We start from the raw sequence: 103,688 nt of genomic DNA on the forward strand, positions 1-103,688 counted from the left end.
GCCTCAGCCCGCAAAGATCGTTCTAGCTTCCGTAAAACGCTTGGCGAAATAAGGGTTCGCCAGACTCACCGTTTTGACAATGCCGCCGCTCGATGGCGCATGCACAAACTGGTTGTTGCCGGCGTAGATGCCCATGTGCGAATAGCGTCCGCCCAAGGTGTTGAAGAAGACGAAATCGCCGCGCTGCAGTTCGCTGCGCTCAATGGGTGCGCTCACGCCTACCCATTGCGAAGTGGAGCGTGGCAGCTTGCGCGTGGTGATGCCGGCAATGGCGTACTGGATCAGGCCGCTGCAATCGAAGCCGCCTTCCGGCGTATTGCCGCCATAGGTGTAGGGCGTGTTCACCACCATCATCACGCGGGCGTAGAGCGCTTCGCGCAGATCGGCGTTCAGGTTGAGGCCTACGGGGGCGACCGAGCCAGCTGTGCCGGCACCGCCAGGCACACGGCCGCTGCTGGCGCCCGAGGCGCTGGCGGTGCTGCTGGGTTTGGAGGCACAGCCGGCCAGGAAAGCCGATGCCGCCAGGCCAGCCAGCAAGAGGCGGCGGCGCAAGCGGGTCTGAGGTGTAACAGCACTGTCGGCCAATACAGCAACTTTACTTTCGCCCTGAGCGGGCGATACGGGCAGTTCACTCATAAAGCACATTATTCACTAAATACCGCAAGCCTGTGAATTTGATTGGTTTTATGAAATTTCTGCGCCACAAAGCCCTTTTCACCAAACAGTCAAATCTGGTGGATAACCACAATGGTCAACTTATTCCTGTATTGCGTTATGGCAATTACAATTCCGCCGGTAAATAGCTAGATAAAAGCATCCTTCTTGAGAAAGGACAATCCCATGGTGCAATTCTCCAGGCGCCAGTTCATGAAAGTGACTGGTACGTCCCTGGCAGGATCCAGCCTGGCGGTGATGGGCTTCTCGCCCGCCACCGCGCTTGCTGAGGTCCGCCAGTACAAACTGGTCGGCAGCACAGTGACACGCCAGACGTGTACCTACTGTTCTGTCGGCTGCGGCATTTTGATGTATTCGCTGGGCGATGGCGTGAAGAACGCCAAGCTGTCGGTGTTCCACGTCGAAGGCGATCCCGACCACCCGGTCAACCGTGGCACGCTGTGCCCCAAGGGTGCTTCGCTGCTCGACATCGTCAAGAGCCCCAACCGTCTGCTCTACCCCGAATACCGCGCGCCCGGCTCCAACGAGTGGAAGCGCCTGTCCTGGGATGAAGCGCTGACCCGCATCACCAAGCTGCTCAAGGAAGACCGCGACGCGAACTTCCTGGAAAAGACCGATGCCGGCCTGACGGTGAACCGTTGGACCTCGACTGGCATGCTGGCCGCTTCGGCCTCCAGCAACGAAGCCGGTTACATCACCTACAAAGTGGCCCGTTCATGGGGCATGCTCGCATTCGATAACCAAGCCCGTGTCTGACACGGCCCGACGGTGGCAGGTCTTGCCCCGACGTTTGGCCGTGGAGCGATGACGAACCATTGGGTCGACATCAAGAATGCGGACGTTATTTTGATCATGGGCGGCAATGCCGCTGAAGCCCACCCTTGCGGCTTCAAATGGGTGACCGAGGCGAAGGAGCACAACAAGGCTCACTTCATGGTGGTGGACCCGCGTTTCAACCGATCGGCATCGGTGGCGGATTTCTACGCCCCTATTCGCTCGGGCAGCGACATCGTGTTTTTGGGCGGCATGATCAACTATCTGCTGACCAACGACAAGATCCACCACGAGTACGTGCGCAACTACACCGACTTCACTTTCATCGTGAAGGAAGATTTTGCGTTCGACGAGGGCATTTTCTCGGGCTACAACCCCGAAAAGCGCACCTACGACAAGGCCAGCTGGGATTACGAGTTGGGCGAAGACGGTTATGTGAAGACCGACCCGACGCTGCAACACCCCCGCTGCGTGTACCAATGGCTCAAGCGCCACTACGCCAGCTATACGCCTGAGAAGGTGGAGAGTGTTTGCGGCACGCCCACGGACAAGTTCCTGCACGTGTGCGAGAAGTTCGCCTCGACCGCGCAAGCCGGCCGCGCCGCGACCATTCTGTACGCGCTGGGCTGGACGCAGCACTCGATCGGCGCGCAGATTCTGCGTACCGGCGCCATGGTGCAGCTGCTGTGCGGCAATATCGGTATCGCCGGTGGTGGCATGAACGCGCTGCGCGGTCACTCCAACATCCAGGGCCTGACCGACCTGGGCTTGCTGTCCAACGCGCTGCCCGGCTACCTGACCCTGGCCAACGAGGGCGAGCAGGATTACCAGAAGTACATCGACACGCGCACGCAAAAGCCTTTGCGCGCCAACCAGATGAGCTACTGGCAGAACTATCCGAAGTTCCACGTCAGCCTGATGAAGGCTTTCTGGGGCCCGGCCGCCACCAAGGACAACAACTGGGCCTACGACTACCTGCCCAAGCTCGACAAGCAGTACGACATGCTGCAGGTGTTCGAGCTGATGAACCAGGGCAAGGTCAACGGCTACATCGCCCAGGGTTTCAACCCGCTGGCGGCGTTGTCCAACAAGGACCGCGTGCGCGCCGGTCTGGCCAAGCTGAAGTTCCTGGTGGTGATGGACCCGCTGGCTACCGAGACCTCGGAGTTCTGGAAGAACCACGGCGAGTACAACGACATCGACACCGCCTCGGTGCAAACCGAAGTGTTCCGCCTGCCCACTACCTGCTTTGCCGAAGAAGATGGTGCGGTGGTGAGCTCGTCGCGTGTCTTGCAGTGGCACTGGAAAGCGGCCGAGCCGCCCGGAGAAGCCAAGACCGACATCGCGATCATGTCGGCCCTGCACCTGCGCATGAAGGCGGCCTACCAGAAGGAAGGCGGCAAGTTTGCCGACCCGATCCTGAACCTGTGGTGGCCTTATGCACAGCCTGCGCACCCCACGTCCGAAGAGCTGGCCAAGGAGTACAACGGCCGTGCGCTGACCGATCTGACCGATGCCGAAGGCAAGGTGCTGCGCCCTGCGGGCCAGCAGCTGTCGGGCTTTGGTGAGTTGCGCGACGATGGCTCAACCATGAGCGGCTGCTGGATCTGGACCGGCTGCTGGACCGAGGCAGGCAACCAGATGGCCCGCCGCGACAACAGCGACCCTACGGGTATCGGCAACACGCTGAACTGGGCCTGGGCCTGGCCAGCGAACCGCCGCGTGCTGTACAACCGTGCGTCGGCCGACCTGGAAGGCAAGCCTTTCAACCCGAACCGCACGCTGGTCAAGTGGAACGGCAAGGCCTGGGGCGGCGCGGACGTGCCCGATTACGGCGCGGCCATCAAGCCCGAAGCCGGCACCGGTCCGTTCATCATGAACCCCGAAGGCGTGGCGCGCTTCTTTGCACGCAAGGGCATGAACGAAGGTCCGTTCCCGACGCACTACGAGGCGTTTGACAACCCGCTGGGCTACAACCCGATGTACCCGAAGAACGACAAGGCCGTCAGCAACCCTGCCGCCCGCGTCTTCCCGGGCATCTGGGACACCTTCGGTAAGGCGAGCGAGTTCCCGCACGTGGGCACGACCTACCGCCTGACCGAGCACTTCCACTACTGGACCAAGCACGCCTTGCTGAACTCCATCATCCAGCCCGAGCAGTTCGTCGAAATCGGCGAGGCCCTGGCCAAGGAGATCGGCATCACGACCGGCCAGATGGTGAGGGTGAGCTCCAAGCGCGGCTTCATCAAGGCAGCGGCGGTGGTGACCAAGCGCATCAAGCCCATGCAGATCGAAGGCAAGACGGTGCACCACGTGGGTATTCCTATCCACTGGGGCTTCAAGGGCCTGACCAAGCCAGGCTTTTTGGCCAACACCCTGACGCCTTTTGTCGGCGACGGCAACAGCAACACCCCAGAGTTCAAGACCTTCCTCGTGAAGGTTGAGAAGGCCTAAGGAGCAGCGATGTCATCTCTACAATCTTTGGATATCAAGCGCCGCTCCGCCACCACCACCCCATCGCCGAGCGTGCGCGAAGCGCATGCCGGCGAGGTGGCCAAGCTGATCGATGTCTCCAAGTGCATCGGCTGCAAGGCCTGCCAGACCGCCTGCATGGAGTGGAACGATCTGCGCGATGACGTGGGCACGGCAGCCGCCGGCGTCTACGACAACCCGACCGATCTGACGGCCAACTCCTGGACCGTGATGCGCTTTGCCGAGTATGAAAACGAGGCAACGGGCAACCTGGAATGGCTGATCCGCAAGGACGGCTGCATGCACTGTGAAGACCCCGGCTGTCTGAAGGCCTGCCCCTCGCCTGGCGCGATCGTGCAGTACGCCAACGGCATCGTGGACTTCCAGGAGAGCAATTGCGTGGGCTGCGGTTACTGCGTGACCGGTTGCCCCTTCAATATTCCGCGCATCTCCAAGAAGGACAACAAGGCCTACAAGTGCACGCTGTGCTCGGACCGCGTGGCCGTGGGCCAGGAGCCGGCCTGCGTCAAGACCTGCCCGACCGGCGCCATCATGTTCGGCACCAAGACCGGCATGCAAGAGCGCGCTGCCGAGCGCGTGGCCGACCTGAAGGAACGCGGCTTTGACAAGGCTGGCCTGTACGACCCGCAAGGCGTCGGCGGCACGCACGTCATGTATGTGCTGCACCATGCGGACAAGCCTTCGCTCTACCACGGCCTGCCGGACGATCCCAAGATCAGCCCGATGGTCAGCCTGTGGAAGGGCGTGGCCAAGCCGCTGGCGCTGGCCGCCCTGGGCGTGGCTGCCGTGGGCAGCTTCTTCCACTACGTCACCAAGGGCCCGCTCGAAGTGCCCGAGGAGCTGGAGGAAGAAGAAGCCCGCAAGGCGCGCGCCGAATCCGGTGCTGACAACCGCAAGGAGGCAGGACGATGAAGCACAACTCCCGTGACATTCAGCGTTACAGCGCTGGCGAGCGTGTCAACCACTGGGTCGTGGCCATCAGCTTTGTGCTGCTGGCGCTGTCCGGCCTGGCGTTCTTCCACCCCTCGTTCTTCTTCATGACGAACCTGTTCGGTGGCGGCCCCTGGACGCGCATTCTCCACCCCTACATCGGCCTGGTGATGGCCTTTGGTTTCCTGGTCATGTTCTTCCGCTTCTGGCAGCTGAACATCATCAAGGACCGCGATGTGGAATGGCTCAAGAACGTGCCCGCGCTGCTCGATGGCGACCACGACAAGATGCCGCCGGTCGAGAAGTACAACGGCAGCCAGAAGGTGCTGTTCTGGCTGCTGGTGCTGTGCATGCTGGGCCTGGTGGTGACCGGTGTGCTGATGTGGCGCGCCTGGTGGAACCTGCCGGTGACCGTGGTGCGCGCTGCCAGCCTGGTCCACGCCATCTCGGCCTTCGGCCTGATCGGCTTGATCATGGCGCACATCTACGCGGCCATCTGGACCAAGGGCACGATCCGCGCCATGACGCGCGGCACCGTCACCCGCGCCTGGGCCAAGTTCCACCATCCGCTGTGGTACCGCCGCATGACCGGCGAAAAGGACTGAGGGGCGGGGCACGATCACAACGTCTGATACATCGTTGCTGACACTCGCCGTAGCGTTGCTACTGTCTTCGTGCCAGCGCCTCGTCTCAAACGCCGTGATCGCGCCTTGATCTACCTGGGTTTTGGACGCCCAATGCATACAAACGCCGATAGCCCCGCAAGGTCTATCGGCGTTGATTTTTGAGAGAATTCCCGCATGCAACGCATTCTTCAACCGGGCGAGATCGAATCGCTCGACCACACCAGCTTCCCGCGCGTGCTGCTGCCCAACACCAGCAGCCTGTTCCTGGAGCGCGCCAGCCGCATCCGCCAGCTGGCCGAAGGCAACCCGATTGCCGATTACCTGAACTTCATCGCCAGCCTGGTGCAAGCCCAGCACCACGCGGTGCAAAACCTGCAAGTGGCTGCGCCCGATGCGGCCGCCATGGCACAGGCGCAAGAATTCTCGTCGCCCCTGCTGCCAGCGGCCGACCACCTGGACCCGGTCTGGCACCAGGTGCTGGACGGCATGCTGGAGCAGCTCTCCGTCGCCGACGGCCTGCCTGCGCCACTGCAGCCGCTGCTTGCCGAGCTCAAAGCCAGCAACACCGAAGAGCGCAACGCCCTGGCCAAGCGCCTGCTGAGCAAAGAGCTGGCGGCCCGTGATGTGGGCATGGCGCCGTTTGTCATGGCCGCGCTGCAAGTGGTGTTTGCGCGCCGCGCCAGCCAGTTGAATGTGGCCGATGTGCCGTACACCGACCCGGCCACCATCTGCCCGGTCTGCGCTACCGAACCGGTTGCCAGCGTGGTGCGCATCGGCGGCAAAATGGCCGGCCACCGCTACCTGCACTGCGGCTGCTGCGCCACCGAATGGCACATGGTGCGCGTGAAATGCTCGCACTGCGAATCGACCAAGGGCATCCACTACCAGGGCCTCGAAGGCGGCAAAGACGTGGTGCTGGCCGAAACCTGCAGCGAATGCGGCAGCTACCGCAAAATCGTCAACCAGGAGAAAGACCCGCTGGCCGAGCCACTGGCCGACGATCTGGCCAGCCTGATGCTGGACCTGCTGATGAGCGAAGAGACCCAGTTCCAGCGCGCCAGCGGCAACCCGCTGCTGTTCGTGGCCGTGGCTGAGCCGCAAACCGGCAGCGAAGCCGCAACGGTGCCCGACCTGCACTGAGCCCCTCTGCGTCCATCGCTCCCGCACGGCTGCCCAGGCGCCGTGCCATACTGCACGATGGCTGCCCACCAGCAGCCATCGTTTTTTGTTTTTCAGACTTTGCATTGCCATGAGCACCGCCTTCCACCTGCCCTCTGTCGACAAACTGCTGCAACACCCGCGCACCGCCGAGCTGCTGCAGCGCTATGGCAAAACGCAGTGCACCGACGCCATCCGCGCAGCGCTGGCCGAGGCGCGTACGCATTGGCTGGCCAACAAAGACAGCGCACAGGCACCCAGCGCCGACAGCCTGCTGAGCGCTGCCGAGCGCCAGCTGCAAGCCCTGTTTGCGCCGCGCCTCAAAGCCGTCTACAACCTCACCGGCACGGTCTTGCACACCAACCTGGGCCGCGCCCTGCTGCCGCAAGAGGCGATTGACGCGGTTGCGCAAGCCCTGGCCACGCCCAGCAATCTGGAATACGACCTGGCCGACGGCGGCCGGGGCGACCGCGACGATCTGGTGGAAGACCTGGTCTGCCGCCTGACCGGCGCCGAGGCGGCCACCATCGTCAACAACAACGCGGCCGCCGTGCTGCTGGTGCTGTCCACGCTGGCGCTGGGCAAAGAAGTGGTGGTTTCACGCGGCGAGCTGGTAGAGATTGGCGGCGCCTTCCGCATCCCCGATGTGATGACCCGCGCGGGCGCTCAACTGGTAGAAGTGGGCACCACCAACCGCACGCACGAGAAAGACTATGTGGCCGCCATCGGCGAGCACACCGGCGCGCTGATGAAGGTGCACTGCAGCAACTACGCCATTACCGGCTTCACCAAAGCCGTGGCCGACGCCGATGTGGCCTGGCTGGCGCACGAGCACGGGCTGCCAATGTTTGTCGACCTCGGCAGCGGCACCTTGATCGACATGCGCGACTGGGGCCTGCCCTACGAAGTGACAGTGCGCGAGACTGTGGAAGCCGGCGCCGACATCGTCACCTTCAGCGGTGACAAGCTGCTCGGCGGGCCGCAGGCCGGCATCATCGTCGGCAAAAAAGCGCTGATCGCCCAGATCAAAAAAAACCCGCTCAAGCGCGCATTGCGCGTGGGCAAGCTGACCCTGGCCGCGCTGGAACCTACGCTGCGCCTGTACCTTCACCCCGAGCAACTGGCCGAGCGCCTGACCACGCTGCGCCTGTTCACCCGCCCGGCCAGCGCCATGCAAGCGCAAGCACAAGCGCTGCAAGCCGCCCTGCAAAACCGCCTGGGTCCGCAGTATGTGGTGGAGCCCGCCGCCATGAGCAGCCAGATCGGCAGCGGCGCCCTGCCAGTGGAAAGCCTGCCCAGCTTTGGCCTGTGCATTCGCGCCGCCGAGCGCAAACACGCGGGCCGCCTGCTGCAACAACTGGAAGCCGGCCTGCGCCAATTGCCCAGGCCCGTAATCGGCCGCCTGCGCGAAGATGCGCTGTGGCTGGATTTGCGCTGCCTCGAAGCAGCCGACCAAGCCGCCTTTGCCGACAACTGGCAACAGCTGCAGTTGGCGCAAAACTGAGCAGCAACAAAACGCCATGGCCCAGGCATTCAGCGACGAAGACCGGCAGGTAGACCTGCAATCGCCTGAGCTGCCGGCGGCCGTCCGCCAGGCCGCGCTGGCGCAGTGGAGCCCGGGCGACAGCCTGTGGCGCTGCCCGCGCCTCTCGGCCCGCCAAGGCGTGCTGGGCTGGCTGGGTTTTGGCAAGCAAAGCGTCGTCATCGAGTGGTGGCATATCGACGCTGACGGCGAACTGGTTGATGCCTATTGGCAGCAAGACTGAACAGCGCAGCAGCAGTGAACAAAAAACTATGATCATCGGAACCGCAGGCCATATCGACCATGGCAAAACCACCTTGGTGCGGGCGCTCACCGGCGTCGACACCGACCGCCTGAAAGAAGAAAAAGCGCGCGGCATCTCCATCGAGCTGGGCTACGCCTACGCGCCGCTCGCCAACGGCGATGTGCTGGGCATCATCGACGTGCCCGGGCACGAAAAATTTGTCCACACCATGGCCGCGGGCGCCGTGGGCATCGACCACGCTTTGCTCGTGGTGGCCGCCGACGACGGCGTGATGCCGCAAACTCTGGAACACCTGGAAATTCTGCAACTGCTCGGCATTCGCCAAGGCACAGTAGCACTCACCAAGGTGGACCGCGTAGCGCGTGAGCGCATCGACGAGGTGCGAGACGAGATCAACGCCATCCTGTCGCGCAGCAATTTGGCTGGCGCGCCGATCTACGAAACCGCTGCTGCCCTGCCCGACGACAAAGGCGTCTGGGCGCTGCGCCAGCATTTGCATGCCATTGCGCAAACCATGCCGCAGCGTGCGCAGCAAGGGCTGTTCCGCCTGGCGGTGGACCGCGTCTTCAGCCTGTCAGGCCAAGGCACGGTCGTCACCGGCACAGTCTTCAATGGCCGTGTAGCCGTGGGCGACAGCCTCGTGCATTCGGCCAGCGGCAAAACGGTGCGCGTGCGCAGCATCCACGCACAAAACCAGGCGGCCGACAACGGCGTGGCGGGCCAGCGCTGCGCACTGAACCTGGCCGGCATAGGCAAAGAAGACATCAGCCGCGGCGATTGGATGCTCGATGCCCGTCTGCTGCAAACCACGCAGCGCATTGACGTGCGCCTGCATCTGCTGGCCGACGCGCCTGCCCTCAAGCCCTGGGCGCCCGTGCACTTGCACCTGGGCACCATGCGCTGCACCGGCCATATTGCGCTGCTGCAAGACGGCGAACTCGCGCCCGGCACCGAAGCACTGGCGCAACTGGTGCTGGACGAAGCCGCCGTGGTGCAACCGGGCGACCGTATCATCGTGCGCAACGCGCAGGCCAACCGCACCATCGCCGGCGCCATGGTGCTGGACCCGTATGCGCCTGCCCGCAAACGCCGCAGCGAGGCGCGCCTGGCCTATTTGGCAGCGCTGGAACACTGGGTCACCACACAAGACAGCGCACCGCTGCTGGCCGAAGCGCCGCACGGCTTGCCGCGCTCGCAGCTGCTGCGCCTGACCGGCCTGGCGCAACCGCCCGTACCTGCAGGCAGCATGGAACTGCCCGCCGCCGATGGCGATGCGCTGCTGCTGGGCAATGAGGCATGGCAAAGCTTGCAAAACCAGGTCTTGCAAGCGCTGGAGCGTTTTCACAGCGTGGCGCCGGACGAACCCGGTATCAACGCCGCTCGCCTGCGCCGCATGGCTTTGCCCAGCTTGCAACACGGCGTACATGACGCGCTTTACAGCGGCCTGCTCGATACCTTGCTGGCTGGCGGACACATCAGCAGCACCGGCGCCTGGCTGCACCTGCCCAGCCACAGCGTGCAACTGAGCGCCGCCGAACAGGCACTGGCGCAAAAGCTGCTGCCCGCTATTGCAGCCGGCCGCTACGACCCGCCTTGGGTGCGAGATTTGGCACGCGACCACGGCAGCGCCGAAGAGCTGGTGCGCCAGTTGCTGAAAAAACTGGGCCGCCAAGGCGCTGTTTTCCAGGTGGTGAAAGACTTGTTCTACGCTGCCGCGCAAGTGGATGCGCTGGCCGCCCTGATCGCCGAGCTGGCCGCGCAAGCCGAACGCGGCGAAGTGGAAGCCGCCGCCTTCCGCGACGCCACCGGCCTGGGCCGCAAACGCGCCATCCAGATCCTGGAGTTTTTTGACCGCGTCGGCTACACCCGCCGCGTGCGCGACAGCCATGTGCTGCGCCCCGGCGTGCGCTGGGCGGCTGGGGCCGGGCGCTGATGCTCTAATGCGCTCGCGCCTGCGCTTTCGCTCAAGAACATTTGCTTCCACGCCGCGCCAGACTGGCTACAATCAGCGCTCTTCTGCAAAGGAAGGCAATCGTGCCCGGTGGTGCGGCCGGGCTTCAAACCCGGTTAGGGGTGTCAGCCACTCCTAGGTTAGTTCGACTCTAGCTGCTTTCCGCCCCATAAGTGATACATGCCCATGACACATCTACCCCAGGACCTCCCTACTGGAGAAGATGAGATGGCAACAGTTGAGGGTCTTAACCTCAGGGGCTCCCGCTACTACCTGCGGGTGCTCATCCCAGAGGACCTCCAAGCACACTACGGCAAGCCCAGAGTTAACCCGTCCCTACGCACCAGCGACAAGGCTGAGGCAGTCCGAAAGGGTCTCCGCTTGAGAGCCGAATGGCTTGAGGAGTTTGAGACCAAGCGAAAGGCACTAAGCCCCCAGGCTCTGGAGGTCATCACTCCTGAGCTATTGCAAGTCCTGGCCGCAGGAGCCCGTAGGCGTGTCCTCCAGGCTGACCAGTACCGAAGGGAAGGGAAAGACCCTACCCTCCGAGCACTTTCCCTAGTGGGTCTACCGCTGATGCGGAGCCCAGATGGATCTATCCCGCTGCCCGAGAGAAGCCCTCTGGAGGGCCTCAGTGACTGGGAGCTGAATGTACTGACCACCCTCAACGCCACGGAGTCCAAGGCTGCCGGGAGGGCTCTAGCAGGTCTGAACCTTCGGACTGTCCTTCCGCTCCTCCAGGCTGATGCGCTGGCGCTGGGCTTCACCATCACAGAGCAGACCGATGGACTACCGGAGGCCCTCAAGGCTTACCTGAGGTCATACCGGCAGGCGTGGCAGGACGCCTCTAGGATGGACGCTGGAGAGCTTTTAAGCACAGATAGCCACCTACCCATTACCCAGACCCCAACAGTCCCTCCTGAGGCTCCTATGGGCGTTCTCGGCACTCCCTCAGCCGCCCCAGCTCCAAGCAAAAGCCACACCCTGAGGGAGATACGGGACCTCTGGCTGAAGGCTGCCCCGAAGTCTAGCGACGCCACGCAGGCCAGCTCTCGGGCTTTGGGTCTCGCTGAGGAGTGCTTGGGCTCACCCCTGTTCATCCAGGAGGTCAGCAGAGCCCACGGGAACGCGTTCAAGGCGTGGCTACAAGAGCCCGCTAGACCCTTCGGCCCTAAGACTGCCCAGAACCATCTGATGTACGTCTCCTCCTTGCTGCGGTTCGCCGCTCAGGAACTGGAGGTCATCCAGAGGAATCCCTGGGAGAAGCTCTCCATTGAGGTCCCCAAGAAGGTCACACGAATTCCATGGAAAGACCATGAGCTGGAGACGCTATTCAGTCAACCGCTTCACCAGTCCTATGCGCTACCACCAGAAGACCGCAAGGGAGGAGGACCAGCAGCCTACTGGCTACCTATCCTCGGTATCTACACTGGAGCCCGAATGGGAGAGCTGACCCAGCTACTGATCCCAGACATCACCGAGGTGGATGGAATCCCGGTCATCCGAATCACCGATGAGGGGGAGGGCCAGAGCCTGAAGTCCGAAGCCGCGCGGAGGTCTATCCCTATTCACTCCGAGCTGATCCGGCTGGGCCTCCTGGACTATGCAGAGGAGGTCCGCAAGGCAGACCCCAAGGGCAGTCTATGGCCGCTCCTGAACAGGAATACCGCTAGCTCATGGTTCAGCGAATACCGAAAGAGCTTCCCCGGCCTGGAGGCCAAGTGGCTGGATTTCCACAGTTTCCGGCATACGGTCAGAACCCGACTAGCTAAGGCTGAGGTCTCAGAGAAGACTATGGAGGTCATCATAGGGCACGAGCCTAGTGGATCCACAGGCCGTAAGGTCTACACGCACCTGGACATGGAAGACCTCAGAAAGGCCATCCAGAAGCTCTCCTACGGCTCCATGGACCTCCCGAAGGTCTACCCACGCTAGAAGCCTCTAACCACAGGCAAGACCAGGGACGCCAGCAGCGGGCCTATAGGCGTCTCCTGAGGGTATCTCTTGCTGGCGCTGGAGGAGTGTGCCCATAGGTTACCGATAGGGTCACAGATAGACCAATTAACCCACACCAAATACTCCCCCCCCCGGTCTCCTATGGGCTCTCCATTGGGTCTAGACTCTCCTCTAGTGATGGTCATCTCTGTATGGTCATCTCTCTATAGGGCTCCTATGGACTCCATTGGGTCTCTGTAGGTCTCTCCTCTGGACTACGGGCCCTCCTCAGGACTGACTAGCTTCATCTGATGATGGTCATTCTCTACAGGGACTCCGGTGCCTTTGGGCTCCTCTGGAAGGGTCTCACGCCTACCAATGGTGTGGGTTAATCGAAGCAGGCTAAAAGCCACCAGGAGCACCAATGGCCGTGCATGCAGGCAATCCCACCAGCCAGACCGCAGAGCCTCACAGGGAGCCTCTGGTGACCTCCAGCGGGGCTGTTTAGATCGCCTCTAGATTACCCTGCCTGATCCGCATCACGGTCTGCCGACTGGTCCCCATAGCCCTAGCGATTGCGGCTACAGCTTCACCAGCAGCAAGCCTCCTGAGGACCTCCTGAGTCTCCTCATCGGTCAGGCTCTTGGGCCTCCCCAGGCTCTTGCCCTCAGCCTTCGCTCTCGACAGCCCTGCTTGAGTCCTCTCGATGAGCAGGTCTCTCTCAAACTCAGCTACAGCGGCAATAACCCCCATGGTCATCCGACCCGCTGGGCTCGTGAGGTCCATCCCACCAAGAGCTAGGCAATAGACCCGAATGCCCTCAGCAGCAAGACCGTCCACAGTCGTCCTGACATCCATGGCATTCCGCCCTAGTCGATCCAGCTTGGTGACCACCACCACATCCCCAGCCTCCAGCTTGGCGACCAGGGAGGCCCATCCAGGGCGCTCAGAGGCCGCTACAGAGCCGCTAACGGTCTCAGTGATGGCTCGCCTAGGGGAGACCTCAAAGCCCGCTCCAGCGATCTCCTGTAGCTGATTGGAGGTAGTCTGGTCTGAGGTAGAGACACGGCAGTAAGCGAAGACTCTAGGGGTGCTGCTGACGCTAGTGGACATCGAAAGGGGCTCCTCTGGTGTACTAAATGGATGTACGGAATGTACACCATGTACAGAACACTGTCACCCTATCTTTTGAACACCCCCAGGACACCCTGACCGTAAACGACCGATTGTGGTCACCCCATCAACTATCCAGCATTCAGACAGGAGGCTACTTCTGGATTGCCGCTTTACAGGCTAGGAACTGAGGTCTAGTGAGAATCCCTGCTTGCCTGAGCATCTCCATGGCCTGAAGGGCTTTAGCCGTCTGATCGGCAGGGCCATCCTGAGCTGACTGCTTAACAGGGGCCACCTTTGGAGCTGAAGCCTTCCCAGAAGACCTAGCCTTAGGCTCATCCCCAAAGTTGATATGAGCGGCATGCCAAGGGGCATATCCAATGGCGGCTGCATCGGCTATGTCATCCGCAGAATAGCCCTTGTGATGCATGTCATGCAGAAAGTCCCAATCACTCATCTTGAGTCCTATAGTTATGTGTCTCAATAGATTACCGGATGAATTATGGACAGTCAAAGTGTGCGATAGCTCACACAGCTATGGAGACCTCCAAGGCAGTAGAACAAGACCCCGTCCCCCTTCAGCCCTCCGGAGCCCTCCTCAGGACCGCGCACGGGGGAACCTGAGCCCAAGGTCTTATTGAGATGCCCTCAGAGAGTTTTTCCAAGATTTCTCACTTGGGGCACCTACAATGGTCAGACACACACACCACAGATGTGACATGCAAGTGATACAGGAGGAGCACCTCCAGAGTCCTCAAGAATCATACAAGACATTGATTCAAAAGGATTCTTCACTTTAGAAAGGGAAGCTTTCCCGGTTGAAAGCTCGGGCTTCAAACCCGGTGAGGGGTGTCAGCCACTCCTGGGTAGGTTCGACTCCTGCTGCTTTCCGCCATCTTGCCCGCCCCCATGCTCCAGTAACACAGCTGCGCTAAACATCAGCGCGGGCAGCGGCATTGCCGGGCTGCGGATAATAGCGCTGCTGCGCGCCCTTGGCGCTGCGCTTTTTCTTGTCGTCACCACCAGGATTCCCGAATGAACGCACCGTCCACGCCCACCTCCACCACCCCTCGCCTGACCTCGCTCTCGCACGGCGGCGGCTGCGGCTGCAAGATTGCGCCCGGTGTGCTGTCCGAGCTGTTGAGCAAGAGCGCCGTGCCCAAGCAGTTCTACGCCCAGTTGCTGGTGGGTACGGAGACGGCCGATGACGCTGCGGTCTTCCAGATCAACGACGAGCAGGCGATTGTGGCGACCACCGATTTCTTCATGCCGATCGTCGACGATCCGTATGACTTTGGCCGCATCGCCGCCACCAATGCGCTGTCCGACATTTACGCCATGGGCGGCACGCCGGTGATGGCGCTGGCGATTGTGGGCATGCCGATCAATGTGCTGCCGCACGATGTGATCGCCAAAATTCTGGAAGGCGGCGAATCGGTGTGCCAGGAAGCCGGCATTCCGCTGGCGGGCGGCCACTCGATCGATTCGGTCGAGCCGATTTACGGCCTGGTCGGCATTGGCATCGTCAACCCGAAAAACCTCAAGCGCAACAGCGACGCGCAAAGCGGCGACGTGCTGATTCTGGGCAAGCCCGTGGGTGTAGGCATCCAATCGGCCGCACTGAAAAAAGGCCTGTTGGGTGACGCCGATTACGCCGCCATGGTGCATACCACCACCCAGCTCAACCGCCCCGGCACCGTGCTGGCGCAGATTGACGGCGTGCATGCGCTGACCGACGTGACCGGCTTCGGCGTGCTGGGCCACACCTTGGAGTTGGCCCGCGGTGCCGAGATGACGGCCTGCATCGACAGCAAGCTGGTGCCGCTGCTGCCTGGCGTGCGCGCCCTGGCCGAACAAGGCATTGCCACCGGCGCATCGGGCCGCAACTGGGCCTCCTACGGCACCAGCGTGGAACTGGGCGAGAACGTGTCCGACGCCATGCGCGCGCTGCTGACCGACCCGCAAACCTCGGGCGGCCTGCTGGTCTCGTGCCAGCCCGGCGCCATCCAGCAAGTGCTGGAAACCTTCAAAGGCCACGGCTTCGCCGACGCCTGCGTGATCGGCCGCATGCAGCCAGGTGAGGCGAAGGTGGTGGTGGCGTAAACAAGCGCAACGCCCCAAGCCACAAAACAGCCCGGATCACCTCCGGGCTTTTTTGCGGCTATTGCCCGCACACCTCACGGGACAAGGTATTGGCTGTTGGCTGTTGGCTGTTGGCTGTTGGCTGTTGGCTGTTAAGAACAACACGCCTACGCAGCGAGCAGAGCGCTCGATCTCAGCACCCCAATGGCAAGATGGCCGCTCAGACGCGACGCGATGACGCAGACATTACTTTGGTAAGGCAAGGCATCGCAACAAAGTATGAGCGGCCATATTGCCACCGCCGCACGAAAACTCTTTTTGCCCGCGAACCCAACAAGTCCGTCACAGCACCCGCAAACAAAGAAACAAGGCAAAAAAAACCGCCTGCAGTCATAAAACCACAGGCGTTTCTGTTCAGATCAGGGCTTGTCAGAACGGGAGCTTGGGCATTCCTCCTCCGCCCATCATCCCTTTCATGGCCTTCATCCCGCCCATCTTCTTCATCATCTTCATCAACCCGCCGCCCTTCATCTTCTTCATCATCTGCTGCATCTGGTCAAACTCGTTGAGCAGGCGGTTCACCTCTTGCACTTGCACGCCGGCGCCCAGGGCGATGCGTTTCTTGCGCGTAGCCTTGATGAGCTCAGGCTTGGCGCGCTCCTTGGCGGTCATCGAGCAGATGATGCCTTCCTTGCGGCGAATTTCGCGCTCGGCCTTGTCCATGTCGACCTGACCGGCCTTGCCGGCCAGCTCGGTCGGCAGCTTGTCCATCAGCGTGGACAGACCGCCCATCTGCTTCATCTGCTGGAGCTGGCCGAGGAAGTCGTTCAAATCAAAGCCGTCGCCGGATTTGATCTTCTCGGCCATCTTCTGCGCGGCTTCCATGTCCACGCCCTTGGTGACCTGCTCGACCAGGGCCACGATGTCGCCCATGCCCAGCACGCGCTGTGCGTGGCGCTCGGCGTCGAACACTTCGAGGCCGTCGATCTTCTCGGAGACACCGGCAAACTTGATCGGCGCGCCGGTGATCTGGCGTACCGACAGCGCTGCACCGCCACGCGAATCACCGTCGAGCTTGGTCAGCACAATGCCGGTCAGCGGCAGCGCTTCCTTGAAAGCCTTGGCGGTGTTGATGGCGTCCTGGCCCTGCATGGCGTCCACCACGAACAGCGTCTCGACCGGCTTCAGGGCGCCGTGCAGTTGCTGAATTTCCTGCATCAGCACTTCATCGATGGCCAGGCGGCCGGCCGTGTCGACCAGCAGCACATCGAAATAGTGCTTTTTGGCGTAATCAAGCGCGGCGTGGGCGATGTCGAGCGGCTTCTGGTCGGGCGAGCTGGGGAACCATTCGGCGCCGGCCTGCTTGGTCACCGTCTTGAGCTGCTCGATAGCGGCGGGGCGGTACACGTCGCCCGAGACGGTCAGCACCTTTTTCTTGCGCTTTTCGATCAGATGCTTGGCCAGCTTGGCAGTGGTGGTGGTTTTACCCGCACCCTGCAGACCGGCCATCAGGATGACGGCAGGCGGCTGGGCGTTGAGGTTGATGTCGGCCACGCCCTCGCCCATGGTGGCGGCGAGTTCCTTGTTGACGATGGAGACCAGGGTCTGGCCGGGTTTCAGGCTGCCCAGCACTTCCTGGCCCAGCGCTTTTTCCTTGACGCGGGCAATGAAATCGCGCACCACGGGCAGGGCCACGTCGGCTTCGAGCAAGGCCATGCGCACTTCGCGCAGCATGTCTTGCACGTTGGATTCGGTAATGCGGGCCTGGCCGCGCATCTCTTTGACGAGGCGCGAGAGTTTGTCGGTCAATGCGGAAGCCATGGGCAGGGATCTCGTAGGTGGGCAATGCAAGGCCCTGCGGGGGCCGCGCTTGCAGCGCCCCAGGGCGAAACGGCCATTTTACCCGCCTCGCCCAGGCAGCGTGCCCAGTGCGCCATCGCGCCCACGGGCAGCCATCGGTATCTCCCCCAAGCCGCAGGCCGCGACAAGGTTCGACACACCCGGTAACATCTAGCCTGCCCGCCGCCGCTGTCGGCGGCAGCCTGCTCGCCACGCCGTTGGCACCTCCTACAGAAGGTTTGCGATGTCCGATGCGTTGTACCGCCAGTTTCTTGACCACTTTGCGGACGACTTTTTTCTGCACGACGACCAGGGCCGCATCCTCGATGTGAACGCCCAGGCCTGCGCCAGCATGGGTTACAGCAAGCACGAGTTGCTGCGCATGTGTGTGCAGGATTTCGCGCTCGACTTCAAGAGCGAAGAGCTCGTCAGCGCCTGGCGCGGAATTGCTCCTTTCACCAAATTCGTCGCCACCAACACCCACCAGCGCAAGGACGGCACGCGCTTTCCGGTGGAAGTGCATATCTCCTGCCAGATCTATGAGGGGCGCAAGTGCTTTTTCACGATGGCGCGCAATATCACCGAGCGCGTGCGCGGTGAGGAGCAGATCCGCCAGCTCAATGCGGCGCTCGAGCGCCAGGTGCAGGAGCGCACCCAGCAGTGGCAGGATTCGACCCGCTTGCTCAATGCGGTGATGCATGGCACCTCGGACATCGTCTTCGTCAAAGATCTGCAGGGCCGCTATGTGTTTGGCAACCCCGCGGCCGACCAGTTGGCTCAGGTGCCGCCGGGCGGCCTGGTCGGCCGTACCGACGCCGAGCTGCTGGGCGGCGACAACGGTTTTGCCGACGACGATGCCCAGGTGCTGACGAGCGATACGCCGGTGGTGTCGGAGACATTTGCCGTGGTCGATGGCGAGCGCCGGCTGTTTCAGTCGATCAAAAGCCAGTACCGCGATGAGGACGGCCAGGTGATCGGCCTGCTCGGCATCTCGCGCGACATCACCGAGGTGCGGCGTGCCGCGCAAGAGCTGCGCATGAGCTACGACTCTTTGCGCCGGGCCGAGCGCCAGGCGCGCATTGGCAGCTGGACGCTGGAGCTGGCCACGGGCGAGTTCAAAGCCTCCGAGATGATGTACGAGATGAACGGCGCCGACCCACAAGGCCCGCTGCTGACCCCGGCCGATCTGCAGCGCATGCTGCGCCCGGACGACCACGCGCGGGTGCTCGCCGCCATTCAGCGCTGCGCCCAGACCGGCCAGGCCTACGATCTGGATGTGATGCACCTGTCACCCCAGCATGGCTGGTTTCCAGCCAGCATCCGGGGCCAGGCCGACCGCGATGCCGAGGGCCGCATCGTCAGCGTCAGCGGCACGGTGCAAGACCTGTCCGAGCGCGTGGACGCCAAGCTGCGCCTGGAAACCCTGGCCGACAACCTGCCCAACGGCGCCATCTACCGCGTCGAGGGCAAGACCAAGGAAGATGTGCGCATGACGTACATCAGCGCCGGTATCGAGCAGCTGATCGGCCTGAGCGCCGACACCATCACCTCCGACCGCGCCGCCTACCTCCGCGCCATCCACCCCGAGGACCGCGAAGCCTATGTGCACAAGGCCTTCCAGGTGCACACCCGGCGCTCGGATTTCGACCACCGCTTTCGCATCATCCACACCAATGGCAGCGTGCGCTGGCTGCATTGCCGATCGGCGCCGCGCAGCAGCGACCAGGGCACCACCTGGGACGGCATCATGCTCGACATCACGCGCGAGGTGGAAGCCGAGCAGGCCTTGCAAGCGGCCAAATCGGCAGCGGAGGCGGCCGAGCGCGCCAAGTCGGATTTTCTGGCGACGATGAGCCACGAGATCCGCACACCGATGAACACCGTTATCGGCATGACGCGCCTGGTGCAGCAAACGCCGCTGACGCCCAAGCAGCGCAATTACCTGGAGAAGGTGGAGCTCTCGGCCAATGCGCTGCTGTCGATCATCAACGACATCCTCGATTTCTCGAAGATCGAGGCCGGCATGCTGGCGCTGGAGCAAACCGATTTCCGCCTGGACGATATTTTGGAGACGGTCTCGGCCGTCACCAGTTTGCGCGCCGAGGAAAAAGGCATCGAGGTGGTCTACGCCATGGCGCCTGATGTGCCGCGCCAGCTGCGCGGCGACCCGCTGCGCCTCGGCCAGGTGCTCAACAACCTGGTGAGCAACGCCATCAAGTTCACCGAGCAAGGCGAAGTGGTGGTGTCCATCGGCCTGGCGGCAGCGCCCAAGCCAGTCCCAACAGGCCAAACGCTGCTGTCTTTCAGTGTCAAAGACACGGGCATCGGGCTCACGCAGGCGCAGATCCAGCAGCTCTTCCGCCCCTTCTCACAGGCCGATAGCCAGACCACGCGCCGCTACGGCGGCACCGGCCTGGGCCTGGCAATCTGCAACCGCCTGGTAGAGCTGATGGGCGGCGAGATCGACGTGCACAGCCAGCCCGGCCAGGGCAGCGTGTTCCATTTCACCGCCGCATTGCAGCCCGCGCACGAGCCGCAACCGCAAACCGCATTGGCGCCGCTGGCCTCGGGCGAACGCGTGCTGATTGTTGATGACAACGCCAGCGCGCGCGAGATTCTGTGCAGCATGGTGGGCGGCTTTGGCATGCGCGCCGACGCAGCCGACTCGGGCGAACAAGCGCTGCAACTGCTGCATGCGGCCTCGCGCAGCGGCTCGGCCTACGGCCTGGTGCTGATGGACTGGCGCATGCCGGGCATGGACGGGCTGGAGGTGGCACGCCGCATTCGGGAAGAAGAAAACCTGGCCACCACGCCCGCGGTGCTGATGGTGACCGCCTACGGCCGCGAAGAAGTGCAGCGCCGCGCCGAAGCCCTGCGCCTGCAAGGCCTGCTGATCAAGCCGGTGACGGAATCCGTGCTGTTCAACGCCATACTGGAAATTCTGCAAAGCCACGGCAACCCGGCGCAGCCTGCCAAAGCACCGCTGTCGATGCCGCCCCTGCAAGCCATGGCGCAGCTCTACCCCACGCTGCGTGGCACGCGGGTGCTGGTGGTGGACGACAACGCCCTCAACCGCGAAGTGGCGGCCGATTTCCTGGCGCTTGCCGGCGTGCAAGTGCAGATGGCCTGTGACGGCGTGCAGGCGCTGCAACTGCTGAAAACGCAGAGCTTTGATGCCGTGTTGATGGACGTGCACATGCCGCACATGGACGGGCTGGACGCCACCCGCGCCATCCGCAACGAGCTGGGCCTCGGCACACTGCCGGTGATTGCCCTGACCGCGCAGGCCCGCCCGGAAGACCGCGCCCGCATCGAGGCCGCCGGCATGAATGCCCACCTGACCAAGCCGATCGACGACCACCAGCTGTACGCCACACTGCAAAGCTGGATCAGCGGCACGCCCGCTGCAGCCCAGTTGCCGGCCAGTGGCGAGCGTTTGCGCCAGCGCCTGCAACACCGGCCCGAGCGCATGCAACGCATCTTGCAAGGCTTTGTGCGCGACTTTGTGGCCGCGCCCACACAGCTGCTGGCCTGTTGGCAACAAGGCCGCTGGGCCGATCTGGGCATGCTGGCGCACACGCTTAAAGGCTCGCTGGGCTATCTGGATGCACCCGCCCTGGTGGCGCAGGCTGCCACCGTCGAACAGCATGCGTACCAGTTGGAACCCATGGCAATTGGCAGCGATGCAGCGGCCACGCTGCAAGCACAGTTGGCCGCAGGCGTCCCTACTTTCTCTGCAGCACTGCAGCAGTTGCTGGAGCAGCTCTCCGCCTCGGCCCACAACACCAATCTGTCTTGCCCTGCACCAGGCACCGCCGCCAGCGCCGAGCATTGGCAAACCCTGCTGGACGAATTGCGCGCCCTGATTGCCGCCGGCGACTACGCTGCCGTCGAAGCGCTGGAGGCACTGGGCCGGCAATTGGGCGACCCTGCGGCGCGCAGCATTTTTCAGGATATTCAACAATACACCGAGGACCTGGAGACCGAGGCCGCACTGCAAGCCTTGCAGCGCCTGCAAACCCTGTTGTGCCCGCCCGGCCTGCAACGCCACTGAGCAAGCACCATGTTAGAAGCGCCCCAACAAGAACAACCCACGGTATTGATCGTCGATGACGAGCGCGTCAACCGCTTCATGCTAGCCGAGCTGCTGGGCCAGCAATACCGCGTGCTGCTGGCCAAGGACGGGCCCAGCGCCATCGCCACCGCGCAACGTGAAGCCCACCGGCTGCAGCTGATCTTGCTGGACGTGAGCATGCCTGGCATGAGCGGCTACGAGGTGCTGACCGAGCTGCGCAAGCACGAGAGCACGGCCGGCATTGCGATTGTCTTCATCACCGGCCAAAGCGACGCGGCGGCCGAGGAATACGGCCTGCGCCTGGGCGCGGCCGATTACGTGTCCAAACCCATCCGGCCTGCGGTGGTGAGCGTGCGCGTGCGCAACCAGATCGACCTGGCCTTGCAGCGCCACGCCCTGCAACACCTGGCCCAGGTCGACGGACTGACCAATCTGGCCAACCGCCGCCATTTTGACGACATGTTGCAGCGCACCTACCGCATGTGTCTGCGCCGCCAGGAGCCACTGGGGCTGGCGCTGATCGATATCGACCATTTCAAACGCTACAACGACTGCTATGGCCACCTGCAAGGCGACGAGGCGCTCAAGGCGGTGGCCAACACCTTGGCCGCGCACGCCCGCCGCCCTTTTGACCTGGCGGCCCGCTTTGGCGGCGAGGAGTTCGCGCTGATTCTGCCCGGCCACGCCGACCCGGCCGCGGTGGTAGAGCGCTTTCGCGCCGATGTGCAAGCATTGCAAATTCCGCATGCACATTCGTCCACGGGCGAGTTTTTGACCGTGAGCTGTGGCGTGCTCTCCATCCACTGCGAAACCGACAGTGCGCCCGACAGCTGGTTGCTGCACGCCGACGAACTGCTCTATGCCGCCAAGAGCGCCGGCCGCAACCGCCTGCAGACCGCCCAGCACGCGGCCATGCTGGCGCCGGACTGGGCGCCGGGGCGCTGAAGCGGCCTTGCCACCGCACTTTCGGCAGCCACAGTACTGGCCGGCCGCTATCATAGGCGGATGCTCGTTTCCTCTTTCACAGCAGCCAGCACCGGCCTGATGGACTGGCTGTTGGCGCTGGCAGCAGCCATCGCCTACGCTTTGCCGGCCTTGGCTGGCCACCGTCTGCCCAACCGCAGCGCCAAGCGCCTGCTGCTGCTCGCCTGGGCCTTGCACGCCGCCAGCCTGGTCTGGGGCCTGGCCGGGCAAACACCCCGCTTTGGTTTTGCGCCGGCACTATCCGTCACCGCCTGGCTGGTGCTGACCGTCTATGGCGTGGAGCAGCAACGCTACCCGCAAATGCGCTCGCGCTGGGCACTGGCCGCGCTCGGCAGCCTGGCCGTGCTGCTGGCGGCCGTGTTCCCGGGCACGCCACTGCATGTGAACGCCTCGCCTTGGTTGCCTTTGCACCTGGCCTTGGGCATTGCCTCCTATGGTCTGTTTGCGGCGGCGGTGGTCCACGCCGTGCTCATGACCCGCGCCGAACGCCAGATGCGCCAGCAAGGCCAGCACGACGGCGGCCTGCCACTGCTCACGCTGGAGCGCTTGACTTTCCGCTTTGTCGGCGCCGGCTTTGCGCTGCTGACCGCCACGCTTGCCGCCGGCTGGCTGTTTGGCGAAGAGCTCTATGGCAAGGCCTGGATCTGGAACCACAAATCGGTCTTCTCGCTGCTCTCGTGGCTGACGTTTGCGGTGCTGCTGTTTGGCCGCAAGCGTTTTGGCTGGCGCGGCCAGCGCGCCGTCCACATGTTGTACGCCGGCTCGCTGCTGCTGCTGCTGGCCTATGTCGGCTCCCGCTTTGTGTTGGAAGTCATTTTGAAGCGCTGACGCATGAAGTATTTATTGCTTGCCCTGGTCATCGGTATCGCCTGGCATCTGTGGCGCAGCAAGCGCGTGGCCGACACACCAGCACCACAGCGCAAACCCCTGCCCCAACCTGAAACCATGGTGCATTGCGAGCGCTGCGGCGTGCACCTGCCGCAATCGGATGCGCTCGGCCTGCGCGGGCGCTATTACTGCTCAGCCGCCCACCTGCCCGGTGCCACCGATACGCCGCGCCAACCATGAACAGCCTGATCGACCTGCGCGAAACGCCTTTTCAGCGCCTGTGGCGGGTCTACCTGGCAGCACGGGTGCTGGTGGCGCTGTTGTTGGCTGTGGGCGCCCTGCTGTGGACGCCACCACAGGCGCGCCAGCTTTTACCGCAGCTCGCCATCTTGGCCATCTACGCTGCGTTGGGCATTGTCTACGCAGCTATCAGCAAGCAGCCTCCGCCCAAACGCCGTGTCTACGCCTGGCTGCCCACCATCGGGCTCGATCTGCTGCTGATCTCACTGCTGGAGGTGATCAAGATTGGCGCCTACACGCTCACGCCTTTGTTCGGCCTGACCGTCTTGTTCGCTGGCACCCTCGGTGGCTGGATGGTGGTGCTGGGCTCTTGCGCTTACATCAGCATCTTCCTGATCAGCCACGCACTGACCATCGTGCCGTCGGTTGTCGACCCGGATGCCACCCAAAGCGTGGTGCAGGCAGCGCTCACCGGTGCAGCCTACTTTTTCGTCGGGTCCCTGGTGCGTTTACTCGGTGGTCGTGTGGAGCGAGAAACCCTCATCGGTCTGCGCGCCGCTGCCAGTGCCAACCAGCAAGAGCAGGTGAACGCGCTGATTTTGCAAAACCTGCCCGATGGCGTGCTGGTGGCCGACCAATACCTGCAAGTGCGCAGCGCCAACCCGGCCGCCATGGCCTTGCTCCAGCACCCGGCCATGCCCGTACAACTGCGCGCTTTGCCAGCCTGGCTGGGCGTGGTGCAACAGATTGAGCAGACCTTTCAGCAGCAAAAATCCATCAGCCAGGACCAGGCCTTGATTGCCCCGCAAGCCGCCCCCGTGGGCTTGCATGTGCGCACCTGGCTGACCTACCCTTTGCCGGGTTTGGGGCCCATCGGCAGCAGCGACAACGACCCGCTGTGCCTGGTGTTTCTGCACGATCTGCGCGAACTGGAAGCCAAGCTGCGCACCGAAAAACTCGCGGCCATGGGCCGCATGTCGGCCGCCGTGGCGCACGAGATCCGCAACCCGTTGGCCGCCATCACCCAGGCCAACGCCTTGCTGGACGAAGAGCTGATCGACCCCGGCCAAAAACGCCTGACCTATATGGTCGAGCAAAATGCGCAGCGCCTGGGCCGCATTGCCGAAGACATTCTGGACATCGCCCGCGTGCACAACCAGATCCAGCCTGGCGAGGGCGAGGCCGTGCGGCTGGACGACACCGTCAACAGCATCTGCCACGACTGGATTGCACTGGCCCCGGCGGCTCGCCATCTGGTGCTCGATCTGCAGGCCGGCGACAGCCTGGTGGCCTTCGACACTGGCCACCTGCGCCAGCTGCTGCACAACCTGCTCAACAACGCCCAGCGCTACCGCAGCGAGCGGACTGACGCCTTGCGCGTCAGCACCCATAGCAGCCTGGCCGGCACGGCGACGCTGACGGTTTGGAGCGATGGTGCGCCGATCGAGCCGACCATTGAAAAGCATTTGTTCGAACCGTTTTTCTCGTCCGAGAGCCGCTCCAGCGGCCTGGGCCTGTACATCTGCCGCGAGCTGTGCACACGCCACGGCGCTATGATCCGCTACGAAAGGCAAAGTGCGCGCCAACCACAGCTGGCCGATGGCAATGCCTTTATCGTGCAGTTCCGCCGCGCCGCCAGCAGCGCTGCACCGCCCACCCAAGAAAATCTGCTGCCGACATGAGTTTTGACAACACCTCGGTGCTGGTCGTGGACGACGAACCCGATCTGCGCACCCTCTACGAGCTGACGCTGCTGCGCGAAGGCTACCGCGTGCACACGGCGGGCTCGGTGCAGGAGGCGCGTGGCCTGCTGCAACAACAGCCCTTCGACATTCTGATCACCGACATGCGCCTGCCCGACGGCATGGGCATGGAGCTGCTGCAAGAGCTGCGCAACCAAAATCGCAGCGAGCGCACCATCGTCATCACCGCCTACGGCTCGGCCGAGAACGCCGTCGCCGCCCTGCGCGAAGGCGCTTTCGACTACCTGACCAAGCCCGTCGATCTCAAGCAGTTTCGCCAGGTGGTCGCATCCGCCCGCCAAGGCTTGGATACCCCCGGCACCAGCCCCACAGAAACGCCAGCAGCAGCCCAAACGGCCAGCGCCAGCCACTCACCGACCAGCTCCACGCTCAAAGAACTGGTGGGCCAATCGGTTGCCATGCAACAGGTGCGCGAGCGCATCGCCAAGGTGGCCAACAGCATGGCACCCATCCTGGTGCGTGGAGAATCGGGCACCGGCAAAGAGCTGGTGGCCCAGGCTTTGCACAGCCGCAGCCAGCGCCACAAAGGCCCGATGGTGGCCGTGAACTGTGGCGCCATTCCGGAGGCCTTGCTGGAGGCCGAATTCTTTGGTGCCAAGAAAGGCTCCTACACTGGAGCCAACCAGGACCGCGAAGGCTTTTTCCAGGCAGCGCATGGCGGCACGCTGTTTCTCGACGAGATCGGCGAGCTGCCGCTGGCCATGCAAGCCAAGCTGCTGCGCGCCATCCAGGAGCGCAAAGTCAGACCGCTCGGCGGCCAACAAGAGGAATCGGTGGATGTGCGTATCGTCAGTGCCACGCACCGTGATCTGGCGGCAGACATCCAAAGCGGGCGCTTTCGCCAAGACTTGTACTACCGCTTGAACGTCATTGAGATCGCCATCCCGCCCTTGCGCGAGCGCCGTGAAGACCTGCCCGAACTGTGCGCCGTGCTGCTGCAGCGCATCGCACAAGACAGCGGCGTGCCCACGCCCACACTCAGCCCGCAAGCGCTGGCCACCATCGCCAGCTACCCTTTGGCAGGCAATGTGCGCGAGCTGGAAAACCTGCTACTGCGCTCGGTGGCGCTCAGTGACAGCTCGGCCTTGAACATCGAGCCACCCAGCACGGCAACCAGCGCCGAAACACCTGCGCCTGCCACCCGCCCCGCACCGCCCCCGCCGGCCGCACCCACGCCTGCCGCACTGACACCGTTCTATGCCATGCCAGCGCAAGCACCCGCTGCGCCGGTGGCAACGCCAGCCATGGCAAAGTCATTGGCAACCCCGCCAATGGTGACCCCACCTATAGAGGCCCCGCCTCTGTCCGGTAACAGCTACCCCTGCGACCAGGAATTGCCCCAGGATTTGCAAGCCTGGATGGACGAGCTCGAGCGCGACATTCTGGTACGCGCACTCAAGGAATACGGCTTCAACCGCACGGCCGCTGCTGCGCGCCTGGGCATCAGCTTGCGCCAGATCCGCTACCGCATGGAGCGCTTGCAGATTGCCGATCCCAACGAAAGCGGAGGCCATTGATGCCGGCTGATGCCGCTCAGGCCGATTGGGACACCGGTAGGGACGCCGGTTGGGATGCGGGCTGGTTGCGCAGCGCTACGCACTGCCCCAGCCCCAACTTCGGTCCACGCCCAGAGGCCACCGAGATTGACCTGCTGGTTGTGCATTCGATCAGCCTGCCGCCAGGCCGCTATGGCACGGGCGATGTGCAGCGCCTGTTCAGCAACCAGCTCGATTTTGACGCCCACCCTTACTTTCAGGGCATTCGCGGGCTCGAAGTGTCTTCGCACTTTTTCATCACCCGCGTAGGCACGGTCTGGCAATTCGTCAGCTGTGACGAGCGCGCCTGGCATGCCGGCGTGTCCTCGTGGCAAGGACGCGAACGCTGCAACGATTATTCGATCGGGATCGAGCTCGAAGGCCTGGAAGGCGAGCTATTCAGCGCTTCGCAATACGCCAGCCTGGCCGAGCTGAGCCAGCAGATTCGCTCGCACTACCCCATCCGCCAAGTGGCCGGCCACGAACACATAGCGCCCGGCCGCAAGCAAGACCCGGGTGCCGGTTTTTCCTGGCCCCAGCTGCAGCAAGACCTGGGCTGGCCAAGCGCCATGTTCCCGCCCGACACGCTCTAGGCTTCGCCCCACGCATTTGCCGCTGCCGCGCCATTTCCATGGCGCGGCCGTTTTTGTGCGAGCTGTTTCCGCGCCTGTTTGGCGTGCCTCAACCCTGTTTGCAGTGATGGCGTAGATGCGACAACAGCAGCAAGTCGCACAAATTTTTCCAATCGCCGACATGCGCGCCATTGGCAGCTTGGCGCAGACATTCGTCGGCAACTGCGCGTCAATCCACGTTTTTTTGCCGCCCGCAAAGCTGGCATGCGGCGCCGCCAACATGCTGCAGCGCAGCGCGCGCAGCGCTATCACAATTTGTCACGACTCTCTCGGCACTTTTGAGCGGTACACTATAGGTAGTGTCTCAAGCACTAAAAACCACTACATATAGTGTTTTGAGACTTCTCCCTTACTGCCGCCGCCCCGCCGTGCGACAGCCGTATTTCCGGTATTTCCAGCATCACAGAGAGGACAGACATGAACGTCGATTCGCTTTCCGCCGAGCTTTCGAGCCCAGCTTCCAGCAAGCGTGTGATGGAGGGTTTCACGGTTCTCCCCGACTACCAGATCATCCGCCGCAACGGCGCCGTGGTCCCGTTCGAGCCGCCCAAGATCACCACCGCGATGATGAAAGCTTTCCTGGCCGTGCATGGCACCCAGGGCTCGGCCTCGGCCAGCGTGCGCGAAGTCGTCGAGAACCTCACCCACACCGTCGTGCGCGCCCTGATGCGCTCGCGCCCCGGTGGCGGCACCTTCCATATTGAAGACGTGCAAGACCAGGTTGAGCTCGGCCTGATGCGCAGTGGCAACCACGAAGTGGCCCGCGCCTACGTGCTCTACCGCGAGCGCCGCAACCAGGAGCGTGCCCAACTGCACGCCCAGCACGCACCCGCCCAGCCTGCACTGCACGTGATGGACCAGGGCCAGCGTGTGGTGCTCGACGTGAAAAAGCTGCACGACCGCATTGCCGCCGCCTGCCAAGGCCTGGGCCAGGATGTAGACCCGGCGCCGGTGCTGAGCGAAACCCTGCGCAACCTGTACGACGGCGTGAACGTGGACGAGGTATTCAAGGCCTCGATCCTGGCCGCCCGCACGCTGATCGAGAAAGAGCCTGACTACAGCTTTGTCACCGCGCGCCTGCTGCTGCACACCATCGTGCGCGAGACCATTGGCCAAGATGTGGCCGCCGCCGACATGGGCGCGGCCTACGCCCATTACTTCCCCGGCTTTATCGCCAAGGGCGTGGAGCACGAGCTGCTCAACCCCGACATGCTGAACTTCGACCTGCCGCGCCTGGCCGCCGCCTTGCGCGCCGAGCGCGATCAGCAGTTCGATTACCTGGGCCTGCAGACGCTGTATGACCGCTACTTTCTGCACGTCAAGAAGCAGCGCATCGAGCTGCCGCAGGCTTTCTTCATGCGCGTGGCCATGGGCCTGGCACTGAATGAGGCCGATCGCAACGGCCGCGCCATCGAGTTCTACGAGCTGCTGTCCTCGTTCGATTTCATGTCCTCAACGCCTACGCTGTTCAACAGCGGCACGCAGCGCTCGCAGCTGTCGTCTTGCTACCTCACCACGGTGCCAGACGATCTGGGCGGCATCTACGATGCCATCCGCGAAAACGCCCTGCTCTCCAAATTTGCCGGCGGCCTGGGCAACGACTGGACGCGGGTGCGCGCCCTGGGCGCCCGCATCAAGGGCACGAATGGCGAATCGCAAGGCGTGGTGCCCTTCCTCAAGGTGGTCAACGACACGGCCGTGGCCGTCAACCAGGGCGGCAAGCGCAAGGGCGCGGTCTGCACCTACCTGGAAACCTGGCACCTGGACATCGAAGAGTTTCTGGAGCTGCGCAAGAACACCGGTGACGACCGCCGCCGCACGCACGACATGAACACGGCCAACTGGATCCCCGACCTGTTCATGAAGCGAGTGATGGAGAAAGGCAGCTGGACGCTGTTCTCCCCCTCGGATGTGCCCGACCTGCACGATCTGTTCGGCACCGCTTTTGAGAAGGCCTATGTCGCCTACGAAGCCAAGGCCGCCACCGGCGAGATCGCGCTGAGCAAGACCCTGCCCGCCGTCGACCTGTGGCGCAAGATGCTCTCGATGCTGTTCGAAACCGGCCACCCCTGGATCACCTTCAAGGACGCCTGCAACGTGCGCTCGCCGCAGCAACACGCGGGCGTGGTGCATTCGTCGAACCTGTGCACCGAGATCACGCTCAACACCAGCGACACCGAAACCGCGGTCTGCAACCTCGGCTCGGTCAACCTAGCGCGCCACCTCAAAGACGACGGTCAGGGCGGCAAGCAGCTCGACCACGACAAGCTCAAGAAGACGGTGAGCACGGCCATGCGCATGCTCGATAACGTTATCGACATCAACTACTACGCCGTCGACAAAGCTCGCGATTCCAACCTGCGCCACCGCCCGGTCGGCCTGGGCATCATGGCTTTCCAGGACAGCCTCTACCAGCTGCACATGGCCTACGCCAGCGATGCTGCGGTGCAGTTTGCCGATGAGTCGATGGAAGCCGTCTGCTACTACGCCTACTGGGCCTCGACCGAGCTGGCCAAGGAACGCGGCGTGTACTCCAGCTACCAGGGCTCGCTGTGGAGCCAAGGTATTCTGCCGCCCGACACGCTTGATCTGCTGGCCCAAACCCGCGGCAATGCCGACTACGTGCAAGTGGACCGCAGCGCCCGTCTCGATTGGGATGCGCTGCGCAACAAGATCGCCCAAGACGGCATGCGCAACTCCAACTGCGTGGCCATCGCCCCCACCGCCACCATCTCGAACATCGTCGGTGTCGACGCATCGATCGAGCCCTCGTTCGGCAACCTGTCGGTCAAATCCAATCTGTCGGGCGAGTTCACCGTCATCAACCAATACCTGGTGCGCGACCTCAAACGCCTGGGCCTGTGGGACGACGTGATGGTGATGGACTTGAAGCACTTCGATGGTTCGCTGCGCCCGATCGACCGCGTGCCACACGAGCTCAAGGCGCTCTACGCCACCGCTTTTGAAGTGGAGCCGACCTGGCTGGTCGAAGCCGCCTCGCGCCGCCAAAAATGGATCGACCAGGCCCAAAGCCTGAACATCTACATCGCCGGCGTGTCTGGCAAAAAGCTCGACGACACCTACAAGCTCGCCTGGGTGCGCGGCCTCAAAACCACCTACTACCTGCGCACCACCAGCGCCACCCAGGTGGAGAAATCCACCGTGCAAAGCCGCACGCTGAACGCCGTGCCCAGCGCGGGTGCCGCCCCCACGGCTACCGTTAGCGCGCTCGATGCCGCCGCCGCTGCCGCACGCTCGCAAGCGCCAGCCACCGATGTGAAGTTCTGCGCAATCGACGATCCCGGCTGCGAAGCCTGCCAGTAAACCTATTAGCCATCCACGCACAGCCGCGCTGTGCGTGCAGCAAAACACGCCGATGATGGAGAGAAATTGACATGTTGAGTTTTGAAGACGAATCCCTGGCCACGGCCAGCAGCAACGAGCAAACAGGCAACGCCAGCACCAGCACGCACAAGCGCGTGAATGCGGCCGACAAGCGCATCATCAACGCCAAGACCGACGTCAACCAGCTCGTGCCCTTCAAATACAAATGGGCCTGGGAAAAATACCTGGCCACCTGCGCCAACCACTGGATGCCGCAAGAGGTGAACATGACGCGCGACATCGCGCTGTGGAAATCGCCCAACGGCCTGACCGAGGACGAGCGCCGCATCGTCAAGCGCAATCTGGGCTTCTTCGTCACCGCCGATTCGCTGGCTGCCAACAACATCGTGCTGGGCACCTACCGCCACATCACCGCGCCCGAGTGCCGCCAGTTCCTGCTGCGCCAGGCCTTTGAAGAAGCCATCCACACGCACGCCTACCAGTACATCGTAGAGTCGCTCGGCCTCGACGAAGCAGAGATCTTCAACGCCTACAACGAAGTCAAATCCATCCGCGACAAAGACGAGTTTCTGATCCCCTTTATCGAAGCGATCATGGACCCGAACTTCCACACCGGCACGCCCGAGACCGACCAGACCTTGCTCAAAAGCCTGATCGTGTTCGCCTGCCTGATGGAAGGCCTGTTCTTCTACGTCGGCTTCACGCAGATCCTGGCGCTTGGCCGCCAGAACAAGATGACCGGCGCGGCCGAGCAGTACCAGTACATCCTGCGCGACGAATCGATGCACTGCAACTTCGGCATCGACCTGATCAACCAGCTCAAACTCGAGAACCCGCATCTGTGGACGCCCGCGTTCAAAGACGAGATCAAGGCGCTGTTCCTCAAGGCCGTCGATCTGGAATACGCATATGCCGAAGACACCATGCCACGCGGCGTGCTGGGCATGAACGCATCGATGTTCAAAGGCTACCTGCGCTACATCGCCAACCGCCGAGCCACGCAAATCGGGCTCGAGCCTTTGTTCCCGAATGAAGAGAATCCGTTCCCATGGATGAGCGAAATGATCGACCTGAAAAAGGAGAGAAATTTCTTCGAAACGCGCGTCATCGAATACCAGTCGGGCGGCGCGCTGTCGTGGGATTGAAGTGCTATGAAAGTGCGAACCTAGGAAAAATGTGGTTTTCCTGATAGAAAACTGTGAAATTTGGCGTCAATAGTGAGGTTTGCACTATGACAGTTGCTAGTAGCTGATGCACAATTCAGTCTGCTATCAAAACTTCGTGTCGACTCTAACCAGGCATGAAGTCTGCTTTCTAAATTGACCGAAGGAGAAGAGCATGGCAACGACCAAAGCAAGCAAGAAGTCTGCAGACACCAAGGCAACCGCCAAGAAGCCTGCAGCCACCAAAGCAGCCGCCGCCCCCAAGGCAGCGACCAAGGCCGTGAAGGCCAGCGCTGCAAAACCAGCGGCCAAAAAAGCCACCACCAAGGCCGCAGCAAAACCTGCAGCCAAGGCAGCTACCGCCAAAAAGGCAGCGGCCAAGCCAGCAGCCAAAAAGGCCGCAGCCAAGCCAGCCGCCAAGAAGGCTGCAGCACCTGCCAAGAAGGCCGTAGCCACCAAGGCAGCAGCCAAGCCAGCCGCTAAAAAGGCTGCCGCAAAGCCCGCAGCCAAGAAGGCTGCAGCACCTGCCAAGAAGGCCGCCACCACCAAGGCAGCAGCCAAGCCCGCAGCCAAGAAGGCCGCGACCAAGGCCGTAGCCAAGAAGGCAGCACCCGCCAAGAAAGCAGCGCCAGCCAAGAAGGCCGCAGCCGCTAAGCCCGCAGCCAAAAAAGTTGCTGCCAAGAAGCCTGCCGTAAAGGCTGCTGCCAAGAAGGCTGCACCCGCCAAGAAGGTTGCTGCTGCAAAGCCCGCCGCCAAGGCCGCCGCAAAGCCTGCTGCCAAGAAGGTAGTGGCCAAGAAGGCTGCTGCTGCCAAGCCCGCCGCCAAAGCTGCTGCCAAGCCTGCAGCCAAGAAGGCCGCTGCTCCCAAGAAGGCCGCCGCCAAGCCTGCCCCTGCTCCCGCAGCAGCACCCGCAGCCGCAGCAGAACCCGTGAAGACCGTGCTCAGCACCAACGCTGCATGGCCGTTCCCCACCAGCAACCGCCCTCAATAAGCGGCTCGCTGACTACCCACAAAACCGGCTTAGGCCGGTTTTTGTTTTTGTGCCATTGCGCCGCATGCCAACAAGCCGCAGCCAAGGCTAGCGAGTCGCTGCGCCAGCACCTGCGGCAAACGCAACAGGCCTGCCGTTCGCGGAGGCCCAAGCGGCGAACTTGGCCCGGATACGGGCGACAAAAAACCGGCGCCAGGCCGGTTTTTTGCATGGGTTTCGCAAGCTCCAAAGGCTTGCTGCTGCAGGGCTTTACAGCGCTGCCGGATCAAAATCCAGTTCGTAATTTTGCGGACCACGCGCTGCAATCTTGAGCGCGCCCAGGCGGTTGCCGAGCTGCACGCACTGCTCCAGCGAACGGCCGTTTTCCAGGCCCCAGAGCAGACCGGCGCGCCAGGCATCACCGCAACCGGTGGGGTCTACCACGGCCTTGGCCTGCAGACCAGGAATATGCTTTTTCAGTCCCTGCTCCCACAGCTCGCAACCATCAGCGCCCAAGGTCACCATCAGGCCTTGGACTTGCTGCGAGATCTGTTCGAACGACAGACCCGTGCGCTCGGTGAGCATCTTGCCTTCGTAGTCGTTGACGGTCACCCAGGTGGCCAGCTCGACAAAGCGGCGCAGCTCCTCGCCACTGAACATGGGCAGCGCCTGGCCGGGATCGAAGACAAAGGGAATGCCGGCCGCAACAAACTGCTCGGCGTGCTGCAGCATGGCATCGCGCCCATCGGGCGAGATGATGCCCACGGCCGCACCGATATCGGCCGTGATCTTGTTCTGGTGTGCCATCGACATGGCGCCAGGGTGGAAACCGTTGATCTGGTTGTTGTCGCGGTCGGTGATGATCATGCACTGCGCGGTGTGCATGTCGGCAATCTGTGCCACGTACTTGGTCGAGATGTTCAGGCGCTGCATGCGCTCCAGGTACTCGCCACCGTCATGGCCGATGGCAGCCATGGTCAGCGGCTCGCCGCCCAGCAGCTTGAGCGCGTAGGCGATATTGCCGGCGCAACCGCCAAAGTCACGGCGCATGGTGGGCACAAAGAAAGACACGTTCAGAATGTGGATCTGATCGGGCATGATCTGGTCGGCAAAGCGACCTTCGAAAGTCATGATGTTGTCAAACGCGAGCGAGCCGCAGATCAGCGAAGCCATAGGTCAGTCTTTCAAAAGCAAAAAGCAAGGGTGCGGCACGGCGGCGTGCCGCCCAGTTCAGGGGTAGAACGCCACCACGCGGTAGCCGACGACGGCGCTGCCTTCGGCGACCTGGATGGGCAGCACAGCCGTCCATTCGCCACGCGCTGGCAGCGCTGCAGGCGCTTGCATGTCGGCCGTGCTGAGCACGCGGCGCAGCACCAGTTTTTCGGCCGCATCGTTCAAACTCAGATCCAGCGCAGGCATGGCGACCGCATGGTCAGCCGAGTTGCGCAACACCACGGTGAGCTTGAACTGGCGCGGCCCCAAAGGGTTGAAGCTGGTGCTGTCGATGGACACATTGCCCAGTTCACGCGGCTGCGCCACCTCGCAGGCCGCCAGCTGGCACACTTTCTCCAGCAGCGGGCGCGCTTGCGGGTATTGCACCGCCAACTGGTCACGCTGCGTAACAGCAATTTGGAACAACAACCCCAGCAACAGCAAGAGCGCACACAACGCGGATGCCAGCAATACCGAGGGCTGGTTCCAGAACGCTTTGCGTTTGGCGGCGCGCACAAAGCTGGGCTCGGGCTGCTCGTCACCGGCTGTGCTTGCAGCGGTGGCAGCGGCTGCCGCTGCAGCATCCATTTCAGCCACATAGTTGGGCGGTGCAGCCAAGGAAGGCTCCACCTTGCCGGGCTCGACCACGCGCCCCGCCACCTCGGGCGCAACATGGAGGACGGCGTCTGGCGCAGGCGCTGCACTCATTTCAGGGGCAGCAGAAGCTGGGGCCTTGCTGCTTTTTTCGGCGTTAGATTGGCCGGATGCGCTGGCGGTGATCTGCGAAGCAGCAGCACCCTCTGCCGCCTTTTCCACCACCGGCGGCGGCGCTGGCTGCAGCACCGATTTGGATTCGCTGCTGCTCGAGCGGGAGTCCAAGGCCTGCGTTTCAGCGCGGGATTTTTGCTCGGCGATCGCATCGAGCAGACGGCTTTCACGCGCTTGCAGCTCGGCCAGATCGTCGTGCGCCGAGAAATCGGCTGCGCTGTTGCGCAATGCTTCCGGGCGCTGGTCCTGGCCGGGTTGCCATTCGCTTTCCAGGCCGCTGAAATCTGTCTCGGCCACCTGCGCATCAGCCACTTGCCTAGCACTCGGCCCGGCCTTGGCCGGTGCAGCATCGGCAGGCGCGGCCTGCTCTGGCGCGGCCGCCTCGTCGTAGGCGGACATCCAGGACGAATCCACGTAGCCGGAATCTCCAAAGCCGGCGCGGCGCGGAAACACCAGCACCGACAGCTCGGGCACATTGGCATGCGGATCGACCGCCACCGAGTTGCCTGTGACCAGCACGGCCGCCAATGACTCGGCAGGAGCCGGCGCATGGGCTGCACCCGCTACTGCAGCTGGTGACGGTACAGCAGGCTCGTGCACTGCAGCCGACACCGCAGCCGCAACTGGCGCTGGTGGAGAGACTGACAGGCTTGGCGCAGGGGCCTGCACCACCGGAGCAGGCGCAGGCATGGGCGCCGGTTTGGGCGGCTCAACCACCGGAGCGTCGGCTGGCTCATCGTGGCGCTGCACCAGGTGCGTGCGCGCATCGAAAACCGATTTGCATTTGCCGCAGCGCACCCAGCCGTCGGAGATGCGCAACTGGTCATCCACCACTTTGAAGCGGGTTTGGCACTGGGGGCAACGCGTAATCTGGCTCATCGCAGTCGATTGTAGAAGCAGAAACTCTGGCGCCTGTCGTCGGTGTTGCGGCTTAGCCGCGAGCGGCAGCGCGGTGGGCCGTCATCAGCACCCAGCCGTCTTCGCTGTCGGCCACTTCCAGCGGCAGATAAGGCGCATACGCCTCTTTCAGCTCATCGGCCTGGCGCTCCAAAATGCCGGCCAGCACCAGATCACCACCGGCAGCCACATGGCCGCAAAGCAACGGTGCCAGCACTTTGAGCGGCGTGGCCAGAATATTAGCCAGCACAGTGCGGTATTCGCCTTGCGCCGCATCAGGCAGACCGGCGCGCAATTGCACCTGGTTGGCCTGGGCGTTGTACTCCGTCGACTCCACCGCTGCGGTGTCGATGTCGACCGCATCAATTTCGGTTGCGCCAAACTTGGCGGCACCAATGGCCAAAATGCCCGAGCCGCAGCCGTAATCCAGCACGCGGCCAAAATCGCGGCCAGCGGCGCCATTGCGGGCGATCCAGCGCAGACACATGCGGGTGGTGGGATGCGTGCCCGTGCCAAAGGCCAGGCCAGGATCGAGGCGGATGCTGCGCGTGGCAGCGGCCGGCAGTTCGTGCCAGGTGGGCACAATCCAGAAATCAGGCGTGATGTCGACCGGCGCAAACTGCGACTGGGTCAAACGCACCCAGTCTTGCTGCGCCACTTCGCGGATGCCCAGTACCTGGCAGCCAGCAAAGAAATCCTGCAACTGCAACAACTTTTGTGCCTCGTCGGCGCCAGCGCGCTCCTGGAACAGAGCCACGATACGGCTGCGCTGCCAGCCCTCTTTGGGCGGTGGCATGCCTGGCTCGCCAAACAGGGCTTGCTCGGCATCGGTCTGGGCATCAGCATCTTCGACCGAGACGCTGAGCGCATCGAGCGCATCGAGCGCATCGCTCACGTCTTCGACCCGGTCTTCCGGGCACATCAGGCACAACTCGTACATGACGGGGATTCCTTAAAGCAAAAAGCTGGCATTCCACATGAAATGCCAGCAACTACAGCCATCAGCAATGGGGCATCAACGCTTGCGCGCAGCCAGCCATTCTTCCAGGTAGTGAATATTGGTACCGCCGGCGTTGAACTTGGCGTCCACCATCAGCTCGGTATGCAGCGGGATGTTGGTGGAGATACCTTCCACCGCCGTTTCCAACAGCGCGGTGCGCATGCGGGCAATGGCCTGCTCGCGCGTGTCGCCGTAGACGATCAGCTTGCCGATCATCGAGTCGTAGTTGGGGGGCACAAAGTAGTTCGAGTACACATGCGAATCCACACGCACGCCAGGGCCACCAGGCATATGCCAGGTGGTGACACGGCCCGGCGAGGGGATGAACTTGTACGGGTCTTCGGCGTTGATGCGGCACTCGATCGCGTGGCCGCGCAGCTGGCCATTGATCTGGCGCTGCGTGAACGGCAGCTTTTCGCCGGCCGCCACCATGATCTGGGTGCGCACGATGTCGACGCCGGTGATCCATTCGGTCACCGGGTGCTCCACCTGCACGCGGGTGTTCATTTCAATGAAGTAGAACTCGCCGTTTTCGTACAGGAACTCGAAGGTACCCGCACCGCGGTAGCCGATCTTCTTGCAAGCGGCCACGCAGCGGTCACCGATCTTCTCGATCAGACGGCGGGGGATGCCAGGGGCCGGCGCCTCTTCGATCACCTTCTGGTGGCGGCGCTGCATGGAGCAATCGCGCTCGCCCAGGTACACGGCGTTCTTGAACTTGTCGGCCATGATCTGGATTTCGATGTGGCGCGGGTTCTGCAGGTACTTTTCCATGTACACCGCAGGATTGCCAAACGCAGCACCGGCTTCGGCCTTGGTCATCTGCACGGCATTCACCAGCGCTGCCTCGGTGTGCACCACGCGCATGCCACGGCCACCGCCGCCGCCTGCGGCCTTGATGATGACCGGGTAGCCAATGGCCTTGGCGATGCGGCGAATCAGCGCCGGATCGTCGGGCAACTCACCGTCCGAGCCAGGCACGCAAGGCACACCAGCCTTGATCATGGCCTGCTTGGCCGAGACCTTGTCGCCCATGATGCGGATCGACTCGGGCGTAGGGCCAATGAACTGGAAGCCGCTCTTTTCCACGCGCTCAGCGAAATCGGCGTTTTCGGACAGGAAACCGTAACCGGGGTGAATCGCCTCGGCATCCGTCACCTCGGCAGCGGAGATGATGGCCGGCATGTTCAGATAGCTTTGTGCCGACGGTGCGGGCCCGATGCAGACGGCCTCGTCGGCCAGCTTGACGTACTTGGCGTCGCGGTCGGCTTCCGAATAGACCATCACGGCCTTGATACCCATCTCGCGGCAAGCGCGCTGCACTCGCAGAGCGATTTCGCCGCGATTCGCAACGAGAATCTTTTTAAACATGCGCTAGGCCTTATTCAATGATGAACAATGGCTGGCCAAACTCCACGGCCTGGCCGTTTTCGCCCAGGATCTGCGTGACGGTACCGGCCTTGTCGGACTCGATCTCGTTCAAGATCTTCATGGCTTCGATGATGCACAGCGTGTCGCCTTCCTTGACCTGGCTGCCCACTTCCACAAAGGACTTGGCGCCGGGTGCCGACGAACGGTAGAAAGTGCCGACCATGGGCGACTTCACCGTATGGCCTTGCGCAGCAGCAGGCGCTGCAGCGGGTGCTTCGGCAGCCGCAGGCGCAGCGGCCACGGCAGGGGCGGCCGCCTGAGCGGCGACCATGGGGGCGGCCACCAGTTGCTGCACCACGGCACCGCCGCCCTTCACAATGCGTACCTTGCCTTCTGCTTCGGTGATTTCCAACTCCGACACATTCGACTCAGACACGAGATCGATCAGGGTTTTCAGTTTGCGTAAATCCATGGGAGCTCCAACGGCTAAAAAATCAAACAGGGCGCAAATTTACTCGAAATTCGCCCTATTCAACTCAAAATCTTTGATTTTCAACTCACGGCAGCATTGCCGCACCAGGTTTGCATCGTCTACAGACTTGCCCAGTTTTGCAAGTCAGATGCAAGAAGTTGGCCCATTTTACGATGTTGAACGCGACCGCGCTGATCAAATAACACTGTAAACGGTAGGCCCCCGGCAGAATTACCCAGTTCGCGGCTCAGCGCCGTGCCCTGCATGCCGGCAATCGCGATCGGAAATTGCAAGGGCATGCGCTGCAGAAAACGGGCCACGGCCTCTTCCTTGTCCACCGCCAAACCCAGCACGGTCCAGCCCTTGGCGCGCTGCGCCTGGTAGAACTGGTTGAGCATGGGCAGCTCGTCCACACAAGGCGGGCACCAAGTGGCCCAGAAGTTCAGCAGCAAAGGCTGGCCTTTGAGTGCCGCCATGCGGATGGCGGGCTGGCCCGCCAGTGCCGGAAATTCCTGCTGCCAGATGGCCTCATCCAAGCCCGGCGCAGCATCGCTGAGGCTGTGGCGCCACCAGGCCCAGCCGGCGCCAGCGGCAACCGCGCCCACAGCCACAGCACCTGTCAACCAGTGCCGGCGCGAAGCAGCGGTGGATGCGGGCGGAGTATCTTGCTTCATTGCTCTACCTCAAACATTAGGGGTCTCGGCCAGCAGGCGCCGCAGCGATTCCAGGCTGCCGCGCTGCACGCGGCCCTTGGCATCGGGCTTGAGGGCGCCGCGCAGATCGTCGGCGTCATAGATCAGGTAGTGCACGCCCACCGCCTCACCCAACGGCTTGCAAAAACTGCTGATCGACAGCGCCTCGACCGTGTCGCCATGGAAACCGGTGATCGACGATGCGTCGTAGCGCACGCCATGGTCGATCAGCGCAATCTCGGCCGACTTGGGGTCGTCGCAGAACAACTGTATATATATGTCGGACAGGCGGGTGGCCGTGCCGTTCCAGACAGCGCCGCTCAAATGCGGACGAAAAGCCTGCATGCGCTCCATCCAGAGCAGCGCCCATTCGCGCAAAGCCTGCAACTCGGCCGGCTGGGTGTCGCCACAGAACAGCTCGATGTATTCGCGCACCGCCGCTTCCAGCACCTCGTTGTCGGGCAAGGCGGTGCGGGCGGGCAGGCCCAGTTGTTTGACGGCCCGCTTCTTGGCCGGCCCCCATTCCAGCCCTTCTTCCACCACCATGCGCGCGGCGGTGTTGGCGATTTCCAGAGTAACTTCACTGTGCATAGCGCCCCATTGTGGCCGAATTCCCGCAGCCAGCGCCATTTGCTTGCAATTGCGGCGGGCAGATGGCCAGGCGCCGCCAGGGGGCGCCGTAGAATCGGCGTCCATGCACATTCATATTCTGGGTATTTGTGGCACCTTCATGGGTGGTGTGGCAGCTTTGGCGCGCGAAGCCGGTCACAAGGTCACGGGTTGCGACGCCGGCGTCTACCCGCCAATGAGCGACCAGCTGCGCGCCCTGGGCATTGAGCTGATCGAAGGCTACAGCCCCGAGCAGATGGCGCTGCAACCCGATGTGTACGTGATCGGCAATGTGGTCAGCCGCGCGCGCCTGGCCGACGGCTCGCCCAAGTACCCGCTGATGGAAGCGATTCTGGACGCTGGTGCTCCCTATATCAGCGGCCCGCAATGGCTGGCCGAGAACGTGCTGCAAGGCCGCCATGTGCTGGCCGTGGCAGGCACCCACGGCAAGACCACCACCACCTCGATGCTGACCTGGATTCTGGAATCCGCCGGTCTGCAACCGGGCTTTCTGGTGGGCGGCGTACCGCTGGATTTTGGCGTTTCCGCCCGCCTTGGCGCAGCCAAGCGACCTGGCGCGGCCGACGAGCGCCCGCTGTTCGTGATTGAGGCCGATGAATACGACACCGCCTTTTTCGACAAGCGCAGCAAGTTTGTGCACTACCGCCCGCGCACGGCGGTGCTGAACAACCTGGAGTTCGACCACGCCGACATCTTCGACGATCTGGCCGCCATCGAGCGCCAATTCCACCATCTGGTGCGCACCGTGCCGGCAAGCGGCCGCGTGGTCGCGAACGGCGTGGAAGAAAGCCTGACCCGCGTTTTGCACCAGGGCTGCTGGAGCGAAGTGGTGCGCTTTGGCGCCGCTGTCGACGATTTCCGTGCCGAAGGCGATCCTTCCGCCTTTGATGTGCTCTATAAAGAAGAGCATGTCGGCCGCGTGGAATGGGCGCTTTCCGGCGTGCACAACCAGATGAACGCGCTGGCCGCCATCGCCGCTGCGCAACATGTAGGCGTGGCACCGCAAGTGGCAGCGCAAGCACTGAGCAAGTTCCAGAACGTGAAGCGCCGCATGGAACTGCGCGGCACGGTGCGCGACATTGCCGTGTACGACGATTTTGCCCACCACCCCACGGCCATCCGCACCACCCTGGATGGCCTGCGCAAGCAAGTCGGCGCGGGCAAACGCATCCTGGCGGTCTTCGAGCCGCGCAGCAACACCATGAAGCTCGGCGCCATGAAATCGCAACTGCCCTGGTCGCTGGAATCGGCTGACCTGGCCTTTTGCCACACCGCCGGTCTCGATTGGGACGCAGCCCAAGCCCTGGCCCCCATGGGCGAGCGCGCCCAAACTGCCAACACGGTGGAGGCGATCATTGCCCAGGTCGTACAAGCCGCCCGCCCCGGCGATGTGGTGATCTGCATGAGCAATGGCGGCTTTGGCGGCATCCACGACAAGCTGCTCAAGGCGCTGGCCGGGTGACTCAGCGCCTGCCGATATCCGCCGCCGAAGCATGAAAAAAGCGAGCCGTCTGGGCTCGCTTTTTTGTTGGCCGCTTGGTCGCTCAAAAAGTGACCGTCATCGCCTGTGTGTTCACCACCACCGTGGGCCGGCCCACCGCGCCCACGCTCGCCTTGGCAAACTGGGCCAGCCAGGCCTCGTCACCCAGCAGCTCGGCGCCGGCGGCCTTGGCGACCACCACCACCTTGTCGACGATCAGCACCTTGCCGCTGGCGCGCAAGGGCTCGCAATCCATGCGGATGAACTCCTGGTCCAGCCAGCGGCGGCCCTCTTCGTTGGACATGGCTTCGCTGGCCTCGAAATCGTGGACAAACTCTTGGCCATCGTCCAGCAGCACACGCACTTCATTACGCATGAAAATCCCTTATCGGCAGTAGTGGTTGGCAACCGCTGGCCGGCGCTGCGCCGCCAGCGGCCAAAAGCGCGAGCTTACACGGTTGCGGCGCTGGCTTCCTCGGTGTTTGCGCGCACGCGACGGGCCTTGACGGCCGCCGACAACTCGGCCAGCGTGGCCAGCGAATCGTCCCAGCCAATGCAGGCGTCGGTGATGCTCTTGCCGTATTCCAGCGTGGCCGGATCGTTCTTGCCAGGCGTGAACTTTTGCGCACCGGCTTGCAGATGGCTTTCGATCATCACGCCGAACACGCTGCGCGAGCCGCCTTCGATCTGCTGGGCGATGTCGTGCGCCACATCCTTTTGCTTTTCGTGCTGTTTGCTGCTGTTGGCGTGGCTGCAGTCGATCATCAAGGTAGCGGGCAGATGCGCAGCCTCCAGATCCTTGCAAGCGGCGGCTACGTGCTCGGCGTCGTAGTTCGGCGTTTTGCCGCCGCGCAGGATGACGTGGCAGTTGGCATTGCCCTTGGTGTGCACGATGGCGACCTGGCCGTTCTTGTGCACCGACAGAAAGTGGTGCGGGCGGCTGGCCGACTGGATGGCGTCGGTGGCAATGCGGATATTGCCGTCAGTGCCGTTCTTGAAGCCGACCGGCGCCGAGATGCCCGAGGCCAGCTCGCGGTGTACCTGGCTTTCGGTGGTGCGGGCACCGATGGCGCCCCAGCTGATCAGGTCGCCAATGTATTGCGGCGAGATCATGTCGAGGAACTCGCTACCGGCGGGCACGCCCTGGCGGTTGATCTCGATGAGCAGCTGACGCGCAATGCGCAGGCCTTCGTCGATGCGGTAGCTCTCGTCCAGGTACGGGTCGTTGATCAGGCCCTTCCAGCCGACCGTGGTGCGTGGCTTTTCGAAGTAGACGCGCATCACGATTTCCAGCGTGTCCTCGTATTCCTTGCGCACAGCCTTGAGGCGGCGGGCGTATTCCAGCGCGGCCAGTGGATCGTGGATCGAGCAAGGGCCAATGATGACCAGCAGGCGGTCGTCGTCGCCGGCCATGATGTTGTGGATGTTCTGGCGCGTGTTGCTGATGAGGTTTTCCACCGGCGTGCCGTGGATGGGGAAGAAGCGGATCAGATGCTCTGGGGGCGGCAGCACGGTGATTTCCTTGATACGTTGGTTGTCGGTTTGGCTGGTTTTCTCGACACCGCGATACCAAGCATCGCTTGCGGGGTGGGCTTGCTGAGTCATCTGACGTTCCTAAAAGTGGGTGGGGTTCATGCAACAAAAAACCGCCGGGCTTTACAGCTTCGGCGGTTGTCTGGGAGGTTTGGGTGCTCGCGCGCTTATGCCTCTCGTCCGCCTGGGACCGAGAACCAAAAGTAAAAATAAAAAGCGCTACGTGCTTGCATGCTTTTCAATGTACCACAAGCTGCGCCATGGCTGACAAGCGCTTGGAGACAAACGCAGAAAAATTGCAAAAATATGGATTTCAATGACAAGTTTGCATAAAAACATCTTTAAAGTGATGTTTCGCACAATAAATCACAACACAACCATGTTGCAGTGCCGCATTTACACCATAAAAAACAACGCCTGCGCGGTGTGATCCGCGCAGGCGTTGTGGGGTTCGTGCAGGGTTTGAAGCCGCTTTTACGCCGTGCCGCCCACCGTCAATCCGTCGATACGCATCGTGGGTTGGCCCACGCCCACTGGCACGCTTTGGCCTTCTTTGCCGCAGGTGCCCACGCCGCTGTCCAGGCGCATGTCGTTGCCGATCATGGTCACGTGCTTGAGGCACTCCGGGCCGCTGCCCACAATCGTGGCGCCCTTGACCGGGTACTGGATCTTGCCGTTTTCCACCCAGTAGGCTTCGCTCGCCGAGAAGACGAACTTGCCGCTGGTGATGTCGACCTGGCCGCCGCCGAAGTTGGTGGCGTACAAGCCCTTTTTGATCGAGGCAACGATTTCCTGCGGGTCTTTGTCGCCGCCGAGCATGTAGGTGTTGGTCATGCGCGGCATGGGAATGTGGGCATAGCTTTCGCGGCGGCCGTTGCCGGTGGGCTTTACCTTCATCAGGCGGGCGTTCATCGCGTCCTGGATGTAGCCCTTCAAGATCCCGTCCTCGATCAGCACATTGCGCTGCGTAGGCTGGCCTTCGTCGTCCACGTTCAGCGAGCCGCGGCGGTCGGCAATGGTGCCGTCGTCCAGCACCGTCACGCCCTTGGCCGCCACGCGCTGGCCGATCATGCCGCTGAAGGCGCTGGAGCCCTTGCGGTTGAAATCGCCTTCCAGGCCATGGCCTACGGCTTCGTGCAGCAGCACACCGGGCCAGCCTGGGCCAAGCACCACGGTCATCTCACCGGCAGGTGCGGGGCGCGAATCCAGGTTGACCAAGGCGGCCTTGACCGCTTCGTCCACGTATTGCTGGATCAGCGCATCGTCAAAATAAGCCAGGCCAAAACGGCCGCCGCCACCGGCCGAGCCGACTTCACGACGGTTTTTGCTCTCGGCAATGACGGTGACCGACAGGCGCACCAGCGGGCGCACATCAGCTGCCAGCGTGCCGTCAGCGCGGGCAATCAGCACTACATCGTGCTCGGCCGCCAAACCGGCCATCACCTGTTTGACGCGCGAGTCCTTGGCGCGGGCCAGCTTTTCCACTTTTTCGAGCAGCTTGACCTTGGCCGTGCTGTCCAAGGTGGCGATCGGATCAACGTCGGGGTAGAGCGAACGGCTCAGTGCAATCTTCTTGCCCGGCACCTTGACCTGCTTGGACTGGCTGGCCGCGCCAATGGCGCGTACCGAATGCGCCGCATCCAGCAGCGACTCCAGCGAGATATCGTCCGAGTAGGCGAACGCGGTTTTCTCGCCCGACACCGCACGCACGCCCACACCCTGGTCGATGGAGAAAGAGCCGGTCTTGACGATGCCCTCTTCCAGGCTCCAGCCTTCGGCGCGGGTGTACTGGAAGTACAGATCCGCATCGTCAACCTTGTGGGCACGGATATCGGCCAGCGCCCGCGCCAGATGGCCGTCGTCCAGGCCAAACGGCGTCAGCAGCAGGCTGCGCGCAATATCCAATCGTTGTTCGGTAGCAGCCGCCAGCGGCTTGGCCACAGCAAGGTCAAAAGGTGCATTCATAGCGGTGATTTTAGGGGGAAGGCAATGGCCGTATGAGGATTTGTTGTTAGCTGAGGCCGAACGCCCGCGATACAAGCGCGCAAAAAAGCATGTTACGGTTTTCCGATGGGCGCAAGTGCGGGTGACGAAACCAACCGCCAGTCAGTTTGGAGAGTCTTCGTTTTGAGGTGGCGATATGAACCCGTATGCTTTGTTGCTGGGGTTTGCCGTACAAATGTACTGTCTGCACCCCAGACGCCGCGCCTACGGGTCCATATCGTCACTGTGGTGAATGATTCCAGCGCCCCCTTCACTGCGAAGCGATGTGGTTCAAATACCAGTTAACCCAGGTTTTGTCTTGCCTCGTCCTCCGAGAAGATCACAAAAAAGCCGCAGCGCACTCGGCAACTGCGGCTTTTGTCGCCCAGGCGGGCTTCAGGCGGCGGCGGTTTGGTCGTCCGTGGTGGCGGTCGGGCCGTTGTTCTTGACGGAATCGATGCCGCCGTCGCGCGCTTTTTCACTGGAATACATCTGGCTCTGGCCGATGACCTGGCCGTTGCCCGCCTTGAGCGTGAAGTACGGCGAGCCGTCCTTGCCGGTCAGGCGCTCATAGCGGCCATCGTCGGCTGCGTTCTTTTGCACCGAGGCGATGCCGTTTTCGGCGCTGGCCTTGGCTTCGTACATTTCGCTGGACAGAATGATCTGCCCGTTGGTAGCAAGCAGGTTGAAGAAGAACTTGCCGTTCTTCGACTTCTTGAGCTCAAACTTGGCGGCCATGCAAACTCCTTGGTAGGTGGAAAAGCCCCACCGTTGTACCAAGAAAAGGCCTGTAAATCAAAGCCGCGGCGGCTGCTCTTGCACTAGTTGACGTTGTGAACGCGCCACCGACATCAAAATGCCCAGCGCCAGCCCCAGCGTCACCATGGCCGTGCCGCCATAGCTCACAAAGGGCAGCGGCACGCCCACCACCGGCAAAATACCGCTGACCATGCCCATGTTGACGAAGGCGTAGGTGAAGAAAATCATCGCCACCGCGCCCGCCATCAGGCGGCCGAACAAGGTGGGTGCGCGCATGGCGATTACCAGCCCGCGCCAGACCAGCAGCAAAAAGAAGAAGATCAGCAGCAGGTTGCCGGCCAGGCCAAACTCTTCGGAGAAGGCGGCAAAGATGAAGTCGGTGGTGCGCTCGGGAATGAACTCCAGGTGGGTCTGCGTGCCGGCCATGAAGCCCTTGCCCATGAAGCCGCCCGAGCCGATCGCGATCATGCCCTGGATGATGTGAAAGCCCTTGCCCAGCGGGTCGCGCGTCGGGTCCAGCAAGGTGCATATGCGCTGGCGCTGGTATTCGTGCAGCACCACCAGATCCAGCCCGTCATCGCACAAATGGTGGCCATAGGCGGCAATCGCGATCAGGCCGATCACGCCCAGCAGCACCGGCGGAATGATCAACTTCCAAGACAGGCCGCCAAAATAGATCACCGCCAGGCCCGAGGCCATCACCAGCAGCGAAGTGCCCAGATCAGGCTGCTTCATGATCAGGCCCACGGGCACGGCCAGGATCGCAAATGCCACCACAAAATCCACGGCGCGCAACGCCCCTTCACGGCGCTGAAACCACCATGCCAGCATCAGTGGCATGGCGATCTTGAGCAGCTCGCTGGGCTGGATGACGATGCCCACGTTCACCCAGCGCTGCGCGCCCTTTTTGGTAATGCCAAACAGCGCCACCGCCACCAGCAACGCCACCCCCAGCGCATACAAAGGCAGGGCAAAACTGGCCAGGCGGTGTGGCGGAATCTGCGAGACCACCAGCAAAATACCCAGCGCCAGCACCATGTTGCGGCCATGGTCGACAAAGCGCGTGCCGTGGTCAAAGCCGGCCGAGTACATGGCCGTCAAGCCGATGGCCGCCAGCGCGCCAATAATGAAGATCAGCGGCCAGTCGTAGCCGCGCACCATCGGCAAGAGCCGCTGCAGCACATTCGGTTTGTCTAAAACTTCGGACATGGCCGCCATTATCTCTGGCTGGAGTGCCCCGCTGGCGCGCGCACTATGATTGTCTGTATGACAACGACCCATCTGCTCTATCTGCACGGCTTTCGCTCGTCGCCCCAATCGGCCAAGTCCCAGCGCATGCAACGCCATGTGGCCGGGCTCACGCAACACATCGTCTGGGCGGCACCGCAGTTGCCGCCCTCGCCCAAACAGGCGGCCGATCTGCTGTTGCAAACCACCCGCAACTGGGCCGGCCTGCCGCCGGACAACCTGGCGGTGATCGGCTCCTCGCTCGGCGGCTTTTACGCCAGCTGGATCGCCCAGCAACTGCGCTGCAAGAGCGTGATGATCAACCCCTCCACCCAGCCCTGGATCACGCTGGAGCAGCATCTGGGCGAGCAAACCGCCTGGCACAACCCGGAGGAAAGCTTTTTCTTCCGCCCCGAATACCTCGATGAGCTCAAAGCCCTGGACGTGACCGGCCAAGCGCCCGCAGCGCCGCAGCTGCTGATCGCCGCCAAGGGTGACGAGGTGCTGGACTGGCGCGACATGGTGGCGCGCTACCCGGCCGCCGAGCAGTTGTTGCAAGAAGACGGCGACCACGCGCTGAGCAATTTTGACGAGTATTTGCCGCAGATCGACCGGTTCATGGGCTGGTGAGCAACCGGCTGCGGGCGCGCCACTGCCCCAAAAGTAAAAACCCTGCACTGCCGCCGCAGGGCCGGCCGCCATGGGAAAATGCGCGGCTATGTATGCACTGTTTGACGACGCTGGCAAGTTTCTGGCCGGCCGTATCCTCTCCGAAGCTGAAAGTTCCGCCCAAATTGAATTGGACTCCGGGAAACGGGTCAAGGTCAAAGCGTCGAACATCCTGCTCAAATTCGACAAACCCACGCCGGCCGAGCTGATCGCGCAGGCGCAAACCCTGTCGGCCGACATCGATCCGCAGCTGGCCTGGGAGTTTGCGGCCGACGAAGAGTTCGGCTTTGCCGACCTGGCACGCGATTATTTCTCCGAGAACGCCAGCGTCATTGAACAAGTCGCCGCGCTGTTCAAGTTGTTCGAGGCGCCGCACTATTTCCGCCGCGCGGGCAAGGGCCGCTTCAAAAAGGCGCCAGCCGAGATCGTGCAGCAAGCGCTGGCCGCGATCGAGAAGAAAAAGCAGATCCAGGCCCAGATCGACGCCTGGGCGGACGAGCTGGTAGCCGGCAACACGCCTGCGCCCGTGCAGCAACAGCTCTACAAGATTCTGTTCAAGCCGGACAAGAACGCGCCCGAGTACAAGGCCGTGGTCGATGCCAGCCGCAAAGCGCAGCTGGCACCGCTAGCCCTGCTGCAAAAGGCCGGCGCCATCAACTCGTCCTACCAGTTCCACTGGCAGCGCTTTCTGTTCGACAACTTCCCCAAGGGCACCGGTTTCCCGGCTGTCACAGCGCCACAACCGCCCAGCGATTTGCCGCTGGCCGAGGTGCAGGCCTATTCGATCGACGATTCAGCCACCACCGAAATCGACGATGCGCTCTCGGTGCAAGGCCTGGGCACTGGCCAGGTGACGGTGGGCATACACATTGCCGCGCCGGGGCTGGCTATCGAGCCCGGCTCGGCGCTCGACCACGTGGGCCGCAGCCGTTATTCCACCGTCTACATGCCGGGCTACAAGGTCACCATGCTGCCCGACGATGTGGTGCAGATCTACACCTTGGACGAGGGCCGCGCCAACCCGGCCGTGTCGCTCTACGTCACCTACAACGAAGAAACGCTCGAAGTCATCAACAAGGAAACCCGGCTGGAACGCGTGCCGGTGGTGACCAACTTCCGCTACGACAAGCTGGACCACATTGCCACCGAAGAATGGCTGACCGACAGCAGCCTGGAAGTGGCCGACACACCGCAAGCCCTGCTGGACAAGCGCGCTGAGCTCACCTTTTTGTACCGTCTTTCGCGCCACCTCAAAGTGGGCCGCGAAGAGGTGCGCGGCAAGCCCGAGAACTTCAACCGCCCGGATTACAACTTCCGCCTGCAAGGCAATGGCGACAACGTGCCCGATGGCTCTGAGACAGTGCAGATCACGGTGCGCAAGCGCGGCGCGCCGCTCGACCTGATCGTGGCCGAGGCCGCCATCGTGGCCAACAGCAGCTGGGGCCAATTGCTGGCCGACTACGGCGTGCCAGGCATTTACCGCAGCCAGGCCAGCCTGGCGCCGGGCGTGAAGGTGCGCATGTCGACCAAGGCCTTGCCGCACGCTGGCATTGGTGTCAAAAGCTATGTCTGGGCGACCTCGCCGCTGCGTCGCTACACCGACCTGGTCAACCAGTGGCAGATCATCGCCTGCGCCCGCAATGGCGCCATGGCCGCGCTGGTGGCACCGTTCAAGCCCAAGGATGCGGAGATGTTCTCCATCATCAGTGGCTTTGATGCGGCCTACAGCGCCTACAACGGCTACCAGGCGGGCATGGAGCGCTTCTGGACACTCAAGTACCTGCAGCAAAACCAGATCAGTGAACTCAACGCAACAGTCATGAAGGAAGGCGCGGCCGGCAGCATGCTGGTGCGCGCAGATACACTACCATTGGTGTTTCCGGTGCTGGGCGCGCAGAACTTGCCGCGTGGTGCCCAGGTCCGGGTCAAGCTGGGAGAGATCGACGAGATCACGCTCGATGTGACTGGAACCGTACTGGAGAGACTGGACGATGCGCAGGCCGATCAGGCCGAAGCCGCAGCGCCAGAAGATGAGGAGGAGGCTGTGGCCGGGCCTATCGCAATTGCGGTGGACATGAGCGACAGTGAGGACGCGGCGACCACAAAAACCGATTAACCCGGAACCGTGAAGTTTTTGCATTTTCTTCGTTCGCTATCGACCCTGCAGCTGGCGCTGGCCGTCTCTGTGCTGGTGCATGCGGTGGTGCTGAGCATCCGCTTTGTAGACCCTGAAGCCTTTGACCGCGTGTTCGAGGACACGCCGCTCGAAGTGATTCTGGTCAACTCGCAAACCAAGGAAGCGCCCGACAAGGCCCAGGTCATCGCCCAGGCCAACCTGGCCGGCGGCGGCGAATCCGCCAACACCCAAGAGCGCGCCACCAGCCCGCTGCCCTACTCGGCCATGACCAATATGGGCAATGACTTCGAGGAGCGCCAGCGCCAGATCGACGCCATGCAAGCGCAGCAAATGCAGCTGCTGGCCCAGTTGCGCAACCAGCTGGCCCAATACAAGCCGCCCGATACGCGCAAGGCCACTGCTTCGCAGGCCGATATCGAGCAAGAAGAAAAGCACCAGCAACTGGTGAAGATGCTGGCCGAGATTGAAAAGCGCATCCACGAAGAAAACGCCCGCCCGAAAAAGCGCTACATCAGCCCCGCCACGCGCGAAGAGGTGTACGCGCTGTACTACGACGCGCTGCGCCGCAAGGTGGAAGAGCGCGGCACCGCCAACTTCCCCGAAGCGGGCGGCAAAAAGCTTTATGGCGAGCTGATCATGATCATGACGGTGAACTACGACGGCCGCGTGCTCGGCACCGAGGTCTACAAAAGCTCGGGCAACCAGCAGCTCGACCGCCGCGCCGAAGCCATTGCCGTGAGCGCCGGCCCTTTTGGCCACTTTGGCCCGGCCCTGCGCGCCAAAGCCGACCAGATTGCCGTGGTCTCGCGCTTCCGCTTCACCCGCGACCAAGTGCTGGAAACGGCCAACTTGCAGTAAAGTCAGCCACCAGCATCCACACCACAACAACGGGCACCCAGGTGCCCGTTTTCTCAAGCTGAGCACCATGTCCTCCACCGATCGCTACTGCGTCATGGGCAACCCGATTGCCCATAGCCGCTCGCCCCGCATCCACAGCCTGTTTGCCGAACTGACCGGGCAGCAACTGGTTTACGAGCGCGAACTGGTGCCACTCGACGGCTTTGAAACGGCCTTGCGCCAATTGGTGGCCGGCGGCACGCGCGGCATGAACGTGACCGTGCCTTTCAAACTGGATGCTGCACGCTTGGCAGACACACGCAGCGACCGCGTAGCACGCTGTGGTGCTGCCAATACTTTGGTGGTGGGCGCAGACGGCCGCATCCACGCCGACAACACCGATGGCCTGGGTTTGGTGGCCGACATCACACGCAATGCCGGCGTGCCTTTGCGCGGCCAGCGCGCGTTGCTGCTGGGCGCCGGTGGCGCTGCGGCTGGCGCACTGGCGCCGCTGCTGGAGCAAGCACCTGCGCAATTGGTAGTGTGCAACCGCACGCACAGCAAAGCCCAAGCGCTGGTGGAACAGCATCTGGATATCTCCGCCCTGCACGCCACTGAATTGCTGGCGCTGGATACATCGGCTTTGCCAGGCAGCTTCGACGTGGTGATCAACGCCACCGCCAGCAGCTTGCAAGGCGCTGCTATCCCCGTGTCTGCGCAGGTACTGCGCGCCGGCACCCTGGTCTACGACATGATGTATGGCCCGGCCGCCGAACCATTTTTGCAATGGGCGGCACAGCATGGCGCCGTGGGCCGCGATGGCCTGGGCATGCTCGTAGAGCAAGCCGCCGAAGCCTTTTTGCTGTGGCGCGGCGTGCGCCCGCCTTCGCAGCCGGTGCTGGCGCAAGTGCGCGCCGAGATCGCCGCGCACTGAGGCTTTGCTTTACCATCGCCACCATGAAAGCGATTGCGCGTTGGATAGGCTGGGCCGTGCTGCTGGCCATAGGCTTGCAGCTGTTTTTTGTCGCCCGCATTGCGCTGATGGCGCATATCGACCCCGCCTCCACCGCGTTTGAGCGCAGCGAAGCCTGGCGCCAGATCCGCCACGACGGTCGTTTGGACTGGCAGCAGCAATGGGTGCCCTACGACAGCATTTCCGACCAGCTCAAGCGGGCCGTTGTCGCCTCGGAAGACGATGATTTTGTGAACCACGACGGCGTGCTCTGGGACGCTATCGAAAAAGCCCGCGAGCGCAATGCCAAAGCGCAGGAGCGCGCCGAACAGCAGCAGGAAAAAGCGGTGGCCCGTGCCGAAGCCCAGGCCAAAAAGCGGGGCGAGGCCTTTGATCCGAACACCGTGCCCGTCAAGCCGGTCAAGATTGTGGGTGGCTCCACCATCACCCAGCAACTGGCCAAGAACCTGTTGCTCTCGTCCGAGCGCAGCATGCTGCGCAAAGGCCAGGAACTGGTGCTGAGCTACACGCTGGAGTACACGCTGAGCAAGCGCCGCATTCTGGAGCTGTACCTGAACCACGCCGAATGGGGCGACGGCATTTTTGGCGCCGAAGCGGCAGCCCGCCACTATTTCCGCAAAAGCGCGGCACAGCTCAACACACAAGAAGCAGCGCGCCTGGCCGTGATGCTGCCCAACCCCAAGGGCGCCGAGAAGAACCCGCAATCGGCCTACCTGAACCGCCGCACAGCCACGATTGCCGCCCGCATGCGCTATGCTGAACTGCCCTGACAGTTGGCACGAAGCTGAAGCACTTTCATGAGAATTCTTGGTATCGACCCCGGTTTGCAAACCACCGGCTTTGGCGTCATCGACGTCAACGGCCAGCGCCTGTCGTACGTGGCCAGCGGCACCATCCGCACTACCACGCTGGAGTTGGGCAATCTGCCGGGCCGCTTGAAGATGATTTTTGACGGCATCTCCGAAGTCTGCCAACGCTACCAACCCGACATGGCGTCGGTAGAAATCGTCTTCGTCAACGTCAACCCGCAGTCCACACTGCTGCTGGGCCAGGCGCGGGGCTGTGCGCTGACGGCGCTGGTGTCGCAGAACCTGCCGGTGGCCGAATACACCGCGCTGCAAATGAAAAAAGCCGTGGTCGGCCACGGCCGCGCCGCCAAGAACCAGATCCAAGAAATGGTCAAACGCCTGCTGCAACTGCCCGGCCTGCCCGGCACCGACGCCGCCGACGCCCTGGGCCTGGCCATTACCCACGCCCACGCCGGCCTCGCCATGGCCCGCATGGCCGAGGTCAGCCCCCTGCACCGCAAGCAGCACGCGATGTACAAAGGTGGGCGGAGTTATTGAGCAAAACTGCTTCGCTCACCACTGCGCAGCACTCCCGCCGGACACGGCTCCCGCCGGATTTAAAACAGCGCCCGCCAGCAGCGCGCAGAGCGCTCGAAATCACCGCATCAATGGCAAGATGACCCCGCAGGCGGTGCTTCGCAGGCGCAGACAATACTCTGGTATGGCAAGCCTGCGAAGTGCCGCATCCGGGGTCATATTGCCACCCCAAAACGAAAACCTTCAACGCCTGCACGAGCGCCCACTCCGTCACCCCCCTCGCACAGCACCACCCAAAAAAGGTAGCTCCCAGCTTCAAGCAGGCAAAAAAAAACCTGTGCACTTCGTAGGCGCACAGGTCTGGCCGGCTGCATTACTCCTCATGCGTGGATCCGATCACCCCGTGAAGCAGTGTTCGGCATCAGGTGCAGCCACCAAAGTAAGCTTTGGAGGGCTTCCGCCAGCAAAGGTTCAGTTTGCGCAGCGGTGGAGCCGTGAATTATGGCCGCTTCTGAGGGGCTCAATAGGCATTGAAGACAATATTCGCAATCAAGCCGGTGCCGATGGCGATCAGCAGATAGTCGCCACCGTACTGAATCCATTGGTAGCCGCGTGGCGGCGCGCTCAGGCGGTGGCCGCGCCAATCGCCCACCACATAGCTGTAGCCGCGATACGGCGCAGGCACGTAGCCGCCGCGGTACCAATCGTGGCGCGGGCCTACGCCACGGCCGCGGTCCGGCACGTAGACCGGTGGACGGCGGTGCTCATGCACCACCACCGGCGGTGGCGGACGGCGGTCGTGCCTGTAATCTGGGCGACGCTCAGGGCGGTACTCAGGGCGGCGATCATGGTCACGGTCCCAGTGGCGGCGTTGGCCGGGCGGGCCATTGCCATCGGGGCCGCGGCCATCGCGCTGGTGCATGTAGCGGCCATCGGGCTGGGCCTGGGCGGGCGTGCTCACTGCCATGGCACAAGCCAGGGCCAGACCCCAACCACCGGCGATGGCAGAGAACGTGTGGCGCAGTGTTTTCATGACCGTTTCCTTTCTTCGGGAAAGCTGGAGCTGGCAACGGAGCCAGGCCCAGGACATGGACATTCAACGTCAAGCCCAAGCGCCAGGTTTACCCCTGCAGGTCTGGGTTTACCTGGTGCGCTGCTTTGTAAAGTTATAGCACCAATGGCAGAAGCGCGCTAACGCTCTGCGCAAGCCAGCTTGAGGCTTTCGGGGGCTCGCGAGACGGCCGCCAGATTTACAGAGTTTTTACCTGTGTGGCTCAAGTGCAATCAGACCATGCGGCCAACAAAAAGCACGGCAAAAAAGGCCAGACCGGCGATCACCGTCCATTTGAGCAGCAAGAGCGACCACTGGCGATAGCGGCGCTGGCCGGTGCCGAGGTAGACACAAAAGCTCAGGCCGGCCATCAGCACCAGCAGCATGAAGATCCAGCGGAACAGCAGCATGGCGTGCCGCCTTACCAGGCCAGGGCAGCCTGGGCGAAGCCTTGCGGCGCCTCGCGCACATGGCCAAAGCTCACCATGTCCCAGGCGTCGCGCTGCTGCATCAGCTCGCGCAGCAGCAGGTTGTTCAGGCCGTGGCCCGAACGGAAGGCGCTGTAGGCGGCCAGCAATGGGTGGCCGACGATGTACAGATCGCCCATGGCATCGAGAATCTTGTGTTTGACGAACTCGTCGTCATAACGCAAGCCATCGCTGTTGAGCACCTTGTAGTCGTCCATGACGATGGCGTTGTCCAAGCCACCGCCCAGCGCCAGGCCATTGGAGCGCAGCATTTCAACATCTTTGGTGAAGCCGAAGGTGCGAGCGCGGGCGATATCGCGCGTGTAGTTGCCGGTGCCTAGGTCGAACTCGAAGGTTTGGCCGGTGGAATCCACCGCCGGGTGCGAGAAATCGATCTCAAAGCGCAGCTTGTAGCCGTGGTAAGGCTCCAGGCGAGCCCATTTGAGGCTGTTGCCCTCGCCCTGGCGAATTTCCACGGGGCGCAGCAGGCGCAAAAAGCGCTTGGGCGTGTTTTGCAGCTCAATGCCGGCGCTTTGCAGCAGAAACACGAAAGAGGCCGAGGAGCCATCGAGAATCGGAATTTCTTCTGCCGTGACATCGATGTACAGGTTGTCGATGCCCAGGCCGGCGCAGGCCGACATCACGTGCTCCACCGTGTGGATGCGTACGTCGCCCTTGCCCAGTGTGGAAGCCATGCGCGTATCCACCACCGCATCGGCGGTGACAGGGATATCGACGGGCTCGGGCAGATCCACGCGGCGGAACACGATGCCGGTGTTCGGTTGCGCAGGGCGCAGCGTCAATTCGACGCGCTGCCCGCTGTGCAATCCGACGCCCACGGCGCGGGTCAAGGACTTGATCGTACGTTGCTGAAGCATAAGCTGTTGATTTTACGCTGGGCGCTGTGCAGCTGGCACAACAAAATCCCAATCACCCACATAGTTCAAGCCTGCAACGGCAGGCCTTGCCTCTGGCCGTGATCTGTGCACCAGGGCCGAATAAAACAACGCGCTGAAACCGGCAAAGGTTTCAGCGCGTGTGTCCGTCTGGTTACAAAGCTTGCGCTTAGTCAGCTTGCTTGCGCAGGAAGGCGGGGATTTCCAGGTCTTCCATGCCGCTGGACGACATGGCGTCCACGCGGGCCGATGCCGCGTTGCGACCAGTGCGCCAGACCGAAGGGGTCTTCTTGTCGGCGAAGTCGTTGGCAAAGCCGCTGCCCACCGCCACGGCTGCCGGTGCAGGCATGCCGCTCACAACACCTGCGCCGCCAATGGGCTGGGCGATGTAAGGCATGTCGTCCGTGCCGGTACGCTGGCCGACGCTGCCGGTGATGACCGACATCGGCTGGCGCTTGGCCGCAGGGCGCGACAGGCCGGTGGCCAGCACGGTCACGCGGATTTCGTCGCCCAAGGTTTCGTCGTAAGCGGCGCCGAAGATCACGTGCGACTCGGGCGATGCGTAAGCGTTGATGGTGCTCATGGCCTGGCGCGATTCGGCCAGCTTCAGGCTGTCCTTGGTAGCCGTCACCAGCACCAGAATGCCCTTGGCGCCCGACAGATCGATGCCTTCCAGCAGCGGGCAAGCCACGGCTTGCTCGGCCGCAATGCGGGCGCGGTCGGGGCCGCTGGCGGTGGCCGTGCCCATCATGGCCTTGCCTGGCTCGCTCATCACGGTCTTCACGTCGGCAAAGTCGACGTTGATGTAGCCGTGGTCGTTGATGATTTCCGAAATACCGCCCACGGCGTTCTTCAGCACATCATTGGCGTGCGCAAAAGCCTGGTCCTGGGTGATGTCGTCGCCCAGCACGTCGAGCAGCTTCTCGTTGAGCACCACGATCAGCGAATCCACATTCGCTTCGAGCTCGCTCAGGCCGCCGTCGGCGTTGGCCATGCGGCGCTTGCCTTCCCACTCGAAGGGCTTGGTCACCACGCCCACGGTCAGAATGCCCATTTCCTTGGCCACGCGGGCGATCACGGGAGCAGCGCCGGTACCGGTGCCGCCGCCCATGCCGGCGGTGATAAAGAGCATGTGCGAGCCGGCGATGGCCGAGCGGATGTCCTCGATCGCCGATTCAGCCGCTTCGCGACCGTTTTCCGGCTTGCTGCCAGCGCCCAGACCAGTGTCACCCAGCTGAATGACGCGGTGCGCGTGGCAGCGTTCCAGAGCCTGCGCATCGGTATTGGCCGAGATGAATTCCACACCCTGCACGCTGTTGGCGATCATGTGCTCGACCGCGTTGCCGCCGCCGCCGCCCACGCCGATCACCTTGATCTGGGTGCCCTGGTTGAACGTGTTGCCTTCATACATTTCGATGGTCATTGCCTGCTCCTCTCGCTCTCGCGTCAAAACTAAAAAAATGGGTTACGGTTAAGTCACTCTTCAATAAAAAACTGGTTCTCGGTGGCCCTATCGGTCGCCAGGGATCGTGCACCCGGGCAACTGGAGGGCTGCTTTGCGCCAGCCAACAAACGCTGTCATGCATGGTTAAAAGTTCCCCACAATAAAGTCCTTCAAACGCCCAAATGCGGTTTTGACTGAACCACTCTTTTGGGCCACCTTGTACCCGCGCAGGCGCGCCAGGCGGGCTTCTTCCAGCAGGCCCATGACGGTGGCAGCACGGGGCTGGGCCACCATCTCGGCCAGGGTGCCGGAATACTTGGGAATGCCGCGGCGCACGGGCTTGAGGAAGATGTCTTCCCCCAGCTCGACCATGCCCGGCATCACAGCGCTGCCGCCGGTGAGCACAATGCCCGACGACAGCACTTCCTCATAGCCAGAATCGCGGATGACTTGCTGCACCAGCGAAAAAATCTCTTCCACGCGCGGCTCGATCACACCGGCCAGCGCTTGCTTGGACAGCAGGCGCGGGCCGCGGTCGCCCAGGCCCGGCACATCGACCTGCGTGTCCGGATCGGCCAGCAGCTGTTTGGCACAGCCGCTTTCGACCTTGATGTCTTCCGCGTCCTTGGTGGGCGTGCGCAGCGCCATCGCGATGTCGCTGGTGATCAGGTCGCCAGCAATCGGAATCACGGCCGTGTGGCGAATAGCGCCGCCAGTAAAGATCGAGACATCGGTCGTGCCCGCGCCGATGTCGACCACTGCCACGCCCAGTTCGCGCTCGTCATCGGTCAGCACGGCCTGGCTCGATGCCAACGGGTTCAGCAGCAGCTGTTCCACTTCGAGGCCGCAGCGGCGCACGCATTTGATGATGTTCTCGGCCGCGCTTTGCGCACCGGTAACGATGTGGATCTTGGACTCCAGACGCAGGCCGCTCATGCCGATGGGCTCGCGCACATCCTGGCCGTCGATCGCAAACTCCTGCGGCTCCACCAGCAGCAGGCGCTGGTCCGACGGGATGTTGATCGCCTTGGCGGTATCGAGCACGCGGGCCACGTCGAGTGCCGAGACTTCCTTGTCCTTGACGGCCACCATGCCCTGCGAGTTGATGCCGCGGATATGGCTGCCGGTGATGCCGGTGTAGACGCGCTGGATGTTCAGATCGGCCATCAGCTCAGCCTCTTTGAGCGCCTGCTGAATGCTTTGCACCGTGGCATCGATGTTCACCACCACCCCGCGCTTGAGCCCGTTGCTGGGCGCCACGCCCAGGCCAGCCAGCTTCAGCTCACCGCTGCCCAGCACTTCGGCCACCACCACCATGACTTTGGCCGTGCCGATGTCCAGGCCCACCACTACGTCTTTGCTGTCTCGTGCCATGGTCAGTTGCCCTCGCTGATGGGGTGAATGGGTTGGTTCATGTTTCGCATCTCTGTGTGTTTTACTTTTTGGGTGCTGGTTTGGTGGCTGCTGCCGTGCCGGTGCTCACGCCCTGCATACGCACGGCATAACCATCGGCATGGCGCAGATCGGCCGAAAGCAATGCCGAAGCACTGCGCTTGTACATGCCGGTCACCTCCGGCAGCGACTCGACAAATTTGCGCACGCGCTCGCTCACCTCGGCTTGCGAGCCCTGGCCCATCTCGATCACCGCGCCCGATTGCAAGGTCGCGCGCCAGCTGCCGCTGTTCGATTCGTCGAGCGCTACCACGGGGTTGTCGATCTTGGCGAAAACCGGGGCCAGTGCCCGGAACATGCCCAGCGCCTCCATCGAGCGGCCCGTGCGGCCGGACAAATGGGGCAGGCTGCGCAGATCCGGGTCTGCAGAATCTCCTTCAAACATCTGGCCATCGCTGTTGAGCAGGCGCGATTCGCCCTCGGCTCCCCAGATGGCCGCCGCATCCTGCTCGGTGATCGTCACCGACAGCGTGTGCGGAAACTCGCGCTTGATGCGGGCCTGGCGCACCCAGGGCGCCTGCTCGAACGTCTTGCGCGTCTCATCGAGATCCATGGTGAAGAAATTGCCTTTGAGCGCCGGCATCACATTGGCCTGCAGCGAGACGGCGCTGTTGTGCTCCATCTCGCCCTGCACCACGATGCGGCTGATGTTCAGCGCCGGGTGCTGGATGGCCCAGCGCACGCCAGCGGCCAGCACGAGCGCGCCACAGCCCACGAACAAGGCTGTGGCCAGCATGTTCATCAGCTTGACGTCAAACGGCACTGGCATGGTCTGCTCCATGGCTCTTCAGTCCTTTGTTCAGTTTTCCGCGCCTTGGGCGGCGTCGGTGGAGGCCGATGCCAGCAGCAGCAGGCACAGGTCTTCGTAGCTCAAACCGGTGGCACGGGCAGCCATCGGCACCAGGGAATGGCCGGTCATGCCCGGCGAGGTGTTGATCTCCAGCAGGAAAGGCTTGTTGTCCGAGGCGCGCACCATCACGTCGGCACGCGACCAGCCGCGGCAGCCCAGCGTGCGGAAAGCCTTTTCGGCCAGCTCGCGGATCTCGCTCTCCAGCGCTGCGGGCAGCTCGCTCGGGCAGAAATACTGGGTGGTGTCGGTGAAGTACTTGTTCTGGTAGTCGTAGTTGCCTTCGGGCGCCACGATCTTGATCACCGGCAGCGCCTTCGCCGCACGCCCCTGGCCCAGCACGGCGCAGGTGGTTTCCACACCAGCAATGAACTGCTCACACAGCACTTCCGGGTCGTAGCGCGAAGCCAGCTCGTAAGCCTTGGCGCATTCTTCGGGCGTGCTCACCTTGGACAGGCCGATGGTCGAGCCTTCGCGGGCGGGCTTGACGATCATCGGCGCGCCCAGCGCGGCCAAGGCATCGCGCGTGTCTTGCGCGCTGGCGGCCATGCGCCATTCGGGCGTCGACAAACCTTCAAAGCGCCAGATGCGCTTGGTCATGATCTTGTCCATGGCGATGCTCGATGCCATCACGCCCGGGCCGGTATAGGGAATGCCCAGCAGCTCCAGCGCGCCTTGCACCGTGCCGTCTTCGCCGTGGCGGCCATGCAGTGCGATAAAGCAGCGCGCAAAGCCTTGCTTGCGCAGCTCGCCCAGGTCTTGCTCGGACGGGTCGAAGGCATGTGCATCCACACCCTTGGATTGCAAGGCCGCCAACACGCCTTTGCCGGACATCAGCGACACCTCGCGCTCGGCCGAGCTCCCGCCCAGCAACACCGCCACTTTGCCCAGGGCCTTGACATCAATTTGCATCTGCTTCTCGCTCATACCGCGCTCCCCTTTTGCGCACCTGGCTGCTGGCTCGCCAGCAATTCCACCACCTTGCCTGCCACTGAACCGATCGTGCCCGCGCCCATGCACAGCAGCACATCGCCATCCTTGGCGTGGTCGGCAATGGCTTGTGGCATATCGGCGATTTGCTCGACAAACACCGGCTCCACCTTGCCTGCCACGCGCACGGCGCGGGACAGCGCACGGCCGTCGGCCGCCACAATCGGCGCCTCGCCAGCGGCATAGACCTCGGCCAACAAAGCGGCGTCGACGCTGCCGATGACCTTGACGAAATCTTCAAAACAATCGCGCGTGCGGGTGTAGCGGTGCGGCTGGAAGGCCAGCACCAGACGCCGTCCCGGGAAGGCACCGCGAGCGGCCGCAATGGTGGCAGCCATTTCCACCGGGTGGTGGCCGTAATCGTCGATCACGGTGAAGTGGCCACCATCGGCCAGCTGGGCTTCGCCGTAGCGCTGAAAGCGCCGGCCCACACCCTTGAAACCTTGCAGTGCACGCAGCAGCGCTGCGTCGTCAATACCCAGCGCCATGGCCACACCGATGGCCGACAAGGCGTTGAGCACGTTATGCTCGCCAGGCAGGTTCAGCACCACGTCCAGATCAGGCAAAGCCTCGGGCGTGCGCCGCTGCACGGTGAAATGCATCTGGCCGTTGTCGGCACGCACGTTCACGGCGCGGATCTGTGCGCCTTCGTTCAAGCCGTAGCTCAGCACCGAGCAGGCCACACGGTCCACGATCTCGGCCACGGCCGGGCTGTCGGTGCAGACAATCGCCTTGCCGTAGAACGGCATGCGGTTGAGGAAGTCGACAAACGCAGATTGCAGGCGGCCAAAATCGTGGCCGTAGGTATCCATGTGGTCGGCGTCGATATTCGTCACCACCGCCATCACCGGCAGCAGGTTGAGGAAAGACGCGTCCGACTCATCGGCCTCGACCACGATGTACTCGCCGCTGCCCAGGCGCGCATTCGCGCCAGCGCTGTTGAGCTTGCCGCCGATCACAAAGGTCGGGTCCAGACCAGCCTCGGCCAGCACGCTGGTCACCAGGCTGGTGGTGGTGGTCTTGCCGTGCGTGCCGGCAATCGCAATGCCTTTGCGCAGGCGCATCAGCTCGGCCAGCATCTGGGCGCGCGGCACCACGGGAATATTCTTGGCGCGTGCGGCCAGCACTTCGGGGTTGTCCGCCTGCACGGCGGTAGACGTGACCAGCGCTTGCGCTTGTTCGATATGCGCTGCATCGTGGCCGACAAAAGTCTTGATGCCCGCCTGGCGCAAGTGTTGCAGCGTGGCGCTGTCAGACAGGTCCGAGCCCGACACCGCATAGCCCAGGTTGTGCAAAACCTCGGCAATACCGCTCATGCCGGCACCGCCGATCCCGACAAAATGAATTCTTTGGATGGCGTGTTTCATCGCGCCACCTCCTCGCAAGCATCCGCCACAGCTTGTGCGGCTTCCAGTTTCTGCATTGTTTTCGCCTTTTGCGCTTTTTCCACCAGCGTGGAGCGCTGCATATTTTCTAGCATTTCAGCCAGCTTTTGTGCGCTTAACACGCTTTGTTGCACCAGCCAGCCAGCGCCGGCATCGACCAGGAAACGGGCGTTCGCCGTCTGGTGGTCATCCACCGCTGCAGGGAAAGGCACAAACACTGCGGCAGCGCCCACAGCGGCCAGCTCGGTCACCGTGCTGGCACCTGCGCGGCAGACGATCACATCGGCATCGGCGTAGGCTTGCGCCGCGTCGTCGATGAACGGCGTCAAGGTGGCTTGCACGCCGGCCGCCGTGTAATTGGTCTGCAATGCGTCGATCTGCTTGGCGCCGCTTTGGTGCGTGACCTGCGGGCGCGTTGCCTCGGGGATCAGCGCCAGCGCTTGCGGCACCACTTCGTTCAAAGCCTTGGCGCCCAGCGAGCCGCCCACCACCAGCAAACGCAGCGGGCCGCTGCGGCCGGCAAAACGTGCGGCCGGTTCTGCTTGCTGCGTGAACTCTGCGCGCAAAGGGTTGCCCACCCACTTGCCGCCTGCAATAGCGTTGGGGAATGCGCTGAACACGCGCTTGGCGAAACGCGCCAGCAGCTTGTTGGACATGCCGGCCACCGAGTTCTGCTCGTGCAGCACGATGGGTACACCGGCCAGCACGGCAGCCAATCCGCCAGGCACCGTGATGTAGCCGCCCATGCCAACCACCACATCAGGTTTGACACGGCGCAGCACGGCCCGCGCTTGCGACAGCGCCTTGCCCAAACGCATGGGCAGGCCCAGCAAAGATGCCATGCCTTTGCCACGCACGCCGGAAAACTCCACCAGCTCCAGCGCAAAGCCACGCGGTGGCACCAGGCGCTCTTCCATGCTGCCGGGCGCGCCCAGCCAATGCACGGTCCAGCCGCGCTCGCGCAGCTCTTGCGCTACCGCGAGACCGGGGAAAATGTGGCCGCCAGTGCCGCCAGCCATGATGAGTGCGGTCTTGCTCATGGACGAGCCCCCCCGGTACTCAAGGCTTTGTTCTCGCAGTCGATGCGCAGCACGATGGCAATCGCCACCAGGTTCATCAAAATGGCTGATCCGCCAAAGCTCATCAGCGGCAAGGTCAGCCCCTTGGTGGGCAAAGCGCCCAGGTTCACGCCGGCGTTGATGAAGGTCTGGAAACCCAGCCACAGCGCCACGCCCTGCGCCACCAGGCCCGAGAAGATGCGATCCATGCGGATGGCCTGGCGGCCGATTTCCACAATGCGGCGGATCATGAAGAAGAACAAGCCCAACAACAGCACAATGCCGACCAAGCCCAGCTCCTCGCCGATCACGGCCAGCAGAAAGTCGGTGTGCGCCTCGGGCAACCAGTGCAGTTTTTCCACGCTGCCGCCCAGGCCGACACCAAAGATCTCGCCGCGACCAATGGCGATCAGCGAGTGCGACAGCTGGTAGCCTTTGCCCAGTGCGTGCTTTTCGCTCCAGGGATCGAGGTAGGCAAAAATGCGCTCGCGCCGCCATTCCGAGGTCATCACGATCAGCGCGAAAGCCGCCACCAGAATCAGTGCGATCAGGAAGAACATGCGGGCGTTGACGCCGCCCAGAAAGAGAATGCCCATGGCGATCACGGCGATCACCATGAAGGCGCCCATGTCCGGCTCGGCCAGCAGCAAAGCGCCCACAATGCCCACCGCCAAGCCCATGGGCAGCACGGCACGGAAGAAGCGCTCCTTGACTTCCATTTTGCGCACCATGTAGTCAGACGCATACATGATGACGGCGATCTTGGCCAACTCGGAAGGCTGGAAGTTCATGATGCCCAGCGACAGCCAGCGCCGCGCGCCGTTGACCACCGTGCCGACGTGCGGAATCAGCACCGCGATCAACATCAGGATCGAGCCGATGAACAGCCACGGCGCCCAGCGCTCCCAGACCTTCATCGGAATCTGGAAAGCCAGCACCGCCGCCACAAAGCCCAAGCCCACACTCAACAGGTGGCGCTGGAAGAAGTAGTAGTGCGCGATCTTGCCGAAGCGCGGGTTGTCCGGCATGGCGATCGAGGCCGAGAACACCATCACGATGCCCCAGGACAGAATGGCCACCACCAGCCAGATCAGCACCTGGTCGGCACCAAAGAAGCTCGCGGTGTTGGTGGGTGTCTGGCGGTATTCGTTGCCGCCCACCCGCACCGGCAGAATGTCCACCGGTTTCTCGCCCGCTGGCTTGAACCAGCCGGAGAATTTGCCACGCAGTCCGTCAGCAACGCTCATGGCTGCACCTCCAGACTCGTGCCCTTGTCCTCAGCGATGGCTGCCACGGCCTGGCAGAACACCTCGGCCCGGTAGGCGTAGTTTTTGAACATGTCCCAGCTCGCGCAGGCAGGCGACATCAGCACCGCATCGCCCGCATGGGCCTTTTGCGTGGCTTGTTGCACCGCCTCTTCCATGCTGCTGGCGTGCAGCAGCGGCACATGGCTGTCGGCCAAAGCGGCCTCGATCAGCGGCGCATCGCGACCAATCAGCACCACAGCGCGCGCATAGCGCACCACAGGTGCTGACAGCGGCGAGAAATCCTGGCCCTTGCCGTCGCCGCCCAAGATCAGCACGATCTTGCGCTCAGCGCCCAGGCCCATCAAGGCAGCCACAGTGGCACCGACGTTGGTGCCCTTGCTGTCGTCAAAATATTCAATATCGTCCACGATGCCGATCGGCTCGACGCGGTGGCGCTCGCCCCGGTATTCGCGCAGGCCGTAGAGCATGGGCGCCAAAGCCGCGCCCGCAGCGTGGCCCAAGGCCAAGGCAGCCAGAGCGTTCATGGCGTTGTGGCGGCCGCGGATACGCAAGGCATCCGCCGGCATCAGGCGTTGCAGGAACAACTCGTCTGCCGCGCTCTGGTTGCGCTTGGTGCTGGCACTGTTGCCATCGTCTTGCGCGCGCACCAGCCAGGCCATGCCGTTGACCACTTCCAGCCCCAGATCACCAGGCTGGCTGGGCGCGTCGCCACCAAAGGTGACGTGGGCGCGCAGTTGCGGGCGCTGCAGCTTGACGCGCACGGGCGGCGGCAGCATGTCCATCACCACGCGGTCGTCGCGGTTGAGCACCATCAGCGCGTGCTGGCCAAAAATCTTGGCCTTGGCTGCCGCGTAGGCTTGCATGCTGCCGTGCCAATCGAGGTGGTCTTGCGTGATGTTGAGCACCGTTGCGGCGGTGGGCTCGAAAGCATGGGCGTCTTCGAGCTGGAAGCTCGACAGCTCCAGCACCCAGGCTTGCGGCAGTGTCTGTGCGTCGATGCGCTCGGACAACGTGTCGAGCATGGCCGGGCCGATGTTGCCAGCGACTGCGGCCGACAGACCAGCGTGCTCCAGCAGTTGCCCGGTCAGCGAAGTCACGGTGGTCTTGCCATTGGTGCCAGTGATTGCCAACACCTTGGGCTGGTAGCCATGGGCTTGCGCCAGGCCTTGCAGCGCCAGCGAGAACAGATCGAGCTCACCGCTCACCGGCAAACCGATGGCGCGTGCTGCATCGGCCACCGGTGCCACCGCAGCCGGGCTGAGGCCGGGAGAGCGGTACACGGCGTTGATGCCTTGGCCGTCGATCAAGGCCGCACTGAACTCGCCTGCGACAAAGCGCACGCTGGGCAGCTCAGCCTGCAGTTGTGCCAGTTGTGGCGGAGTTTCGCGCGTATCAGCAACGATGACTTCGGCGCCGGCGCGCACGCACCAGCGAGCCATCGACAAACCGGAAGCGCCCAAACCCAGCACCAGCACGCGCTGGTTGAGCAAATGCTGCTCTTGCCCTTGGGGCCAGAGCACGGGCACAGGCGGCAGCTCGGGCGCGGCCTCAGCCTCGGGCACTTCGACGGCGGTAACTTCGCTGCTCGCCGAATCCGAAACACTGGGGTCGGCAAAAATCTGGGCCACAAAAGCGGCGGCATCCTTGGCTGCCGTCAAGGTGGACACATCGGGGATCGGCGCCATGGCAGGAGCGGGCTCAGCGACCGACTCCGGCGCTGGTACCGCTTCAGCTTCTTCCACTGCCTCTACTGCATCAGCATCAGCAACAACTTCAGTGTCTGCGCCTGCATCGGCAACCACATCGCTCACCGGCTCTGCAAGCACCACCGAATTCAGCTCAGCCGTGGCAGGCACTTGCTGATCCGTATTTTGCGCATCGTGGTGAGCAGCTTCCACAGCCGGCACAGCCGCAGCCACCGGAGGCATGGCATCCTCGGGCAGCGGTGTCTGGGGTTTGAAGTCTTCGGTATGCATGGTGTTACCTCAGCTTCAAAGTGGACAGGCCGATCAGGCACAGCAGCATGGTGATGATCCAGAAGCGAACCACGACCTGCGTCTCTTTCCAGCCGCTCTTTTCAAAGTGGTGGTGCAGCGGCGCCATCTTCAACAAGCGGCGGCCTTCGCCGTAGCGCTTCTTGGTGTACTTGAACCACATCACCTGCAGCATCACCGACACCGCCTCGGCCACAAACACGCCGCCCATGATGGCCAGCACGATTTCCTGGCGCACGATCACCGCGATGGTGCCCAGCGCACCGCCCAAAGCCAGCGCGCCCACATCGCCCATGAAAACCTGGGCCGGGTGCGTGTTGAACCACAGAAAAGCCAGGCCGGCGCCCAGCATGGCGCAGCAGAAAATCAGCAACTCACCGGCGCCACCAATGTGCGGAAACAGCAGGTAGCGCGAGAAGTTGATCGAGCCGGTGACATAGGCAAACACGCCCAGCGCCGAGCCCACCATGACCACGGGCATGATGGCCAGACCGTCGAGGCCGTCCGTCAGGTTGACGGCGTTGCTGGAGCCCACGATCACCAGATAGGTCAGGATGACAAAGCCCAGCACGCCCAGTGGGTAGCTCACTTCTTTGAAGAAAGGCACCATCAGGCCGGCCTTGGGCGGCAGATCAAGCGAGAAACCGGACTTGACCCAGTTGACGAACAGGCTCCAGACCTCGGCATTGGTGTTTTCGGAAATGCAGAACACCAGGTAGAGCGCAGCGCCCAGGCCGATGATCGATTGCCACATGTATTTCTCGCGTGAGCGCATGCCTTCGGGGTCTTTGTTGACCACCTTGCGCCAGTCGTCCACCCAGCCAATCGCGCCAAAACCGAAGGTCACCACCAGCACCACCCAGACAAAGCGGTTGGACAGGTCGAACCACAGCACGGTCGAAATCAGGATGGACAGCAAAATCAATACGCCGCCCATGGTGGGCGTACCGCTCTTGCTCAAATGCGATTGCATGGCGTAGCCACGGATCGGCTGGCCGATCTTCAGCGCGCTCAAGGTGCGAATCACCTTGGGACCAGCGGCCAGGCCGATGATCAGCGCTGTCAGCGCCGCCATCACGGCGCGGAAGGTGAGGTATTGGAAGATGCGCAGAAAACCGAATTCCGGCGACAGGCTTTGCAACCAGCTGGCGAGCAAGATCAGCATGCTGCCTCCCCGCAGGCTTTCGCCTCTTGGTCTGCATGGGCCTGCATGGCCTGCACTACTTGCTCCATCTTCATGAACCGCGAACCCTTAACCAACACACTGCCTGCCAGAGGCAGGGCTGCGCACACTGCCGCTTGCAGCGCTTGCATACTCTCGAAATGCCGTGCCGAGCCGCCAAACGCGGCAGCGGCAAACGCGCACTGGTCGCCCAGTGCAAAAAACTGGGGAATGCCTTTTTGCTGAGCCAAGGCACCAGCTTCGGCATGGAACTGCGGGCCGTTATCGCCCACCTCGCCCATATCGCCCAACACCAGCAATTGCGGTGCTGGCAGCTCACGCAATACCTCGATGGCGGCAGCCACCGAATCGGGGTTGGCGTTGTAGGTATCGTCCACCACCGTAATGCTGCGGCCAGCCAGTTGGACCGCCAAAGCCCGCGAGCGGCCTTTGACCGGCTCGAACGCCGTCAGTCCTTGCGCAATGGCGGCCAGCGGCACACCGGCCGCATGGGCACAAGCCGCAGCTGCCAAGGCGTTGCGCACGTTGTGGCGGCCAGCAATTTGCAATTGAACAGCAGCGCTGCCTGCGGGCGTATGCAGTTGCAGCGACCAAGCACCTGCGCCCCAGCGCACATCGCTGGCAAACACATGCGCGCCATCAGCCTGCTCGCCAAACAGCAGTACGCTGCGCGCACCAGCCAGTTCTTGCCACAGGGCGGTGTATTCGTCACCCGCCGGGAAGACAGCCACGCCATCTGCTGGCAAAGCGGTCAGCACCGTGCCGTTCTCACGCGCCACCGCTTCCACGGTGTGCATGAATTCCTGGTGCTCGCGCTGCGCGTTGTTGACCAAGGCCACTGTCGGCTGCGCCATGGCGGCCAGCACAGCAATCTCGCCGGGGTGATTCATACCCAGCTCTACCACGCCCACACGGTGGCTGGCTTGCAAGCCCAGCAAAGTGAGCGGCACGCCGATTTCGTTGTTCAAATTGCCGCGCGTGGCAAAGGCCGCATCGCCTGCGTAGGCGCGCAAGATGGCCGCGATCATTTGCGTGACCGTGGTTTTGCCATTGCTGCCGGTCACCGCCACCAGCGGCAAAGCAAACTGCTTGCGCCAGCCCGTGGCCAGTGCGCCCAGGCCCTTGAGCGCGTCGGGCACCACAATGCCGGGCAAGCCGGCTGCGCCTGGGTCGGCGCTGCACAGCGCAGCGGCCGCACCGGCAGCCTGGGCCTGGGGCAAAAACTGGTTGCCATCAAAGCGCTCACCCTGGAGCGCCACAAACAAATCACCGTTCTGCAAGCTGCGCGAATCCGAATGCACGCGTTGCAGCGCAACAGCGCCATCGCCCACCAGCCGGGCCTGTGGCAGTTGTTGCTGGATGAACCCCAGCGCCTGGTGCAGGGTCATCATTGTCATACGTTGTCTTTCCGCTTCACCAGCGCGGCACGGGCCTGCGCGGTGTCGAGAAACGGGTGCTTCACGCCCGCGATCTCTTGGTAATCTTCATGTCCCTTGCCAGCGACCAGGATCACGTCCTGGCTGGCTGCACGGCGCACGGCTTCTTCGATCGCGGCAGCGCGATCGGCCTGCACATGCCAGTGCGTGTTCTGCACCATGCCTTGCACGATGTCGTCGATGATGGCCAGCGGCTGCTCGCCGCGCGGGTTGTCGCTGGTCACGATCACTTCGTCGGCCTCGGCCTGCGCAATCCGGCCCATCTTGGGGCGCTTGCTGGCGTCGCGGTTACCACCGCAGCCAAACACGCACCAGAGCTTGCCGCTGCGCTGCACAGCCAGCGGGCGCAAGGCCTGCAGGGCTTTTTCCAGCGCATCGGGCGTGTGCGAATAATCCACGGCAATCAGGGGCGCACCCGCTTCGGCCACTTGCTCCATGCGGCCCGGCACGGCGGCCATGGTGGCGCAAGCATCCACAGCCTGCTGCAAGCTGGCGCCGAGCACTCGCAGGCTGGCCAGCACTTGCAGCAGATTGAGCACGTTGTATTGGCCGATCACCTGGCTGCGCAAGGTGACCGATGCAGTACCTTCCACCACCTCGAACACCAAACCACGATCGCCGCTGCGGATGTTTTGCGCCTGCAGCCGAGCCACGCCGGACTGCACCGACACGGTCCACAAATCCAGCGCAGAGCCAGCCAGCTCTTGCGCCAGCTGCGCGCCCTTGGCGTCGTCGATATTCACAACGGCCGCCTGCAGGCCGGGCCAGGCAAACAGCTCGCGCTTGGCGGCCCAGTAGGCTTCCATGCTGCCGTGGTAATCGAGATGGTCTTGCGTGAAATTGGTGAACAGCGCCAGCTTGATACGCGTGCCAGCCAAGCGGTGCTCGACGATGCCGATGGACGATGCCTCGATAGCGCAGGCGCCATAACCGGCATCGACAAAGCCGCGGAAAGCGCGTTGCAGCAAAACCGGGTCAGGCGTGGTCATGCCGGTCACATCCAGGCTGTGCGGCGGAACGCCCACACCCAGCGTGCCCACCATGGCACTGCCACGGTGCGACAGTACACCAGCCTCACACAAGTGCGTAACGGCCTGCGCCAGCCACCAGCTGATGCTGGTTTTGCCATTGGTGCCGGTAACGGCCAGCACATCAAGCGCCGCGCTGGGCTGCGCAAACCAAGCGTCGGCGATCAGGCCGGTAGCGGCTTTGAGCTCCGGCATGGCTGCCACGGGCAGGCCTTGCAGAGCAAACTGTTCCATGCCGGCCAGCTCTACCAGGCAAGCCACTGCACCGCGCTCCACCGCTTGCGCCACATAGGCGCGGCCATCGGTAACACCGCCTGGCCATGCGATGAAGGCATCACCGGGCTGGACCTTGCGGCTGTCGGTCTGCAAAGTGCCGGTGGTGACACGAGTGCGCAACCAGGCCACAGCCTGGTCTGCGTTATTCAAGAGCAGAGGCGTTGCGCTCATAGCGGTTGCTCCTCTACTTCTTGCGCCGTGATTTGCGGCTTGACCGACATGTCCGGCTGCACGCCCATCAGGCGCAGGGTTTGTTGCACCACTTCGCTGAACACGGGGCCGGCCACGGTACCGCCGTAGAAGCTGCCTTGCGAGGGCTCGTCGATCATGACGGCCACGATGATGCGGGGGTTTTCGATCGGCGCGATGCCGGTGAACCACGAGCGGTACTTGCCCACGGCATAGCCCTTGCCCTGTTGCTTACGAGCCGTACCGGACTTGCCACCAATCGAGTAGCCCACGGTCTGCGCCTTCTGGCCCGTACCACCTGGGCCGGCCGCCAGCCACAGCATGTGGCGCACCAGCTCGGCGGTCTTTTTAGAGAACACCGGCGTGCCTGCGGGACGGCCCTGGGTTTTGAGCATGGTGGCGGGGATGACATTGCCGTCGTTCGAGAACACGGTGTAGGAGCGCGCCATCTGAAACAGCGAAGCCGACAGGCCGTAGCCGTAGGAGATGGTGGCCTGCTCGACCGGCTTCCAGCTCTTCCAGGGGCGCAGGCGGCCGCTGGCCGCACCCGGGAAAGCGATTTGCGGCTTCTGGCCGTAGCCCAGCGCCGAGTGCACGTTCCACATCTCCTGCGGCGACATTTTTTGCGCCACCTTGAGCGAGCCGATATTGCTCGACTTCTGGATCACGCCATCCACCGTCAGGGCGCCGTAGTTGTGCGTATCCGAAATGGTGAACCCGCCGATCGCATAGCGGCCCGGCGAGGTGTCGATGATGGTGGTGTTCTTGACGCGGCCCAACTCCAGCGCGGTGCCGATGGTGATGGGCTTCATCGTCGAGCCGGGCTCGAAGGTGTCGGTGATGGCGCGGTTGCGCAGCTGCTCGCCGGTCAGGCGCAGGCGGTTGTTCGGGTCGTAGCTGGGGAAGTTGGCCAGCGCCAGCACTTCGCCGGTGTGGGCATCGAGCACCACCACGCTGCCGGCCTTGGCCTTGAAGGCAGCCACCTGGTCGCGCAGCTTCTGGTAGGCAAAGAACTGCACCTTGCTGTCGATCGACAGCTGGATGTCCTGGCCCTCTTGCGGCGGGGTTTCCACGCCCACGCCTTCGACGACGCGGCCCAGGCGGTCTTTGATCACGCGGCGCGAGCCGGCCTTGCCAGCCAGCTCTTTGTCAAACGCCAGCTCCATGCCTTCCTGGCCATGGTCTTCCACATTGGTAAAGCCCACCACGTGGGCGGCCGATTCACCTTCGGGGTACTGGCGCTTGTATTCCTTGCGCAGGTAGATGCCTTTGACATCGAGCGCCTTGATCTTTTGGCCGATGTCCCAATCCAACTGACGCTTGACCCAGACAAAACTCTTGTCCTCGTCGGCCAGCTTGGCATCGAGCTGTGCATAAGGCATGTTCATCAGCTTGGCGATCTCGCGCAGCTTGGCCTTGATGGCCGGGTCGTTCTGGTCCACGTCTTCCGGAATTGCCCAGATGCTGGCCGCTGGCACGCTGGAAGCCAGAATCAGCCCATTGCGATCGAGCAGGCGGCCGCGGTTGGCGGGCAGCTCGATGGTGCGCGCAAAACGCACTTCACCCTGGCGCAGGAAAAAGTCGTTGCCAATCACCTGCACATAGGCAGCGCGGCCAATCAAAATCATGAAGCCGGCAGCCAGCGCCAGCATGATGAAGCGGCTGCGCCACATGGGCGTGCGCTCGGCCAGCAAGGGGCTGGTGGAGTAGCGCATGTCCTTGCTCATCGGGCAGCTCCCGGCTCTTGCACGTACACCGTCACGGCTGGCGTGGTCGTTTGCATGCCGATCTTGTCGCGCGCCAGTTGCTCCAGGCGCAGCGGTGTGGCCTGGGCGCGTTTTTCCACCTGCAGGCGCTGCTGGTCGGTCTCCAGCTGGCGCGCCTGCGCCAGCGTGTGATCGAGCTCGGTGAACAGCTTGCGCGATTCATACTGCGACTGCACCAGCGCCATGGCACTGACGATGGTCACAATGAGCAAGAGGATATTCAGGCGCAGCAGCACAGATATCCTTTCTTGCCATGGGTGACCAGCGCTTGCGTCTTCATGCAGCCACCTCGGTACGTTCAGCCACGCGCATCACCGCACTGCGTGCGCGAGCGTTGGCCTCGACTTCCGCCTCGCTGGGCTTGAGGCGCTCCAGCGCCTTCAGCCGCATGGGCTGCGGTGCCGCAAACGGCGCGCGGCGGTCATACACTTCCTTGGAGTGCTTGGCGATGAATTGCTTGACGATGCGGTCTTCCAGCGAGTGGAAGCTGATCACCACCAGGCGCCCGCCCGGCGCCAGCACGCGCAGGCTGGCCGCTAGCGCCTGCTCGAGCTCCTCCAGCTCGGCATTGATGAAAATCCGAAAAGCTTGGAATGTGCGCGTGGCAGGGTTTTGCCCAGCCTCGCGGGTCTTGACTGCGCCAGCCACGAGCTCGGCCAGATCGGCAGTGGTGGCAACTGGCGTGCCAGCCTCCCGCCGCGCAACAATCGCCTTTGCAATGGGGCCAGCAAACCGTTCTTCACCGAAGTCACGTATCACCTCCGCAATCTGCTGTGTTTCCGCCTCTTGCAACCACTCGGCCACGCTTTGGCCCCGGGTGGTATCCATGCGCATGTCGAGTGGGCCGTCGAAGCGAAAGCTGAACCCACGCGCGGGAGAGTCGATCTGTGGCGAGCTCACGCCCAGATCCAGCAATACGCCAGCTACCGAGCCGGCTGGCAAATCGGCCAGATGACTGAAGCCTTCGTGGCGAATCGAAAAACGCTGGTCATCAATACGGCCGGCCTCGGCAATCGCCTCGACATCCTTGTCGAAAGCAATCAGCCGCCCAGCGGGCGGCAGTTGCGAGAGGATGCGGCGCGAATGCCCGCCCCGGCCGAAAGTGCCGTCTACAAATACCGGCTCTGGTCCCACTGTCGCCTGCAAGAGCGCGTCAACCGCCTCCTGCAGCAAGACGGTGGTGTGTTGGTAGTTCTTGGTTTCCACACGCACCTCAGAATGCAAAATCTTTCAACGCCTCAGGCGTCATCTTTTCCAGCTCCGCCGCCACCTTGGCGTCGTAGGTCGCCTTGTCCCACAACTCCAGATAGCTGCCCATGCCCATCAGCATCGCGTCCTTGGTAATACCGACGGCTGCACGCAGCTCCGGCGACACCAGCACGCGGCCAGTGGCATCGGGCTCCACTTCCATGGCATTGCCCAGAAACATGCGCTTGAACCACTGTGCATCGAGCGGCAGCTTGGCAATGCGGGCACTGAACACTTCCCACTCGTCCTTGGGGAAAATCATCAAGCAGCCATGGGGATGGCGCGTGATGGTGACCGGGCCACCCGCTTGCACCAGCGCGTCACGATGCCGGGTCGGTATCGACAACCGACCCTTGGCATCAAGGCTGAGTGAAGAGGCTCCCTGGAACACGGCTGGTCTTTATGGCTGGTTAGAGGTTGGAAAGTGCACTTTCTCCCACAAAATTGCACTTTTCCCCACTGTAGCAGGAATTACCCAGGCGACCAATCAGCCCCACAATCATTTGCAATGAAAAGACAAATAAATCAAGGACTTATCCGAGCATTGCAAGCATTTTCGATAAAAAATTATTGTTAATTCATAAGCACTTAGCTTCAGCTCTGTATCCAGACTCTCAGCAGTTTTGGCATGCTTTGTGCTGAAACACAAAAGCGTTTAGTTACAAATTGACAATAGGTATCGACAACGAAAAACCAATCACCACCATAAAAGCAAGCGCCCGCCAACTTGTGGCGAGCGCTGTACGAAATCATACGCCGGAATACCGGCGATTTGCTCTACAAAATATAGCGCGAGAGGTCTTCGTTCTTGCTGAGCGAGCCCAGCTTGCCGTCAACGTAGGCTGCATCGATGCGCACGCTCTGGCCGTCCAGTTTGACGGCGTCAAAGCTCACCTCTTCCAGCAAGCGCTCCATCACGGTGGACAAGCGGCGGGCGCCGATGTTCTCGGTGCGCTCGTTCACATCAAAAGCGATGTGCGCCAGGCGCGTGATGCCATCGGGCTGGAAATCCAGCGTGACGCCTTCGGTGGCCAGCAGTGCCTGGTATTGTTTGACCAGCGACGCGTGGGTCTGCGTCAGAATCGCCTCAAAGTCTTGCACCGACAGCGATTCCAGCTCTACCCGGATCGGGAAACGGCCTTGCAGCTCGGGAATCAGATCGCTGGGCTTGGCCAGGTGGAAAGCGCCCGAGGCGATGAACAGAATGTGGTCGGTCTTGACCATGCCGTACTTGGTGGACACGGTGGTGCCTTCCACCAAAGGCAGCAGGTCGCGCTGCACACCCTGGCGCGAAACGTCGGCAGCACTGCTTTCCTGGCGGGCGGCCACCTTATCGATTTCGTCGATAAAGACGATGCCGTTCTGCTCCAGGTTCTCGATGGCGCGGGATTTCACGTCGTCCTCGTTGACCAGTTTGGCGGCCTCTTCGTCCGTGGCCAGTTGCAGCGCCTCGGCGATCTTGAGCTTGCGCGTTTTGCGCTTTTCCTGGCCCATCTGGCTGAACATGCCGCGCAACTGCTCGGCCATCTCTTCCATGCCCTGCGGACCCATGATCTCGATCTGCGGCTTGGCCTCGGCCAGGTCAATCTCGATCTCCTTGTCGTTGAGCTCGCCCTGGCGCAGCTTTTTGCGGAAGATCTGGCGCGTATTGCTGTCAGGCGCGGCCTCGCCGGTGCGGGCGGGTGGCAGCAGCACATCGAGAATGCGCTCTTCGGCCGCATCTTCGGCGCGGGCGCGCAGCTTTTTCACATCAGAGGCGCGGGTCTGCTTGATTGCCACTTCGGCCAGATCGCGGATGATGGCGTCCACATCCTTGCCGACATAACCCACTTCAGTGAACTTGGTGGCCTCCACCTTGATGAAGGGCGCATCGGCCAGCTTGGCCAGGCGGCGGGCGATCTCGGTCTTGCCCACGCCGGTGGGGCCGATCATCAGAATATTCTTGGGCGTGATTTCCTGGCGCAGGCCGTCTGCGACCTGCTGGCGGCGCCAGCGGTTGCGCAGCGCAATGGCCACGGCACGCTTGGCCTGGTTCTGGCCGACGATATGGTTGTCGAGTTCGGAAACGATTTCCTGGGGTGTCATCGATGACATGGCAAATTCCGGTTGAGCGCCCGCCAGGCAAGCGCTGATAGCTATCAATCCAGTGAGTCGTTATGCGCTTACAGCGTCTCGATCGTGTGGTGCATATTGGTGTAAATGCAGAGCTCGCCGGCAATGCCCAGCGATTTGCGCACCACTTCTTCGGCCGACAGATCGGTGTTGTTCAGCAAGGCCTTGGCGGCCGAGTGCGCATAGGCACCACCCGAACCAATGGCCACAATGCCCTGCTCGGGCTCCAGCACATCGCCATTGCCGGTGATGATGAGCGAGGCGCTGTGGTCGGCCACCGCCAGCATGGCCTCCAGGCGGCGCAGCACGCGGTCGGTGCGCCAGTCCTTGGTCAGCTCAATGGCCGCCCGCGTCAGCTGGCCCTGGTGCTTGTCGAGCTTGGCCTCAAAGCGCTCGAACAGGGTGAAAGCATCTGCCGTGGCCCCGGCAAAACCTGCCAGCACCTTGCCGTTGTAGAGCTTGCGCACCTTGCGCGCCGTGCCCTTGACCACGATATTGCCCAGGGTGACCTGGCCGTCGCCGCCGATAGCGACCTGGATGCCTTGCGGGGTTTCGCGCCGCACGCTGAGGATGGTTGTGCCGTGATACTGTTCCATAGTCAGGCCTATATGGAGGCCCTATCTGCCTTTCCAAGACGGGCACCCATGAATAAAAGCCATAAAAAAACGCACCTCATAGTGCGTTTTTTGTGAGGTGGCCGGGCAACGCTCAGTTTTCGCGCTGATTGACGATGGAATGCTCGTTGATGCCGATCAGGTTGAAGAACACCGCATTCAGGCGGTGCAGGTTGCTGAAGCGCACCAGGGCGTTCTTCTGCTGGCACTCGGCTACCCAGTTCAGCACCGAGCCGGCGGCGACGAAATCGATGCGCATCAGGCGATCGCAGCGCACCGTGAATGGCCGGCCGGGTTCGACCAGCGGCGTGTACGGCTCCAGCAGGGCGGTGGCATCGCCTTCGACAATGCCTTCGAGCACGCCGTGCGGGCCATCGACAGTCGATGGCTTTTTCATGTCGGGCAGCTCCGAAGGCGCCAGCAGCGAATCGAGCACCGGTTTGGCCGGGCTGCGTTGGCTGTCGCTTGAGAACTCCAGCTTGGGCGCAATCCAGGAAGGCGGCGAGACCTCGTAGGTCACGCAGTAATCCAGTGCAGCGGCTTCAAAATCCAGCTCCAGGCCCATCAGGCGCAAAAGCGCCATGCGCAGCGACCAGCGGTCTTCGGCAATGGATTTGTCGCCCACCGGGGTTTCGCTCTCCAGCAAAGCCAGCAGCTTGTCGGTGCCGACAAAGGTCACGCGTACCTCGGGCCGCTCTGCCCAGTAGCGGAACAAGGTGAGCAAGGGCGTAACCACCTCGTCGCGCACCTCGGTCACGCGCGACCAGTTCAGCGTCCACGGTGGTGCAAAGCGCTTGAGATTGCCTTGCAAGCCGGCCAAGGCGGCCGCGCTCAGCGCTGGCGGCGCCTGCCAGTTCAGGTTGCGGGCGGCGCCTGCGGCTTCTTCCGCCTGGGCTTTGGCGCCCAACTGCTCGGGCATGGAGAACCATACCGGGGCCGAGCGGCCGTATTTGCTGGCGAACTCGATGGCATGGAAATCGAACTTGGTCTGGTCGCCGGTGGCGCGGTACAGATCGAACAAGGTGAGCCAGACGGTCAGCTGACCCATCAGATCGCCGCTGCGCTGCTGCACCAGGGCCAGCAACGAGGCCTCGGCGCCAGCGGTATCGCCATTGGCGTACAGCACGGCGGCCTCTTCCAGATCCACGTCATGGATAAAGCGACCAGACTCGACCTGCTCGTCAAACGCCGCCGGCGCCAAAGCGGCAGGGGCTACCGGCGCAGGGGCGGCTTGCGCTTGCAGCGGCGTGGGAGCGGAAATCACGGCTTCAGCCGGAACCGGCGCAGAAGTCGGGCCTGGCGGCACGGGAGCGGTGGTTTCGCCATCGGTCACCGCAGGCGCTGCAGGCGGCTGGCCTTCGCCGGCCCACCACTGCTTGGACATCTGCTGCTCGATCTCGTTGATCTTTTCGATGGTGTTGGCCGGGTGCACCGGCTTGGCGCTCTTGGACGAGAGCGAATCATCGGCCATGGCGGCCTCGAGAATAGCCGAGGAGCTGCGAGCGCCCAGGCCTTCGGCGGAGCCGGTGGATTTGTTGGCTTCGCGCCGGATCTTGCGCAGCTGATCAAACTCCAGCTTGCGCACGAAATCATTGCGCCGCTTGCGCTCCATGATCTCTTTGAGCGCTTGCTTGGAGAGCTGCTCTTCCGTGTTTTCAGCATCGGGCGTTTTGTCCAACTCCGACCACTGCGTGGTCGGTTTGGTCACAAAGCGCACGACTTTGGACAACAACCCCCTGCTCGGCTTTTCCGCCTCACTCATGCTTTCTCCCTCTGTGTTGTCCGGCCTGCTGCTGTGCTTGCAGCTTCAATCGCCAAACATTTTTTGCTTCAGTTCGCGGCGCTGCTGGGCTTCCAGCGACAAGGTTGCCGTGGGGCGCGCCAGCAGGCGGCCCACGCCAATGGGCTCGCCGGTTTCGTCGCAGTAACCATAATCGCCAGCATCGATGCGGGCAATCGACTGGTCGATTTTTTTCAAAAGCTTACGCTCACGGTCGCGGGTGCGCAAGACCAGGGCGTGTTCTTCTTCGATGGTGGCGCGGTCGGCCGGGTCAGGCACCACCACGGTGTCTTCGCGCAGGTTCTCGGTCGTGGCGTCCGCGTTCAGGTGAATGCCTTTTTTCAGCTCCACCAGCTTGTTGCGAAAGAACGCCAGCTGCGCCTCGTTCATGTAGTCGTTCTCGGACATGGCCAGCACTTCTTCGTCCGTGAGGGCCTCTGCCGGCTTCGACTTCCAGGCATTGGCCAGCTTGGCATCGCGCTTAGGGGGGGTTTGCGTTGTAGTTGGCATAGTTCTCTCGACTGGCTAGTGCAGTTCATCCATGTGGCGGAATCCCGCCGCGTTACAAAAGGCGCCGCGTGACACAAGTTCAGCGCCCTGCTCATTTACCCGGGTTGGCAAACCCGGACCGGGTTCGGAGGCCTGCCGCCTGGCAGCTGCCGCTCCGCTTTTGTCAGCCTTCGCCCCTGCCTTGCAGTGGCGCCGCCTGCTTGCACAAGCCTCCTTCTCCTGCCACGCCCCAGCTGCAAACCCTGGTCAGGGCAGCTGTGGCGTCCTCCAAATCCCATCTCGCCTTCACGAGCTGCAGATGCCGCGTTTCGTCACGCGCCCCGCTTTGCTGTATTTTGGGCCGCGATTGTATATGCCATTCGTGCCAAGCAACAAGTCACTGCGGCCCTGCTGCAACGCCGGGGTTTGCCCGGCCTTGCAGCGCGGCCGCTGGGGCGAGCCTCAGGCAGCCACCACGCATTGGTCCAAACCTTGGCGGAAGATGTCTTGAGGCAAGTCAATGCCAATGAAGACCATCTTGCTTTGGCGCTGCTCGTCCGCCGCCCATTCCGGGCCCAGATCGCTGCCCATCAACTGGTGCACGCCCTGGAAGATGACTTTACGGTTCGTGCCCTTCATTGCCAAGACGCCTTTGTAGCGCAGCATGCGTGGGCCATAAATGTTCACAATAGCGCCCAAAAAGTCTTCCAGTTTCGCTGGATCGAAGGCTTTGTCCGTCTTGTAGACGAAGCTCTTCACATCGTCGTCGTAATGGTGGTGGTGCGGGTGGTTGCAGTGCTCGCCATGCTCATGCTCATGGTCGCAGTGCTCGCCGTGTTCATGCTGGTGATCATGGCCATGCTCGTGGTCGTGCTCGCATTGGCCGTGCTCGTGATCGCAATGGCTGTGGTCATGGTCGTGCTCATCGGCCTTGAGGAAATCGGGGTCGATGTTCAGCGTGGCGTTCAGGTTGAAGCCGCGCAGGTCGAACACCTCTTTCAGCGGCACATCGCCAAAATGCACGGCACGGATCGGGGCGCGCGGGTTCATGTGCTTGAGGCGGTGCACCAGCTCGTTCTTCTCAGCCTCGGTTACCAGATCGGTCTTGGACAGGAAGATCTGGTCGGCAAAGCCCACCTGGCGGCGTGCTTCCTGGCGGTTGTCGAGCTGCTGGTTGGCGTGTTTGGCGTCCACCAGGGTGATGATCGAGTCGATCAAATAGGTCTCGGCGATCTCATCGTCCATGAAGAAGGTCTGCGCCACCGGGCCGGGGTCGGCCAGGCCGGTGGTTTCGATGACGATGCGCTCAAAATCCACCAAGCCTTTGCGGCGCTTGGCGGCCAGCAGTTGCAGCGCCTCGCGCAGGTCTTCGCGGATGGTGCAGCAGATGCAGCCGTTGCTCATCTGCAGAATCTGCTCTTTGGATTCGGTCTTGAGGATGTCCGAGTCGATGTTTTCCTCACCGAACTCGTTCTCGATCACGGCAATCTTCATGCCATGCGATTCGTTCAGCACGCGCTTGAGCAGCGTGGTTTTTCCCGAACCCAAAAAACCCGTAAGAATCGTGACTGGAATTAGCGACATAAAACACCTGAAAGTTACACACGAGGCGGCGGTTGCTGGCCGCATTGGCCGCAGCCCTGGGCAGTTTGCTGGAGAGCCGAGCGTTGGAGCCGTCGCTTCAAACCTCTATATATGGAGGCACTGCGCGCATTCTCAAGCCCGGCCTGCGGCCTGCCGGGCGCTGGCGAAGCGGGCTATTGTGGCACGCTTTGCCCAGTAAGGTGATTCATGGATTTTTCAGCGCTTGGACAAACGCAGCAAGCGTCAGAAGCTATTAAATCAATAGCAATCAGAGACTCTGCAGACACCCAGGCGACCTGCTTGCCGCTGTAACCAGGCGCTCAAAAGCGCTCAAAGCCTTGCAGGTAGCGCCACTGGCCTTCGGGCAGCTTGCCCAGCGAGATGCGCCCAATGCGCAAACGTTTGAGCGACACCAGCTCCAGGCCCAACTCGGCGCAAATGGGTGCAATCCACTCGGGCGCCACCCGCTTCATGGCAAAGCGCAGATGGGTTTCGTTCTGCCAGCTGGCCTTGATGTGCGGCAGGCGCTCGCCCTCCACGTACAGGCCGTTGGCGAGCAAGGCCAAGCCGTCTTCGATCATCTGGCCGCGCACCTCGGCCAAGCACTCTTGCTCCACCAGATCGGCGTCTTCGCTGAGGCGGCGGAGAATGCGCGGATCCTGGCTGAACACCACCAGACCGCTGGCCGCGCGCGGCATGGGCAGCAAAAACTGCTGGTGGCGGAAATGGCGTGGCAGCGGCACCACCGGCTGCGGTGTATCCACCTGGGCCAAATGTTCGGGCACCAGCAGCTCCAGGGCGCTGGGCGCAGTGCGGCCAGCCTGCGGCGCGTGCAGGCTGTAACCAGCCGGCTTGTGCAGCAGCAGCGTGACGGGCTGCACCGGCTTGAGGTTGGCGCCAGGCAGCAGCGCCACGCTTTGTTCTGGCCGAACGCGGGCGCCCGGCGTGTCTTCGACCTGGCCATCAACGCTGACAAAACCGGCGTCGATATAGTGCTCGGCCTCGGCACGCGAGCAGCCGATGTCGGCCGCCAGGCGCTTGGACAGGCGGATGGCCGAGGGGTCTTGGTCGTGGGTTTCCATGGTGCGGCAATGCAGCAAAGCGCCGGGCAACCAGAAGGCGAGCGGCGCTTGCTATATAAAAAGGAGCTTTTAGCGCTTGCATGGCAAGCGAATGCCGCTATTTTACGCAGCCCGCCATGCTGGTGCAGCCGGTCAGGGCTTTGGCGCTGCCAGCCCAAGCGCCGTTCTCCTACGAGCCGCGCGCTTGCAGCGCTTTAGATTGACAAGCCTGCACCGTTGTCATTTTTCGAAAGGATGTCTGCATGCGTATCGACGTTTTTCGCCGCGCCGAAGGCCACGGCAAGTTCTCGCACCTGGCCGTGCCCCACGCCCAAATCCTGCCCGAAGAGGTGAGCAACTACGACTGGCACGACGAGGCGCGCGATATCGAGCTGGACGAGCACGCCTCCAGCTGGCCGCAATACGGCATTGAGGCGCCCGGCCAGCAATTACGCAGCAAAGGCTATGCGATCACCACGGTGAGCGAGCAGACCGACGGCGTCTGAGCGGCTGATGGCGACAAGTTTTCGCGGCTTTTTGCCCGCTGCGGCGGCCGCGCCGCTCTCATAATGGAAAGATGAATAGTCCTGTCAAACGCTTTTCCATGGTCCGCGAGTTCCATCTGGCCGATTGGTTCACGCTGGGCAATGCCGTCTGCGGCGTGGGCGCGCTGTTTTCAGCGATGAGCTTTCTCGAAACCAGCGACCACCACCACATCTACTTTGCCGCCGCCCTGGTGCTGGCCGCTTTGATTTTTGATGTGCTGGACGGCCGCATTGCCCGCTGGCGGCAAAAATCGTCGGCCATGGGGCGCGAGCTCGATTCGCTGGCCGACGTGATCTCGTTTGGCGTGGCGCCCGCCATCATTGCCTACGCCTGCGGCATGCAAGGCCTGTGGGATCGCATTGTGCTGGGCTACTTTGTGGCCTGCGGCGTGTCGCGCCTGGCCCGCTACAACGTGACGGCAGAAGCGCTGTCCGAAGGGCCTTCGGGCAAAGTCAAATACTTTGAAGGCACGCCTATCCCCACCTCCATCGTGCTGGTCGGCATTCTGGCGCTGGCCGCCGCGATGGATGCGACCCGCGCCAACCTGTGGTTCGGCAAAGTGATGGTCGGCGGCTTTACCCTGCACCCGCTGGTGCTGCTGTTCGCCCTCTCGGGCTCGCTGATGATCAGCCGCATCAAGATCCCCAAGCTCTGAGCACCTGCCTTTCCCCAAACGCAACAACGCCCTGCAGGCCGGTACGGCCTCAGGGCGTTGGTGTTTTGGGGCGGCGGCTCACAGCCCGCGAATATGCTCCACATGCGCCAGCAGCGAGCGCTTGGCTACCGGCCACAGTTTCTCGGGCGTATCGGCATAGGCAATGGCCACCCAGTCTTCGGGCGTGCCATCGGGCTTTTGCGCCATGGCGGCCTTGACCTTGGCCTCGCGCGCCATGCGGTGCGCGTAGAGCTTCTCAATCACCAGCAGCGGCTGCGCCAGCACATAACCGTGCGCGGGCAAGATAAAGCCGATATCGCCCGCCTTGCAGGTGGCAGTCAGCTTGTCGAGCGAAGCCAAGTACAGGCGCATATTGCCGTCTGGCGGATCGACCACGGTGGTGCTGCCGTTCAAGATGTGGTCGCCGCTCAGCAGCAAACCATCTTCTTCCAGCACCAGGCACAGGTGGTTGGCGGCGTGGCCGGGCGTGTGCACGGCGCGCAAAGTATGGCTGTGCGCAGCGCCTTCGGGGTGTTGCAGCACCAGGGTTTGTCCATCGCTCAGCTCTTGCTCGGGTTTGAACTGGCTGCCAGCCCGTGCCGTGGGGGCCGAAGGCAAGCCCCAGATCACCGGCCGCGCAAAGCCCGCTTGCACTACCAGCGCTTGCAGCGGCGCTGCGCCCGGCGAATGGTCGGGGTGCGAATGTGTGCAGACGATGGCGCGGATGTCACCAGCCGTGGCTGCCATGATGCGCGCCAGGTGTTGATCGTCCTGCGCTTGCGGCTGCGGGCCCGGGTCCACCACGATGTAGCCGGTGGCCGCATCGCCCAAGATATAGGTATTGGTGCCCGGGCCAGTCATGGTGCCGCCGTTATTGGCCGTCAGGCGCATCACGTTTTTGAGCAGCGGCACCGGCGCTTCGCTTTGCCAGCCCACGGCGTGGTGCAACTGGCCGTCGGGGCAGACCATGGCCAGCTCACCGTACACGCTTTGGTGCTCCATAAAGCGCTGTACCTTGCCTGCCACCATGCCGCCGCGTGGCAAGGTTTTCCACAGCATCTCACCCTGCGGCAAGGCCTGCAGCACATCCAGCAGCGCCTGCACTGTTGGGTATTGGGCCAAGCGCTCCAAGGTGGTCTGTGTGGGGAACATCAAAGTCATTTCGCCCTGCGCGGCGCGCTGCAAAGCATCGGCCGGGTGCAGCCACAGCGCCTCGAACTGCTCGGCATCGTCGGTCACTGGCGTCTGGCCTTCGGGCATGCGTGCCACCAGAAAGGGCACGTCAAAGCGGATCGGAATCTCCAGCGCCGCCGTCCAGCGCGCCAGCGGCCACAGTGCATCGGCTGCCAACGTCAGGCCCAGCTTGGCGCATTGCGGCAGCAGGGGCTGTGCACGGTCGATCTGCGCAATCTCGGCCTGCGTGGCCCAGCTGCCGTCGGCGTGGCGCGCCAGCAGCACGCCCAGCTCTTCCATGCTTTCGCGGATGGCGGCCTGGGCATAGGTCAGGTCGTCGGCCGTCTGCGCCGGGCGGCTGGCCAGTTGCTCGTGGTGCAGGCGGTCTTCGGCATCGATGGAGCCCCCGGGGAAAACAAAGTGGTTGGCCGCAAAGCGTGCTTTGTCGGATCGGCGCGACATCAGCACCTCCAGCCGCGTGGCACCGGCGGCGCCGTTCGGGTCGGGCGCATCGCGCAAAAACAGGGCGGAAGAGGCAGCACGCGCAGGCACGGGCTCGCGCTGCGCATGGAGAAGCTGGCTGGTGCGGGTCATCTGCGCATTATCAACACAGCAGCGGCCGCTTTGTGTCACGCGGATTGCGGATTCGCGCCAAGCTGGTTGCCAAGGCCGCCAGGCGGCGATAATGCACTGTATGGAAATCCGCTTCACCAAGATGCAAGGTGCCGGCAACGACTTTGTCGTGCTGGACGAAACCGCCGGCCCGCTCGGCCTGCGTGCTGACCAGTACCGCTTTCTGGCCGACCGCCACTTTGGCGTGGGCGCCGACCAGATCCTGACCGTGCGCCAGGCGCCTGCGCCCGGGGTCGATTTTGAATACATCATCCACAACGCCGATGGCGGCGAGGTGGAGCAATGCGGCAATGGCGCCCGTTGTTTTGCGCGCTTTGTCTTTGACAAGGGCCTGACCGACAAAAAAGCCATCCGCGTGCAAACCCAGAAAGGCGTGATCGCGCCCGAGCTGATGCCCGATGGCCGCGTCACCGTCAACATGGGCCAGCCGCGCCTGAACCCGGCCGAGGTGCCTTTTGACAGCAGCGGCCTCACGCCCACGCAACAACACCGCGCGCAGCAATGGCCGGTGCAGCTGGAGCCACAGTCGCAAAGCGCCACCGTGATGCTGGTGCCCGTTTCCATGGGCAACCCGCACGGCGTGCTGCTGGTGGACGATGTGGATACCGCGCCCGTCGAAAGCTGGGGCCCGGTGCTCGAATCGCACCCCCGCTTTCCGGCGCGCGTGAACGTCGGCTTTCTGCAAGTGCAAGACCAGCAGCATGTGCGCCTGCGCGTGTACGAGCGCGGCGTGGGTGAAACCCTGGCCTGCGGCACCGGTGCCTGCGCAGCGGTGGTGGCCGGCATCCAGCTCGGCAAGTTGCAATCGCCGGTCGATGTGCAGACCCGCGGCGGCCTGCTGACCATTGCCTGGAGCGGCGACGCAGCCGACCCAGTGATGATGACCGGCCCCGCCACCACGGTGTTCGAAGGCCGCATCACCATCCCAGACTAACCACGAGGAGACAGCGGCCTCGCCGCCGCTGCGACGAGACCCGCCATGAGCACAGACCACCAGGTTCCCCCGATCACCGAAGAAGACATTGCCGAGTTTCTGATCCAGACGCCCGAATTCTTCGAGCGCCAGGCGCAGACGCTGGCCAACGTGCAGATCGTCAGCCCGCACAGCCACCGCACCGTCAGCCTGCAAGAGCGCCAGGCCGAGATGCTGCGCGACAAAATCAAAGGCCTGGAGCAGCGCATCATGGAGATGATGCGCAACGGCAGCCAGAACCACCACACCATCGACCGCATCCACCACTGGACCTGCGACGTGGTCAAAACCCGCAACCCGACGCAGCTCCCCGAAGCCATCGCCGACGGCCTGGCCCGCCACTTTGACGTGCCGCAGGTCGCCATTCGCCTGTGGGATGTGTCCGAGATCTATTTGAACGAGCCCTTCGCCCAAGGCGTGAGCGCCGATGCGCGCAGCTTTGCCAGCTCGCTCACCATGCCGTACTGCGGCCCCAATGTGGGCGTAGAGCCCGCCAGCTGGCTGCCCAACAGCGCGCAAGTGCAATCGGTGGTACTGCTGCCGCTGCGCGAAGGAGCCATCAATGGCGACGCGCCCGCCTGGGGCATGCTGGTGCTGGGCTCGCCCGATCCGGCCCGCTTCGATGCCGACATGAGCACCGACCTGCTCGAACGCATTGGCGAAATTGCCGCCAGCGTGCTCTCCCGCCTGCGCTGACGCGCCCAGCCCACACCCATGGCCAGCACCGATAGCGAAGAGCAAACACTGGCGCAGCAGCCGCTGACGCCAGAAATGCTGCGCTATCTGGAGCATGTGCGCGTGCAAAAGCGTCTGGCCGCACGCACGCAAACGCTCTACACGCTGGATCTGCAGCGCCTGCAAGCCATGGCGGCCGAAACCCACACCGCCGCCCTGCAGCTGGGCCCGCAACACATCCGCCGCTTTGTGGCGCAAATGCACGCCGCCGGCCGCAGCGGGCGCGGCATTGCGCTGATTTTGAGCGGCTGGCGCGGCTTCTACACCTGGGCCGGCCGCGAAGGCCTGATCGCCCACAACCCGGTGCAAGACGTGCGTGCCCCCAAATCGCCCAAACCGCTGCCCAAAGCGCTGTCGGTAGACGATGCCGTGCGCTTTGCCGAAAGCAGCAACCCCAACGGCGATCCCTGGGTACAGGCCCGCGACACGGCCATGGTCGAGCTGCTCTACGGCAGCGGCCTGCGCGTGGGCGAGCTGGTGGGCCTGGATGTGCTGGCCAGCGACCACGCACGCGGCTGGATCGACCTGGATGCCGCCGAAGCCCATGTGCTGGGCAAAGGCAGCAAGCGCCGCACCGTGCCAGTGGGCAAAGCAGCGCTGGCCGCCCTGCACGCCTGGCTGGCCTTGCGCAGCCAAAGCCTGCCCGCCGGCCAGCTGTGCGACCCGGCCTTGTTCATAGGCGTGCGCGGCGCCCGCCTGTCTGCCGCCAGCGTGTGGCAGCGCCTGCGCGAGCGCAGCATCAGCACCGGCATGACCACGCCCGTGCACCCGCACATGCTGCGCCACTCGTTTGCCAGCCACGTACTGCAATCGAGCCAGGATTTGCGCGCCGTGCAAGAGCTGCTCGGCCACGCGAGCATCACCACCACGCAGGTCTATACCCGGCTGGACTTCCAACACCTGGCCCAGGTCTACGACCAGGCGCACCCCCGGGCGCGGAAAAAGGATTGAAAGCTGCGGCCGCCTGGCAAGTATTCCGCGATCCCATGCCCTGCTGCCAATGAAAAACGGCCCCAGACCAAAGTCTGGAGCCGTTTTTATAGCAATAGTGTGTGAAGTCTGCCGATAAGCCGGATTCTGTGCACCTGGGTTGCCCCAGGCGTGACCGCCATTACTCTGGGCCGGGTGTCGCCACCACGGCTCGACGCTACCTACCCGCCAACTCTGCGGAACCACATCAACGCTGGCCTACTTGGTATTGCTGCGCGTAGAGATTGCCCGTTTCACCCAGAGCGGTGCTCCACCGCTCTGGGTGGCTATGTCACTGCAGACTTGCGTCTGCACCGGCTGGTTTGCACCACCCGGCTCCGGCTTGCGCCGGGTGCCATAGAACACTCCGTCACGGGGGCGCTCTGACTCGTCTCTGTTGCTCTGATCCTCACCTCGCGGTGGGCAGCCGTTAGCTGCTACGCTGTCCTGTGCAGTCCGGACGTTCCTCCAGTGCGGCCTTTCGGCGCTAGCACCAGCGGCGGTCTGGCAGGCTTCACGGGCGTGATTATTCCATTGATTCGCGGTGCGCGGCGCCAGTTGGAGCAAAAGCAATACGCCGCGCAGCGGAATCAGCGCCAGCGCTTACCCAGCCGCCAGCTTGTCGATGGCGAACTGGCGATTCGCCTCGATGCGGGGGCGCTGGGCTTGCGGCAGGTCGGCGCTTTGCAGCAATTGCTCGCACAGGCGCAGGCTTTCTGCATATTCGCCAACGTAGTAAGCCGCTATCGACAACTCGTCGTAGCGCATCCACTGGTAGGCAGGAGCCTCAACAAACAGCTTGTCGTTGGGCATGGGCAGCTTGCAGGCCTGGCCAGCGTAGAGATACGCCAGCGCAAAGCGGTTGTGGTTGCGCATGCAGCGCGCCAAGTCCACCAGCGGCTCCGCACGCTGTACGCGCAACTCGAAAGCGGCCAGATAGCTTTGCTGAACGGTGGCGAGCGGGTTGCCCAAGCGCTCTTCCAAGCGTGCCACCTCCAGCGCGGCACGCCAGTGCTCTTCGATCCAGCCGCCCATCGTCACACGGTGGCGGTAGGCTTTGAGAGCTGCCAGCAAATCGCCTGCATCGCGCAAGCTCTGAGCAAGGTAGAACGCATAGCGCGCATTGCCCGGCTCTCGCACCAGCGCATCGCGCAACAAAGCCGCATCCTTTTTGTATTTGTCCGGATCGCTGGAGCGCGCGCCTTCACACGCGCTCAGAATATAGATGCCGTCCAGCTGTTGGCTGGTGACCGCCGGTGGCGTGGCTTCCGGGTACTCGTGCAGCACACCCGTCCAACGCCAGGCCAGGCGCGTGGACACCAGCATGGTCCGCGCGTATTGCAAACTGCCCAGGCGCAATCCAATCTGGTATTGGTCGGCATCGAGCGCTGGCCAGCTGAAGCCGGATTGCGGCACCAAGGTGTCGTCCGCATCCATGAACAGCACATAGTCAGCACCCGATGCGTACGCCAGTTGCACTGCCTCGCTACGGTTGTGGCCAAAGTTGCGCCAGGGCCGCTGGTGCAAGCTTCCGGGAATACCCGCCATGGTGGAGCGTATTTTCTCCATGGTGTCGTCGCTGGAGCCGGTATCCACAATCACCCAGGAATGCACATATTCACGCACCGAACGCAGACAGCGCTCGATCACAGCGCTTTCGTCTTTGACGATCATGTTGAGGCAGATTCGAGGTGGAAGCGACATCTATAACCAGAAAACGAAGAGGGGCGGCCAGGTAGCCGCCACGGATAATCACAAGCTGTACCGGCCGGACAGAGCGTCAAAGCAGAGGCTTTGCCAAGGCATCCACCACCGCCAAGGCCTTATTCCAGCTTCAACGACCAGTTGATGACCACGCTGTTCGCGTTCGTGCCACTGGCTACGGCTTTCAGAACGACCAAATCCCCTTCTGTCACCGTCAAAGAGTGCGTCGCATCACTACAGGTGTTTTTGACGTTGCTTGTGTTCCCTACTAACTGGCAACTGATTGCGGTCGTCGGGGCTGGGCTCAGGTCGGTACTTTTCACCACGGTCAAAGTGATCGTTCTATTCGGCCCGCCTATATAGCCCGGTGTGTCGCTGAGTCGGACTTTCAGGTTTTTAAGCGTCCCTGCCGCAGGCATGACGATGGCATGCGACATCGCATCATTGCTCGACGAAGCCATCGTGTGACCCGCTGTCCCTACGTAGGCCGTGGTTCCGTTATTGGGGCCGCTCCACGTCACAAAGCCAGCAGAACTCCCAAAGATGCGGGTAGCGCCGGATGCGCCACCCAATTTCCAATCAGGCTGGGTTCCCCACGCCCCGCCTGCCTTGGTGTACACATCGCCTGTGAGCGTGTTCACATAGCTGTCGCCATCGTTGCCCAGCGACGAGTCGGTCGGTTGACCGCTGCCCGAGAGAAAGCTCGTGCCTTTCGCACCGGTAGCTCCCGTAGCGCCATCGTTACCGTTGGTGCCTGTCGTGCCGGTGGCACCGGTTTGACCCCGAGGACCATCCGAGCCCATTGCCCCTGTCGGCCCCGTAGCACCGGTGGCGCCTGTAGCACCGGTAGCACCAGTAGCGCCTGTGGGACCCGTGGCACCAAAAGCACCTGTTGGGCCCGTGGCACCCGTTGCTCCCACCAATTTCCAATCAGGCTGGCTTCCCCACGCCCCGCCAGCCTTGGTGTACACATCGCCTGTAAGCGTGTTCACATAGTTGTCGCCATCATTGCCCAGCAAAGAATCGGTCGGTTGGCCGCTGCCCGAGAGAAAGCTCGCCCCCTTCGCACCGGTAGGCCCCGTAGCGCCATCGTTACCGTTGGTGCCTGTCGTGCCGGTGGCACCGGTTTGCCCCGTGGGACCATCCAAGCCCGTTGCTCCGGTTGGACCCGTTGCACCGGTGGCGCCTGTTGCTCCCGTGGCTCCCGTGGCTCCCGTGGCTCCCGTGGCTCCCGTGGCTCCCGTGGCACCTGTTGGGCCCGTTGCTCCCGTAGCGCCCGTCGCACCCACCAATTTCCAATCAGGCTGGCTTCCCCACGCCCCGCCAGCCTTGGTGTACACATCGCCTGTGAGCGTATTGATGTAGCTGTCGCCATCATTGCCCAGCGCAGCGTTGGTAGGCAAACCTGCGCCCGAGTGGAAGCTGACTCCTGCCAGACCGGTCGATCCTGTAGGTCCTGTTGGACCATCAGCACCTTGTGGCCCCGTCGCGCCTGCAGCGCCCGCGCTTGCCGAACCGGCAGGCCCCATGGCGCCGGTTGCACCTGTTGCGCCGGTGGCACCCGTCGCGCCAGCTGCGCCTGTCGCCCCTGTGGCGCCCGTTGCCCCGGCCAGCCCGGAAGGCCCGGCATCCACCGACAACACGCCAGCCGCATCGCTCTTCACGTAGCCGCCTGCGCTCAAGCTGGGCATGGTCACCTTGCCGTCATTGGCAAAGCCCGTGATGGTGGCGCCTTGCGGCGATTGGATGGCGACGCCGTTGGAGCCGGAGATGACCACCTGCGCCTGCGCGCCAAAGCCGCAAGACAGCGCCAACATGCCTGCCAACAGCGGGCTGACGGAGGGGCTGCGAGGAGTGAAAGACTGCTTTTTCATGACAAGTTTTCCTGTCGAATCAATGAACTGAATAAATGGATCTGTGTGCCTGGCTGGCCTGTTGCGCTGCGCGGCTTTATTGGCCACGGGCTTTGCCGGACCTGCGCCGGCTCCAGCACATGGCAGCCCCGATCAAGCCCGCCAGCAATGCCAGGCCAGCCGGTCCCGTGGCTGGAACCGGCATGGGCGCGGCGGGTGTCGGGGGAGTGGTCCCAGGCGTGGTCGTGAACCAGTTGTTGGCCGTGCCCGTGATGGCATTCACGGCTGTGGGCGCCAGATGCTGGCCACGCGAAGCATCCACACCATTCACGCCTACGTTGGCAATGTTCTGTGTGCCACCGGCGAGCAGGCTCAGGAAGGCCGTGCCGCCCTGCCCCAGCAAGCTCACGCCATTCAGCGTCAAGACCCCGCTCACCGTCTGTTCGCTGCCCGCAGCGAAGCTGAGCGTATGCCCTGCCGTAGTGGCGCTCAAATTGGTGAAGGCCGTGTTGCCAGAGAACGCCGTGCCGGTGTTGGAGCAGGCATTGGACGCCGTGACCGTGCTTCCTGCCGCGTTGAACGCCCCGCTGTTCTGCCAGCTGGTAGTGACCTCGATGGTGGTGTTGGCTGCATTCAATTGCCCACCGGCACCGATGACCACATTGCCCACCTTGCTGAAGGCGACACCCGGTGCGTTCAGGGTTCCGTTGACGACCAGATCACCGCAGTCCAGGTTCAGTGGTGCGCCCCAGTTGACCGTGTCGCCCGCATTGATCGTCAGGCCCTGCGCCATCGCCGCCGTACTGCTGCCCAAAGCGAGCAGGCAAATGGCCCCGGCAGCCCAGCGCGGGCTTCGCAACCTGGAGGTAACACGCCCAACAGGTAGCCGAGAAATGTGGAATTGCTCTCTTGGTATCGTCATTTTTTCAAAGTGGAAAAACCATGGGGACAGGACATAAGCAACTTGCCATCCAACCAGTCACACGCTCACCGCTCAAATACCTGGTTTTATTGAATTGATGCATCAACACCATGTCCTTGCCATCAACGTTTTCAAGCACACCTCCAATCCACCGCTGAAATCAGCAGCCTCAATCTGCGCTCTAGAAAACATTTGCGCGAAATTTAACAATTTGTGTCAATTTGTGCGCCGTTCGTTTGAACAGGGAAAAGCGGTTTCCGTGGCGAGATCGCCCGGAATTGCCTGTTTTTTAGACAATTCAACCTAGGTGTTTTCCCTTGTTGGGTGCCGCCACTGGTTCTTGGCAGGAAATACGCGGTGCTTCAAGCCCGTTTCTGCGGGGCGCAGAAACGCTTAAACCTGCGCTACCGGCAGGCTCAGCGTGATGGCCAAGCCACCACCTTCAGGCAAGCTCGCTTGCAAATCGCCGCCATGCAGCTGGGCAATGGAGCGCGCCAGGTACAGGCCCAGGCCGCTGCCGGGCAGTTGCGCGGCATTGGAGGAGCGGAAGAAACGCTCGAACAAATGCGGCAGATCCGACGCGCTCACGCCCGGCCCCCAATCCCGCACGGTGCACAGCAATTGCGTTGGCTGGCGCGACAAGCGGATGGACAAGGGGCTGCCAGCCGCCGTGTATTTGCAGGCATTGCCCAGCAGGTTGAGCAGCACATGGGTAAGCAGCTCCGGGTCGCCAGCAGTTTGGTAATCGCCGAGCTCGCCTTCGCGCGAGAGCTGCAGCTCGCGCCCTCCCAGCCAGGGCGCACCGTTGGCGACCACGCGCTCCACCAGCTCGGCCAGGTTCAGCGGCTGCGCTTGCAGTTGGATGCCGCCCGCCTCCAGCTTCACGCTGGTGAGCACGCTGTCGAGCAGGCGCGTCAGCCCTTCGATGGTGTGGCGCGTCTCGCCCATGCGCTCGATCAGCTGCTCCGTGGGCGCTGCGCCTTGCTGGCGCGCAGTGCGGATGAGGCGCTGCGCGGCAGAGTCGATCACTGCCAGCGGCGTGCGGAACTGGTGTGAGACCAGCGAGACGAAGTTGCGGTAGGTTTCCGTGGCGTTCTGGGCTCTCTCCAGCTCGTCCACGGTTTGCTGCAAGGTGTCGCGCTGGGCCTCGATCGTGCTGGCAAACACCCGTTGGCGGCGCAGCGCGGCCAGCAGTTGCCACAGCAGCCAGCCGCCGCACAACACCACCATGCCAGCGGCCACAAAGGCCGCCCGAATCAGACGCGCCAGGCGATCGAGCTGCTGGCTGTTTTCCACACGCTCGCGCACCATCACCTGGTTGCCGGCCTTGGCCAGGGCGGCGATCAACGCATGCAGCGGTTGCCGTGCCGCCGCGTTGTCCACGCCGGCCAGCAATTGCAAGGTATCCACTTTTTCGAAGGCGGCAATGGCCGGCTCCAGCGCCGCCATTTGCTGGTAACGCTCCAGACTGCGGCGCTGCGGGCCATCTCGGAGCAGGCTCAGGCGGCTGAAGAGCAGGTCGCTTTGCAGCTCCAGCGCCTCGGCGTCAATCTCGCGCATCTCAAAACGGGTCAGCCCCAACTCCAGCACGGTGGCCTCGTGCTGCGCCTGCGACAAGGCCCAGACCATGTTCTCACCATCGCGCTGGCTCAGCTCGCGTTGCAGCACCAGCAGCTGCCACACCACCACCAGGGTGGCGGCCACAAACAACAAGGTGGCGGCCAGCGTCAGCCGGTATTGCAAGCCGTGGCGCAGTGGGGAGCGGGGTTCGGGCATCGCGCAGCTCCCGTGCAGCCTCAGCGCCGCATAGCCGCCGTGTTTGGCACAGCTGGATCAGCCAGCGTCAGCAGCACAGCCACCAGCTCGGCCTGGCGGCCGGTGCGGGTTTTGGTGAACAGGTTGCGCAGATGGAAAGCCACGGTGCTGGCGCTGATCGACAACCGCTCGCTGATTTGCTGCTTGTTCAAACCGTCGGCCAGCAGGCTCGCCACCTGGGTTTCTGCCGGCGTCAGCGCAAAGCGCTCGGCCAGGGTCTCGGCGCTGGGGCGGGTTGCCTGGTGCAGCTCTGTGATGAACAAGGCAAAGCGCTGCTGGCGCAAATCTGCCTCGGTCTGGCCTGGCTCCGCGCTGCGCTCATGCAAGGCCTGGATTCTCAGGCACCAATGCAATGGCCCCTTGGCCTGCGCTGGCACGTCGATGCAGGCCGATTCGGCATCGCCGTGCAAAAAAGCTTGCAGGCCGCCATGCAAGGCGAGCGCCGGCTGCAGCAGCAAGTGGCCGGTGGCATCTTGCAGCACGGGGCTGGGGCCGGGTGCATGGCCCAGGCCCAGCGCATGGGCGGCGCGGTTGGCAAACTGGATGTTCAGCAGCCCGTCGCACACCAAGGCACAGTGGCCCAGGTTGTCCAGCACGCCGTGCCAGTGGTCGTGCACCGCCAGCACACTGCGCTGCAATTGGCTTTGGTGTTGGCGCTGCAAGCGCTGCACCAAGGCCAGACGCGTGGCCACGGTGGCCAGCAGCAGATCGTAATCGACCGGTTTGACCAGGTAATCGTCCGCTCCGGCGCGGGCGCCTTGCAGCAGGTGTTCGCGCCCACCCAGCGCCGTCAACAGCACAAAGGGAATGTGGCTGTGCTGCTCGCTCTCGCGCAACTCGGCCAGCAAGTCGTAGCCGCTTTGGCCGGGCAGGCTGATGTCGCAAAGCACCAGCGCCGGTGTCAGCCGCGCCAGCACCAGCAAAGCGGCCGGTACATCGGGCACGCCAATGGCCTGGTAGCCAGACTCCTCCAGCTCCTCGCACAGGTCGCGCAGCAGCAAGGGTTCGTCTTCGACGCACAAAATCAAAGGGCGGCGGGCAGCTTTAAGCATGGTTCTCCTGGACACTGGGCCTGCCATTCAAAACGCATCGCCAATGCGCAACTGTTGCAGCTGCCAGGCCCAGCGGTGGTCGTACTGGGCGTCCTGCAATTGCTTGTCGCTGTCGCGCGGGTAGACGATCCACAGCGGGCCTTTGTCGCGCCGCGTCAGCTGTTTGCCGTCCATGGCAAAGGCCAGCAGCACCGGCCAGCGCAGAAAGTCTTGCGCGGGAATGTCGATCGCATAGCCATTGAGCGCCGTGGCCTGCACCTTCATGTCAGCACGCAGCGGCACGCCTGCCGCCTTGAGCGCGTCGGCCACCAAGGGGCCTTGAAAGCGCGCAACACCATCCGTCCACGGCGTGGCGGTTGCCGTGCTGTGCTGAGGCAAGGCCAGCAGTTGGGCGGGAGTCAGCACCGTGCGGGTGCTGCCATAGACCACCACCAGCCCGGCTTGCGGTTGCAGGGTTTGCGCCAAGGCGCAGGCAGCCGCGCCCAGCAGCACCGCCGCACAAGCGGCCCGCCGAGAAACAATGGCCAAAGAAAGGCCAGATCGGGGCTGGCGCACCACCAGGCTTTGCATGCCCAAACTCCTTGCACTGTGCGCCACTGCGGCGCACTCCATAGACACTGCCATGGTGCACGCGCCGCAGGCATTGGTAAATAGTACAGATGTACTAATCCGGCGGTGCTTGGTGCTGTCTCTGCGCCCCAATCGGGCCAAGACAGGACTCCCGATCAACGGTAAGCACCCACCAACACGGGTGTGTTGTTTCAGCCAGAAAGTGCCATATCGCGGCGGAATTGCTCGGGCGTCATGCCGGTTTCGCGCTGGAACATGGCGATAAAAGCCGAGGCCGTGCTGTAGCCCAGATCAAAAGCGATCTCTTGCACGGTTTTGCCTTCGCCCAGCGCATCCACAGCACAGAGATGGCGCAGGCGCTGGCGCCACTCGGCCAGGCCCATGCCCAGCTCTTGCTGGCAATGGCGCGCCAGCGTGCGCTCAGTCAGGTGCACCTGGGCGGCCCAGTCGGCCATGGATTGGCGGCTGCCCGGCTCGGCACGCAGCCCGGCAAGCACCGCCTGCAAAGCCGGGCTTTGCGCTTGCGGCAAAAAACTGTTTTCCAGCCGCGCCTGGCACAGCTGGTCCACCATCACCTGCGCCAGCCGCAGATCGGCCGCCGACTCGGGCACGCGCACATCGCGCTGGGCAAAATCGGCCAAGATGCTGCGCACGATCGGGCTGATACGCAGCATGCAAGCCTTCTGCGGCAGCTCGGCACACAGCTGCGGCTGTACATAGAACGAGCGGTACAGCGCCGCATGCTGCACATGGCAGTTGTGCTCGACCTGCGGCGGAATCCACACACCGTACTGTGGCGGCGCCAAAAAATGCGCCTCTGCCGTGTCTATGCGCATGGTGCCGTGCGGCGTGTAGTTGAGGTGGCCCATGCGGTGGCTGTGCATGTGCACGTAGCTGCCGGCGGCGAACTCGTCGTAGCGCAGCACATAGGCGCTGGCCACGGCTTCCACATCAAAAATCTGCAGCGACAAATCTTTCGCCATGGGCGCCTCCTTGCAGCGCATTGCGGACGGGCGGCTCAGTTTGTCCGAACAGCTCCATACATTGTCTGAAACCAGCTATGCACTCTAAATCAGACAGAGCATGATAGCGCCATTGACTCTTCAGGCCCGTTCCATGAACTATCTTTTTCCCTTTTTGGCCGTGCTCATCTGGTCTGCCAACACGGTGGTCAGCAAGCAGGCTGCAGGCGTGATCGCGCCTACCGAAATTGCCTTTTTACGCTGGCTGGTGGCTGTGGCGATTTGCACGCCTTTCATCCTGCCTTCGGTCTGGCGCAACCGCGCAGCGCTGCGCGGCCATGTCTGGCAAATCATCACGCTCGGCATTCTGGGCATGGTGCTCTACCAAAGCTGCGCCTACTTTGCCGCCAACTACACCAGCGCCACGCACATGGGCATCATCCTCACGCTCTCGCCTTTGCTGGTGCTGGCCATTTGCGTGGGCCTGCTGGGCCAGCCGCTCACTGCAGGCGGTGCCGTGGGCTCGGTGCTGGCGTTTTGCGGCGTGTTGTGGGTGGTGAGCGAAGGCCGGCCCGCCGCCTTGCTGGCCCAGGGCATGAACCGCGGCGATGGGATCATGCTTTTTGCCTGCCTCGCCTATGCGGTGTACAACGTGCTGCTCAAGCGCTGGGTGATGCCGCGCATCAACAGCTGGCAACTGCTGTATCTGCAAATGGTGGTGGCCATGCTGGCGCAGCTGCCGCTGTATCTGGCTTCGCCCAAAATGGGCATCAACGCCTACAACTGGCATTTGGTGGCTTACGCCGCCACCATGGCGTCGATTGTGGCCACCTGGTGCTGGATGACGGCGGTGATGCGCCTGGGCCCGAGCCGCTCGATCATGTTCTTCAACCTGACGCCGCTGCTGACCGCGCTGATTGCCGCCGCTTGGGCGAAAGAACAACTGTCGGCCTATTTATGGGTGGGGGGTGCGCTGACGATTGCCGGCGTGGTGCTGGCCGAGCGCTGGAAAAAACCGCTGCGCGCAGGCCGGCCTGCGCAGCCGGAGGTTACAACAGGTTGATGATGCTGTAGCTCATCAAACCCAGCAGACAAACCACCGACACCAGCATCAGCCAGGGCGCCCAGCGCCGGCTGCGCCACGAAAAGCCTACCAGCAAGGTGACGCAGCACACGGTCAGGGCCGACAGGGTTTGGTTCAAGCTCAGCAAGCCAGTTCTCCAGCAAATAGATAAGCTGATAGTGTCGGTGTTTCGCGCCGCTCGAACCTTGACCAAAGTCAACATGGCGCCGAGGCATATCGATATTCCAGGCAGCCAGATGCCATGCTTCACAATGGCTGCATCTCTACCACCCACAGCGCAGGAGGCTCCATGAAGTTCGACAGTATTTTGCAAACCATCGGCAATACGCCCGTGGTCCACATCAACCGCCTGTTCGGCGCCAACACCAATGTGTGGATCAAATCCGAGCGCAGCAACCCGGGCGGCTCGATCAAGGACCGCATTGCGCTGGCCATGGTGGAAGACGCTGAAAAATCCGGCAAGCTGCAGCCTGGCGGCACCATCATCGAGCCCACCAGCGGCAATACCGGCGTTGGCCTAGCGCTGGTAGCGGCTGTCAAAGGTTACAAGCTGATTCTGGTGATGCCCGAGAGCATGTCGATCGAGCGCCGCCGCCTGATGCTGGCCTACGGCGCCAGCTTTGACCTGACGCCCAAGGAAAAAGGCATGAAGGGCGCCATCGCCCGCGCCGAAGAGCTGGCCGCCAAAACCCAGGGCGCCTGGATTCCGCAGCAGTTTGAGAACCCGGCCAACGTGGCCGTGCACGAGCGCACCACGGCGCAAGAGATTCTGGCTGATTTCCCCGATGGTCTGGATGCCATCATCACCGGCGTCGGCACCGGCGGCCACCTCTCGGGCGTGGCGCACGTGCTCAAGGCCAAGTTCCCCAATCTGAAGGTGTTCGCGGTAGAGCCCACGCAGTCGCCGGTGATCTCGGGCGGCCAGCCTGCGCCGCACCCGATTCAGGGCATTGGCGCCGGCTTCATCCCCCGCAACCTCGACACCAGCGTGCTCGACGGCGTGATCCAGGTCGATGCCGAACCGGCCCGCGAATACGCCCGCCGCGCAGCACGTGAAGAAGGCCTGCTGGTAGGCATTTCCTCCGGCGCCACGCTGGCCGCCATTGCGCAAAAACTGCCCGAGCTGCCCGCCGGCGCCAAGGTGCTGGGCTTTGCCTACGACACCGGCGAGCGCTACCTGTCGGTCGAAGGCTTTTTGCCCACCTGATTGCGCTGACTGCCGCAAAGCAAAGGCCGCTCCGAGGAGCGGCCTTTTTCATGGTCAACCTGCGGTCAACGCGCCAGCACCGGCCCCAGCGCCTTGCCCGTATGCGTGCCGATTTGCACCAGCTCTTCGGGCGTGCCGGTGGCCACGATGCGGCCGCCTTCCTTGCCGCCTTCAGGGCCCAGGTCGATGATCCAGTCGGCCTCGGCGACCACGTCCAGATCATGCTCAATCACCACCACGCTGTGGCCGCCATCGACCAGGCGGTGCAGCACATGGATGAGCTTGTCCACATCGGCCATGTGCAGGCCCACGGTCGGCTCGTCGAGCACATACAAGGTGTGCGGCGCCTTGTTGCCGCGCTTGGTGATGTCGTCGCGCACCTTGGTCAGCTCGGTCACCAGTTTGATGCGCTGCGCCTCGCCGCCGCTGAGCGTTGGCGATGGTTGGCCCAGCGTCAAATAGCCCAGGCCCACATCTTTGAGCAGCTGCAAGGGGTGCGCAATGGTGGGCATGCTGGCGAAGAATTCCACCGCCTCGTCCACCTCCATTTGCAGCACTTCGCCAATGCTTTTGCCGCGCCAGGTGACGGCCAGCGTCTCCGGGTTGAAGCGCGCGCCGCGGCACACCTCGCAAGGCACTTTCACATCGGGCAAAAAGCTCATCTCGATGGTGCGCATGCCCTGGCCTTCGCAGCCCGGGCAGCGGCCTTCGCCGGTGTTGAAGCTGAAGCGCCCGGGCGCATAGCCACGCGCCTTGGCTTCCAAGGTTTCGGCAAAGAGCTTGCGGATCGTGTCCCAGAAACCGATGTAGGTGGCGGGGCAGGAGCGCGGCGTTTTGCCGATAGGCGTCTGGTCCACTTCCAACACGCGGTCAATGCCTTCAAAGCCTTGCAAGCCCGTGCAGCCGATGAGCGCTGGCGCCTTGCCTGCGTCCATCTCTTCGCGCCCGGCCTTGGTGGAGCGCTGCCCCACCCAGGCAGCCACATTGGTCAGCAGCACATCGCGCGCCAAGGTGGATTTGCCTGAGCCAGAAACGCCGGTAACAGCTACCAGGCGCTTGAGCGGCACTTGCGCATCGATGTTCTGCAAATTGTGCAGATTGGCGCCCAGCACTTTCAGCCAGTGCAGCGGTGCGTTTTCATCCGCGCGGACAGGCGCGGCCAGCGCAGCATTGGCTTGTGCGCTGTCTGCCGCCAAAGCAGCGGCAGCATCGGCAGCGATTTGCTTTTTTGTGCGCTTTTTCGCCGGCGCGGCCTCGGCCTGTTCAGCGGCAGCGGCCACATCTTTGGCATCGGCCACACCATGCACCAGACGGCGCGGCTGGAACGGGTGGCGCATGGCGTGCAAGAGGTAGCGGCCGGTTTGCGAATCGGCGGCTGCCATCACGTCTTCCGGCGTGCCTTGCGCCACCAGATGGCCGCCGCGCTTGCCTGCGCTGGGGCCAATGTCGATCACGTGGTCGGCGCGGCGGATGGTGTCTTCGTCATGCTCCACCACCACCAACGTATTGCCCTTGTCGCCCAGCTTGTGCAAGGCGTTGAGCAGGATGTGGTTGTCGCGTGCATGCAGGCCGATGGTTGGCTCGTCCAGCACATAGCACACGCCTTGCAGATTGCTGCCCAGCTGCGCAGCCAGGCGAATGCGCTGCGCTTCGCCGCCCGACAAAGTGGGCGCACCGCGATCCAAAGTGAGATAGCCCAGGCCGACCTCTTCGAGGAAGGCCAGACGGCTGTGGATCTCGGGCAGCAAATCGCGTGCAATCTCGCTTTCGCGGCCGCTCAGCTGCAGGCTTTCCACCCACAGGCGTACATCGGTGACGGAGAGTTGGGCGATGTCAGAAATTGAGCGCTCGTGGAACAAAACTGCGCGTGCGGTAGCGTTCAAACGCGTGCCCTGGCAGCTGGGGCAAGCGGTGTCTGCCACATCTTCCACCTCGGGTTCGTCAAAGCTTTGTTCGCGACCGCGGTTGTCTTCGGCCATCACCGAATCGTCGTACACCTTGCGCTGCTCTTTGGTGAGCTTGACGCCCGTGCCCACGCAATCCGGGCACCAGCCGTGCTTGCTGTTGTACGAGAACAGGCGCGGGTCCAGCTCAGCGTAACTGGTGGCGCACACCGGGCAGGCACGCTTGGTGGAGAACACTTGCAGCTGGCCAATGCCCACCGTATCTTCGCCCGCTTGCATGGCCGATTCGAGCGTGTCGATGGCTGAGAGCACATGCAGCACGCCCTTGCCCAGCTCCAGCGCCGAGGTCAGCTTTTCGCGCAGCAAGGCTTCGTTGGCCGGCGTGACTTCGATGCTGGCCACCGGCAGCTCCACCGTGTGTTCCTTGAAGCGATCCAAGCGCGGAAAACCGGTGGTCGGCAAGAAGCTGCCATCCACGCGCAGATGCGTATAACCACGCGGGCGCGCCCAGTCGGCCAGCTCGGTATACACGCCCTTGCGCGCCACCACCAGCGGCGCCAGCAAACCGATCAACTGGCCGCGGTACTGCGTGAGCAATTGCGCGGCAATGCTGTCTGGTGTTTGCGGCTGCACGGCTGCGCCGTCCTTGGTGCAGTGCTGAATGCCGAGCTTCACATACAACAGGCGCAAGAAGTGCCAGACCTCGGTGGTCGTGCCGACCGTGGATTTGCGGCCGCCGCGCGAGAGGCGCTGCTCAATGGCCACCGTGGGCGGAATGCCATAGACCGCATCCACCTCGGGCCGGCCCGCAGGCTGCACGATGGAGCGCGCATAGGCATTGAGCGATTCCAGGTAGCGGCGCTGGCCTTCGTTGAACAAAATGTCGAAAGCCAGCGTGGATTTGCCCGAGCCCGACACGCCCGTCACCACGTTGAATTTGCCGCGTGGAATATCCACCGACAAGTGCTTGAGGTTGTGCTCTTTGGCGTTGACGATCTCGATCGCGTTCTTGCCCACTTGCGCACGGCTGGCATGGGTTTCGCGCTCCAGCTTGTAAGCGGCCTTGGCCTCTTGCACACTGTGCGCCTTGCTCAGCGCTGCAGCGGCCGGACCGCCCGACATGGCCACCTCGTAATCGCGCAGCGCTTGCGCGGTGTGCGAGCTGCCGGATTTGCGCACTTCTTCGGGCGTGCCTTCGGCTACCACCAGGCCGCCCTTGTCGCCCGCATCGGGGCCCAGGTCGATCAGCCAATCGCTGGCGCGGATCACATCGAGATTGTGCTCAATCACGATCAGCGAATGGCCGGCTTCCAACAGCTTGCGCAAAGCGCGCATCAGCTTGGCAATGTCTTCAAAGTGCAGGCCGGTGGTGGGCTCGTCAAACAGGAAGAGCGTGCCCTTTTTGGCCAGCGGCTGCTTGGACTTGGAGGCGCTTTTGGCGGCCTCGGCCAGAAAGCCGGCCAGCTTCAGGCGCTGCGCTTCGCCGCCCGACAAGGTGGGCACGGGCTGGCCCAGCTTCACGTATTCCAGGCCGACATCGACAATCGGCTGCAAGGCGCGGATCACATCGCGGTCTTTGGCAAACAAGGTGGCCGCTTCGCTGACGGTCAGCTCCAGCACATCGGCCACAGTGAGCAGACGGCCACCGCGCTCGATGCGCACTTCCAGAATCTCGGGGCGGTAGCGCTTGCCGTTGCAATCGGGGCAGCGCAAATACACGTCCGACAGAAACTGCATCTCCACATGCTCAAAGCCCGAGCCGCCACAGGTGGGGCAACGGCCATCGCCGCTGTTGAAGCTGAACTTGGCCGCCGTGTAGCCGCGTTGTTGCGAGACCGGTGCCGTGGCAAACAGCTCGCGCACCGCATCCCAGGCGCCGACATAGCTGACCGGGTTGGAGCGCGCAGTTTTGCCGATGGGCGACTGGTCAACAAACACCACATCGGCCAGATGATCGGCGCCCAGCAGGCGCTCGTGCGCGCCCGCAGACTCGGTGGGTTTGCCAAAGTGGCGCATCAGCGCGGGCGCCAGCACATCCTGGATCAGCGTGGATTTGCCCGAGCCGGAAACGCCCGTCACCACCACCATGCGCTGCAGCGGAAAATCGACCGACACGTTCTGCAGGTTGTGCTCGGTAGCGCCTTCCAGAATCAGCCTGGGCGTGCTCTCGGTCACCATGCGCTTGGCGCCCATGCCCACTTGTTTGCGGCCGCCCAGATAGGCGCCGGTCAGGGTGTCGGCTTGGCGCAGCTCGGCCGTGGTGCCGTCGAAAACGATCTGACCGCCTTTCTCGCCCGGGCCGGGGCCCATGTCGATCATGCGGTCGGCAGCGAACATCACCGCCGGATCGTGCTCCACCACCACCAGAGTGTTGCCCGCATCGCGCAGGCGGCGCATGGCCACGGTGATGCGTTCCATATCGCGCGGATGCAGGCCGATCGATGGCTCATCCAGCACGAACAAGGTGTTGACCAGCGATGTGCCCAGCGCCGTGGTCAGGTTGATGCGCTGCACCTCGCCGCCGCTGAGCGTGCGGCTTTGGCGGTCGAGCGTGAGGTAGCCGATGCCGACATCGCACAGGTATTTGAGGCGGTTGCTGATTTCGTCGTGCAAGAGCTTGAGCGCCTGGGCATCGCCGTCGTTGCTGCGGCGGATGTCCATGCTGGCGAAGAAATCGCGCAGCCGCTCGATCGGCAGCAGCATCAGGTCGTGCAGGCTCAGGCCGGGCAGGTTTTCGAGCTGTTCACGGGTCCAGCCCACGCCCTGCGGCATAAAGCGCTTGGCAGGCGGCAGCGCCGCATCGGCATCTTGCTTGCTGCCCACGCGCCAGAGCAGGCTCTCGGTTTTGAGGCGCGCACCACCGCAAGTGGGGCAAGGCGTGTAGCTGCGGTATTTGGAGAGCAAGACGCGGATATGCATCTTGTAGGCCTTGGTCTCCAGGTATTCGAAATAGCGCTTGATGCCGTACCACTGCCGGCTCCAGTTGCCCTCTTTGTAGCCCGCCTCGCCGTGGATGACCCAGTGCTTTTGCTCGGCGGTGAGCTTGGTCCAGGCGGTGTCGCGCGGAATGCCCTGCGCTTCGGCGTGGCGCATCAGATCGTCCTGAATCTCTTTCCAAGCCGGCGTCTGGATGGGCTTGATGACGCCGGTGCGCAAGGTCAGCTTTTCGTTCGGTATCACCAGGCCCCAGTCCACCCCGATCACCCGTCCAAAACCGCGGCAGGCCTCGCAAGCGCCGACCGCCGAGTTGAACGAGAACATCGAAGGAATCGGCTCGTGGTAGTGCAAGCCGCTGTCCGGGCAGTGCAGACCGGCGGAGAAGCGCCAGGTTTCGGGCTCAGCCGGTTCGCCATCAGCGCCATCGCGCAGGCAGTACACAGTGAGCGTGCCGCTGCCGCGTTTGAGCGCTACTTCAATCGCCTCGATCACGCGGGCTTTCTCAGCCTTGCTGATGCGGAAACGGTCGGCCACCACATCGAGCAACTTGATGCGCTCAGGCGCCTCGGCCTTGCTGCTCTTGGCCTTGGTGGCGGTCTTCTTTTTGCCGGCGGCTGCGGCCGGCTGGCTGCGTGGCGTGGCATCCACCTCGCGCTCGGCCTGCACCTTGGTAAAGCCGCTGGCCGACAGCCATTGCTCCACCTGCTCAGCGCTGGTGTTGGCGGGCAACTCCACCGGGAAGGTGATGACAATGCGCGGATCGTCGGCCTGGGTGCGCTCCACCAACTGCTGGTAAATCGTCTCGGGCGTGTCGTGCTGCACCGGCTGCGCGGTCTGCTGGTCGAACAAATGGCCGGCGCGGGCCACCAGCAGCTTCAGGTGGTCGTTCAGCTCGGTCATCGTGCCCACGGTAGAGCGCGAGCTGCGCACAGGGTTGGTCTGGTCGATGGCAATCGCCGGCGGCACGCCTTCCACCTTGTCGACCGCCGGCTTGTCCATGCGGTCGAGAAACTGGCGCGCATAAGCGCTGAAGGTTTCCACATAACGGCGCTGGCCCTCGGCATACAAGGTGTCGAACACCAGGCTGGACTTGCCCGAGCCACTGGGCCCGGTCACCACCGTCAACTCGCCCGTGCGAATGTCCAGATCCAGGTTCTTGAGGTTGTGCTGACGCGCACCACGGATGCGAATATTTTCCTGAGCCATACCTATGGGTTACCCCGTGAATCCGGCCTTGCGCCAGCCCACCCGCTCTTTCGCCACAGCGGCGAATCGACAAGCAGGAGCACAGCACCGGTTGAGTCCAAAACGTCGTGAGCAAACATTCTAGGCAGTTCACCCGGCCTGCGACTGCGGGGGGACTAAAGCCCCGAAAATACTGTACAAATTTACAGATTTTGACGATCACACCCAACACGCCCTAGCTCTGGCCGACAGTTGGCTGTTGGCTGTTGGCTGTTGGCTGTTGGCTGTTGGCTGTTGGCTGTTGGCTGTTGGCTGTTGGCTGTTGGCT

The 103,688-nt window shown here is 62.9% G+C and carries 82 protein-coding genes, 2 tRNA genes and 1 other RNA gene; 35 read left to right on the forward strand and 50 right to left on the reverse strand.

Features of this window, described 5'->3' with window-relative positions; translation table 11 throughout:
• Positions 1 to 3 precede the first annotated feature (3 nt).
• Entirely contained in the window at positions 4 to 636 is a 633-nt protein-coding gene (locus ACFIQF_RS01215) for a C40 family peptidase (RefSeq protein ID WP_393939382.1), read from the reverse strand.
• A gap of 204 nt (positions 637 to 840) precedes the next feature.
• On the opposite strand from ACFIQF_RS01215, the gene fdnG reads away from it, so the two are divergent.
• The 9 genes from fdnG to ACFIQF_RS01260 all read left to right on the forward strand — a co-directional run bounded on the left by fdnG (position 841) and on the right by ACFIQF_RS01260 (position 12,329).
• A complete protein-coding gene (gene fdnG / locus ACFIQF_RS01220) occupies positions 841 to 3,903 on the forward strand; it encodes a formate dehydrogenase-N subunit alpha (RefSeq protein ID WP_393939384.1) in 3,063 nt (1,020 codons plus the stop codon).
• Positions 3,904 to 3,912: 9 nt separating this feature from the next.
• Positions 3,913 to 4,854, forward strand: a complete 942-nt coding sequence (fdxH, locus tag ACFIQF_RS01225; RefSeq protein ID WP_393939385.1) for a formate dehydrogenase subunit beta — start codon at positions 3,913 to 3,915, stop codon at positions 4,852 to 4,854.
• Entirely contained in the window at positions 4,851 to 5,477 is a 627-nt protein-coding gene (locus ACFIQF_RS01230; RefSeq protein ID WP_393939386.1) for a formate dehydrogenase subunit gamma, read from the forward strand. Before fdxH ends, ACFIQF_RS01230 begins: the two co-directional genes overlap by 4 nt.
• A 195-nt stretch (positions 5,478 to 5,672) precedes the next feature.
• Positions 5,673 to 6,638 (forward strand): formate dehydrogenase accessory protein FdhE, encoded by a 966-nt coding sequence (fdhE, locus tag ACFIQF_RS01235; protein WP_393939388.1) that lies wholly within the window; start codon positions 5,673 to 5,675, stop codon positions 6,636 to 6,638.
• A 109-nt stretch (positions 6,639 to 6,747) separates the two neighbouring features.
• On the forward strand, positions 6,748 to 8,160 hold the full coding sequence (gene selA, locus ACFIQF_RS01240; protein WP_393939389.1) for an L-seryl-tRNA(Sec) selenium transferase: 1,413 nt from the start codon (positions 6,748 to 6,750) through the stop codon (positions 8,158 to 8,160).
• Between the two features lie 16 nt (positions 8,161 to 8,176).
• Complete coding sequence (locus ACFIQF_RS01245; protein ID WP_393939391.1) at positions 8,177 to 8,422, forward strand: hypothetical protein; 246 nt, start codon at positions 8,177 to 8,179, stop codon at positions 8,420 to 8,422.
• Between the two features lie 28 nt (positions 8,423 to 8,450).
• Positions 8,451 to 10,376 (forward strand): selenocysteine-specific translation elongation factor, encoded by a 1,926-nt coding sequence (gene selB, locus ACFIQF_RS01250; RefSeq protein WP_393939392.1) that lies wholly within the window; start codon positions 8,451 to 8,453, stop codon positions 10,374 to 10,376.
• Positions 10,377 to 10,466: 90 nt separating this feature from the next.
• Positions 10,467 to 10,559: transfer RNA gene (locus ACFIQF_RS01255), tRNA-Sec, on the forward strand.
• A gap of 63 nt (positions 10,560 to 10,622) precedes the next feature.
• Positions 10,623 to 12,329, forward strand: coding sequence for a DUF6538 domain-containing protein (locus ACFIQF_RS01260; RefSeq protein WP_393939394.1), 1,707 nt, complete (start codon positions 10,623 to 10,625; stop codon positions 12,327 to 12,329).
• A 504-nt stretch (positions 12,330 to 12,833) separates the two neighbouring features.
• On the opposite strand, the gene ACFIQF_RS01265 is transcribed toward ACFIQF_RS01260, so the two are convergent.
• On the reverse strand, positions 12,834 to 13,442 hold the full coding sequence (locus ACFIQF_RS01265; RefSeq protein ID WP_393939396.1) for a recombinase family protein: 609 nt from the start codon (positions 13,440 to 13,442) through the stop codon (positions 12,834 to 12,836).
• A gap of 803 nt (positions 13,443 to 14,245) precedes the next feature.
• Here ACFIQF_RS01265 and ACFIQF_RS01270 point away from each other — a divergent pair.
• Positions 14,246 to 14,337 (forward strand) — tRNA-Sec (locus tag ACFIQF_RS01270).
• 140 nt (positions 14,338 to 14,477) lie between these two features.
• Positions 14,478 to 15,545 carry a selenide, water dikinase SelD gene (selD, locus tag ACFIQF_RS01275; protein ID WP_393939398.1) on the forward strand — a complete coding sequence of 356 codons (1,068 nt, stop codon included), beginning with the start codon at positions 14,478 to 14,480 and terminating at the stop codon, positions 15,543 to 15,545.
• A 408-nt stretch (positions 15,546 to 15,953) separates the two neighbouring features.
• On the opposite strand, the gene ffh is transcribed toward selD, so the two are convergent.
• Positions 15,954 to 17,345 carry a signal recognition particle protein gene (gene ffh / locus ACFIQF_RS01280; protein ID WP_393939399.1) on the reverse strand — a complete coding sequence of 464 codons (1,392 nt, stop codon included), beginning with the start codon at positions 17,343 to 17,345 and terminating at the stop codon, positions 15,954 to 15,956.
• A gap of 262 nt (positions 17,346 to 17,607) precedes the next feature.
• Between ffh and ACFIQF_RS01285 the strand changes: the two genes are divergently transcribed.
• From ACFIQF_RS01285 to ACFIQF_RS01330, 10 genes are all read left to right on the forward strand, one after another.
• Entirely contained in the window at positions 17,608 to 21,417 is a 3,810-nt protein-coding gene (locus ACFIQF_RS01285) for a response regulator (protein WP_393939401.1), read from the forward strand.
• A gap of 9 nt (positions 21,418 to 21,426) precedes the next feature.
• Positions 21,427 to 22,383: a diguanylate cyclase domain-containing protein gene (locus tag ACFIQF_RS01290; protein WP_393939403.1), complete on the forward strand. Its 957-nt coding sequence runs from the start codon at positions 21,427 to 21,429 to the stop codon at positions 22,381 to 22,383.
• 60 nt (positions 22,384 to 22,443) lie between these two features.
• Positions 22,444 to 23,250, forward strand: coding sequence for a cytochrome C assembly family protein (locus ACFIQF_RS01295; protein ID WP_393939405.1), 807 nt, complete (start codon positions 22,444 to 22,446; stop codon positions 23,248 to 23,250).
• Positions 23,251 to 23,253: 3 nt separating this feature from the next.
• Entirely contained in the window at positions 23,254 to 23,490 is a 237-nt protein-coding gene (locus ACFIQF_RS01300) for a PP0621 family protein (RefSeq protein WP_393939407.1), read from the forward strand.
• Entirely contained in the window at positions 23,487 to 25,172 is a 1,686-nt protein-coding gene (locus ACFIQF_RS01305) for a sensor histidine kinase (protein WP_393939409.1), read from the forward strand. Before ACFIQF_RS01300 ends, ACFIQF_RS01305 begins: the two co-directional genes overlap by 4 nt.
• Positions 25,169 to 26,770: a sigma-54-dependent transcriptional regulator gene (locus ACFIQF_RS01310; RefSeq protein ID WP_393939411.1), complete on the forward strand. Its 1,602-nt coding sequence runs from the start codon at positions 25,169 to 25,171 to the stop codon at positions 26,768 to 26,770. Before ACFIQF_RS01305 ends, ACFIQF_RS01310 begins: the two co-directional genes overlap by 4 nt.
• Positions 26,770 to 27,381 carry a 1,6-anhydro-N-acetylmuramyl-L-alanine amidase AmpD gene (ampD, locus tag ACFIQF_RS01315; protein ID WP_393939413.1) on the forward strand — a complete coding sequence of 204 codons (612 nt, stop codon included), beginning with the start codon at positions 26,770 to 26,772 and terminating at the stop codon, positions 27,379 to 27,381. The genes ACFIQF_RS01310 and ampD overlap by 1 nt, the downstream gene beginning before the upstream one ends.
• A gap of 456 nt (positions 27,382 to 27,837) precedes the next feature.
• Complete coding sequence (locus tag ACFIQF_RS01320) at positions 27,838 to 30,744, forward strand: ribonucleoside-diphosphate reductase subunit alpha (RefSeq protein ID WP_393939415.1); 2,907 nt, start codon at positions 27,838 to 27,840, stop codon at positions 30,742 to 30,744.
• Positions 30,745 to 30,815: 71 nt separating this feature from the next.
• Complete coding sequence (locus tag ACFIQF_RS01325) at positions 30,816 to 31,910, forward strand: ribonucleotide-diphosphate reductase subunit beta (RefSeq protein WP_393939417.1); 1,095 nt, start codon at positions 30,816 to 30,818, stop codon at positions 31,908 to 31,910.
• Between the two features lie 193 nt (positions 31,911 to 32,103).
• Complete coding sequence (locus tag ACFIQF_RS01330; protein ID WP_393939419.1) at positions 32,104 to 32,919, forward strand: histone; 816 nt, start codon at positions 32,104 to 32,106, stop codon at positions 32,917 to 32,919.
• Between the two features lie 249 nt (positions 32,920 to 33,168).
• Here ACFIQF_RS01330 and ACFIQF_RS01335 read toward each other — a convergent pair whose 3' ends face one another.
• The 7 genes from ACFIQF_RS01335 to ACFIQF_RS01365 all read right to left on the reverse strand — a co-directional run bounded on the left by ACFIQF_RS01335 (position 33,169) and on the right by ACFIQF_RS01365 (position 39,901).
• Positions 33,169 to 34,071 (reverse strand): carbohydrate kinase family protein, encoded by a 903-nt coding sequence (locus ACFIQF_RS01335; RefSeq protein ID WP_393939420.1) that lies wholly within the window; start codon positions 34,069 to 34,071, stop codon positions 33,169 to 33,171.
• 57 nt (positions 34,072 to 34,128) lie between these two features.
• Positions 34,129 to 35,757: a DUF3426 domain-containing protein gene (locus ACFIQF_RS01340; RefSeq protein ID WP_393939422.1), complete on the reverse strand. Its 1,629-nt coding sequence runs from the start codon at positions 35,755 to 35,757 to the stop codon at positions 34,129 to 34,131.
• A gap of 52 nt (positions 35,758 to 35,809) precedes the next feature.
• Positions 35,810 to 36,715, reverse strand: a complete 906-nt coding sequence (gene prmA, locus ACFIQF_RS01345; RefSeq protein WP_393939424.1) for a 50S ribosomal protein L11 methyltransferase — start codon at positions 36,713 to 36,715, stop codon at positions 35,810 to 35,812.
• A 75-nt stretch (positions 36,716 to 36,790) separates the two neighbouring features.
• Positions 36,791 to 38,146, reverse strand: a complete 1,356-nt coding sequence (gene accC / locus ACFIQF_RS01350) for an acetyl-CoA carboxylase biotin carboxylase subunit (RefSeq protein ID WP_393939426.1) — start codon at positions 38,144 to 38,146, stop codon at positions 36,791 to 36,793.
• Positions 38,147 to 38,156: 10 nt separating this feature from the next.
• Positions 38,157 to 38,618 carry an acetyl-CoA carboxylase biotin carboxyl carrier protein gene (gene accB, locus ACFIQF_RS01355; protein WP_393939427.1) on the reverse strand — a complete coding sequence of 154 codons (462 nt, stop codon included), beginning with the start codon at positions 38,616 to 38,618 and terminating at the stop codon, positions 38,157 to 38,159.
• A gap of 119 nt (positions 38,619 to 38,737) precedes the next feature.
• Positions 38,738 to 39,292: a TlpA disulfide reductase family protein gene (locus ACFIQF_RS01360; RefSeq protein WP_393939428.1), complete on the reverse strand. Its 555-nt coding sequence runs from the start codon at positions 39,290 to 39,292 to the stop codon at positions 38,738 to 38,740.
• A 9-nt stretch (positions 39,293 to 39,301) separates the two neighbouring features.
• Positions 39,302 to 39,901 (reverse strand): hypothetical protein, encoded by a 600-nt coding sequence (locus ACFIQF_RS01365; protein ID WP_393939512.1) that lies wholly within the window; start codon positions 39,899 to 39,901, stop codon positions 39,302 to 39,304.
• 103 nt (positions 39,902 to 40,004) lie between these two features.
• Here ACFIQF_RS01365 and mpl point away from each other — a divergent pair, with 103 nt between their 5' ends.
• On the forward strand, positions 40,005 to 41,402 hold the full coding sequence (gene mpl, locus ACFIQF_RS01370) for a UDP-N-acetylmuramate:L-alanyl-gamma-D-glutamyl-meso-diaminopimelate ligase (RefSeq protein ID WP_393939429.1): 1,398 nt from the start codon (positions 40,005 to 40,007) through the stop codon (positions 41,400 to 41,402).
• An 82-nt stretch (positions 41,403 to 41,484) separates the two neighbouring features.
• Here mpl and ACFIQF_RS01375 read toward each other — a convergent pair whose 3' ends face one another.
• The 5 genes from ACFIQF_RS01375 to rodA form a co-directional block, all read right to left on the reverse strand.
• On the reverse strand, positions 41,485 to 41,796 hold the full coding sequence (locus tag ACFIQF_RS01375; protein ID WP_393939430.1) for a hypothetical protein: 312 nt from the start codon (positions 41,794 to 41,796) through the stop codon (positions 41,485 to 41,487).
• A gap of 74 nt (positions 41,797 to 41,870) precedes the next feature.
• A complete protein-coding gene (locus tag ACFIQF_RS01380) occupies positions 41,871 to 43,025 on the reverse strand; it encodes a 3-deoxy-7-phosphoheptulonate synthase (protein WP_393939431.1) in 1,155 nt (384 codons plus the stop codon).
• A gap of 402 nt (positions 43,026 to 43,427) precedes the next feature.
• Positions 43,428 to 44,918 (reverse strand): metalloprotease TldD, encoded by a 1,491-nt coding sequence (tldD, locus tag ACFIQF_RS01385; RefSeq protein WP_393939432.1) that lies wholly within the window; start codon positions 44,916 to 44,918, stop codon positions 43,428 to 43,430.
• A 414-nt stretch (positions 44,919 to 45,332) separates the two neighbouring features.
• Positions 45,333 to 45,674, reverse strand: a complete 342-nt coding sequence (locus ACFIQF_RS01390; RefSeq protein WP_393939434.1) for a YegP family protein — start codon at positions 45,672 to 45,674, stop codon at positions 45,333 to 45,335.
• Positions 45,675 to 45,731: 57 nt separating this feature from the next.
• Positions 45,732 to 46,904, reverse strand: a complete 1,173-nt coding sequence (gene rodA / locus ACFIQF_RS01395; protein WP_393939435.1) for a rod shape-determining protein RodA — start codon at positions 46,902 to 46,904, stop codon at positions 45,732 to 45,734.
• A 57-nt stretch (positions 46,905 to 46,961) separates the two neighbouring features.
• On the opposite strand from rodA, the gene ACFIQF_RS01400 reads away from it, so the two are divergent.
• The 6 genes from ACFIQF_RS01400 (at position 46,962) to ruvC (ending at position 52,884) form a co-directional block, all read left to right on the forward strand.
• On the forward strand, positions 46,962 to 47,552 hold the full coding sequence (locus tag ACFIQF_RS01400) for a YqiA/YcfP family alpha/beta fold hydrolase (RefSeq protein ID WP_393939436.1): 591 nt from the start codon (positions 46,962 to 46,964) through the stop codon (positions 47,550 to 47,552).
• Between the two features lie 88 nt (positions 47,553 to 47,640).
• Positions 47,641 to 49,707 (forward strand): ribonuclease catalytic domain-containing protein, encoded by a 2,067-nt coding sequence (locus ACFIQF_RS01405; RefSeq protein WP_393939437.1) that lies wholly within the window; start codon positions 47,641 to 47,643, stop codon positions 49,705 to 49,707.
• A gap of 9 nt (positions 49,708 to 49,716) precedes the next feature.
• Positions 49,717 to 50,586: an energy transducer TonB gene (locus ACFIQF_RS01410; protein WP_393939438.1), complete on the forward strand. Its 870-nt coding sequence runs from the start codon at positions 49,717 to 49,719 to the stop codon at positions 50,584 to 50,586.
• Between the two features lie 67 nt (positions 50,587 to 50,653).
• Positions 50,654 to 51,499: a shikimate dehydrogenase gene (aroE, locus tag ACFIQF_RS01415; RefSeq protein WP_393939440.1), complete on the forward strand. Its 846-nt coding sequence runs from the start codon at positions 50,654 to 50,656 to the stop codon at positions 51,497 to 51,499.
• Between the two features lie 23 nt (positions 51,500 to 51,522).
• The gene (locus ACFIQF_RS01420; protein WP_393939441.1) at positions 51,523 to 52,308 is read left to right on the forward strand and encodes a transglycosylase domain-containing protein; all 786 of its coding nucleotides are present in this window, start codon (positions 51,523 to 51,525) and stop codon (positions 52,306 to 52,308) included.
• Positions 52,309 to 52,335: 27 nt separating this feature from the next.
• Complete coding sequence (ruvC, locus tag ACFIQF_RS01425) at positions 52,336 to 52,884, forward strand: crossover junction endodeoxyribonuclease RuvC (RefSeq protein ID WP_393939443.1); 549 nt, start codon at positions 52,336 to 52,338, stop codon at positions 52,882 to 52,884.
• A 499-nt stretch (positions 52,885 to 53,383) separates the two neighbouring features.
• Here the strand turns inward: ruvC and ACFIQF_RS01430 are convergent, their stop codons facing one another.
• The 24 genes from ACFIQF_RS01430 to ACFIQF_RS01545 all read right to left on the reverse strand — a co-directional run bounded on the left by ACFIQF_RS01430 (position 53,384) and on the right by ACFIQF_RS01545 (position 80,502).
• A complete protein-coding gene (locus tag ACFIQF_RS01430) occupies positions 53,384 to 53,896 on the reverse strand; it encodes an RcnB family protein (RefSeq protein ID WP_393939445.1) in 513 nt (170 codons plus the stop codon).
• A gap of 251 nt (positions 53,897 to 54,147) precedes the next feature.
• Entirely contained in the window at positions 54,148 to 54,324 is a 177-nt protein-coding gene (locus tag ACFIQF_RS01435; RefSeq protein WP_393939447.1) for a hypothetical protein, read from the reverse strand.
• A gap of 11 nt (positions 54,325 to 54,335) precedes the next feature.
• The gene (gene lpxC / locus ACFIQF_RS01440) at positions 54,336 to 55,259 is read right to left on the reverse strand and encodes a UDP-3-O-acyl-N-acetylglucosamine deacetylase (RefSeq protein WP_393939448.1); all 924 of its coding nucleotides are present in this window, start codon (positions 55,257 to 55,259) and stop codon (positions 54,336 to 54,338) included.
• A gap of 187 nt (positions 55,260 to 55,446) precedes the next feature.
• Positions 55,447 to 56,700 (reverse strand): cell division protein FtsZ, encoded by a 1,254-nt coding sequence (gene ftsZ, locus ACFIQF_RS01445; protein WP_393939449.1) that lies wholly within the window; start codon positions 56,698 to 56,700, stop codon positions 55,447 to 55,449.
• A gap of 165 nt (positions 56,701 to 56,865) precedes the next feature.
• A complete protein-coding gene (ftsA, locus tag ACFIQF_RS01450) occupies positions 56,866 to 58,095 on the reverse strand; it encodes a cell division protein FtsA (RefSeq protein ID WP_393939451.1) in 1,230 nt (409 codons plus the stop codon).
• A gap of 61 nt (positions 58,096 to 58,156) precedes the next feature.
• Positions 58,157 to 58,954 (reverse strand): cell division protein FtsQ/DivIB, encoded by a 798-nt coding sequence (locus tag ACFIQF_RS01455; protein ID WP_393939453.1) that lies wholly within the window; start codon positions 58,952 to 58,954, stop codon positions 58,157 to 58,159.
• A gap of 18 nt (positions 58,955 to 58,972) precedes the next feature.
• Positions 58,973 to 59,947, reverse strand: coding sequence for a D-alanine--D-alanine ligase (locus tag ACFIQF_RS01460; protein ID WP_393939454.1), 975 nt, complete (start codon positions 59,945 to 59,947; stop codon positions 58,973 to 58,975).
• Positions 59,944 to 61,377 (reverse strand): UDP-N-acetylmuramate--L-alanine ligase, encoded by a 1,434-nt coding sequence (murC, locus tag ACFIQF_RS01465; RefSeq protein ID WP_393939455.1) that lies wholly within the window; start codon positions 61,375 to 61,377, stop codon positions 59,944 to 59,946. Before murC ends, ACFIQF_RS01460 begins: the two co-directional genes overlap by 4 nt.
• Positions 61,374 to 62,435, reverse strand: a complete 1,062-nt coding sequence (gene murG / locus ACFIQF_RS01470) for an undecaprenyldiphospho-muramoylpentapeptide beta-N-acetylglucosaminyltransferase (protein ID WP_393939456.1) — start codon at positions 62,433 to 62,435, stop codon at positions 61,374 to 61,376. The genes murC and murG overlap by 4 nt, the downstream gene beginning before the upstream one ends.
• Positions 62,432 to 63,700, reverse strand: a complete 1,269-nt coding sequence (ftsW, locus tag ACFIQF_RS01475; RefSeq protein ID WP_393939457.1) for a putative lipid II flippase FtsW — start codon at positions 63,698 to 63,700, stop codon at positions 62,432 to 62,434. The genes murG and ftsW overlap by 4 nt, the downstream gene beginning before the upstream one ends.
• Positions 63,697 to 65,649 carry a UDP-N-acetylmuramoyl-L-alanine--D-glutamate ligase gene (gene murD, locus ACFIQF_RS01480; RefSeq protein WP_393939514.1) on the reverse strand — a complete coding sequence of 651 codons (1,953 nt, stop codon included), beginning with the start codon at positions 65,647 to 65,649 and terminating at the stop codon, positions 63,697 to 63,699. The genes ftsW and murD overlap by 4 nt, the downstream gene beginning before the upstream one ends.
• Positions 65,650 to 65,701: 52 nt before the next feature.
• Positions 65,702 to 66,880 (reverse strand): phospho-N-acetylmuramoyl-pentapeptide-transferase, encoded by a 1,179-nt coding sequence (gene mraY / locus ACFIQF_RS01485; RefSeq protein ID WP_393939458.1) that lies wholly within the window; start codon positions 66,878 to 66,880, stop codon positions 65,702 to 65,704.
• Positions 66,874 to 68,289 carry a UDP-N-acetylmuramoyl-tripeptide--D-alanyl-D-alanine ligase gene (locus ACFIQF_RS01490; protein WP_393939515.1) on the reverse strand — a complete coding sequence of 472 codons (1,416 nt, stop codon included), beginning with the start codon at positions 68,287 to 68,289 and terminating at the stop codon, positions 66,874 to 66,876. Before ACFIQF_RS01490 ends, mraY begins: the two co-directional genes overlap by 7 nt.
• A 2-nt stretch (positions 68,290 to 68,291) precedes the next feature.
• Positions 68,292 to 69,809 (reverse strand): UDP-N-acetylmuramoyl-L-alanyl-D-glutamate--2,6-diaminopimelate ligase, encoded by a 1,518-nt coding sequence (locus ACFIQF_RS01495; RefSeq protein WP_393939459.1) that lies wholly within the window; start codon positions 69,807 to 69,809, stop codon positions 68,292 to 68,294.
• Complete coding sequence (locus ACFIQF_RS01500; RefSeq protein WP_393939461.1) at positions 69,806 to 71,554, reverse strand: peptidoglycan D,D-transpeptidase FtsI family protein; 1,749 nt, start codon at positions 71,552 to 71,554, stop codon at positions 69,806 to 69,808. The genes ACFIQF_RS01495 and ACFIQF_RS01500 overlap by 4 nt, the downstream gene beginning before the upstream one ends.
• Positions 71,551 to 71,826, reverse strand: coding sequence for a cell division protein FtsL (gene ftsL / locus ACFIQF_RS01505; RefSeq protein ID WP_393939516.1), 276 nt, complete (start codon positions 71,824 to 71,826; stop codon positions 71,551 to 71,553). Before ftsL ends, ACFIQF_RS01500 begins: the two co-directional genes overlap by 4 nt.
• 43 nt (positions 71,827 to 71,869) lie before the next feature.
• Positions 71,870 to 72,799, reverse strand: coding sequence for a 16S rRNA (cytosine(1402)-N(4))-methyltransferase RsmH (gene rsmH, locus ACFIQF_RS01510; RefSeq protein WP_393939463.1), 930 nt, complete (start codon positions 72,797 to 72,799; stop codon positions 71,870 to 71,872).
• A gap of 7 nt (positions 72,800 to 72,806) precedes the next feature.
• Positions 72,807 to 73,232: a division/cell wall cluster transcriptional repressor MraZ gene (mraZ, locus tag ACFIQF_RS01515; RefSeq protein ID WP_393939464.1), complete on the reverse strand. Its 426-nt coding sequence runs from the start codon at positions 73,230 to 73,232 to the stop codon at positions 72,807 to 72,809.
• A gap of 386 nt (positions 73,233 to 73,618) precedes the next feature.
• The gene (hslU, locus tag ACFIQF_RS01520) at positions 73,619 to 74,935 is read right to left on the reverse strand and encodes an ATP-dependent protease ATPase subunit HslU (protein WP_393939466.1); all 1,317 of its coding nucleotides are present in this window, start codon (positions 74,933 to 74,935) and stop codon (positions 73,619 to 73,621) included.
• A gap of 68 nt (positions 74,936 to 75,003) precedes the next feature.
• Positions 75,004 to 75,549, reverse strand: coding sequence for an ATP-dependent protease subunit HslV (hslV, locus tag ACFIQF_RS01525; protein WP_393939467.1), 546 nt, complete (start codon positions 75,547 to 75,549; stop codon positions 75,004 to 75,006).
• A 112-nt stretch (positions 75,550 to 75,661) separates the two neighbouring features.
• The gene (locus ACFIQF_RS01530) at positions 75,662 to 77,329 is read right to left on the reverse strand and encodes a hypothetical protein (protein WP_393939469.1); all 1,668 of its coding nucleotides are present in this window, start codon (positions 77,327 to 77,329) and stop codon (positions 75,662 to 75,664) included.
• A 45-nt stretch (positions 77,330 to 77,374) separates the two neighbouring features.
• A complete protein-coding gene (gene dksA / locus ACFIQF_RS01535) occupies positions 77,375 to 77,857 on the reverse strand; it encodes an RNA polymerase-binding protein DksA (RefSeq protein WP_393939471.1) in 483 nt (160 codons plus the stop codon).
• A 441-nt stretch (positions 77,858 to 78,298) separates the two neighbouring features.
• Positions 78,299 to 79,420 (reverse strand): CobW family GTP-binding protein, encoded by a 1,122-nt coding sequence (locus tag ACFIQF_RS01540; RefSeq protein WP_393939473.1) that lies wholly within the window; start codon positions 79,418 to 79,420, stop codon positions 78,299 to 78,301.
• A gap of 320 nt (positions 79,421 to 79,740) precedes the next feature.
• The gene (locus ACFIQF_RS01545; protein WP_393939475.1) at positions 79,741 to 80,502 is read right to left on the reverse strand and encodes an RNA pseudouridine synthase; all 762 of its coding nucleotides are present in this window, start codon (positions 80,500 to 80,502) and stop codon (positions 79,741 to 79,743) included.
• 242 nt (positions 80,503 to 80,744) lie between these two features.
• Here ACFIQF_RS01545 and ACFIQF_RS01550 point away from each other — a divergent pair, with 242 nt between their 5' ends.
• The gene (locus tag ACFIQF_RS01550; RefSeq protein ID WP_393939476.1) at positions 80,745 to 80,987 is read left to right on the forward strand and encodes a DUF6139 family protein; all 243 of its coding nucleotides are present in this window, start codon (positions 80,745 to 80,747) and stop codon (positions 80,985 to 80,987) included.
• A 71-nt stretch (positions 80,988 to 81,058) separates the two neighbouring features.
• Positions 81,059 to 81,682 carry a CDP-diacylglycerol--serine O-phosphatidyltransferase gene (gene pssA / locus ACFIQF_RS01555; protein ID WP_393939478.1) on the forward strand — a complete coding sequence of 208 codons (624 nt, stop codon included), beginning with the start codon at positions 81,059 to 81,061 and terminating at the stop codon, positions 81,680 to 81,682.
• Positions 81,683 to 81,760: 78 nt separating this feature from the next.
• Here pssA and ACFIQF_RS01560 read toward each other — a convergent pair whose 3' ends face one another.
• On the reverse strand, positions 81,761 to 83,449 hold the full coding sequence (locus ACFIQF_RS01560) for an MBL fold metallo-hydrolase (protein WP_393939480.1): 1,689 nt from the start codon (positions 83,447 to 83,449) through the stop codon (positions 81,761 to 81,763).
• Between the two features lie 100 nt (positions 83,450 to 83,549).
• Here ACFIQF_RS01560 and dapF point away from each other — a divergent pair, with 100 nt between their 5' ends.
• From dapF to ACFIQF_RS01575, 3 genes are read left to right on the forward strand one after another with little or no spacing between them, the layout of a single operon-like run.
• Entirely contained in the window at positions 83,550 to 84,422 is an 873-nt protein-coding gene (gene dapF, locus ACFIQF_RS01565) for a diaminopimelate epimerase (RefSeq protein WP_393939518.1), read from the forward strand.
• 45 nt (positions 84,423 to 84,467) lie between these two features.
• Entirely contained in the window at positions 84,468 to 85,157 is a 690-nt protein-coding gene (locus ACFIQF_RS01570; protein ID WP_393939481.1) for a DUF484 family protein, read from the forward strand.
• Positions 85,158 to 85,175: 18 nt separating this feature from the next.
• Complete coding sequence (locus tag ACFIQF_RS01575; protein ID WP_393939483.1) at positions 85,176 to 86,147, forward strand: tyrosine-type recombinase/integrase; 972 nt, start codon at positions 85,176 to 85,178, stop codon at positions 86,145 to 86,147.
• 99 nt (positions 86,148 to 86,246) lie between these two features.
• On the opposite strand, the gene rnpB is transcribed toward ACFIQF_RS01575, so the two are convergent.
• The 8 genes from rnpB to ACFIQF_RS01615 all read right to left on the reverse strand — a co-directional run bounded on the left by rnpB (position 86,247) and on the right by ACFIQF_RS01615 (position 95,064).
• Positions 86,247 to 86,681: RNase P RNA component class A (rnpB, locus tag ACFIQF_RS01580), an RNA gene on the reverse strand.
• Positions 86,682 to 86,768: 87 nt separating this feature from the next.
• Positions 86,769 to 87,869 carry a glycosyltransferase gene (locus ACFIQF_RS01585; protein WP_393939484.1) on the reverse strand — a complete coding sequence of 367 codons (1,101 nt, stop codon included), beginning with the start codon at positions 87,867 to 87,869 and terminating at the stop codon, positions 86,769 to 86,771.
• A gap of 119 nt (positions 87,870 to 87,988) precedes the next feature.
• Complete coding sequence (locus ACFIQF_RS01590) at positions 87,989 to 89,743, reverse strand: exosporium protein (protein WP_393939485.1); 1,755 nt, start codon at positions 89,741 to 89,743, stop codon at positions 87,989 to 87,991.
• 76 nt (positions 89,744 to 89,819) lie between these two features.
• Positions 89,820 to 90,515 (reverse strand): IPTL-CTERM sorting domain-containing protein, encoded by a 696-nt coding sequence (locus tag ACFIQF_RS01595; RefSeq protein WP_393939487.1) that lies wholly within the window; start codon positions 90,513 to 90,515, stop codon positions 89,820 to 89,822.
• 522 nt (positions 90,516 to 91,037) lie between these two features.
• The gene (locus ACFIQF_RS01600) at positions 91,038 to 92,420 is read right to left on the reverse strand and encodes a sensor histidine kinase (RefSeq protein ID WP_393939488.1); all 1,383 of its coding nucleotides are present in this window, start codon (positions 92,418 to 92,420) and stop codon (positions 91,038 to 91,040) included.
• Positions 92,421 to 92,440: 20 nt separating this feature from the next.
• Positions 92,441 to 93,511, reverse strand: a complete 1,071-nt coding sequence (locus tag ACFIQF_RS01605) for a response regulator (RefSeq protein ID WP_393939490.1) — start codon at positions 93,509 to 93,511, stop codon at positions 92,441 to 92,443.
• Between the two features lie 27 nt (positions 93,512 to 93,538).
• A complete protein-coding gene (locus ACFIQF_RS01610; protein WP_393939491.1) occupies positions 93,539 to 94,081 on the reverse strand; it encodes a putative pterin-binding protein in 543 nt (180 codons plus the stop codon).
• A gap of 191 nt (positions 94,082 to 94,272) precedes the next feature.
• A complete protein-coding gene (locus ACFIQF_RS01615; RefSeq protein WP_393939493.1) occupies positions 94,273 to 95,064 on the reverse strand; it encodes an AraC family transcriptional regulator in 792 nt (263 codons plus the stop codon).
• A gap of 133 nt (positions 95,065 to 95,197) precedes the next feature.
• On the opposite strand from ACFIQF_RS01615, the gene ACFIQF_RS01620 reads away from it, so the two are divergent.
• Positions 95,198 to 96,106: a DMT family transporter gene (locus tag ACFIQF_RS01620; RefSeq protein ID WP_393939495.1), complete on the forward strand. Its 909-nt coding sequence runs from the start codon at positions 95,198 to 95,200 to the stop codon at positions 96,104 to 96,106.
• Here the strand turns inward: ACFIQF_RS01620 and ACFIQF_RS01625 are convergent.
• Positions 96,093 to 96,254, reverse strand: coding sequence for a hypothetical protein (locus ACFIQF_RS01625; protein ID WP_393939497.1), 162 nt, complete (start codon positions 96,252 to 96,254; stop codon positions 96,093 to 96,095). The genes ACFIQF_RS01620 and ACFIQF_RS01625 overlap by 14 nt on opposite strands.
• Positions 96,255 to 96,416: 162 nt before the next feature.
• Between ACFIQF_RS01625 and cysK the strand changes: the two genes are divergently transcribed.
• On the forward strand, positions 96,417 to 97,334 hold the full coding sequence (gene cysK, locus ACFIQF_RS01630) for a cysteine synthase A (protein WP_393939499.1): 918 nt from the start codon (positions 96,417 to 96,419) through the stop codon (positions 97,332 to 97,334).
• A gap of 65 nt (positions 97,335 to 97,399) precedes the next feature.
• Here the strand turns inward: cysK and uvrA are convergent, their stop codons facing one another.
• Entirely contained in the window at positions 97,400 to 103,381 is a 5,982-nt protein-coding gene (uvrA, locus tag ACFIQF_RS01635; RefSeq protein ID WP_393939500.1) for an excinuclease ABC subunit UvrA, read from the reverse strand.
• Positions 103,382 to 103,688: the final 307 nt, after the last annotated feature.

Source organism: Comamonas trifloxystrobinivorans (assembly GCF_043359985.1).
GTDB classification, from domain to species: Bacteria; Pseudomonadota; Gammaproteobacteria; order Burkholderiales; family Burkholderiaceae_C; genus Comamonas; species Comamonas trifloxystrobinivorans.

Bases quoted from the DNA above. Each gene is read 5' to 3' on its own strand.
- ACFIQF_RS01215 (WP_393939382.1), bottom strand. From the start codon at position 636: ATGAGTGAACTGCCCGTATCGCCCGCTCAGGGCGAAAGTAAAGTTGCT.
- fdxH (WP_393939385.1), top strand. From the start codon at position 3,913: ATGTCATCTCTACAATCTTTGGATATCAAGCGCCGCTCCGCCACCACC.
- ACFIQF_RS01230 (WP_393939386.1), top strand. From the start codon at position 4,851: ATGAAGCACAACTCCCGTGACATTCAGCGTTACAGCGCTGGCGAGCGT.
- fdhE (WP_393939388.1), top strand. From the start codon at position 5,673: ATGCAACGCATTCTTCAACCGGGCGAGATCGAATCGCTCGACCACACC.
- selA (WP_393939389.1), top strand. From the start codon at position 6,748: ATGAGCACCGCCTTCCACCTGCCCTCTGTCGACAAACTGCTGCAACAC.
- ACFIQF_RS01245 (WP_393939391.1), top strand. From the start codon at position 8,177: ATGGCCCAGGCATTCAGCGACGAAGACCGGCAGGTAGACCTGCAATCG.
- selB (WP_393939392.1), top strand. From the start codon at position 8,451: ATGATCATCGGAACCGCAGGCCATATCGACCATGGCAAAACCACCTTG.
- ACFIQF_RS01260 (WP_393939394.1), top strand. From the start codon at position 10,623: ATGGCAACAGTTGAGGGTCTTAACCTCAGGGGCTCCCGCTACTACCTG.
- ACFIQF_RS01265 (WP_393939396.1), bottom strand. From the start codon at position 13,442: ATGTCCACTAGCGTCAGCAGCACCCCTAGAGTCTTCGCTTACTGCCGT.
- selD (WP_393939398.1), top strand. From the start codon at position 14,478: ATGAACGCACCGTCCACGCCCACCTCCACCACCCCTCGCCTGACCTCG.
- ffh (WP_393939399.1), bottom strand. From the start codon at position 17,345: ATGGCTTCCGCATTGACCGACAAACTCTCGCGCCTCGTCAAAGAGATG.
- ACFIQF_RS01285 (WP_393939401.1), top strand. From the start codon at position 17,608: ATGTCCGATGCGTTGTACCGCCAGTTTCTTGACCACTTTGCGGACGAC.
- ACFIQF_RS01290 (WP_393939403.1), top strand. From the start codon at position 21,427: ATGTTAGAAGCGCCCCAACAAGAACAACCCACGGTATTGATCGTCGAT.
- ACFIQF_RS01295 (WP_393939405.1), top strand. From the start codon at position 22,444: ATGCTCGTTTCCTCTTTCACAGCAGCCAGCACCGGCCTGATGGACTGG.
- ACFIQF_RS01300 (WP_393939407.1), top strand. From the start codon at position 23,254: ATGAAGTATTTATTGCTTGCCCTGGTCATCGGTATCGCCTGGCATCTG.
- ACFIQF_RS01305 (WP_393939409.1), top strand. From the start codon at position 23,487: ATGAACAGCCTGATCGACCTGCGCGAAACGCCTTTTCAGCGCCTGTGG.
- ACFIQF_RS01310 (WP_393939411.1), top strand. From the start codon at position 25,169: ATGAGTTTTGACAACACCTCGGTGCTGGTCGTGGACGACGAACCCGAT.
- ampD (WP_393939413.1), top strand. From the start codon at position 26,770: ATGCCGGCTGATGCCGCTCAGGCCGATTGGGACACCGGTAGGGACGCC.
- ACFIQF_RS01320 (WP_393939415.1), top strand. From the start codon at position 27,838: ATGAACGTCGATTCGCTTTCCGCCGAGCTTTCGAGCCCAGCTTCCAGC.
- ACFIQF_RS01325 (WP_393939417.1), top strand. From the start codon at position 30,816: ATGTTGAGTTTTGAAGACGAATCCCTGGCCACGGCCAGCAGCAACGAG.
- ACFIQF_RS01330 (WP_393939419.1), top strand. From the start codon at position 32,104: ATGGCAACGACCAAAGCAAGCAAGAAGTCTGCAGACACCAAGGCAACC.
- ACFIQF_RS01335 (WP_393939420.1), bottom strand. From the start codon at position 34,071: ATGGCTTCGCTGATCTGCGGCTCGCTCGCGTTTGACAACATCATGACT.
- ACFIQF_RS01340 (WP_393939422.1), bottom strand. From the start codon at position 35,757: ATGAGCCAGATTACGCGTTGCCCCCAGTGCCAAACCCGCTTCAAAGTG.
- prmA (WP_393939424.1), bottom strand. From the start codon at position 36,715: ATGTACGAGTTGTGCCTGATGTGCCCGGAAGACCGGGTCGAAGACGTG.
- accC (WP_393939426.1), bottom strand. From the start codon at position 38,146: ATGTTTAAAAAGATTCTCGTTGCGAATCGCGGCGAAATCGCTCTGCGA.
- accB (WP_393939427.1), bottom strand. From the start codon at position 38,618: ATGGATTTACGCAAACTGAAAACCCTGATCGATCTCGTGTCTGAGTCG.
- ACFIQF_RS01360 (WP_393939428.1), bottom strand. From the start codon at position 39,292: ATGAAGCAAGATACTCCGCCCGCATCCACCGCTGCTTCGCGCCGGCAC.
- ACFIQF_RS01365 (WP_393939512.1), bottom strand. From the start codon at position 39,901: ATGCACAGTGAAGTTACTCTGGAAATCGCCAACACCGCCGCGCGCATG.
- mpl (WP_393939429.1), top strand. From the start codon at position 40,005: ATGCACATTCATATTCTGGGTATTTGTGGCACCTTCATGGGTGGTGTG.
- ACFIQF_RS01375 (WP_393939430.1), bottom strand. From the start codon at position 41,796: ATGCGTAATGAAGTGCGTGTGCTGCTGGACGATGGCCAAGAGTTTGTC.
- ACFIQF_RS01380 (WP_393939431.1), bottom strand. From the start codon at position 43,025: ATGACTCAGCAAGCCCACCCCGCAAGCGATGCTTGGTATCGCGGTGTC.
- tldD (WP_393939432.1), bottom strand. From the start codon at position 44,918: ATGAATGCACCTTTTGACCTTGCTGTGGCCAAGCCGCTGGCGGCTGCT.
- ACFIQF_RS01390 (WP_393939434.1), bottom strand. From the start codon at position 45,674: ATGGCCGCCAAGTTTGAGCTCAAGAAGTCGAAGAACGGCAAGTTCTTC.
- rodA (WP_393939435.1), bottom strand. From the start codon at position 46,904: ATGTCCGAAGTTTTAGACAAACCGAATGTGCTGCAGCGGCTCTTGCCG.
- ACFIQF_RS01400 (WP_393939436.1), top strand. From the start codon at position 46,962: ATGACAACGACCCATCTGCTCTATCTGCACGGCTTTCGCTCGTCGCCC.
- ACFIQF_RS01405 (WP_393939437.1), top strand. From the start codon at position 47,641: ATGTATGCACTGTTTGACGACGCTGGCAAGTTTCTGGCCGGCCGTATC.
- aroE (WP_393939440.1), top strand. From the start codon at position 50,654: ATGTCCTCCACCGATCGCTACTGCGTCATGGGCAACCCGATTGCCCAT.
- ACFIQF_RS01420 (WP_393939441.1), top strand. From the start codon at position 51,523: ATGAAAGCGATTGCGCGTTGGATAGGCTGGGCCGTGCTGCTGGCCATA.
- ruvC (WP_393939443.1), top strand. From the start codon at position 52,336: ATGAGAATTCTTGGTATCGACCCCGGTTTGCAAACCACCGGCTTTGGC.
- ACFIQF_RS01430 (WP_393939445.1), bottom strand. From the start codon at position 53,896: ATGAAAACACTGCGCCACACGTTCTCTGCCATCGCCGGTGGTTGGGGT.
- ACFIQF_RS01435 (WP_393939447.1), bottom strand. From the start codon at position 54,324: ATGCTGCTGTTCCGCTGGATCTTCATGCTGCTGGTGCTGATGGCCGGC.
- lpxC (WP_393939448.1), bottom strand. From the start codon at position 55,259: ATGCTTCAGCAACGTACGATCAAGTCCTTGACCCGCGCCGTGGGCGTC.
- ftsZ (WP_393939449.1), bottom strand. From the start codon at position 56,700: ATGACCATCGAAATGTATGAAGGCAACACGTTCAACCAGGGCACCCAG.
- ftsA (WP_393939451.1), bottom strand. From the start codon at position 58,095: ATGGCACGAGACAGCAAAGACGTAGTGGTGGGCCTGGACATCGGCACG.
- ACFIQF_RS01455 (WP_393939453.1), bottom strand. From the start codon at position 58,954: ATGGAGCAGACCATGCCAGTGCCGTTTGACGTCAAGCTGATGAACATG.
- ACFIQF_RS01460 (WP_393939454.1), bottom strand. From the start codon at position 59,947: ATGAGCGAGAAGCAGATGCAAATTGATGTCAAGGCCCTGGGCAAAGTG.
- murC (WP_393939455.1), bottom strand. From the start codon at position 61,377: ATGAAACACGCCATCCAAAGAATTCATTTTGTCGGGATCGGCGGTGCC.
- murG (WP_393939456.1), bottom strand. From the start codon at position 62,435: ATGAGCAAGACCGCACTCATCATGGCTGGCGGCACTGGCGGCCACATT.
- ftsW (WP_393939457.1), bottom strand. From the start codon at position 63,700: ATGAGCGTTGCTGACGGACTGCGTGGCAAATTCTCCGGCTGGTTCAAG.
- murD (WP_393939514.1), bottom strand. From the start codon at position 65,649: ATGCCTCCGGTGGCTGCGGCTGTGCCGGCTGTGGAAGCTGCTCACCAC.
- mraY (WP_393939458.1), bottom strand. From the start codon at position 66,880: ATGCTGATCTTGCTCGCCAGCTGGTTGCAAAGCCTGTCGCCGGAATTC.
- ACFIQF_RS01490 (WP_393939515.1), bottom strand. From the start codon at position 68,289: ATGATGACCCTGCACCAGGCGCTGGGGTTCATCCAGCAACAACTGCCA.
- ACFIQF_RS01495 (WP_393939459.1), bottom strand. From the start codon at position 69,809: ATGAGCGCAACGCCTCTGCTCTTGAATAACGCAGACCAGGCTGTGGCC.
- ACFIQF_RS01500 (WP_393939461.1), bottom strand. From the start codon at position 71,554: ATGAGCAAGGACATGCGCTACTCCACCAGCCCCTTGCTGGCCGAGCGC.
- hslU (WP_393939466.1), bottom strand. From the start codon at position 74,935: ATGTCATCGATGACACCCCAGGAAATCGTTTCCGAACTCGACAACCAT.
- hslV (WP_393939467.1), bottom strand. From the start codon at position 75,549: ATGGAACAGTATCACGGCACAACCATCCTCAGCGTGCGGCGCGAAACC.
- ACFIQF_RS01530 (WP_393939469.1), bottom strand. From the start codon at position 77,329: ATGAGTGAGGCGGAAAAGCCGAGCAGGGGGTTGTTGTCCAAAGTCGTG.
- dksA (WP_393939471.1), bottom strand. From the start codon at position 77,857: ATGCCAACTACAACGCAAACCCCCCCTAAGCGCGATGCCAAGCTGGCC.
- ACFIQF_RS01540 (WP_393939473.1), bottom strand. From the start codon at position 79,420: ATGTCGCTAATTCCAGTCACGATTCTTACGGGTTTTTTGGGTTCGGGA.
- ACFIQF_RS01545 (WP_393939475.1), bottom strand. From the start codon at position 80,502: ATGGAAACCCACGACCAAGACCCCTCGGCCATCCGCCTGTCCAAGCGC.
- ACFIQF_RS01550 (WP_393939476.1), top strand. From the start codon at position 80,745: ATGCGTATCGACGTTTTTCGCCGCGCCGAAGGCCACGGCAAGTTCTCG.
- pssA (WP_393939478.1), top strand. From the start codon at position 81,059: ATGAATAGTCCTGTCAAACGCTTTTCCATGGTCCGCGAGTTCCATCTG.
- ACFIQF_RS01560 (WP_393939480.1), bottom strand. From the start codon at position 83,449: ATGACCCGCACCAGCCAGCTTCTCCATGCGCAGCGCGAGCCCGTGCCT.
- dapF (WP_393939518.1), top strand. From the start codon at position 83,550: ATGGAAATCCGCTTCACCAAGATGCAAGGTGCCGGCAACGACTTTGTC.
- ACFIQF_RS01570 (WP_393939481.1), top strand. From the start codon at position 84,468: ATGAGCACAGACCACCAGGTTCCCCCGATCACCGAAGAAGACATTGCC.
- ACFIQF_RS01575 (WP_393939483.1), top strand. From the start codon at position 85,176: ATGGCCAGCACCGATAGCGAAGAGCAAACACTGGCGCAGCAGCCGCTG.
- ACFIQF_RS01585 (WP_393939484.1), bottom strand. From the start codon at position 87,869: ATGTCGCTTCCACCTCGAATCTGCCTCAACATGATCGTCAAAGACGAA.
- ACFIQF_RS01590 (WP_393939485.1), bottom strand. From the start codon at position 89,743: ATGAAAAAGCAGTCTTTCACTCCTCGCAGCCCCTCCGTCAGCCCGCTG.
- ACFIQF_RS01595 (WP_393939487.1), bottom strand. From the start codon at position 90,515: ATGGCGCAGGGCCTGACGATCAATGCGGGCGACACGGTCAACTGGGGC.
- ACFIQF_RS01600 (WP_393939488.1), bottom strand. From the start codon at position 92,420: ATGCCCGAACCCCGCTCCCCACTGCGCCACGGCTTGCAATACCGGCTG.
- ACFIQF_RS01605 (WP_393939490.1), bottom strand. From the start codon at position 93,511: ATGCTTAAAGCTGCCCGCCGCCCTTTGATTTTGTGCGTCGAAGACGAA.
- ACFIQF_RS01610 (WP_393939491.1), bottom strand. From the start codon at position 94,081: ATGCAAAGCCTGGTGGTGCGCCAGCCCCGATCTGGCCTTTCTTTGGCC.
- ACFIQF_RS01615 (WP_393939493.1), bottom strand. From the start codon at position 95,064: ATGGCGAAAGATTTGTCGCTGCAGATTTTTGATGTGGAAGCCGTGGCC.
- ACFIQF_RS01620 (WP_393939495.1), top strand. From the start codon at position 95,198: ATGAACTATCTTTTTCCCTTTTTGGCCGTGCTCATCTGGTCTGCCAAC.
- cysK (WP_393939499.1), top strand. From the start codon at position 96,417: ATGAAGTTCGACAGTATTTTGCAAACCATCGGCAATACGCCCGTGGTC.
- uvrA (WP_393939500.1), bottom strand. From the start codon at position 103,381: ATGGCTCAGGAAAATATTCGCATCCGTGGTGCGCGTCAGCACAACCTC.